At 60.1% G+C, this 115,343-nt stretch carries 95 protein-coding genes and 7 pseudogenes (2 of these 102 cut by a window edge); 42 read left to right on the top strand and 60 right to left on the bottom strand.

Annotated elements, in window-relative coordinates; translation table 11 throughout:
• Together EJ066_RS14235 and EJ066_RS14230 are read left to right on the top strand one after the other, a co-directional pair.
• A protein-coding gene (locus EJ066_RS14235) for a type II and III secretion system protein family protein (protein ID WP_245455155.1) crosses the window boundary here: on the top strand, window positions 1-1,332 show its 3' portion. The gene continues 27 nt to the left of window position 1, outside the view; 1,332 of the gene's 1,359 nt are visible here — the last part of the coding sequence; its start codon lies off the left edge, out of view; its stop codon occupies window positions 1,330-1,332.
• A 13-nt stretch (window positions 1,333-1,345) separates the two neighbouring features.
• On the top strand, window positions 1,346-1,795 hold the full coding sequence (locus tag EJ066_RS14230; RefSeq protein ID WP_126038573.1) for a hypothetical protein: 450 nt from the start codon (window positions 1,346-1,348) through the stop codon (window positions 1,793-1,795).
• Window positions 1,796-1,889: 94 nt separating this feature from the next.
• Here the strand turns inward: EJ066_RS14230 and EJ066_RS14225 are convergent, their stop codons facing one another.
• Window positions 1,890-2,693, bottom strand: a complete 804-nt coding sequence (locus tag EJ066_RS14225; RefSeq protein ID WP_126038570.1) for a tetratricopeptide repeat protein — start codon at window positions 2,691-2,693, stop codon at window positions 1,890-1,892.
• Between the two features lie 84 nt (window positions 2,694-2,777).
• On the opposite strand from EJ066_RS14225, the gene EJ066_RS14220 reads away from it, so the two are divergent.
• Window positions 2,778-3,818: an EscU/YscU/HrcU family type III secretion system export apparatus switch protein gene (locus tag EJ066_RS14220; RefSeq protein ID WP_126038567.1), complete on the top strand. Its 1,041-nt coding sequence runs from the start codon at window positions 2,778-2,780 to the stop codon at window positions 3,816-3,818.
• 798 nt (window positions 3,819-4,616) lie between these two features.
• Here EJ066_RS14220 and EJ066_RS14215 read toward each other — a convergent pair.
• The 3 genes from EJ066_RS14215 to EJ066_RS14205 all read right to left on the bottom strand — a co-directional run bounded on the left by EJ066_RS14215 (window position 4,617) and on the right by EJ066_RS14205 (window position 6,503).
• Window positions 4,617-5,090, bottom strand: a complete 474-nt coding sequence (locus tag EJ066_RS14215) for an isoprenylcysteine carboxylmethyltransferase family protein (protein ID WP_126038564.1) — start codon at window positions 5,088-5,090, stop codon at window positions 4,617-4,619.
• An 83-nt stretch (window positions 5,091-5,173) separates the two neighbouring features.
• Complete coding sequence (locus EJ066_RS14210) at window positions 5,174-5,554, bottom strand: antibiotic biosynthesis monooxygenase family protein (protein ID WP_126038561.1); 381 nt, start codon at window positions 5,552-5,554, stop codon at window positions 5,174-5,176.
• Between the two features lie 55 nt (window positions 5,555-5,609).
• On the bottom strand, window positions 5,610-6,503 hold the full coding sequence (locus EJ066_RS14205) for an NAD(P)/FAD-dependent oxidoreductase (protein WP_104465850.1): 894 nt from the start codon (window positions 6,501-6,503) through the stop codon (window positions 5,610-5,612).
• A gap of 219 nt (window positions 6,504-6,722) precedes the next feature.
• Here EJ066_RS14205 and EJ066_RS14200 point away from each other — a divergent pair, with 219 nt between their 5' ends.
• Window positions 6,723-7,370, top strand: coding sequence for a TetR/AcrR family transcriptional regulator (locus EJ066_RS14200; RefSeq protein ID WP_126038555.1), 648 nt, complete (start codon window positions 6,723-6,725; stop codon window positions 7,368-7,370).
• Window positions 7,371-8,663: 1,293 nt separating this feature from the next.
• On the opposite strand, the gene EJ066_RS31390 is transcribed toward EJ066_RS14200, so the two are convergent.
• The 13 genes from EJ066_RS31390 to EJ066_RS14140 form a co-directional block, all read right to left on the bottom strand.
• Complete coding sequence (locus tag EJ066_RS31390) at window positions 8,664-8,993, bottom strand: transposase (protein ID WP_029354970.1); 330 nt, start codon at window positions 8,991-8,993, stop codon at window positions 8,664-8,666.
• Window positions 8,994-9,051: 58 nt separating this feature from the next.
• Window positions 9,052-10,872, bottom strand: a complete 1,821-nt coding sequence (locus EJ066_RS14190) for an EAL domain-containing protein (RefSeq protein WP_236387765.1) — start codon at window positions 10,870-10,872, stop codon at window positions 9,052-9,054.
• A 256-nt stretch (window positions 10,873-11,128) separates the two neighbouring features.
• A complete protein-coding gene (gene ubiM / locus EJ066_RS14185) occupies window positions 11,129-12,310 on the bottom strand; it encodes a 5-demethoxyubiquinol-8 5-hydroxylase UbiM (protein ID WP_189350574.1) in 1,182 nt (393 codons plus the stop codon).
• On the bottom strand, window positions 12,307-13,035 hold the full coding sequence (locus EJ066_RS31385) for a hypothetical protein (protein ID WP_128344425.1): 729 nt from the start codon (window positions 13,033-13,035) through the stop codon (window positions 12,307-12,309). Before EJ066_RS31385 ends, ubiM begins: the two co-directional genes overlap by 4 nt.
• Before the next feature lie 238 nt (window positions 13,036-13,273).
• Window positions 13,274-13,429, bottom strand: a complete 156-nt coding sequence (gene ccoS, locus EJ066_RS14180; RefSeq protein WP_084831491.1) for a cbb3-type cytochrome oxidase assembly protein CcoS — start codon at window positions 13,427-13,429, stop codon at window positions 13,274-13,276.
• Window positions 13,426-15,714 (bottom strand): cation-translocating P-type ATPase, encoded by a 2,289-nt coding sequence (locus tag EJ066_RS14175; RefSeq protein WP_091595777.1) that lies wholly within the window; start codon window positions 15,712-15,714, stop codon window positions 13,426-13,428. The genes ccoS and EJ066_RS14175 overlap by 4 nt, the downstream gene beginning before the upstream one ends.
• A complete protein-coding gene (locus EJ066_RS14170; RefSeq protein ID WP_091595779.1) occupies window positions 15,711-16,208 on the bottom strand; it encodes a FixH family protein in 498 nt (165 codons plus the stop codon). Before EJ066_RS14170 ends, EJ066_RS14175 begins: the two co-directional genes overlap by 4 nt.
• Window positions 16,205-17,764, bottom strand: coding sequence for a cytochrome c oxidase accessory protein CcoG (gene ccoG, locus EJ066_RS14165; protein WP_029354962.1), 1,560 nt, complete (start codon window positions 17,762-17,764; stop codon window positions 16,205-16,207). Before ccoG ends, EJ066_RS14170 begins: the two co-directional genes overlap by 4 nt.
• A gap of 166 nt (window positions 17,765-17,930) precedes the next feature.
• Window positions 17,931-18,794: a cytochrome-c oxidase, cbb3-type subunit III gene (gene ccoP / locus EJ066_RS14160; RefSeq protein WP_029354960.1), complete on the bottom strand. Its 864-nt coding sequence runs from the start codon at window positions 18,792-18,794 to the stop codon at window positions 17,931-17,933.
• A gap of 2 nt (window positions 18,795-18,796) precedes the next feature.
• Window positions 18,797-18,946 carry a cbb3-type cytochrome c oxidase subunit 3 gene (locus EJ066_RS14155; RefSeq protein WP_024502864.1) on the bottom strand — a complete coding sequence of 50 codons (150 nt, stop codon included), beginning with the start codon at window positions 18,944-18,946 and terminating at the stop codon, window positions 18,797-18,799.
• Window positions 18,947-18,957: 11 nt separating this feature from the next.
• Window positions 18,958-19,689 (bottom strand): cytochrome-c oxidase, cbb3-type subunit II, encoded by a 732-nt coding sequence (gene ccoO / locus EJ066_RS14150; RefSeq protein WP_091595781.1) that lies wholly within the window; start codon window positions 19,687-19,689, stop codon window positions 18,958-18,960.
• Window positions 19,689-21,308: a cytochrome-c oxidase, cbb3-type subunit I gene (gene ccoN, locus EJ066_RS14145; RefSeq protein WP_091595783.1), complete on the bottom strand. Its 1,620-nt coding sequence runs from the start codon at window positions 21,306-21,308 to the stop codon at window positions 19,689-19,691. Before ccoN ends, ccoO begins: the two co-directional genes overlap by 1 nt.
• A gap of 499 nt (window positions 21,309-21,807) precedes the next feature.
• Complete coding sequence (locus tag EJ066_RS14140; RefSeq protein ID WP_091595785.1) at window positions 21,808-22,551, bottom strand: Crp/Fnr family transcriptional regulator; 744 nt, start codon at window positions 22,549-22,551, stop codon at window positions 21,808-21,810.
• Between the two features lie 151 nt (window positions 22,552-22,702).
• Here EJ066_RS14140 and hemN (EJ066_RS14135) point away from each other — a divergent pair, with 151 nt between their 5' ends.
• Window positions 22,703-24,052, top strand: coding sequence for an oxygen-independent coproporphyrinogen III oxidase (gene hemN / locus EJ066_RS14135; RefSeq protein ID WP_091595897.1), 1,350 nt, complete (start codon window positions 22,703-22,705; stop codon window positions 24,050-24,052).
• 236 nt (window positions 24,053-24,288) lie between these two features.
• Here hemN (EJ066_RS14135) and EJ066_RS14130 read toward each other — a convergent pair whose 3' ends face one another.
• The 13 genes and pseudogenes from EJ066_RS14130 to EJ066_RS14070 all read right to left on the bottom strand — a co-directional run bounded on the left by EJ066_RS14130 (window position 24,289) and on the right by EJ066_RS14070 (window position 39,839).
• Entirely contained in the window at window positions 24,289-24,531 is a 243-nt protein-coding gene (locus EJ066_RS14130; protein ID WP_029354949.1) for a DUF2274 domain-containing protein, read from the bottom strand.
• A 12-nt stretch (window positions 24,532-24,543) separates the two neighbouring features.
• Window positions 24,544-25,758 (bottom strand): TrbI/VirB10 family protein, encoded by a 1,215-nt coding sequence (locus EJ066_RS14125; RefSeq protein ID WP_091595787.1) that lies wholly within the window; start codon window positions 25,756-25,758, stop codon window positions 24,544-24,546.
• 11 nt (window positions 25,759-25,769) lie between these two features.
• Complete coding sequence (gene trbG, locus EJ066_RS14120) at window positions 25,770-26,783, bottom strand: P-type conjugative transfer protein TrbG (protein WP_164746653.1); 1,014 nt, start codon at window positions 26,781-26,783, stop codon at window positions 25,770-25,772.
• Between the two features lie 111 nt (window positions 26,784-26,894).
• Window positions 26,895-27,515, bottom strand: a pseudogene (trbF, locus tag EJ066_RS14115) (conjugal transfer protein TrbF); the annotation flags it as partial.
• The gene (gene trbL / locus EJ066_RS14110) at window positions 27,516-28,838 is read right to left on the bottom strand and encodes a P-type conjugative transfer protein TrbL (RefSeq protein WP_091595791.1); all 1,323 of its coding nucleotides are present in this window, start codon (window positions 28,836-28,838) and stop codon (window positions 27,516-27,518) included.
• A 33-nt stretch (window positions 28,839-28,871) separates the two neighbouring features.
• Complete coding sequence (gene trbJ / locus EJ066_RS14105; RefSeq protein WP_091595793.1) at window positions 28,872-29,597, bottom strand: P-type conjugative transfer protein TrbJ; 726 nt, start codon at window positions 29,595-29,597, stop codon at window positions 28,872-28,874.
• Window positions 29,594-32,044, bottom strand: coding sequence for a conjugal transfer protein TrbE (trbE, locus tag EJ066_RS14100; RefSeq protein WP_029354937.1), 2,451 nt, complete (start codon window positions 32,042-32,044; stop codon window positions 29,594-29,596). The genes trbJ and trbE overlap by 4 nt, the downstream gene beginning before the upstream one ends.
• The gene (locus EJ066_RS14095; RefSeq protein ID WP_024502852.1) at window positions 32,038-32,310 is read right to left on the bottom strand and encodes a VirB3 family type IV secretion system protein; all 273 of its coding nucleotides are present in this window, start codon (window positions 32,308-32,310) and stop codon (window positions 32,038-32,040) included. Before EJ066_RS14095 ends, trbE begins: the two co-directional genes overlap by 7 nt.
• Window positions 32,310-32,618, bottom strand: coding sequence for a TrbC/VirB2 family protein (locus EJ066_RS14090; protein WP_024502851.1), 309 nt, complete (start codon window positions 32,616-32,618; stop codon window positions 32,310-32,312). Before EJ066_RS14090 ends, EJ066_RS14095 begins: the two co-directional genes overlap by 1 nt.
• A gap of 12 nt (window positions 32,619-32,630) precedes the next feature.
• Window positions 32,631-33,599 (bottom strand): P-type conjugative transfer ATPase TrbB, encoded by a 969-nt coding sequence (gene trbB / locus EJ066_RS14085; protein WP_091595797.1) that lies wholly within the window; start codon window positions 33,597-33,599, stop codon window positions 32,631-32,633.
• Window positions 33,596-34,009 carry a CopG family transcriptional regulator gene (locus EJ066_RS14080; RefSeq protein WP_029354930.1) on the bottom strand — a complete coding sequence of 138 codons (414 nt, stop codon included), beginning with the start codon at window positions 34,007-34,009 and terminating at the stop codon, window positions 33,596-33,598. Before EJ066_RS14080 ends, trbB begins: the two co-directional genes overlap by 4 nt.
• A 116-nt stretch (window positions 34,010-34,125) precedes the next feature.
• Entirely contained in the window at window positions 34,126-36,156 is a 2,031-nt protein-coding gene (locus EJ066_RS14075) for a conjugal transfer protein TraG (protein WP_126038548.1), read from the bottom strand.
• A 218-nt stretch (window positions 36,157-36,374) separates the two neighbouring features.
• On the bottom strand, window positions 36,375-39,839 hold the full coding sequence (locus tag EJ066_RS14070; RefSeq protein WP_245455153.1) for a Ulp1 family isopeptidase: 3,465 nt from the start codon (window positions 39,837-39,839) through the stop codon (window positions 36,375-36,377).
• 922 nt (window positions 39,840-40,761) lie between these two features.
• Between EJ066_RS14070 and EJ066_RS14065 the strand changes: the two genes are divergently transcribed.
• The 4 genes from EJ066_RS14065 to EJ066_RS14050 are packed head-to-tail and all read left to right on the top strand — an operon-like array spanning window position 40,762 to window position 43,716.
• Window positions 40,762-41,058, top strand: a complete 297-nt coding sequence (locus tag EJ066_RS14065) for a DUF2604 domain-containing protein (protein ID WP_024505654.1) — start codon at window positions 40,762-40,764, stop codon at window positions 41,056-41,058.
• Window positions 41,051-41,668 carry a putative metal-binding protein gene (locus EJ066_RS14060; protein WP_091595799.1) on the top strand — a complete coding sequence of 206 codons (618 nt, stop codon included), beginning with the start codon at window positions 41,051-41,053 and terminating at the stop codon, window positions 41,666-41,668. The genes EJ066_RS14065 and EJ066_RS14060 overlap by 8 nt, the downstream gene beginning before the upstream one ends.
• Window positions 41,665-42,153 (top strand): Mov34/MPN/PAD-1 family protein, encoded by a 489-nt coding sequence (locus tag EJ066_RS14055; protein ID WP_091595801.1) that lies wholly within the window; start codon window positions 41,665-41,667, stop codon window positions 42,151-42,153. The genes EJ066_RS14060 and EJ066_RS14055 overlap by 4 nt, the downstream gene beginning before the upstream one ends.
• Window positions 42,154-42,156: 3 nt before the next feature.
• Window positions 42,157-43,716, top strand: a complete 1,560-nt coding sequence (locus EJ066_RS14050) for an E2 ligase fold family C protein (RefSeq protein ID WP_091595803.1) — start codon at window positions 42,157-42,159, stop codon at window positions 43,714-43,716.
• Between the two features lie 214 nt (window positions 43,717-43,930).
• Here EJ066_RS14050 and EJ066_RS14045 read toward each other — a convergent pair.
• From EJ066_RS14045 to EJ066_RS14015, 7 genes and pseudogenes are all read right to left on the bottom strand, one after another.
• Window positions 43,931-46,398 (bottom strand): annotated as a pseudogene (locus tag EJ066_RS14045) (S8 family peptidase).
• Window positions 46,399-46,415: 17 nt separating this feature from the next.
• Window positions 46,416-47,400, bottom strand: a pseudogene (locus tag EJ066_RS14040) (ATP-binding protein).
• A gap of 356 nt (window positions 47,401-47,756) precedes the next feature.
• The gene (gene rlxS, locus EJ066_RS14035; RefSeq protein ID WP_126038545.1) at window positions 47,757-49,727 is read right to left on the bottom strand and encodes a relaxase/mobilization nuclease RlxS; all 1,971 of its coding nucleotides are present in this window, start codon (window positions 49,725-49,727) and stop codon (window positions 47,757-47,759) included.
• Between the two features lie 179 nt (window positions 49,728-49,906).
• Window positions 49,907-50,590, bottom strand: coding sequence for a lytic transglycosylase domain-containing protein (locus EJ066_RS14030; RefSeq protein WP_024505647.1), 684 nt, complete (start codon window positions 50,588-50,590; stop codon window positions 49,907-49,909).
• Window positions 50,578-51,126 (bottom strand): S26 family signal peptidase, encoded by a 549-nt coding sequence (locus tag EJ066_RS14025; RefSeq protein ID WP_029354919.1) that lies wholly within the window; start codon window positions 51,124-51,126, stop codon window positions 50,578-50,580. Before EJ066_RS14025 ends, EJ066_RS14030 begins: the two co-directional genes overlap by 13 nt.
• Entirely contained in the window at window positions 51,123-51,392 is a 270-nt protein-coding gene (locus EJ066_RS14020) for a helix-turn-helix domain-containing protein (RefSeq protein ID WP_029354917.1), read from the bottom strand. Before EJ066_RS14020 ends, EJ066_RS14025 begins: the two co-directional genes overlap by 4 nt.
• A gap of 180 nt (window positions 51,393-51,572) precedes the next feature.
• Window positions 51,573-51,896: a DUF736 domain-containing protein gene (locus tag EJ066_RS14015; protein ID WP_029354915.1), complete on the bottom strand. Its 324-nt coding sequence runs from the start codon at window positions 51,894-51,896 to the stop codon at window positions 51,573-51,575.
• Between the two features lie 784 nt (window positions 51,897-52,680).
• Between EJ066_RS14015 and EJ066_RS14010 the strand changes: the two genes are divergently transcribed.
• From EJ066_RS14010 to groL, 3 genes and pseudogenes are all read left to right on the top strand, one after another.
• Complete coding sequence (locus tag EJ066_RS14010) at window positions 52,681-53,028, top strand: hypothetical protein (RefSeq protein WP_126038541.1); 348 nt, start codon at window positions 52,681-52,683, stop codon at window positions 53,026-53,028.
• 288 nt (window positions 53,029-53,316) lie between these two features.
• Window positions 53,317-53,610, top strand: a pseudogene (gene groES / locus EJ066_RS14005) (co-chaperone GroES); the annotation flags it as partial.
• 65 nt (window positions 53,611-53,675) lie between these two features.
• Window positions 53,676-55,343 carry a chaperonin GroEL gene (groL, locus tag EJ066_RS14000; RefSeq protein ID WP_091595807.1) on the top strand — a complete coding sequence of 556 codons (1,668 nt, stop codon included), beginning with the start codon at window positions 53,676-53,678 and terminating at the stop codon, window positions 55,341-55,343.
• A gap of 149 nt (window positions 55,344-55,492) precedes the next feature.
• On the opposite strand, the gene EJ066_RS13995 is transcribed toward groL, so the two are convergent.
• From EJ066_RS13995 to EJ066_RS31985, 4 genes and pseudogenes are all read right to left on the bottom strand, one after another.
• Complete coding sequence (locus EJ066_RS13995; protein ID WP_126038538.1) at window positions 55,493-56,494, bottom strand: zincin-like metallopeptidase domain-containing protein; 1,002 nt, start codon at window positions 56,492-56,494, stop codon at window positions 55,493-55,495.
• A 476-nt stretch (window positions 56,495-56,970) separates the two neighbouring features.
• The gene (locus EJ066_RS31995; RefSeq protein WP_051695369.1) at window positions 56,971-57,165 is read right to left on the bottom strand and encodes a hypothetical protein; all 195 of its coding nucleotides are present in this window, start codon (window positions 57,163-57,165) and stop codon (window positions 56,971-56,973) included.
• 82 nt (window positions 57,166-57,247) lie between these two features.
• Window positions 57,248-57,505 carry a thioredoxin domain-containing protein gene (locus EJ066_RS31990; RefSeq protein ID WP_236370634.1) on the bottom strand — a complete coding sequence of 86 codons (258 nt, stop codon included), beginning with the start codon at window positions 57,503-57,505 and terminating at the stop codon, window positions 57,248-57,250.
• A gap of 877 nt (window positions 57,506-58,382) precedes the next feature.
• Window positions 58,383-59,354: pseudogene (locus EJ066_RS31985) on the bottom strand (cation:dicarboxylase symporter family transporter); the annotation flags it as partial.
• Between the two features lie 710 nt (window positions 59,355-60,064).
• On the opposite strand from EJ066_RS31985, the gene EJ066_RS13980 reads away from it, so the two are divergent.
• Complete coding sequence (locus EJ066_RS13980; protein WP_029354905.1) at window positions 60,065-60,454, top strand: hypothetical protein; 390 nt, start codon at window positions 60,065-60,067, stop codon at window positions 60,452-60,454.
• A gap of 488 nt (window positions 60,455-60,942) precedes the next feature.
• On the opposite strand, the gene EJ066_RS13970 is transcribed toward EJ066_RS13980, so the two are convergent.
• The gene (locus EJ066_RS13970; protein ID WP_029354903.1) at window positions 60,943-61,647 is read right to left on the bottom strand and encodes a Crp/Fnr family transcriptional regulator; all 705 of its coding nucleotides are present in this window, start codon (window positions 61,645-61,647) and stop codon (window positions 60,943-60,945) included.
• Window positions 61,648-62,181: 534 nt separating this feature from the next.
• Between EJ066_RS13970 and EJ066_RS31980 the strand changes: the two genes are divergently transcribed.
• A complete protein-coding gene (locus tag EJ066_RS31980; RefSeq protein WP_029354901.1) occupies window positions 62,182-62,430 on the top strand; it encodes a DUF6074 family protein in 249 nt (82 codons plus the stop codon).
• A gap of 364 nt (window positions 62,431-62,794) precedes the next feature.
• Here the strand turns inward: EJ066_RS31980 and EJ066_RS13960 are convergent, their stop codons facing one another.
• The 4 genes and pseudogenes from EJ066_RS13960 to panB form a co-directional block, all read right to left on the bottom strand.
• Window positions 62,795-63,427 carry an acyl-homoserine-lactone synthase gene (locus EJ066_RS13960; protein WP_029354900.1) on the bottom strand — a complete coding sequence of 211 codons (633 nt, stop codon included), beginning with the start codon at window positions 63,425-63,427 and terminating at the stop codon, window positions 62,795-62,797.
• Window positions 63,428-63,519: 92 nt separating this feature from the next.
• A complete protein-coding gene (locus EJ066_RS13955) occupies window positions 63,520-64,239 on the bottom strand; it encodes a LuxR family transcriptional regulator (RefSeq protein ID WP_029354898.1) in 720 nt (239 codons plus the stop codon).
• 99 nt (window positions 64,240-64,338) lie between these two features.
• On the bottom strand, window positions 64,339-65,247 hold the full coding sequence (gene panC / locus EJ066_RS13950) for a pantoate--beta-alanine ligase (RefSeq protein ID WP_091595811.1): 909 nt from the start codon (window positions 65,245-65,247) through the stop codon (window positions 64,339-64,341).
• Window positions 65,244-66,079: pseudogene (panB, locus tag EJ066_RS13945) on the bottom strand (3-methyl-2-oxobutanoate hydroxymethyltransferase). The gene panC and the pseudogene panB overlap by 4 nt, the downstream one beginning before the upstream one ends.
• A 172-nt stretch (window positions 66,080-66,251) precedes the next feature.
• Here panB and EJ066_RS13940 point away from each other — a divergent pair.
• The 10 genes from EJ066_RS13940 to EJ066_RS13895 all read left to right on the top strand — a co-directional run bounded on the left by EJ066_RS13940 (window position 66,252) and on the right by EJ066_RS13895 (window position 77,678).
• Complete coding sequence (locus EJ066_RS13940) at window positions 66,252-67,214, top strand: hypothetical protein (RefSeq protein WP_091595813.1); 963 nt, start codon at window positions 66,252-66,254, stop codon at window positions 67,212-67,214.
• A gap of 62 nt (window positions 67,215-67,276) precedes the next feature.
• On the top strand, window positions 67,277-68,251 hold the full coding sequence (gene nadA / locus EJ066_RS13935) for a quinolinate synthase NadA (RefSeq protein WP_029354894.1): 975 nt from the start codon (window positions 67,277-67,279) through the stop codon (window positions 68,249-68,251).
• Window positions 68,248-69,789: an L-aspartate oxidase gene (locus EJ066_RS13930; RefSeq protein WP_029354892.1), complete on the top strand. Its 1,542-nt coding sequence runs from the start codon at window positions 68,248-68,250 to the stop codon at window positions 69,787-69,789. Before nadA ends, EJ066_RS13930 begins: the two co-directional genes overlap by 4 nt.
• A 4-nt stretch (window positions 69,790-69,793) precedes the next feature.
• On the top strand, window positions 69,794-70,672 hold the full coding sequence (nadC, locus tag EJ066_RS13925) for a carboxylating nicotinate-nucleotide diphosphorylase (RefSeq protein WP_091595900.1): 879 nt from the start codon (window positions 69,794-69,796) through the stop codon (window positions 70,670-70,672).
• 207 nt (window positions 70,673-70,879) lie between these two features.
• Window positions 70,880-71,848 carry a biotin synthase BioB gene (gene bioB / locus EJ066_RS13920; protein ID WP_236370746.1) on the top strand — a complete coding sequence of 323 codons (969 nt, stop codon included), beginning with the start codon at window positions 70,880-70,882 and terminating at the stop codon, window positions 71,846-71,848.
• The gene (locus tag EJ066_RS13915) at window positions 71,845-72,984 is read left to right on the top strand and encodes an 8-amino-7-oxononanoate synthase (protein ID WP_091595817.1); all 1,140 of its coding nucleotides are present in this window, start codon (window positions 71,845-71,847) and stop codon (window positions 72,982-72,984) included. The genes bioB and EJ066_RS13915 overlap by 4 nt, the downstream gene beginning before the upstream one ends.
• Window positions 72,981-73,616: a dethiobiotin synthase gene (gene bioD / locus EJ066_RS13910; RefSeq protein ID WP_029354884.1), complete on the top strand. Its 636-nt coding sequence runs from the start codon at window positions 72,981-72,983 to the stop codon at window positions 73,614-73,616. Before EJ066_RS13915 ends, bioD begins: the two co-directional genes overlap by 4 nt.
• Window positions 73,616-74,881 carry an adenosylmethionine--8-amino-7-oxononanoate transaminase gene (locus tag EJ066_RS13905; protein ID WP_091595819.1) on the top strand — a complete coding sequence of 422 codons (1,266 nt, stop codon included), beginning with the start codon at window positions 73,616-73,618 and terminating at the stop codon, window positions 74,879-74,881. The genes bioD and EJ066_RS13905 overlap by 1 nt, the downstream gene beginning before the upstream one ends.
• On the top strand, window positions 74,878-75,861 hold the full coding sequence (locus tag EJ066_RS13900; RefSeq protein WP_091595821.1) for a beta-ketoacyl-ACP synthase III: 984 nt from the start codon (window positions 74,878-74,880) through the stop codon (window positions 75,859-75,861). Before EJ066_RS13905 ends, EJ066_RS13900 begins: the two co-directional genes overlap by 4 nt.
• A 173-nt stretch (window positions 75,862-76,034) precedes the next feature.
• Window positions 76,035-77,678 (top strand): MFS transporter, encoded by a 1,644-nt coding sequence (locus tag EJ066_RS13895; RefSeq protein WP_126038535.1) that lies wholly within the window; start codon window positions 76,035-76,037, stop codon window positions 77,676-77,678.
• A gap of 230 nt (window positions 77,679-77,908) precedes the next feature.
• Here EJ066_RS13895 and hemN (EJ066_RS13890) read toward each other — a convergent pair.
• Both hemN (EJ066_RS13890) and EJ066_RS13885 read right to left on the bottom strand, forming a co-directional pair.
• Window positions 77,909-79,236 (bottom strand): annotated as a pseudogene (hemN, locus tag EJ066_RS13890) (oxygen-independent coproporphyrinogen III oxidase).
• A gap of 495 nt (window positions 79,237-79,731) precedes the next feature.
• Window positions 79,732-80,088: a hypothetical protein gene (locus tag EJ066_RS13885; RefSeq protein WP_091595902.1), complete on the bottom strand. Its 357-nt coding sequence runs from the start codon at window positions 80,086-80,088 to the stop codon at window positions 79,732-79,734.
• A gap of 682 nt (window positions 80,089-80,770) precedes the next feature.
• Between EJ066_RS13885 and EJ066_RS13880 the strand changes: the two genes are divergently transcribed.
• Window positions 80,771-81,910, top strand: a complete 1,140-nt coding sequence (locus tag EJ066_RS13880) for a porin (protein WP_091595823.1) — start codon at window positions 80,771-80,773, stop codon at window positions 81,908-81,910.
• A 489-nt stretch (window positions 81,911-82,399) separates the two neighbouring features.
• On the opposite strand, the gene EJ066_RS13875 is transcribed toward EJ066_RS13880, so the two are convergent.
• The 4 genes from EJ066_RS13875 to EJ066_RS13860 form a co-directional block, all read right to left on the bottom strand.
• Window positions 82,400-84,271 (bottom strand): acyltransferase family protein, encoded by a 1,872-nt coding sequence (locus tag EJ066_RS13875; RefSeq protein WP_091595825.1) that lies wholly within the window; start codon window positions 84,269-84,271, stop codon window positions 82,400-82,402.
• 84 nt (window positions 84,272-84,355) lie between these two features.
• The gene (locus EJ066_RS13870; protein WP_236473720.1) at window positions 84,356-84,916 is read right to left on the bottom strand and encodes a CpaD family pilus assembly lipoprotein; all 561 of its coding nucleotides are present in this window, start codon (window positions 84,914-84,916) and stop codon (window positions 84,356-84,358) included.
• A gap of 12 nt (window positions 84,917-84,928) precedes the next feature.
• Entirely contained in the window at window positions 84,929-86,350 is a 1,422-nt protein-coding gene (locus EJ066_RS13865) for a type II and III secretion system protein family protein (RefSeq protein ID WP_051695798.1), read from the bottom strand.
• A gap of 71 nt (window positions 86,351-86,421) precedes the next feature.
• Entirely contained in the window at window positions 86,422-87,108 is a 687-nt protein-coding gene (locus tag EJ066_RS13860) for a response regulator transcription factor (RefSeq protein WP_029354874.1), read from the bottom strand.
• A gap of 607 nt (window positions 87,109-87,715) precedes the next feature.
• On the opposite strand from EJ066_RS13860, the gene EJ066_RS31375 reads away from it, so the two are divergent.
• On the top strand, window positions 87,716-88,204 hold the full coding sequence (locus EJ066_RS31375; RefSeq protein ID WP_164747350.1) for a hypothetical protein: 489 nt from the start codon (window positions 87,716-87,718) through the stop codon (window positions 88,202-88,204).
• A 580-nt stretch (window positions 88,205-88,784) separates the two neighbouring features.
• On the opposite strand, the gene tdh is transcribed toward EJ066_RS31375, so the two are convergent.
• From tdh to EJ066_RS13815, 7 genes are all read right to left on the bottom strand, one after another.
• Window positions 88,785-89,819 carry an L-threonine 3-dehydrogenase gene (gene tdh, locus EJ066_RS13850; RefSeq protein ID WP_091595827.1) on the bottom strand — a complete coding sequence of 345 codons (1,035 nt, stop codon included), beginning with the start codon at window positions 89,817-89,819 and terminating at the stop codon, window positions 88,785-88,787.
• Between the two features lie 65 nt (window positions 89,820-89,884).
• Entirely contained in the window at window positions 89,885-90,979 is a 1,095-nt protein-coding gene (locus tag EJ066_RS13845) for an adenosine kinase (RefSeq protein WP_245316490.1), read from the bottom strand.
• 19 nt (window positions 90,980-90,998) lie between these two features.
• The gene (metK, locus tag EJ066_RS13840; RefSeq protein ID WP_063169265.1) at window positions 90,999-92,174 is read right to left on the bottom strand and encodes a methionine adenosyltransferase; all 1,176 of its coding nucleotides are present in this window, start codon (window positions 92,172-92,174) and stop codon (window positions 90,999-91,001) included.
• A 57-nt stretch (window positions 92,175-92,231) separates the two neighbouring features.
• Window positions 92,232-93,569 (bottom strand): serine hydroxymethyltransferase, encoded by a 1,338-nt coding sequence (glyA, locus tag EJ066_RS13835; protein ID WP_091595829.1) that lies wholly within the window; start codon window positions 93,567-93,569, stop codon window positions 92,232-92,234.
• A 37-nt stretch (window positions 93,570-93,606) separates the two neighbouring features.
• Window positions 93,607-93,951 (bottom strand): helix-turn-helix domain-containing protein, encoded by a 345-nt coding sequence (locus tag EJ066_RS13830; protein WP_091595831.1) that lies wholly within the window; start codon window positions 93,949-93,951, stop codon window positions 93,607-93,609.
• A gap of 1,056 nt (window positions 93,952-95,007) precedes the next feature.
• On the bottom strand, window positions 95,008-96,819 hold the full coding sequence (locus EJ066_RS13820) for an HrpF/NolX family T3SS translocon protein (protein ID WP_236370748.1): 1,812 nt from the start codon (window positions 96,817-96,819) through the stop codon (window positions 95,008-95,010).
• Window positions 96,820-97,246: 427 nt separating this feature from the next.
• Window positions 97,247-97,945 carry a secretin N-terminal domain-containing protein gene (locus EJ066_RS13815; RefSeq protein WP_091595837.1) on the bottom strand — a complete coding sequence of 233 codons (699 nt, stop codon included), beginning with the start codon at window positions 97,943-97,945 and terminating at the stop codon, window positions 97,247-97,249.
• Between the two features lie 186 nt (window positions 97,946-98,131).
• On the opposite strand from EJ066_RS13815, the gene EJ066_RS13810 reads away from it, so the two are divergent.
• The 12 genes from EJ066_RS13810 (at window position 98,132) to EJ066_RS13755 (ending at window position 107,689) form a co-directional block, all read left to right on the top strand.
• Window positions 98,132-98,641 carry a nodulation protein NolB gene (locus EJ066_RS13810; RefSeq protein WP_029354864.1) on the top strand — a complete coding sequence of 170 codons (510 nt, stop codon included), beginning with the start codon at window positions 98,132-98,134 and terminating at the stop codon, window positions 98,639-98,641.
• A gap of 9 nt (window positions 98,642-98,650) precedes the next feature.
• Entirely contained in the window at window positions 98,651-99,514 is an 864-nt protein-coding gene (gene sctJ / locus EJ066_RS13805; protein WP_091595839.1) for a type III secretion inner membrane ring lipoprotein SctJ, read from the top strand.
• Window positions 99,459-100,154 (top strand): nodulation protein NolU, encoded by a 696-nt coding sequence (locus EJ066_RS13800; protein WP_268931536.1) that lies wholly within the window; start codon window positions 99,459-99,461, stop codon window positions 100,152-100,154. Before sctJ ends, EJ066_RS13800 begins: the two co-directional genes overlap by 56 nt.
• Window positions 100,151-100,774, top strand: coding sequence for a type III secretion system stator protein SctL (gene sctL / locus EJ066_RS13795; protein ID WP_091595841.1), 624 nt, complete (start codon window positions 100,151-100,153; stop codon window positions 100,772-100,774). The genes EJ066_RS13800 and sctL overlap by 4 nt, the downstream gene beginning before the upstream one ends.
• On the top strand, window positions 100,771-102,129 hold the full coding sequence (gene sctN, locus EJ066_RS13790; protein WP_024505372.1) for a type III secretion system ATPase SctN: 1,359 nt from the start codon (window positions 100,771-100,773) through the stop codon (window positions 102,127-102,129). The genes sctL and sctN overlap by 4 nt, the downstream gene beginning before the upstream one ends.
• The gene (locus EJ066_RS13785) at window positions 102,105-102,617 is read left to right on the top strand and encodes a hypothetical protein (protein ID WP_091595843.1); all 513 of its coding nucleotides are present in this window, start codon (window positions 102,105-102,107) and stop codon (window positions 102,615-102,617) included. Before sctN ends, EJ066_RS13785 begins: the two co-directional genes overlap by 25 nt.
• A gap of 89 nt (window positions 102,618-102,706) precedes the next feature.
• A complete protein-coding gene (sctQ, locus tag EJ066_RS13780; RefSeq protein WP_187331393.1) occupies window positions 102,707-103,735 on the top strand; it encodes a type III secretion system cytoplasmic ring protein SctQ in 1,029 nt (342 codons plus the stop codon).
• A complete protein-coding gene (sctR, locus tag EJ066_RS13775) occupies window positions 103,728-104,393 on the top strand; it encodes a type III secretion system export apparatus subunit SctR (protein ID WP_029354851.1) in 666 nt (221 codons plus the stop codon). Before sctQ ends, sctR begins: the two co-directional genes overlap by 8 nt.
• A 29-nt stretch (window positions 104,394-104,422) precedes the next feature.
• On the top strand, window positions 104,423-104,671 hold the full coding sequence (locus tag EJ066_RS13770; protein ID WP_081714428.1) for an EscS/YscS/HrcS family type III secretion system export apparatus protein: 249 nt from the start codon (window positions 104,423-104,425) through the stop codon (window positions 104,669-104,671).
• Window positions 104,672-104,679: 8 nt separating this feature from the next.
• Window positions 104,680-105,498, top strand: coding sequence for a type III secretion system export apparatus subunit SctT (gene sctT / locus EJ066_RS13765; protein ID WP_091595845.1), 819 nt, complete (start codon window positions 104,680-104,682; stop codon window positions 105,496-105,498).
• Window positions 105,495-106,532, top strand: coding sequence for an EscU/YscU/HrcU family type III secretion system export apparatus switch protein (locus EJ066_RS13760; RefSeq protein WP_029354843.1), 1,038 nt, complete (start codon window positions 105,495-105,497; stop codon window positions 106,530-106,532). The genes sctT and EJ066_RS13760 overlap by 4 nt, the downstream gene beginning before the upstream one ends.
• A gap of 356 nt (window positions 106,533-106,888) precedes the next feature.
• The gene (locus EJ066_RS13755; protein WP_091595847.1) at window positions 106,889-107,689 is read left to right on the top strand and encodes an Effector protein NopP; all 801 of its coding nucleotides are present in this window, start codon (window positions 106,889-106,891) and stop codon (window positions 107,687-107,689) included.
• Window positions 107,690-108,231: 542 nt separating this feature from the next.
• Here the strand turns inward: EJ066_RS13755 and EJ066_RS13750 are convergent.
• Window positions 108,232-110,346 carry a hypothetical protein gene (locus EJ066_RS13750; protein WP_029354840.1) on the bottom strand — a complete coding sequence of 705 codons (2,115 nt, stop codon included), beginning with the start codon at window positions 110,344-110,346 and terminating at the stop codon, window positions 108,232-108,234.
• Window positions 110,347-111,692: 1,346 nt separating this feature from the next.
• Here EJ066_RS13750 and EJ066_RS31370 point away from each other — a divergent pair.
• The 4 genes from EJ066_RS31370 to sctV form a co-directional block, all read left to right on the top strand.
• Window positions 111,693-112,022 (top strand): hypothetical protein, encoded by a 330-nt coding sequence (locus EJ066_RS31370; protein ID WP_091595908.1) that lies wholly within the window; start codon window positions 111,693-111,695, stop codon window positions 112,020-112,022.
• Between the two features lie 72 nt (window positions 112,023-112,094).
• A complete protein-coding gene (locus EJ066_RS31975) occupies window positions 112,095-112,337 on the top strand; it encodes a nodulation protein NopA (protein ID WP_224570034.1) in 243 nt (80 codons plus the stop codon).
• A 116-nt stretch (window positions 112,338-112,453) separates the two neighbouring features.
• Window positions 112,454-113,344 (top strand): EscD/YscD/HrpQ family type III secretion system periplasmic domain-containing protein, encoded by an 891-nt coding sequence (locus tag EJ066_RS13735; RefSeq protein WP_029354836.1) that lies wholly within the window; start codon window positions 112,454-112,456, stop codon window positions 113,342-113,344.
• Between the two features lie 232 nt (window positions 113,345-113,576).
• Window positions 113,577-115,343, top strand: partial view of a type III secretion system export apparatus subunit SctV gene (sctV, locus tag EJ066_RS13730; RefSeq protein WP_029354834.1) — the 5' portion only. The gene runs 297 nt beyond the window's last position; only the first 1,767 of its 2,064 coding nucleotides appear in the window; the start codon lies at window positions 113,577-113,579; its stop codon lies off the right edge, out of view.

Genomic DNA, 115,343 nt, shown 5'->3' with positions numbered 1-115,343 from the left:
GCTCGATCCGCCGCTTTCGCCGGGCGGAAGGATATGCGCTGGCTCGCTATCACCGTGGTCGGCTTCTTGCTGGCGTTTTTGTTCACACTTGCCGACGCGATGGCACAGAACGTGTCGCCCTTGCCGAGCGAGCCAACGGTCGACCTGCCGGTCGGGCAAGGACGCCTACTGCGGTTCAATGAACCCGTCGAATCCGTCCTGATCGCGGATACCACGATCGCAGACCTTCAGGTCGTGTCGCCGGGGATGGTCTATGTCTTCGGCCTAAAACCCGGCCTGACCAACCTCATTGCAGTCACAGGCAATGAGCGGATCGAGGCAACGGCCCAGTTCCGCGTCACCCCCGATGTCGCGCCTGCCAATGAAGCGATGCGCGCAATGCAGCCGAACTCGGCAACAAATCTCTCGATTTTCGGGACCCGCATTGTTGCGACAGGTGAGGCACGAGGCGTCGATGAGGCAACGGATATCGACAATGTCGCCCGAACGTTCTCGCCGCCGGAACAGCCGCCGCTGAACAACATGACCGTGCACGGGTCGCAGCAGGTCAACATCCGAGTCCGCTTCGCCGAAGTCTCACGCACGGATCTGCAGTCGTACGGCGTCGATTGGTCTGTCGGATACAGGAGCGGCGGCTTCGAATTCAACATGTTCCAGGACAACGGCGTGCCCTCCGACACCGGGAATTTCGGTTTGAACATGGATCAGACGCACGGCATCAACTTCGACATTCTCATTGAAGCGCTGCAACGCAACGGCGTCGTCAAGATACTGGCCGAACCGAACCTGACAGCGATGACCGGTCAGACCGCAAGCTTTCTTGCCGGCGGCGAAATTCCGGTTCCGATACCGCAAGGAACTGACGTCGTTACCGTTCAATACAAGCCCTTCGGCGTTTCCCTCGGGTTCACTCCTACGCTGATCGGCCGCAATCGCATTGCGCTCCATGTCCAGCCGGAAGTCAGTTCCTTGTCGGAAGCAGGCTCGGTGAGCGCCAACGGTTTCGCCATGCCGAGTTTCATCGTGCGCAAGGCTGACACTACGGTCGAAGTGGCGAGCGGCCAGACCTTTGCGATCGCCGGTCTTTTCCAGCAGCGGACCTCGCGTAATCTGGAAAAGTTTCCGGTTCTCGGCGATGTGCCGGTGCTTGGCCCGCTTTTTCAGTCCCAGCGTTTCCAGCGCGAAGAGACGGAACTGGTGATCCTGATCACGCCATATCTGGTCGAGCCGGTACGCGACAGCCTCGCTACACCGCTCGATCGTCCGGCAGCCAAGCGCCACAGCCGGAAGCGCGCCAATGACGCGTCGGCGATGGGCCTGATCATCAAGTAGTGGGGAACCGAACATGACATTTCGCATCGTTTTGTGCTCTGTTCCTCCGGTGCTGCTTCTGGCCGGCTGCGTGAACAGCCCGCAACCGCCGCAGGAATATTCTCCCGGCTACAGCTACGTTTCGACCGACACCGGTGGCTCCGAGAAGGGCGTCGGCGGTTCCGTCCTTGCTCCCAATGCATGTCTGAACGAACCGGCCGATGACGACAACTCTGCCGCCGCGACAAATCTGACGATCGTCTCCGGCGTCGGCTCCCACCTGCCGTCCGGCTGCGCCAACGCCTATAATCTTCAACGCATGGCCGAAAGCCAGCGTGACCTCGTCGAGGGCCGGCGCATGGGGTCGGCGGCCGCCGCGCCGACTGCAAATGCCGCTCGGCGCTATCTCAATGGCGAAGAGGCCCCCATGGGTGGAGCCAATAGCGGGCCGCTGACGCCGCAAACAACGCTCCCGGTCGAGTGAGCCAATGCGGCCCTGCCCGCGTAGCACTGCTTTATCCGGTTGTTTTCGCGTCGGGCTCGACCCAAATCCGCTTTGCGCTTTCCGGTCCGATGCACTAGCCGAGGATGGAGCCGAGCGCTTTCGCCCTGGCCTGTGTGCTACCCTTCGACCGGATGGTTCTGGCACGCGCAAGCAAGGTATCCACCTCCTTGGTCGCAAGGCCGATCGGCGGCGAGGCCCTGACCTGATCGGCCTGGCCAAGAAGTCCGTAGACCACCACGACATTGCGCTTGTGATGCAACTGCGCATTGGGTGCGGCGGAAATCTTCTGGACCAGCGGGAGTGCTGTGGTGGAATTGCCTTCGAGTGCTGCTGCCAGCGCCATGTTGGTCTCGACGTCGAGATCCCCCGGCGCGAGTTTCAACGCCTGAGCAAAAGTGGTCTGCGCCTCCCCCGTCTGGCCCGCGAATGTCTGCGCCACGCCCAACCGATTGTAGGCGCTGCTGGTATTGACCAGCGGCGCTGCCTGGGCGAGCGCGCGCATGCCGGCATCGATATCACCCGTTTCTATCATCGCCGAGCCAAGCCCGAGCATTGCCCCCCCATCATTGGGAGCTTTTGCGAGCGCGGCCCGATAGGCTCTGGCGGCCTCGGCGGGATAGCCCGCTCGCATATAGGCCGCGCCCGCCTTGACGAAGGCGGTCGGCTTGGCATCCGGCATCGCCGCCGCGCGCTGGTAGAGCGCAATCGCGGTGTCACTATCTCCCCGCGCATCTATATCGTCCGCAAGCTTGATCAGGCGCTCCGATTGCGACGACGGGCCTTGTGCCTTTGCCTGATCGGCATCGGTTTTGGTCGTCTGACAACCGGCCAGCGCCAGCATGGCGACGACGGGCAAGAACACGACATGCAGCCGCATATCCACCTCTCCGTATTCAAGCCCGCCGCACCTTACACACGGCATTGGCCGACTGGAACCACAACAGTGCGATAAGATTGCAACATGGCCGAAGAAGCTGAGGAAAAAAACCTACCGGCGTCCGACAAGAAGCTTCGTGACGCCCGCCGGAAGGGCCAGGTTTCGCAGAGCCGCGACCTGGTCTCCGGCTTCACTCTCTTTGCAGCGCTTGCCTATCTTTATTTTGCCTGGCCGATGCTCGTCGAGCACCTTTCGGAACTCGTGCAGACCGTGACGGTCCCCGGCGGTTCGTTCGGGGACGTCAGCCTGCGGGCCATCCGCCATTCGTTCTCATTGCTGATCCTTGCCACATTACCGCTGGTCGGGATCGTTGTCATTCTGACCGTGGCCTTCGGCATGCTGGGAACGTTCGGGCCAGTCTTCTCGTTTGAGCCGCTCAAGCCGCAGTTCGATCACATAAACCCGGCGAAGGGCCTTCAGAAGATCCTGTCGCTCCGCAACGTCATCGAATTCGCCAAGGGCTTGGCCAAGGTGGTGTTGCTGGCAAGCCTCTTCGTATTCATTTTGGCTGCGTGGCTGCAGCCGCTCTTCGATGCTCCAGGATGCGGTCAGTCATGCCTGGAGCCGATTATCAAGGCAGTGCTGGCACCACTTGGAATTGCCGCGGCCCTGGCCTTTGTCGTTATCGGCGTGATCGACGTTCCTATCCAGCGCTGGCTGTTCCTGCGCGACATGCGCATGACGACAACCGAATACAAGCGCGAACACAAGGATCTCGAAGGAGACCCAATGATCCGGCATGAACAGCAGCGACAGCGGCGTGAGGCCGTGATGCAACCTGCGAAGTTGGGCGTAAAAAATGCCGTCATCGTCTTCGTGTCTGGCGACCGGGTAGTGGCGTTGCGTTACGTCAAGGGTGAAACACCGGTGCCGACGGTCGTCGGTAAGGGCCAGGGCCGAGCGGCCGACGAGATGATGGCGCAAGCGCGCCAGGCTGGTATTCCCGTGGTCGAGGACGCGGCCGTCGCCGAACCACTCTTCGAAAACGCGAACACCGGAGCTTACATCGGTCAGGAGATGTTCTCACCGGTCGTGCGCCATCTTGTCCGGCTCGGGCTCACTTGAGGCAAGATCCAGACTGTCGTGAATGGCATTTCCTGACGCGAAGCCGGCCTGGCAGGTTTCTGGTTCGGGCCCTTTACGACCCGCCGATTTGCACGCCCAAGTACGCTATCTTACTCTGCGAGGCTGAACGGGATTTACTTCCTAAGCGACGACGTATCTGATCAGCCAAACGGTCGGGAGGAAGCGCAGAAAACGGTCGAAGGCATCTGACGCGCACTAAAAACGGAGGTCAAGATGGCTGCCATTTCTATGCCATTGCCGCCGCGTCCCTTCACTCCCACTCGATTGTTCTAAATCTAGTTAGGACATTGATATAACTAGGTTTTTTATTCGTTGCCGCGCAAGAAGCCGCCCCATGGGCCGTCAAAGCGTTACAGTCTTGATTTCAAAGGGAAAAATAGCACGAAAATTTTTGGTGCGGTTTCGGTATCTATCGAAGTCGATCGCCTTTCCGGACCCACTTTGGGCAACTCAGGTGGGTTTCACAGCGAACGAAGAAAGTACCGTCGCTAACTTTCATAGCACAGCGCGCGCCACAACGCGACCCGCCGCGGCAGCGTCATCCAAGCGCCATGCCTCTCCGTCTGTAGGTGAACGGATACCGCTGTCAGTGCAAACTGGACACTCCCGGCAGCATAAACTGGACACCTCAAGACCCACCCGCTCCGAGGGCGCGACAGCACGGTTCAAGGTGCAATGTCGCGCCCTCCACTTGCTGAACTTCTTCCCGGAGGGGTCGCGGCAGGGAAGCCGGTGCTGGTTTATCAGAAGGCCTCGCAGGCGGCAGCGGCGGAATAGTCAGAGCCAGCGGCGAACCTCCGCCTTGTAGCGGCGGTAGTCGTCGCCGAACTTCGCTTCGAGATAGCGCTCCTCGCGGGCGATCACTTGCGTCTGGATTGCGATCAGCACCAACGGGAGCAAGGCGAAGGCGATCGGCCCGTCGCAGCCGATCGCAAGGCCGGCATAGACAAGCGCCATGCCGAGATACATGGGATTGCGGGTCCACCGATAGGGACCGGTCGTCGCGATGAGGGTCGTTGGCTGCGACGGCGGAATGTTGGTGCCCAGCCGCCGGAACAGCCCCGCTGCCGCAAGCATAATCGCCGCGCCGGCAACGAACAGCAGCGCGCCCGTCGCGGTCAGCAACCGCCAGTCGATGCCAAAGGAGCGCAGGGTGACGAACCGCTCCGCCGCCAGCCCCAACAGCAGCGCTCCCAGATAGACGAAGGGCGGAGGGAAGCGCACACCAGCGCTGTCGGGTTCGTCGGCCATGCTCCTCTCCAATCTGTGCTCTCAAACCAGCATTGACTGCTGGGCGAAGATGCCGGCCATCGCGCCGAGCCATATTTCCCGAGTCAGGCCGTGCAAAAGCCGGGAACGGCGACCTTCTGGAACAGGTGCGGCCTGGCAACGACCGATGACGGATATGCTGGAAGTTTCGCGAGGAACTCGGGATCAGTGAAGGCGGCGCGGACCGCCTCGGTGGATTCCCACACCACATAGTTCAGGTACGTCGGGCTATCGCCGATCGCTCGATGCAGTTGCATGGTAATGAAGCCCGGTTGCTTCGTTATGATCTCCGCAGCCGCCTTGAAAGCGTCCAGGAAGCCCGCTTCGTCGGCGGGATCGACGACCGTGAAGAGGTTGATGAGCACGAGAGGCGCGGCCGCGATACCGAGTTGGAGGTCAAACGGAAATTTCTCGTCTAGAGGTTTGAATGGTTTTATGGCGGCCATGGTGGCGCTCCTGTCTATTGTGAAATTGAACTGGGGTGATCGATGCTGCTTGCACTCAAGTGAGCATCGACTGCTGAGCGAAGATACCCGCCATCGCGCCTTGCCATGTTGCCGTGGTGACCGAGGGGATGCCGGGGTTGGCAAGGTCACCGGCGGCGTAGATGCCTGGCATGCTGGTTTCGCGGCGCTCGTCGGTCTTGAGGGCGATGCCGGTTGGCGTATTGACCGTGGCGAGGCCCAGTGCGTCATGAAGGCTTGCGGACGGCCTGGTACGCGGATGCGCGAATAGGACATCGACTGCGACATCGGGGCCGGTATCGATCTTGATGGTGGCACTATGGCTCCCGTGACGTGCGATTTCGGTGATCCGACCATCAACGAGAGGTACCTGGCGGCCCGCCAGATCGGCCCGTATGTCGGGGGTGATGTCGTGACCATTGCCGAAGACAGTCAACCTGTCGGTCCAATCGTGAAACAGCCTGACCTGATTCATCGACTGCGGGCCAGACCAGACGAGGCCCCAATGCTGGTCAGCAACTTCGAAGCCGTCGCAATAGGGGCATGGGATGACGGATGTGCCCCAGTTCTCGGCAAAACCCGGAACATCAGGCATTTGGTCAACAACGCCATAGCTCAGGATCAGGCGGCGCGCGCTAAGGGTTTCACCATCGCCAGTGAGGACGGAGAAATTGTCGATGGTACCGGAGATGCTGTCGGCACGGGCATTGACCATCCTGATAGCAGGGTAGCGCGCGAGTTGCTGCCGCGCCGCGGCCAGGATGTCGGACGGTGGCTTGTCATCGTGGCCGAGCACACCGTGCGAGCGGCCAGCGAAGCGGTTGCGCTGAAGGCCGGTATCGAGAACGATGACTTTGCGGCGGGCACGGCCAAGCTGCAGAGCGGCGGCGAGGCCAGCAAAGCTGCCGCCGATGATGATGACATGATTCATTGTGATGGGCTCCGTGTTGCGGATAGAGGGGGCTGGATTGGATTTTGCGGTGGCCTCAGCAGGAGGGACTCCAATGGCGGAAATTGCGGCCAGCTTCAGCAGTGTTCGTCGTTGCATGGCACCCTCGTGGCTTAGGTCGGCGGAATTTGACTTGCATATTTCAGATACTGAATGGTATCGTAAGATCAAATAACGATACTGTCAAGGATCGCAATAGCCATGAGTGAAAATGTCCAAAACCGACGCGGCCGGCCCGCCAACGAGGCGCTTGGTCAAACGATCGTCGACACCGCGTGCGAACTGTTTGAGGAACTGGGATTTCATGCGGCGACATTGGATAAGGTCGCCCAGCGCGCGAAGATATCCAAGCTCAGCATCTACAAGCACTTCGAGAACAAGGAGGCGCTGTTTGGCGCGGCCTTTGCGGCCCGCTGCCAGCAGTTAATGCCGCAGAAACTTTTTGAAGGCGTCGATGGTTCAGCCGAAGATCAGCTCATGGCGGCGGGATCGTCACTGCTTCGCACGCTTCTGCGCCCGGAGGTCCGCAATGTCGAAGCCATGGTCATGGCCGACACGCCAAACCAGAAGTCGTTGAGCAAGCTCCATTACGAAGCAGGCCCCGCCCATATCATCGCGCAAATCGAGGGCCTGTTGCGTCAGTTGCATGCAAAGGCGGCTCTGAAGGTGCCCGATCCTCTCCGGTCCGCCCGCTTGTTTGCCGCGCTTTTCAAAGGATGCGATCTCCTGATTATCGCACGCTTCGATGAGGCGAGAGCAGAGGACGACAACGAGATCGAATCCTATTGCCGGTCGGCCGTCGCCATGTTCATCGCCGCGCACGGTGGCAACGACCACGCGGGCGGATAGGCATTTGATTGCTCCTGGCAACTTGGCCGGGACCGTAGTCAAGGCGCTTCGTCATATTGGGCCGGCGCGCGCCGCCGAGCTTGCACGGGTCGCGGCACCTCATCTTTCTCCCAACGATAAAAAGACGCTCGCATTTACCGCGGTCCAAGCTCCCGCCTGGATACGGTCAACGCTTCTCTCCATCGCAGATCCGGCAGCAGTCGGGACAACATTCGATAGGTGATGCGACGGTGCCATACGACGATATGCGATCGTGTCCGGAACATCGATCGGTACCGCAGCCAAAGCCGAAACTATGTATGTCGATAACTAAAGTACCGTCAGCGCGGAAATGTCATGCTACAGGGCATTTTTGTTATACATTTCAAAGCGTTGATACGCAGAAAAGTACCGTCAAACCCTAAAAACGAATGACGGTACTTTTTAGAATGCTCTGTCGGATACGAAAAACACCGTCAAAAGTACCGTCAGAGTGATCTGCTACAAGCTGCGAGCCGCGCCAGGCACTCCGATAAACTTAACGATTTCAATGACTTGACAGATTTGTCAATTCCATTGATAATGTACCCTGGCTAGCAGTCTGCCCTGCCCGCAAATCATTGTATTTTCTACGAAATACTACGCTAGAGCCGCCTATCATCGCCGCGTCCCCTCATTCCCACTCAATCATCAATTAAGGCCGTACCTGATTGTTTCAATTACTTAATTTAAGTCACACAACCAGTGAGTACCGTCAAAAATACCGTCAGATTCTTACGCTGTTGAAAAGACTGAAACAATGTGGTCGCTGCCGCGGTATGCACACTTTTGATTGCATCATTTGCGAGCTGCCATTCGGCGAGGTAAAGCTGGAGTTCTCAGAACACAACAAGGACGGTGTTTGCTCATGCTCGACAGCTCTAGGTTCGAGTAGACGCGCGGCTGTATCGGGGGGAATGGGCTGGTAGGAAATGGATGTCGTGCCGCATCACTCTGTCGATCGACCAAGCTTCGCATTGCCTCATCTGCTGCTCGTGGCGATGGCCCCCGATCGGAGATGCGCTATAGGAACACGCGAATTTCGATTCTGCCCTCAACTCTCGGGACCACTCACTCTGAGTAACAACGTCACGCCGATCCCACCTTCCGACGCTATTTTGCGGCAATGCGGCCAGTAAGCGCCGCGCCCGTTCGCGATTTCCTAGTGGTGAAAGTCTGACATTTGGTACCCCACGCGTGGAGCAGCTTAGGCTGAAAGAGCACGTTGCACGACAAATAAACCGCCTATCAGCTAACCACGGACCAGATGGAAGGTCAGCCCCGCAAGGCGGTTTTGGATTTCCCCGAGACCTTGCCCAGTTCCGCTTCCCATAGATCGAAGGGGCTCGCGACAATGGCCACGGACTTTTCCTGACGCAGCGCGGCGCGGCTTCCAGCATCCTTGCCACGAACCTTGTCTCGACCTTCCACAATTCGGTCATGGCGGTGATCGAACCCGTCGCGGCCCTGCGAGATCCCGCTGATGTGCAGGTCGTAGAATTTGCGCCGCAGGTGAGCCCAGCACCCGGCGAGCCGGATTGTTTCATTGCTGCCGGCTTTGTCCCGTGCCTTGACCAGGTTGGTATAGGCCGAGTAGCCATCCACTTGCAGGATACCGCTGAACCCGGCGAGGTGGCGCGCGTGAGCGAATGGCGGATGCCGGTCACAACTCCTGGCGCTCTTTAACTGCCAAACCAAGCGCTTGGCTGAGTGGCACCGCCTTGGAGAACAGGAAGCCCTGAGCGGTTTTGCAGCCAAGCTTGTGCAGAGTTTGCCGATCCGCCTCTGTCTCGACGCCCTCGGCCATGACCTCGATCCCGAGCGTCCGACCAAGATCGATCACGGTTTTGACAAGCAGCCGATCCTCCCGCGATTTGGCTAAACCGCGAATGAAGCCCTGGTCTATTTTCACCTTCCTTATCCGACTGTCCTTGAGCGATGCCAACGTGGAAAAGCCGGTGCCGAAGACATCGAGCGCGATGGAAATGCCGGCATGTGAAAGCCGTCCGAGCTTTTCATCGACCCTGTCCGGGTCCACGGGCGATTCTTCTGTTATCTCAATTTCGAACATCGTTGCAGGGAGGTCCTTTGCCGCCAGACCATTCAGAACCATTTCGTCGATATCGCCGGCCTCCAATTCGCGCGGTGAAACGTTCATCGTCACACGAACATCACGACAGTCAGCTTTCACCAAGGCGTCGATAAAAGCGCAACATTCGGAAAATACAGCTTGAGTTAGCAGCTGGAGCATTCCGGTTTCGCGTGCCGCTGTCATGATTTCGGGCGGAGAGATGGAACCGTGAATCGGATGGGACCACCTTAGCAACCCTTCAAAACCGATCACAGCTTCGGTGTCGAGTCTTACGATTGGCTGGAACCAAGGGCCCAAGCTTCTCGTCTTTATCGCCGAATGAAGATCGCGTTCGATTGACTGGCGGCGTTGCAGTTCCCGGTCGAGCTCGGCATCGAACAGGCAAAATTCGTTCCTGCCACGGCGCTTAGCTGTGTAAAGGGCGATGTCCGCCCGCAACAACATTTCCGTCAGCCCCGGGTTTTTAGCCGAGTATATTCCTATGGATGCCCCGATCCGGACGGAGGCGACGCCAGGATAGGGGCGAGCAAGCTTGGATATGAGATTGGATGCGAGATTGCTGGGAGAAGGCGAATTTCTAAGCGAGGAAAAAACCAGCACGAATTCATCGCCACCGATGCGGGCGAGCGTTGAGCCCTCCGGTGCTTCTTCCTCTATTCGGCGGGCGATCCTGGCAAGCAGCTCGTCACCCGTTCTGTGACCGTAGGTATCGTTGACAGATTTGAACCCATCCAGATCAATCAGCATGGCCACAAAGGGCCCATCAGTGTTCTCAAACTGATCGATTGCATGTTCGAGGCCGCGCCTGTTGAGGAGCGCGGTAAGATGGTCCTCCCTGGAATTGCGCTCCATTTCCGCGGCAAGCCGCTCGGCTTGATGTCTCAGGCGGCTCGCGTCACGGAAGCGCGCTTGTCCAACGAACGAGGCTCGAGCCAGGCCGCCCTCGAAAAGCAGGACGGCAAAAGCCAGAATGTAGTTTTCCAGGGTTCCCTTCGTCAGCAAGCATGCGGCGGCAATGAGGAGTGGCGGTGTGATGAAGTATATCGCTGCCGCAGCATATGAGCTGCCGTACGTGACCGCGCCAGCTGAAATGCCCGCCAGAATTATTAGATGCAGCGATGCTTGAGACGTCGTGTACCCAGCCGTTAGGACGGCAAGGAATGACCAGGTGAATCCCGCCAGAAGAGCAAGCCTGCCAAACCAGCGAAGCCGCAGCCAAACCCGTGTCAGATCATCCTGGACTCCGGGTTCCTTCAGCTGATGACGGGCGAGTGCAAGGCGGGCGGCATTTATCGCATTAACGACCGAAAACCAGGCCGCGCCAGCAAGACCGTTCCCGGAAAGGGCCTGCACGGTCAAAATCAGCCCGGACAGCACAATGCTTATCGGCATTGAGACGAAAAGGCCTGCCCTCAGATCAGCGAGCTGGTCCTGAAGGATTCTCGCCTCCAGCGGATCTTCTTTTTCCAGGGCTGGACGGGTCAGCTTGCTTACTCCTGCTTGTCCGCAGCCTATGCAGCCCCCCTGAAGGACGGGTTAATTCTTCAATCGGAGATCAGCGTCGGGAGCAGGATTACTCCGGCGCATGATGCACTCTCTCCCATCGCTCGCCCAGCACATCGCGCAAAATGCAACTGCTGGTGCAGTATCACCGCTGGAGCTCCGCCGAAATCCCATGCCGGACAAGGGGAACATGTTGGGCAAAGCGAAGCCCCAGATGCCTTGCAAGCCGTGCCGCCAGGTGGTCTCTGGAGTAGAGTCCAACCAGTATGTTCGTTGCATGGTAGAGCGGCGCCGCCGACAGGCGCAGCCGCCTTTCGTATATGTGCAGCATGTCGGGGTCGCCAACATTGCGGCCGTCGCGGCACGCAGTCATGATTCCACGGGCGAGTTGCTTCTGGCTGCTGAGACCGATGTTGAATCCGTGAGCGGTCACCGGGTGCATGCCGATGGCAGCGTCGCCGATGAGTGCGGCGCTCGGGGCCCGGAATTTGTGCGCCCAGGTCGTGACCAGCGGATAGGTATGGCGCTTGCTTGCCAAGGTCATTTTTCCAAGGCGCCCTCGACACAGTTTCGTCAACTCCGACAGGAACAAATCGTCATCGAAGGCAAGCAGTCTATAGGCCTCGTTTGAGCGCAATGTGAGCAGCAGCGACGACACGCCCTCCGCGAGGGGCAATATCGCTATCGTCTGATGGTGATCGAACCATTCGATGGCGATCTGGTGGTGGGCGCGCTCGTGCCTCACTCGGCAAATCAGCATCGAGTGGCCAAGCCGGTTGATATCGGCGCCGATGCCCAGCAGATCACGCGTGGCGGACAAACGCGAATCCGCGGCAACAACAAGCCGAGCAGTTAAACGCGCGCCATTAGAGAGCGTTACGACTGCTCCTTCTTGGCTGTTTGTTGCATCGACGACCGAGTGGCCGCACAACAGCCGGGCGCGATCCTGCAAGCGGACGATTTTGAACAGCGCCTCGCGGATCCGGCAATTTGGAACCAAAACCCCCAGCGGTTCTCCAGAGTTGCTGGGAGGATCGAAACGAAGAGCGAATGCGCTCGAGCCGTTGAGCACGCGCGCGCCTTGAATTGCTGATTTGTCCGAAGCCGGGATGACATCCCAGGCGCCGAGCTCGCGAAGGGTTCTGATCGAAGCGTTGGTCAGCGCGATTTCGCGACCATCGAAAGCCGGATTCGCCAGACTATCGAATGTGTTCTGTTCAACAACTGCCACCTTGAGTTCGCTTTGGGCAAGCGACGCAGCGAACGAAAGGCCGACCGGCCCGGCTCCAACGACAACGATGTCAAAATTGTCGTCAGAGCCCATCAGCGTGCCGCCATCCCGTCGGCTATCCTCGTGTAACGGTGGAACTGAGCCGACTGACATCCGCTGAGCTCCGTGCCCGCCGCCAACGCGTATGATGCTCCGCAGCACATTGACATCACGAGGATCTTCGGCGCTGGATCCGAGCCTTGGAACATTTCTACGAAGTCAGCCCAAAGAAGGCTACCTCGCCCACTGGACGAAGCGATCCCGTCTCCATTGCCGTGCCCAGCGATGTGAAGCACGTCGCACTTCGCCTTGTTCGCTTGGACTACAGCCTCACGAAAATGCTTTCGGTCCAAAGCAATGTGGAGCTCCGCGCGGATGTTGACAGTCTTTAGCATCTTCTGTGTGATCGGTCCGTCCGCCCTGTCGGCGAAGTAGTCATTCGCGTTGTGGCAGTCGATGATGTGAACGGCGCTCATGGGATTCTGCCTATTATTATCGTCGTGACGAGTGGATACCACGTGCGGAACACCGTGATCTGCGCTGAGTTTCGGTGACCGCATTGCTGCAAGGCGCAGGGCCGGAAATTGGCATGGATCGGCAATGAAGCATGCAACCCCATCAGAGGTGGACGCGTCTGGCCGCGATACATAAGTCATGCATTCTCCTTCGAAGACTGGCCTATAAAGCACCACTGATGCGAATATGACCCTGATCTGGATCAGCCAGGGCACGATCAACCGGCACTGGTAGTTCACGCTCGGGTGATCGATCGCGACGCTCAACTTGTTACCCGTGCGCACAGTGCGAAGCTCGTCCGGCCGCGCGAGGTACTCTCGCGGCATCAGCCGCCTCATACTGGGTGCATGGGAAGGCAGTCCTTCGCACGACAGTGGATTTTCACAAATCAATGTAGTGCCCAGCTTAGGTCAAGCTGGTCATGGAGCATGGACAGCTTGTTCCCGACCGAGCCGGCTCGACTGACGAGCGGGATCCGCGCATCTTATGCACAGCGGATTGAAATCAGCGTCCCGGTTTGTCGTCCCGATCAATTAGTATCCGCTCGGCGGCTCCGTCGAGATCTTCGTATTGACCGCTTCGCAATGCCCAGACGAAGCCGGACAGGCCCAGTGCACCCAGAAAAAGGGCCACTGGTATGAGATAGAGCAAGGTCGTCACGAGGATTGTGCCGAATAGCCGACTGCGGAGCGTCTGACTTTTTGAATAACTTGCACCGTCGCATTCGCCATGAAGCCGTGCAAGCGCAATGCGTTTCCAATAACAAGCAGCGATGAGGCAGACATGGCAATCGCCGCTATCAAAGGCGTGACGTGCCCGAGGATGGCGATTGGTACTGCCACCGCATTGTAGACGATTGCGATTGCGATGTTCTGCCGGATCAGGTTTCCTGCCTTGCGCGAGACGCCCAGGGCGAGCGGCACCGCCAGGAGGCTTTCGCGCAGGAAGACGAAGTCTGCCGCGTTGCGGCCAATGTCGACGGCGGTGGCCGGTGCGATCGAGACATGCGCCGCGCTCAGGGCCGGCGTATCGTTGAGGCCGTCGCCAACCATCAGAACCTTGTGCCCAACTTTCGCGAGGGTTTCGATGCGTTCGAGCTTGCCCGATGGCAGCAGGCACGGAACGAAGTCGTCGATATCCAGCAGCTTTGCCACTTCGGCGCAGGCTGCGGCGGTATCGCCCGACAGCATTTGCATCGACACCCCGGCATCGTTCAATCGCTTGATCGCCGCCGCCGCGTCGGCGCGCAGCGCATTCTCGAAATCGAAGGTCGCGACAATGAACCCGTCTTTTGTCAGGGCCGTTCCACCATAGCCATGTTTGCCTTCACCTCCGGTCCGGGCCTTCCATCCAGCCCATCCGCGTCGACCCAGCCGCCAGGTGCTTCCGGCGACAGTGGCTTCGATCCCGAACCCCGGATGCTCTGTGACGGCATCGAATTTGTGTTGCCCGCCAGGAGCGGCAAAGCCGGTCATGGCCTTTGAAAACGGGTGACGCGAATGCGCGGCCATGTCGGCGGCGATTGCCAGCATGCCCGGATCAATCGAGTCCGCATTGACCAGCCGGGGCTGGCCGAGCGTGAGCGTGCCGGTCTTGTCGAACACGGCAGTATCGATCGCCGCGAGGCGCTCCATGGCCGAACCGTCCTTGACCATGATACCGCTCTCGAAAAGCCGCCGCGCCGCGACCACTTGGACGATCGGCACGGCGAGGCCGAGCGCGCAGGGGCATGTGATGATGAGAACAGCGATGGCGATCGTCATCGCCCGGTGCCAGTCGCCGGTCGCCGCCATCCAGCCCAGGAATGTCACGAAGGCGGTGAGATGAACCAGGGGCGCGTAGAGTGCCGACACGCGATCAGCGATGCGGCGATAGTGCGCGCGACCGCCCTCGGCGGATTCCATCAGCCGAACCATCTCCGCCAGGAACGAATCCTTTGCGGCGGCTGTCGCCTGGATCGTCAGCGGGCCGGTAAGATTGAGCACGCCGGCCTGTACTGCTTCGCCCGGCGCCACGTTTTTCGGCGTGCTTTCGCCTGAGGCCAGCGAGCAGTCGAGATCCGACGTTCCCTGGATGATCTTGCCGTCGACGGGGATCCTCTCACCGGCCGCGATCAACAACCGCATGCCTGGTTCGATCTCGCCGACCGGCAGATAGTCGCGCGCGCCGTCGCCGCGCATCACCATTGCGCCACGCGCGGCCATCTGAGACAGGCCCTTCACGGCAGTCCGGGCACGCTCCCGCATCACATGATCCAGCGTGCGCCCGATCAAAAGGAAGAACAGCAGCGATACCGACGCGTCGAAATAGGCGTGGTCGCCATGATTGATCGTCTCATAGAGGCTCATGGCATAGGCGAGCGAAACACCGACCGCGATGGGCACGTCCATATTCATGCGACCATGGCGCAAAGCATTCCAGGCCGAACGGAAGAAGATTCCGCCGGCGAAGGCGAGGGCAGGAATGGCGATCAGCGCCGAGACCCAGTGAAACAGGTCGCGGGTAGCACCTTCGGCGCCGGACCAGACAGAGACCGAAAGCAGCATGATGTTCCCCGCCGCAAAGCCGGCAACAGCGACAGCGCGGATCAGTTCGGCAAGCGTCTTGTCCTTGTCATCGACCTCGGGTGTGAACAGATGCGCCTCGTAGCCCAGCCTGCCAAGCGCGGCGACGAAGGGTGGCACCTCGTCTCCTCGCCACCGGACCGCGACCCGCTTCGTCGACAGGTTGACGCGCGCGCTTTCGACGTGATCGAGCTTTCCAAGTGCCGCCTCGATCGTCTGGATACAGGCGGCGCAATGAACCGTCGGCACTGAAAGATCGGTCTGCCGAAGATCATCGCCAAGCGATCGGCTCGCCAACCTGATCTCCTGGCTGGATGGCAGGACCGACGTGGCGCCGTTCAGATCCAGCGCCATTTCAGCGCCCGGTGCACAACAGCTCATTGCAGCGCTCCATGAGAAATCATAATCCTGCGGACGTCGCGATAGGGTCGTGTCAGGCCGGCATCGGTGTCGACTTCGACGATCCAGACGCCGTCCTTCGGCATATGCTGGGCGGCGAACTCCTGGCCGGAGGCGAGGGCGAGCGTGACGGACTTGTCCTCTTTCTCGTAGGCGGGATGACGAAACAGCACCTTGACGCCGTGCAGAGGAACCGGCTTGCCTGCAGCGTCGGAGAGGCTGTAGCGGACTTCGCCCCATGCGATGGTCAGCTTGCCGGTCCAACCGAGCGCTGCTTGAGCGCGGCCGGCCTCGGCCTCCTTGTTGAATTGCTGGCTGGCCACATAGGTGTTCTCGACGACGAGGCCGGTCCAACTCGTATTGGCGAGCGTGGCCATGGTCAGGTTGACCGCGATGACCACCCCGAAGAAGGTGAGAATGATGGCCAGCATGTGCCTGCCGGTGAATTCGCGAGGCTTTTGGGCATTGGCGGTCATTTGGCGGCCTCTGGCGCGTTGAATGTGGCGGCGTACTCGTTCGACTCGAAGCTCGCCTTATCCTCGACACGGAACTTGAAGGTCTGTGCCGGGGCGTGGATCTGGTCCGCCGGTTGGCGAACGAAGACCTTCAACGTTTTCAGGCGGTCGGGTTCGACCGGGATGGCGAAAGACCGGCCGGCCGGGATGTCGTCGCCGACGACGACCATGTCGGCACCCTCCAGACCCTGCATGGTGACGACGATTGTCCTTGGCTCAGGGATCATGTTGAGCAGCTTGACGCTATAGCCATTGCGGATGGAGCCATCGGATAGTGTGACGAATTGCGGATTGCGGTCATGCAGCACGTTCAGTTCGAGCCGATCGCGCGTCAGCAGCGAATAGAGCAGGCCCAGCCCGATCAGCGACCACAAGCCCATGTAGACGTAGGTGCGCGGCCGGAAGATCTTGCGAATGTGAAAATGCGCCACCTGATCGGAGAAGGTGCCGACAGCAGTCCTGACCAGCGACGGATTGATTGAACTGGAGCCGCCTGCGGTCGCCAGCATCATGTTGGCGTTGTAGTCGGAGAGCGTCGCGTAGGAGATCAGCCCGCGCTCCTTGCCGAGCTTGTCCATGACGCCGTCGCAGGCGTCGATACACAGCGCGCAGGTAATGCATTCGAGCTGCTGGCCGTCGCGAATGTCGATTCCCATTGGGCAGACCGCGACGCAGGCATTGCAGTCGACGCAGTCGCCGACGGACTGCCCCGAGGCTTGCACCTTCTTGGCGTGGCGCGATCGCGGCTCGCCGCGCCAGTCATTGTAGGTGACGGTGAGCGAATTCTCATCGAGCATGGCTGCCTGGATGCGCGGCCATGGGCACATATAGGTGCAGACCTGTTCGCGCATCAGGCCGCCGAAGGTGTAGGTCGTCGCCGTCAGCACGGCGATGGTGATGTAGGCGACAGGTGCGGCGGTACCGGTGAAAAGCTCGCCCACAAGTGTTGGTGCATCAGCGAAATAGAAAATCCAGGCGCCACCGGTCGCCGCCCCTATGACAAGCCAGATGGCGTGTTTCGAGACCCGCAGCATCAGCTTGCGGGCGGTCCAGGGGCCGGCATCGAGTTTCATGCGGGCGTTGCGGTCCCCCTCAATCGCACGCTCGACGACAAGGAACAGATCGACCCACACGGTCTGCGGACATGCATAGCCGCACCAGGCACGGCCGACAGCAGAGGTAATCAGGAAAAGTCCAACACCGGCCATGACCAGGAGGCCGGCCACATAGAAGAATTCCTGCGGCCAGATCTCGATGAAGAAAAAGTAGAAGCGCCGATTGGTGAGATCGAGCAGCACGGCCTGGTCCGGGGCAAATGGGCCACGATCCCAATGCAGCCACGCAGTCAGGTAATAGATGCCAAGTGTGATCGTCATCACCAGCCATTTGAAGCGGCGAAAGTTGCCCGAGGCGCGCTTCGGAAAGATCTTTTGACGCGCGGCATAAAGGGGCTTGCGGGTTTTGGCGGCATTGACAGTTTCTGTTTCGAGCCGTGTCAACTGCGTCTTGTCACGCACGTGCAACTCCACTTTCCCAGCCAATGTCAGGGGCACCTGTCGAAAAGCCTCGCGGTAGGACAGCCTTGCCGGGTTGTGCAGATCGCATTAGGAATGGTGTCGAGGCCCGGCTCGCGCCGGGCCTCGTCCGCTTGGCAGGGGTGACCGAAGAATAGGGCTTCCATTCCTATTCTCCGCCGCCAAGCGAATGGACATAAACTGCAAGTTCCTTGACCTTGATCTCGCCGAGACGGCCAACCCAGGCCGGCATGACGCCCTGCTTTGGCGCACGAACCTGGGCGGCGATGGCCGTCTCGCCGGACCCGTAAAGCCAGATCGCGTCAGTCAGGTCGGGGGCGCCGAATTCCCTGTTGCCTTTTGCATTGTCGCCGTGACAAGCGACGCAGTTCTCGGCAAAGACCTTGGCGCCGGGTTGGATCAGACTTGCATCGCGGACCTTGCCGGAAAGGCTGGCCACGTAGGCGCTGACTTGTGCGATCTGGTCGGCGGTGATGATGTCGCCGAAGGCCGGCATTTCTGACAGTCGCGTGTCCGGATCGGAAGCAAAGCGGAGGCCGTGCGTGATCGTCTGCTTGATCTGGTCGGGGCTGCCGCCCCAGAGCCAGTCATCGTCATTCAGGTTGGGAAAGCCCTTCGACCCCTGAGCGCCGGAGCCGTGGCATTGCGTACAGTTGACCTTGAACGCGGCAGCCCCGGCAGCGACCGCGAATTCGCGCAAGGCATCGTCGGTCAAGATCTCCGAGACGCTCTTTGCCTGGATGGCTGCAACATACTTGCCCTTGGCGGCCTCGGCCGCGGCAAGGTCGTTCTTGACGTCCTTACGGCTTGAATAGCCGAGCATGCCCTTGGTTGCCGAGGTCAGCATCGGCCATGCCGGGTATGCGGTCGTATAGACGAGCGCCCACGCTATGGTGACGTAGAAGGTAATCACCCACCATCGCGGCAGAGGATTGTTGAGCTCCCTGATGCCGTCCCATTCATGGCCGGTGGTTGAGACGCCGGAGACCTCATCGATGTGCTCGTCGCTCATGATCACTCGTCCTCGAGCGGAATGCGGGCAGCTTCGTCGGCCAGCCTTCGGCTGCCGGGGCGTAGGGCAAAGGCGATGCACCCGACGAAGAACAGCGCCATCGCAACCAGGCCCCAGCTGTCGGCAAACGCCCGCATCAAATTGTAGGTCATCAGCGTTCTCCTCAGCGGTAGCCGGCGGCTTCGTCGTAATTTTTGAAGTCGACCAGTGTGCCAAGCATCTGCAGGTAGGCGAGCAGGGCATCCATTTCGGTGACCTGTTGCGGGTTGCCGTCGAAGTCGCCGATCTTGACTTTGGGGTAACGCGCCTCAAGGCCTGATGTGTCGGCATTGGGATCGGCCTGCGCCGCCAGATCCGCATTGGCGTGCGCGATCATGTCATCGGTGTAAGGGACGGCTACACGCCTGTTGGCGACCAGATGCGTCGAGAAATCCTTCACGTCGATCGGCGTGTCTTTCAGGAACCCATAGCTCGGCATGATCGATTCCGGCACCACCGAGCGCGGGTCGGTAAGATGCGCGACATGCCATGCATTCGAGTAGCGGTCGCCAACTCTGGCGAGATCCGGCCCGGTGCGCTTCGATCCCCACTGGAAGGGGTGATCGTACATGGACTCGGCAGCCAGGCTGTAGTGGCCATAGCGCTCAACTTCGTCGCGGAACGGCCTGATCATCTGGCTATGGCAGAGAAAGCAGCCCTCGCGCATATAGATGTTGCGCCCGACAAGTTCGAGCGGCGAATAGGGGCGCATGCCTTCCACCTTCTCGATCGTATTGTCGAGATAGAAGAGAGGCGCTATCTCGACGATACCGCCGACCGTCACCACGAGCAGCGAGCCAACGAGAAGAAGCGTGGCGTTCTTCTCGATGATTGCGTGTTTGTCCATCAAGCCCATTACCTGGCTCCTGATCGCGCAGGTCGGATGGCGACGGGGCTCGGCATCGGCTCCTCCTCGCGCTGGTGGCCGAGGATGGTCATGGTGATGTTCCAGGCCATGATAAGGGCGCCGGAGAGGTACATGGCCCCACCGATGGCGCGCATGACGTAGTATGGGTGCATGGCAGCGACGGTTTCGGCGAAGGAATAGACCAGGAAGCCCTGCTGGTCGTATTCACGCCACATCAGGCCCTGCATGATGCCTGACACCCACATGACCGAGGCGTAGACGACGATCCCGAGTGTCGCCAGCCAGAAGTGCCAAGTGACGAGCCGCAGCGAGTAGAGCCGGTGACGGTTCCAGAGCTTCGGCACCATGTAGTAGATTGCGCCGAACGAGATCATGCCAACCCAGCCGAGCGCGCCCGAATGGACGTGGCCGATGGTCCAGTCGGTATAATGCGACAGCGAATTGACCGCCCTGATCGCCATGATCGGGCCTTCGAAGGTCGACATGCCATAGAAGGCGACGGCCATCACCATCATGCGGATGATCGGATCGGTGCGCAGCTTGTCCCAGGCGCCGGACAGCGTCATCAGGCCGTTGATCATGCCGCCCCAGGACGGCATCCACAGCATGATCGAGAACGCCATGCCGAGCGTCTGCGCCCAATCTGGCAAGGCGGTGTAGTGCAGGTGATGCGGGCCAGCCCAGATGTAGAGAAAGATGATCGCCCAGAAATGGACGATCGACAGCCGGTACGAATAGACTGGCCGGTTCGCCTGCTTGGGCACGAAATAATACATCATGCCAAGGAAGCCGGCGGTGAGAAAGAAGCCGACCGCGTTGTGGCCGTACCACCATTGGGTCAGCGCGTCCTGGACCCCGGAAAAGGCGGAGTAGCTCTTGGAGCCCAGGAACGAGACTGGCATCGACAGGTTGTTGACCACATGCAGCATCGCGATGGTCACGATGAACGACAGGTAGAACCAGTTGGCGACGTAGATATGCGGTTCCTTGCGCTTCAGGATCGTGCCAAGGAACAGAATGAGGTAGGCGACCCAGACGATGGTCAGCCAGACATCCACATACCATTCGGGTTCGGCGTACTCGCGGCCCTCGGTGATGCCGAGCAGATAGCCGGTCGCGGCCATGACGATGAACAGCTGGTAGCCCCAGAAGACGAACCAGGCGAGATCACCGCCGAAGAGGCGGGCGCGGCAGGTGCGCTGCACGACATACAGAGACGTGCAAAGCAGCGCGTTGCCACCGAAGGCGAAGACGACACCGGATGTATGCAGCGGCCGCAAACGGCCGAAATTGAACCAGGGCTGGATGTTGAGATCGGGATAGGCGAGCTGAAGCGCGATCACCACGCCGACCAGCATCCCGACGACACCCCAGAACACGGTGGCGATCGCGCCGTAGCGGATCGGACCATCCATGTAAGCGGATGGGTCAATCGGAGCTGCTGGCTTGAACTCCGTGTTGCGCAACAGGATCGCAGTGAAACCAGCCACTGCGAAGAACAACACCCACATATGTCGGCGGAAAGGTTCATCCACGCCGAAGCCGGCGGCCACCAGGGCCGCAAAAGCGAACACGCTTAGAAGGACGATCTCTGTGCCGAATTTCATTGCAGATCCCGATCTCGAATCTGGTGGATGCCAAATCCGCAGCGCACTAATTGCGCAGCCGCCGCCCCCTCGCCCTGATCTATGTCAGGCCGCACGATTTTGTGTCGGCGGCGCAATCAGCAGGTGGCGAATGAACGAGGAACGCAGCGCGGGCTCACCCCCTCATGGAAGGCGTTCCCTGGGTTGGGCGGGCGCAGACGCGATCGATTGAGGCGAAAGCTGAGGCTCTGCGACGCGTTGGATGCTATTGCCGATGCCCTGCCAAACGTTGTTCGGATCCCATTGGAAACGAACGCGATCGTTCGGCCGAGCCGTGGCAGCTTAAGGACCGTGCTTCGCCGGTATGTGCCGAAACACACCTGGCGATTGGTCGTCGTCCCTATCAAAGCCCGAAAGCTGTCTGTCTCGACCGTGACGCCGCTTCTTCGAAGGCGCGGCGACATCGCATTAGAAGGCAAGCACGGCCCGCCCCGGAGCCATGCGACATGGGCCTCGCCGCTTAGGGCCGCTCGCGTCCGCCGCCACAGCGCTTCTCCAGACGGCTTATGCTGTCCACCGTCACATGGCGTGCGTTCTCAATCCGAATCACCCCGTCAGCCCGCAATCGCGTCAGTTGGCGGCTCACGGTTTCGTTGGTAATTCCAAGGAAATCAGAGATTTCGGCACGCGTCAGCGGCAGATCGAAGGACGCTGACCTGGAAGCCGCGTCGAGACTGGAATCGATATTCCGGGCCATCATGAGGAGAAAACTCGCCACCTTTTCCGGAGCTGTCTTGCGCCCCAGCGTCACCATCCACTCGCGCGCCTCATCGAGTTCATTCAGCGTCTGTTTGAGCAGGCGATGCTCGAATTCCCGTGACGCCTTCATCATCCGTTCGACGGCCGCTCGCGGAAACGAGCACAGCGTGACTGCTGTTGCCGCTTCCGCATTGATCGAGCTTTCCACCTTGAAAGGACGTCCCAGAAAATTCGGTGCAAACTGGAGACCGACGATCTGCTGGCGCCCATCCGACAGGCTCTTTGATAGCTTTACCACGCCTGAAAGCACGTTCGAGTAGCTGTCGACGTTCTGTGCCTCGCCGGTCAACTCCATTCCTGACTCGATCCGGCGACGCGAGCAAGTCTTGGCGAGCCCAACCAAATTGTCTGGATCGAGCGCACCGCAGACACCGCGACGCCGTGCCTCGCAAGGGAGGCAAAGAACAGGAATGCCGGAAGTATGAATGTCTTGCCGAAAGGTCATGCGTTCGCTTTACCCGATCCTAACTGCCGGCAGGATACCCATCCAGGGTAGAGAAGTCCTGCGGCGGTTTGTCCATGCGCGCGGCTGATCGAGATCAGGGTCTGCTTCAGCGATGCGTGCAGTGTTCGGCGGGCAACACGGTGAACGCGAGATGCAATCGGAAATAGCTGTCAAACTCAGCGAGAACGTCCCACGCTACACAAGCTATCCGACGGCGCCGCATTTCCATTCCGGGGTCGATGCTGCCATTTACCGTGGCTGGTTGGAGGCGCTGGAAAGTGGCGACGAAATCTCGCTGTATTTGCACATTCCTTACTGCGACAAGCTCTGCTGGTTCTGCGCCTGTCACACCAAGCAGACGCACCAATATGAGCCGGTGGCCGCTTATCTGCGCTCGCTGAATGCCGAAATCGTCACGATTGCCGGTCTGGTGAGCGGCAAGGCACATGTCCGTGCAATCCACTTCGGTGGCGGTTCGCCAACGATGCTGAGGCCCGATGACATGGTTGCTCTTGGAGCGGCCTTGCGGGACAGCTTCGACCTTCTCCCGGATGCTACGGTCAGCATCGAAATCGGAACCAACGACATGGACAAGGCGCGCCTTGATGCGCTTGCTCAAATCGGCGTAACGCGGGCGAGCCTCGGCGTGCAGGATTTCGATCCGCAAGTGCAAAAAGCAATTAATCGTGAGCAAAGTTTTTTGCAGACCAAGGCAGTCGTCGACGGGGTTCGTTCGCGGGGCGTTGAATCGGTCAATCTGGACCTGCTCTACGGGCTCCCGAATCAGACACGCGAGACGATCTGTTCCACGGTGGCGCAGGCACTGACCTTGGAACCAGACCGGATGGCTCTGTTCGGCTACGCACATGTGCCCTGGTTCAAGAAGCATCAGACGATGATCGACGAGGCATGGCTGCCGAGTCCCACCGAGCGTTTCGCCCAATCTCAACTCGCGGCGCGGGCAATTGTCGCCAAGGGATATGAGGCAATAGGACTCGATCATTTCGCGAAGCCCGACGATGCGCTGGCCATAGCGGCCCGCGCAGGGGTTTTGCATCGCAATTTTCAGGGCTACACCGAGGATCGCTGCCCGACACTGATCGGACTTGGCCCTTCGTCCATCGGTCGTTTTCGCCAAGGCTACGTGCAGAACATGGCTTCGACTGCCGGGTACGGGCGCATGGTTGCGGATGGCGGGTTGGCTGCCGTCCGGGGCGTTGCCCTTTCCGACGACGATCGCGTCCGTGGCTGGATAATCGAGCGGCTGATGTGTGATTTTGCCTTCTCGGCAGTCGATCTGGTGGAGCGGTTCGGCAAAGCCGGCGAGAAGCTCCTTCATCGCTCGAGGTCCATCGCCCTCCACGATCCTGCCCGAGCGCTTGAATTCGATGGCGACAGTTTCGTCGTACGGGCTGAAAGTCGCCCCTTCGTTCGAACCATCGCGGCCAAGTTCGATACATATTTCAAAGGGGGAACGGCGAGGCACTCGGTGGCGGTCTGAGCAAAGCACAGTGCGCTCGCCGTTTGGTCGATCGCGAACCAGCTGCGTTTCATTTTGACCGCTCATAGGCGACTACCGCATCCAATCGAAAATGCAAACTTAGGCTGTTGCGCGGTATTTCCTTCCACATCCTCTCTTACGCATACCTGCATTCCAAGGTGTTTGATCCTATGCTTCGCGAGGAGCAGGTAGGCCGCGACAGCTAGGCAATGTTCCAGCTGCCTCTAGCGGAGGAGTCACGATTTTTCGGCAAGCTCCGTCGGCAGACCTTCTTTTCGGGCCTTGGCAAAGGCTCGGTCGCCTTCCAGAAACGCCGCCAGCATGAAAGGGATGAGTTCTGCCACGGTTTCAGACTGACGATAGGTCTGACGGTAAAGTGCAGCATACTCCTTGAGTGTTTGGCCCAGCTCCGCGCTGACGGTAATGGTGATCTTCGAAGCTGTTCGGTCTGGAAGCTTTCCAAGTTTCAGGTCAGCCATGGTAACTCCTGCTCAACTCGCGTATGGCCGCAGCACGATGTCCTTGTGCACGATGACGCGCAGTGGCCAACCTGGGCGGACGATGATGGTGGGCTGGATATTGAGGTTTTTTTCGGTGATGCGCTGGCCGGCTCGACTGGCGTTCTGCTGGGCTGATTCCCGGATCGCCTTGACCAGATCGCTCTCGTTTTCGCCGAGGCTGAATTCCGTGCCGACACCGAGCAATGTGGCAAGCGCCACCCCCTTGATCAGCTGCCAGGTGTGGAAATCGACTTTGTCTTCCAGCCCTGCGTAGCCGGCGGTGTCGCTCGCGGGCAGATTGTCGATTTCGACCGACGAGCCGTCGGGCAGCAGAATGCGCTGCCAGACCAGCAGCGCTCGCTTTTGCCCGAACGCGACGACGCTGTCGTAGACGCCGATAAGACGTGAGCCCTGCGGAATCAGCAATATGTTGCCCGTGACCGTGTCGTGCACATTCTCGGTGACTTGCGCGACGACAAGGCCCGGCAAATCGGAATTGATGCCGGTGATCAGGCTGGCGGCAATCACGCTGCCAGCCATCAGTTGATACGGCGAGATCGGCGTCTGCAGCGCATGCGGATTGTAGATCCCGCCAGTGCTCCGCTGGCTGAGGAAATCAAGCTTTCGCTGCTGATTGTTCTGGTCGCCTTCCGCCGGCGCCACCGAGGCTGACGCGCGTGCTGCTTCGGATTGGGGAAGTGCCTCAAATGGATGCTGAGCAGTTTGCACGCTCTCACCGACATCTGTCTGTTGAGCTCGATTTTCGACACGGAAAAGCACCTGCGATTCACGCGCTTCGATCGCCTGCTGCGCTAGACGCTGCTCCTCGGCCGAGATGTCTTGACCCGGCACGATGCCGAGCTGGCGCTGCCGCTCGAGGATGGGGCGACCGAGGTCGCCCGGCAAAGGTGGCCCAAGGACGGGAGGCTTCGGCTTCATGCCGGAATAGTCATGGGGAAGCGTATCGAGTCCCTCGACGGTTGGTTTGCGCTCAGTGCTGTAGGGATCTTCCGCCTGATCCCTGATGCGAAGGGCCGGCCCCTGGAGCGCCATCATGGCAACGCCGAACACAGCGCCGGATCCGAGCGCTGCGATCGCGATGATCACACCGCGCCTGAACCGCACCACGCGGCGGGGAGAGGCCCGAAGCTGCAGTTCCTCGGGATCCAGTTTCGGCGGGATGCCAGAGCGGGAATTTTCGATCATGAGCCCTCACCTCACCGGCTGGAACGCGAAAAGAGCGAGATCCGCCGTAGCGGTTGCCTGTCGTCAATCCTGCTGATGCGGATCACCTGCTGCTGCTTGGTGCCGAGGCGAAGTTCGGCCGCGGCGAAGAGCCGATCGACGATGTAATAGTTGCCGCGCACGCGATAGTTGACGAGCTCGCTGCTCCCATCTGCGCCGACGATGAAGAGTGGTGGCGCCTCGCCCTGATCTATGCGACGAGGGAACTCAATATAGACCTTGCTGCCGTCGTCGAAGGCTCGCGTCGGTCTCCAGGGCGGTGTGTCGCCACTGATCGAGTAGCGAAAGCGAAGGTTTTCGAGCGCGATATTCGACGCGACCGGTGTAACTGCCTCGGCTTGAGCATTGCGCTGGCGAAGCGCGATGATCTGGTCTTGGCTGTAGGTCCAGGAGATTGCCGCCATTGCTGTCTTCTCGGTGCTTTGAAGCTGCAAATGATAGGTCCGCCGGTCCGTCGTAATGACGACATTGGTGGCAAGACCCGGCGCGAAGGGTTTCACCAGAACATGGGTGCGCTGATTGTCACCGGTGCCGCTTGCGGTATCGCCTATGACCCAGCGCACGGTGTCGCCAGCCGACACGGCGGTTAGTTTCTCGCCCGGCTGCAGAGCGATGTCGGTCACGCGCTCCGGCGCGGCATAGAGCTGATAAAGCGCGCCATCGGTGAAGGGGTAGACTTGCACGGCATTAACATACCCGTACTTGGTGGGTTGCTGGGTCGCGGCTTTGTTGGCATCAGCGACGCGTTCTTCAGGGGGGCGCTTGTCCTCGGCCTTGCCGGACTCGGGCTGCAATTGGCCAGGCAGCGGCAGTGGTTTTGGCACCTCGACAATTCTAATCGGCCTCTCCGGCGCCTTCTCGATCGCGGCCGGTTTGAAGTCAGCAGCGTCATAGGAAATCTCAGGCGGCGGCACCTTCTTCGATGCACAAGCGGAAACGACCGCTGCCGACACCGATAGGATCAGCACGGCACGAATCGGTGACATTTTATCTTTCATTGGTGGACTCCGTCGGAGAAAGGGGGGTGGGACGGCGCTGTCGAGCTCGCGTGACCAGTCAATGGCGTTGATGAAGACGCCGAGCGGATTCTTGCGCAGCTGATCCGTATTGCTTGGCGAGCGGATCACGATCGTGAGGATCGCAGTCCAGCGCATCGTGCTGGCAAGGCTTCCGCGCTCAAACACCTGCTCGGTCCATTTGACCTGGAATGAACTTTCGGAGGCCCTGACCACGCTGGTGACCTGTACCGAGACACTGCGCGTTCCGATCTGACCGAAGGGGTCGTTCGCCTTGGCGTATTCGTTGAGGAAGAGCGCTGCGCGATCGCTAGCAAAGTCGTAAGCTGCGAACCAGTTCTGCCGTACCAAAACCGGATCGGTGGAAACGGAACGGACATTCTGGATGAAGCGGCCGAGATGCCAGGCGATCTGAGCATCCGAGGGCTCATAATTCCGGATTGCCGGCGCGACGGCGCGCGTCTCGCCGAAGCCATCGACCTCGACGACGTAAGGCACGACACGGCTTTGCATCGACTGCCATACGAGTCCGCCGGAAAGTCCGGTCGCCAAGGCCAGGCACCCAAGGGCCATGAGCCGCCAGTTCCTGGCCTGCAGTCGAGATGAGCCGATGCGCTCGTCCCACAGCTGGGCGGCTTTTTGATACGGCGTGACCGGTTCGGGTGTTTTGCCGTAACGGTGCACGGGTCGCTTGAAGAGCATCTAGTCATCCTTGTCGTTGAGAGAGGGGTTGGCGCTGCCTCCCGGCCGGTCTCCGTCTCGGACAGCTTGCATGGCAGCGTGGCGATGTGCACGGGCGGTCTGTTCAGAACGTAGGCGCCTTGCCCACGTCGGCGCCGAAACAGTGGCCGAACCGGCAGAGCGCTCGGTCATTGACGCGGTCGGCGTGCCGCCGGTCGCGGTCCACGCGGCATCGCGCCCGGCATCGGCGTTGCGCCCAACACTTGCAGTGGCGGATCGCGCTACGCGTATAGCGGCGCCGCCAGCGGCACTGGTTACACCATGCATTCCAGCAGCCACACCGGAGAGGCCAACGTCGGGCGAGGTTGCGCGCCCGATCTGCCAGGACGTGGAAGCAGCCGATCCCATTGTTGTGCCGGCGCGGATGGCGGCGAGACCGCCGCTGGTTGCCATACGCGCGCCAGAAAATGCCGTGCCTCCAGCAACGAGTGATACACCCGCTGCCGCCGCGGTCGTGCCGAGGGCGGCGCCCGCGCCAAGCTGCGGTGCGCCTGAGACAAGACCCGACGCGATCCCCGGCCCAAAAATGCCAAGGCCAAGCAGTGCCAGTGCGCCCAGTACCTGGGACATGGCAGCGGCCAGATCCGGCTCCTTGCCTTGCAATGCGGAAGCGAACTCCCCGAAGAGCGTGGAGCCGATGCCGACAATGACGGCGAGCACCATCACCTTGATGCCTGACGAGATAACATGGCCGAGCACGCGTTCGGCCAGGAACGCTGAACGGTTCCAAAGTGCGAATGGAACCAAAACAAAACCTGCCAGCGTGGTGAGCTTGAACTCAAGGATAGTGATGAAAAGCTGGATGGAAAGGATGAAGAAGGCGATGATGACCAGGAACCAGGCCATCAGCAGCACGAAGATGGTCAGTGCGTTGCCGAAGATTTCCGGGAAGCCCAGGAGCTGACTGGCTTGGTCAAGCATTGGCCAAGCACCTTCGAAACCGGTCGCGGCAATGCGGCCCGGGCGCAGGAGATTGTCTGCCGACAGATTGCCGGCCGACGCATTAATCCCGAGACCGGCAAAAGAACGATAAATGATATCGGCGAGGTTCTTGAAATTGTTCAGGATGAAGGCGAAGACGCCAACATAGAGCACCTTGCGGACAAGCCGGCCGAGAACGCTGGTCTCCTCGCCGAGCGCCCACGCCAGGCCGGCAAGTGTGATGTCAATGCCGATCAGAATGGTAGTGAGGAAGGCGACGTCGCCCGAGAGCAGACCGAACCCGCTGTCGATGTAGCGGATGAAGGTCTCCATGAAGCGATCGATGACGCCAAGGTCGTTCATGCCGCTGCCTTCCTCGTCGTGATGAACTCGTGATTAATTGCCGGGATAAGCCGAGCCGGTACCCAAGAATCGCTTCGTCATCTCGCGGGCGGCTTCCTCTGACTGGGCCTTGCGGGCGGCATCCTCGGCCTCAGCTCGAAACTGCGTTGCGAGCAGCGTCTGGATCTGCATCTGCTGCTTTGTCGAAAGCGCTATCAGCTGGTTGGTGGCCTGGCTTGCCTGAAGCGCACCGGCCGCCCCTTGGCTGCGGTTGACGAGATCGGCGAGCAGATCGCCGTCGGCGCGGACGTTCTCGACGATTTGCGACTGGACCCCCATGGTCTGGCGGAACGCCTGCATGGCGCTTTGCCAACGCTCGCGCGCAGCACTCGCCACATCGCTGACCTTGATCGTGGCGTCGTAGCTTTCCGGATATTGGCTGCGCCACTGGTCTTGAAGCTTGCCCAGATCAAAGCTGAGGCCACTCGCCTGGTCCATCAAGCCGTCGATGCGATGGAGCGAACCGGTGAGTTGGCCAACGGAAGAGAAATCCAGACGCTGAAGATTGCGCGCCATGTTCTGCAGCATGGTCGCCTGATTCTGCAGCGACTGGATCTGGTTGTTGATCTGCTCCAGGGCGCGCGCGGCCGTCAGCACGTTCTGCGCATAATTGGACGGATCGAACACGATAAGGGCGTAGGCGGGCTGCACATAGTCGGCCATAGGCTTGGCGATCAGGGAAACGGTGATCAGGCCGGAGAGAAGGCGTCGCCGCATCATGCTAATTGCTCCTTGTCTGGTTGAGGGAATTGCTTGAGAAGTTCGCCGGCCCAATCGAGGCCGCGCGCGATCAGGAACTGCGAGGCAAAGCTGCCTTGCCCGTCTTCGGACAGGATCCTGTCGATCAGAGTCTGCGTGGCCGGATCGGAAGCACCGCAAAGCGCAAGAGCGATGGGGCCAAGCCCGAGCTCGAACAGACGGTTGCCGCGGCGCGATTGCAGATAATACTGACGCTTCGGCGTGGCGCGGGCGATCAATTCGATCTGCCGCTCGCTTAAACCGAAGCGTTCGTAGGCTGTGCGCGCCTGGGGTTCCACGGCACGATCATTGGGAAGGAAAATGCGCTGCGGGCAGCTTTCGATGATTGCCGGCGCTATGGCAGAGCCCGCGATATCAGCCAGCGACTGCGTAGCGAAGACAACCGACACGTTCTTCTTTCGCAGCACCTTCAGCCATTCGCGGATGCGGGCGGCGAACAGCGGATTGTCGAGATAGACCCACGCCTCGTCGAGCATGATCAGCGTGGGCCGTCCGTCGAACCGTTCCTCAAGTCGCTGGAACAGATAGGTAAGCACCGGCAGCAAAGCGCCTTGGCTGTGCATCAGCTCCTCGGTCTCGAAACACTGCACATCCGACAAGGCCAGCCCATCATGATCGGCATCGAGCAGGCGGCCGAAGGGACCGTCGAGCGTGTAGGGCATCAATGCGGACTTCAGCGCATTGGATTGAAGCAGGACCGAAAGGCCGGTCAGTGTGCGTTCCTGCGCCGGCGCGGTGGCAAGGCTGGCCAGCGCTGACCAGATAGCCTCCTTCACCTCCGGCGTGACGGTGACGTTCTCGTGGGCAATAAGGCTGGCGATCCATTCGGCCGCCCAGCTTCGGCTAGCCTGGTCGTTGATGCTGCGCAGTGGCTGAAAGGCAAGGGAACCGTCCGCTCCTAGCGCGTGGTGTTCTCCACCCATGGCAAGTGTTGCAGCACGGGCCGAATTGCCTTTGTCGAAGACATAAACCTGGGCGCCGGCATAGCGCCTGAACTGCAGAGCAATCAGAGCAAGCAGAACCGACTTGCCGGCGCCGGTCGGACCAACAGCCAGCATGTGGCCGACATCTTCGACGTGGGTGGAAAGCCGAAACGGTGTCGACCCGCTGGTCTCGGCAACGAGAAGCGGTGGCGCTTCGGTTTGGGTGACTTTCGCGAGATACTCGTTTGTCGCAGGACCGGCCCAAACCGACGACAGCGGCATGAGATGGGCAAGGTTCAAAGTATGAACGAGCGGTTGGCGAACGTTAGCGTAGACATGGCCAGGCAATGAGCCGAGCCAAGCCTCGACCGCATTGACGCCTTCTCGGATCGTGGTGAAACCGATCCCATTGATGATGCGCTCGACCGCGCGAAGCTTCTCTGCAGCGGCTTGGCGATCCTCGCCCCACACCGTCACGGTCGTGGTGAGATAGCCGAAGCTCACATGATCGCCGCCCAATGCCTGAAGGGCTTCGTCGGCATCGAGCGCCTTGTTGTCGGCATCGCTGTCGACAAGCGGGACCGGCTCGTTGGTAATGACCTCGCGTAGGATTGCCACGATCGATTTGCGCTTGGCAAACCACTGCCGGCGCAACCGCGTCAGCGTCTTCGTGGCTTCCGTTTTCTCGAGCGGAATGAAGCGCGTCATCCAGCGATAGGCGAAATCCTGATGATTGAGGGCATCGAGAATCCCGGGCCGGGTGAGGTTCGGAAAGCCGAGGATGGTCAGTGTGCGAAGATGCTGCTCACCCAGCATCGGCTCCAGGCCACCGGCAAGCGGCGCATCGACCAGGATGGCATCCAGATATATCGGCGTTTCCGGGACCATGATAGGATGGCGTCGAGGCGAAATCGTGCCGTGGAGATAGGTCAACGTCTGAGCATCATCGAGGACGCGTACTTCGGGCATGAAGCCCGAGAAGAGATCGAGCACGCGGTTGGTCTCGTCACGGAACCTCGCCAGATCCTGGCGCCAGTCTCTTTCTCCTTGGGAATAATGAGAGTCGACGAGCGCGCTTTCCGCGCGCGCCTGGGCGTCGGGCGGTGGCATAAACACTAAGGTCACATGATAGCGGCTCTCGTAGTGCGCTACCTTCCCCTCGAAAGCAGCGCGGCGTTCTTCGTCGACCAGCCACGACGCGGCGTCAGGAAAATGCGAGTTCGGATAGCCCAGCGCTTCTATGCGCTCGGCCTCAAAGAACAATGCCCAGCCAGAGCCAAGGCGTCTGAGAGCATTGTTCGCCCGGCCGCAAATGCCGACGAGTTCAGCCTCCGTCGCACTTTCGAGATCCGGGCCGCGGAACCGCAACGTCCGCTGAAAGCTGCCGTCCTTGTTGAGCACGATGCCGGGCGCCACCAAGGCAGCCCAGGGTAGATGGTCGGCAAGCCGGTCGGCTTTGCTTCGATATTCCGAAAGGTTCAGCATGCAAGCCACCCCTTCAGACGAAGGTGGCGCACAAGCACGCTGGCGAAGTCCGGATCGCGTCTTGCGGCAAAGACCGCTAACGAGTGGCCCGCGATCCAAAGCACCAGACCAGCAATCCATTGCTGCAAGCCGAAGCCAATGGCCGCGGCCACTGTACCGTTGAGGATCGCCACCGCGCGCGGAGCCCCGCCGAGCAGGATCGGCTCGGTCAGCGCCCGGTGGACCGGTACTGCGAAGCCCTCGATATGCTGCTCCCCGGCGGCCATCAGACGAGCGCCCCACCACCGAAGGAGAAGAAGGAGAGGAAGAAGCTCGATGCCGCGAAGGCGATCGACAGACCGAAGACGATCTGAATCAGGCGCCGAAAACCACCGGCGGTGTCGCCGAAGGCAAGCGTCAGGCCGGTGGTGATAATGATGATCACCGCAACGATCTTGGCGACCGGTCCCTGCACCGACTCCAGGATCTGCTGCAGCGGCTGCTCCCACGGCATGCCGGAGCCGGCCGCATAAACGGGGGCCGTGATAAGAAACGCGAGCGCTGTGGACGAAAGAAAGCGAAGCTTCTTGCGCATGAGGAAGGCCTTTCAAAGCTGCTGGAGTTGCGAAAGCGTGAGCGGGGCAACGGCGTAATCGCCGCTGCCGTCGAGACCGGTGACCTCGGCGATTGCGTCGATGTGGCGCGACGAGCCGCGGCCGGCGATGAAGACGAGCAGGTCGACGGCATCGGCGATGAGGCGGCGGGGAACGGTGACGACTGCTTCCTGTGCGAGCTGCTCGATACGGTAGAGTGCGGAGCGCGCCGAATTGGCGTGAACCGTGGCGATGCCGCCGGGGTGCCCGGTGTTCCATGCCTTCAGCATGTCGAGTGCTTCCGCACCTCTTACTTCGCCGACGATGATGCGGTCGGGCCTGAGCCGCAGCGTTGAGCGCACGAGATCGGCAAGGGTGACCGAGCCCCGCCTCGTTCTCAGGGCAACGCAGTCCCTGGCCGCGCACTGCAGTTCGCGCGTGTCCTCGATGAGGATCACCCGCTCGTCGCATTCTGCGACCTCCGCCAGCAGCGCATTGGCAAGGGTTGTCTTGCCCGAAGACGTGCCGCCGGCGACCAGGATGTTGCGCCGCTCGCGGACTGCCCTCTTGAGCACATCGACCTGCAGCGGCAGCATGATCCGGTCCGCGACATAGTCGGCCAGCGTGTAGAGCTTTGCCGCTGGTTTACGGATGGCAAAGCATGGCGCGAGCACGACCGGCGGCAGCAGACCCTCGAAGCGCTCGCCCGACGGCAGTTCGGCACTGACAATCGGATTGTCCGCGTGCGCCTCGACCCGCACATGGGAGGCGACCAGGCGGATGATGCGTTCCGCCTCGGACGGGTGCAGATGCACGCCCGTATTGACTCGGCCCTCGCCCAGCCGGTCGAGCCGCAGCGCACCGTCGGGATTGACCATCACCTCGATGACGGACGGATCGGCAAGGGCTTCGGTGATTGCCGGACCCAGGGCGGTGCGCAGCATGACACGCCGCCGGTGGTCGGCCTCGGGATGAGAGCTCATCCTTCCCCTCCCCCACCATTGTCTTTGCTAAGCGACCTTTTGCCGGAAGCGATCTGGCGGCCGACCTGCTCAACGAATTTGTCAAAACGCTCCTGGGCAATCGCCTGGGTCGCCCTGTCCGGCACAGGCGTGTGGGCATGAAGCGTGATCGAAAAGCGGATGAAGAGCGCCAGACTCTCCAGGATCACCTCGGCATCGCGCCTGACGTGGGCAAGGTCGCGGGAGAGCCGGTCAAGCCTTACGCCGTAGCGCCGATCGAACTCGTTCTCGCCACGCCGCTCGATGAACGCCTCGACCGCCTTCGCCACGATCGCTGATTTGGTCGTTGACGGATCGCGACTGAGGTTGTCCAGTTTCTCGCTGAGCTCCGGCTCAAGCAGAAACTGATGGCGAATGCGGTGGGGCTTCATGCGGCTCGTTCCGACGGCCCGGCGTTGCGCCGGCGACGGGAGAAGGATCGGCCAGACGCTCAAAATTGCTTATGGCCGTTATCTACGCTGAGATGCGCTCTGCAACTCAGCGGACTTCAGAAGCCGGGAATGACATCCTTGTCGTCGCCCCTGCCCTCGTTGATACCGTAGGCGCGGGCCGCAGTGGAAATCCGATCCATGACACGCTTGTCCGCGAGCGCTTCGCTGTCATCGTCTGCGGGCTTCAACAGATCGGCCTGATCGGGCTCTTGAGAGACAACAACGTCTTCTACGGGCAGGCTTGGATGGCGTTGCTGCTGAACGCCTCCCTCGTCTTCAACTGGCGCGTCGGCGCTTTCGTCGTCCGCAGCAAGTCGGCTATCGACGCTGCACACTTGTCCAGTCCAGCCGTCCGGGCGTGATGCAGGGCAGTCCGCATAGGGACCGTCGCGCAGCACCGGCGCAGGCAGCACCCGGTCTGTGAAATTCTGATCCTGATAATAGCGCAGCTTCTTGGCGCGGATCGGCGGCAACCCAGAAACCAGGACCAATTCGTCTGACGGCGGCAATTGCATCACCTCGCCTGGCGTCAGGAGCGGGCGCGCGGTTTCCTGGCGGCTCACCATGACATGCGAAAGCCAGGGCGCAAGCCGATGGCCCGCATAGTTGCGCATCGACCTAAGTTCGGTTGCGGTGCCGAGGGCATCCGAGATGCGCTTGGCCGTGCGTTCGTCATTGGAGGAAAAGGCAATTCGCACGTGGCAATTGTCGAGAATAGCATTGTTCTCGCCATAGGCCTTTGAAACCTGGTTCAAAGATTGTGCGATCAGATAGGAGCGAATGCCATAACCTGCCATGAAGGCGAGCGCCGTCTCGAAGAAGTCGAGGCGACCGAGCGCCGGAAACTCGTCCAGCATCATGAGCAGTTGATGCTTACGGCTCTTCTTCGGGTCCCCCTCCAGGCGCTCCGTCAACCGCCTGCCGATCTGGTTCAAGATCAGTCGCACCAAAGGCTTGGTGCGCGAGATATCCGAAGGCGGCACGACCAGATAGAGCGACAGCGGTCGCTCTCCATCCACTAGGTCAGCGATGCGCCAGTCGCAGGACGAAGTGGCCGTCGCGACCGTTGGATCACGATAAAGCCCGAGAAAGGACATGGCGGTCGAGAGGACGCCTGAGCGCTCGTTCTCCGACTTGTTCAGGAGTTCGCGAGCCGCCGAGGCCACTACGGGATGGACCTGAGGGTTATGCCCCGTCCCGAGATGGTTTGTCGTCGTCATCCGCTGTAGCGTTGCGGCAAACGAGCGTTGCGGGTCCGACAGGAAGGTGGCGACGCGGGCCAGCGTCTTTTCCTCTTCAGCGTAGAGCACGTGCAAAATGGCGCCAACTAGGAGTGAATGGCTGGTCTTCTCCCAGTGGTTCCGTCGCTCCAGCGCGCCCTCGGGATCGACGAGGATGTCGGCGATGTTTTGAACGTCTCGGATCTCATCTGGGCCTTTGCGTACCTCCAGCAGCGGGTTGTAGCGTGCCGATCTCGGGTCGGTCGGATTGAACAGAAGGCAGTACGAGAATTTCGACCGCCAGCCGGAGGTCAACTGCCAATTTTCGCCTTTTATATCATGAATGATGGCAGACCCGGTCCAGGAAAGTAGCGTTGGAACAACCAGCCCCACGCCCTTGCCCGAACGCGTCGGCGCAAATGCCATGACGTGCTCCGGGCCGTCATGGCGCAGATAGCGATCGTTCAGCCTACCGAGGAAAACGCCCGCCGGCCGTAACAACCCTGCCGTCTCGACCTCATGAGTCGTGGCCCACCGTGAAGACCCATAGGTCGTAACCGACCCGCGCTGTCGCGCGCGCAAAAGCGAGCCAGCGATTGCGGCGGCACAGCCCAGGAATCCGCTGGCGCCTGCAAGCGTACCGGCTTTGTCGAAGACCTCCGGCGCATAAGCATCGAAGTGGAACCACCATTCAAACAGCTTCCACGGCTTGTAGATTGGCCAGCCGGCGAAGAGAAACCATGGTGCGCCGAGAGGCGTCTGGTAGGTCAGCATTTGAGCGCACCATTGGGTTGCCGTCCATACGCCGATAATGACAATTGCGCACACAACGGCGATCTGCCCGATCAGTAGCTTCGTAGGTGTCATCGGCTTGGCCCGCTGAACAACGCGACCTAGCATCGCGCGGCGCAGCCGGGACAGGAATGTTCCTCACATACGATTTGGGAGCAATGAACGACTTCCTACGTATCAGGTCGGTCAGCACGCGTGTTGCGCCTTCACGCGACACCATCCGCCACTCCATCCTTTCCATTCACCCTGAGGCCCGGCGCCGCCGACAGTTGCGTGACCGCTCCTCCGCAAAGTTATCTTCTGCGTTCAGGGAGCCACGGCGCCTGGGCTGGCTGATGAACACCGTCCGCTCGCGCATGTGGGGTCGAATTGATTTGTGCCCAAGTGGAGGCAGGCTCGTCTTCCAACAGTTGCCGCAGTTCCCCTGGCTCGAACGCCATCATCGGTGGGGAAGCGGGTTCATCCTCCAACAGTTGCCGCAGTTCCCCTGGCTCGAACGCCATCATCGGTGGGGAAGCGGGTTCATCCTCCAACAGCTGCCGCAGTTCCCCTGGCTGGAACGCCATCATTGGTGGGGAGGCAGGCTCGTCCTCCAACAGTTGCCGCAGTTCCCCTGGCTCGAACGCCATCATTGGTGGGGAGGCAGGTTCGTCCTCCAACAGTTGCCGCAGTTCCCCTGGCTCGAACGCCATCATTGGTGGGGAGGCAGGCTCGTCTTCCAACAGTTGCCGCAGTTCCCCTGGCTCGAATGCCATCATCGGTGGGGAGGCGGGTTCATCCTCCAGCAGCTGCCGCGGCTCTTCCTCGTGCGGCAAGCGCCTCCTTAGCCGGTCTTGCAGCGCCTGCCGATCGGCAACGAGGTTGTCGAGGGGCAGCGGCTCGTGGTCTGGCCGCTGCCCTTTCACCAATCGTTCAACCAGCGCCCACGTGCCCTCCAGGACAAATACGCCGCAATCATAATGGTTCGTCTGTCTGGCCATGGGGGCTGGCGCCAAGGTGGCATTCAGCAGTCCTGCGAGCTGTTTTGCAGGCACGTCGTTATATCCCTCTCGCTGGAGGGAGTCGTAGTGATAGGCGAACCGCCTTTCCGGGTCGCGGCGATCAACGAGCAGCAGCGACCAATGGGTGCCGGGGCTAGTAGCCGTGCCATTATTCACTGGCAAGAACAGGAAGTCGGCTGTGGCGTTGTTTTGATTATAGATGGACTGCAATATGCCTCGAGCGTCTTGCGGCGACGTGTGTCGCAGTAGATGGGATACGGAAGGATCCACCAGCCGAGTCCGGGCAGCGAGCGCCGGATTGATCCCCTGCAGTTGCCCCTCCAGCAAATTGTAATCTCTCTGGATATGGGCGTCGCTCAGCCATTCGGCGGCGCCGAGCACCCGCCCCGTTGCAACGTTGGACGGGGCTGTCGGATCGAGCGACCCGATCTGAGCCCCAGAGGAACTGGTAGTCAGTGTGGTCACATCAACCAGTGGAAGGCCGCGGTAGGTGCCTGGCAGCCTAGCGGTTGCTGGCGAGGCGGGTTGGGGAGCTCTTGCCGGTGCCGCTGGCCCAGCTTCAGCAGCGGCCCCAACGCGCCTGGTGACTGCGTCTGCCGGATGAGCAGAAAGGACAGTTTCGCGCCCGAGCACAATGCGCGGCAGGATATCCCGGAGGTGAGCCAATGCAGAACTGATACTTAGCCTATTACCATAGGAGACAGCCTTGAAGCTCTCAACATCTTTATCCAGCGATTTGTCGTGAATCCGAGCCGCAATCCCAAGCTTGTTATTTTGACGCAGGTACTGACTAAAATGTCTAAGAAAATTTGTATAGCCGCCCACGGTATCTGGATTCCGTCCGGTCGCAGGCGCTGCCAGGTACTCCTTGGTCGAAGCGGCTCTGTAATTTCTAATGAGCTCGGCATCGTCAGGATAGGGGATCACGACAGGGCGAGCCATAATCTGGGCTCCGCCTGTCGACTTCTTGAGGTAACGCAGTGCGCCAGCCACGGTGGAGGAACCACCCGTACTCTCGTACTCCTTGAGATCCTGATCCAGCGACGAATGGTAAAGCCGAGCAGCAAACCCTGGCTTGTTGTTTTGAAGGAGCCACCGACTAAAGCCGAAAAGAGAATTTACATTGTAAGTGACCGTGTTCGCTTTGGCCTTACCCGCGTGGAATGCTGCCCTCAGCCCTTCGATAGCGGTCGCATCGTTGGAATAGACAGGACGCTTGTCGGCACCGTCGGGGACTACAATTGGACGATCCGGCTGCACTGTCGAGGGCATCGACCCACCACCTCCGGGATGCGGTGCTGGGGTGGATTCGTGCTCATCCCTCTGCCTGACGAGCTGCGCCTCACATTCCGGTGTAGCCACCTTATGAGGATCCTGCATCGGTTCGATCCCCTCCATCTCCTGCTGCAACCAAGCCAAAGCTTGGCGAGCGGCCTGCGCGGCTTCATCAACCGCGGAGGATGTCTCCACACCTCTGGCGGACGCCGGCAGAGCCTGCTCCGCCCGCCGTCGAAAGAGCTCTGGCGAGGCGGATTTCTCCGCCCACAATCTGGGCTGCGTAGCGAGTCCCCGTCCAGATTTATGTGGCACCGCCTCGCTTGGCAGCGGGCTGCTCCTGTCCCGTGCAGCTACCAGCTCCTCCGGGGCGCCCTGGTCGCCGTGGCGCCAGTTCAAGTGAGGGACGGCCTCTCCAAAGTCGGGCGCTTGGTGTTGGTGCGCGGTTGGGGCGAGAGACAATGGTAGATCGGTGCCCTCCTTATAACCTACCGGCAGGAGCTCCTCTGGCCAATCGAATCCCTGCTGTGGTGCGGTATGCTGAGCAGCGTCGCCACGGGGACGAGCCTCCATGCTGACCGCGTTTTCCAGATGATTCCCGAGTATAACGCGCGGCGGGTTCTTGCGGAGATAAACCAGCGCAGATTCGATCGGAGCTCCACCATTAGAGGAGGCGGCCTTGTAGCTCTCAACATCTTTATCCAGCGATTTATCGTAAATGCGACCCGCAATTCCGAGCTTGTCATTTTGACGTAGGTAATGACTGAAATGGTTAAGAGCAGTTGCGTAGCCGCTCGCGGATCTGAAATGTCTGGTGAGCGCGGCGTCGTCAGGATGGGGGTTCAGGACAGCGCGACCCACAATCGGGCCGGCTCCGCCCATCGACTTCATCAATTGACGCAGTGCGCCAGCCACGGTGGAGGAACCACCCCTACTCTCGTACTCCTCGAGATCCTGGCTCAGCGACGGATGGTAAAGCCGAGCAGCAAGCCCTGGCTTGTTGTTTTGAAAGAGCCAACGACTAAAGCCGAAAAGAGAATTTGTGCTGCGAGTGACCGTGTCCGGCCTGGCTTTACCCGCAAGGAGTGCTGACTTCAGCCCTTCGATGGCGGTGGCATCGTTGGAATAAACAGGACGCTTGTCGGCACCGTCGGGGACCACAATTGGACGATCCGGCTGCACTGTCGAGGGCATCGACCCGTCGAGATGCGGTGCTGGGGTGTATTCGTGCTCGTCCCCCTGCATCACAAGTTGCGCCTCCCGTTCCGATGTACCCACCTGATGGGTGGGGAGTTGCATCATCACGCGAGCGCCTGAGTTGCCAACCTCACCTGGTTGCCGCTCAGTGACAGCATGCTGCAGATTGCTTTGGATCCTCTGCCTCTTCGTTGGTCTCAACTCACCTTTACCATGCGAGCCATTGACGAGGACCTCCTCGCCTGGCGCACCCATCAACTCGTCCGCCGCCTGCAGTTCGCCCAAGTGCTGCTCAAAACCGGCTTGGCCGGCCTGTCCGCTTGCTCGTGCGGTACGGCGTGCTGCACCTGCAGCCAAGCTGCCACGATGAATGTCTAGTTTGTACGGGTGCACGCTATCCTCACTTCCACAGATCACATGAGCAACCTACTCAGGCAAGCTTTCGAGAGGCTGACGAGGTCCGCCGCCGCGGAAGGCGAAGGCTGGTTTTCTGCTCAGCGGTTGACGGCCTCGCGTGTTGCGGCCGCGCCGGGTATCACGCCAATCAATCTGAATAGTCGATGCGTCAAACGAACCAGGATGGGATTTTCGTAGCGGGGCTGCTCTACTCACTCTTGTCCTGAGGGCAGAATTCAACCATATCGCCGAGCAACTGGATGCCGATTGGATACCCGATCCGGAAAGCTTCAGCTCCTATGTGACGCGATGATGAGGCCTGGTCTCGCAGCGGCATGCGTTCCGAGAGATGCTGCACCAGGTACGAGGCGACCTTATCCAACAAGGCACCACTTGCGCTGTTTTGTGGAGACGAGCGTCGGCATGCATCCATGCGGGTGCTTGAGTGGTGAAGACTCTGAACGACGGTTCCTATGGCGCTGCCGGCGCAATCAGCTGCTTGGGGACGCGTGACGCAGATCAAAGCTCCCCTTGCCGAGCACGGAGCAGGCGAGTGAGAGAGCAGATGAATAGGCGTGTCGCCAATATTTTCGCATTGCTCTAATCGATTATAGTTGTGAGGAGCAATTTGAGACCATTTACTTGCGGCTCAAGTCACCCATAAAAGAAGGCAAGCACCGATTCGGTAGCTTATCCCCTGTCTTTCGCGTACTCGCGGCCGTGGCGCCGGGTGAACGATTGAAGACCGCCGGTCTCACTCGCAGGTGGGTGCCAGGGCGTGGGGCGGTTGGCAAGCCACAGGAGTAGGACAATGTCGAAGGATTCGGGTAAGGGCGATAATCACGGCGGCGGACCGGGCAAGATCGAGATCACGGTGGTGGTGAACGGCCAGCCCACGCAGGTCGAAGCCAATCCCAACCAGCCGCTTCACGTCATTCGTACCAAAGCCCTTGAGAACACGCAGAATGTCGCCCAACCAGCCGAGAATTGGGAATTCAAGGATGAGGCCGGCAACTTGCTCGACGTCGACAAGAAGCTTGGCGATTTCGGTTTCCCGAATACTGTGACCCTGTTCCTCAGCCTGAAGGCGGGCGTCGCAGGTGCCTAAACCCCAAAGTGTGGATCCGGAGGTCTCCCGAGCGAAGTTTGATCGGGAGATCGGCCGGTTCCGGCCATATGCTGATGTCTATCGGGCTCAGGGCTGCTTCTTGATCGAGGCGACTTTTCCGCGCGCTTTCTTCATTTTCGCCAGCCCCAAGTTAAAGCCACGGGTGGTCAGCGCAGCGAGCGAGGTCGACTTCACCGACTACGACTTAAGACCACCGTCCGTGGTCTTCGTCGATCCGTTTACGCGTGATCCGATTGCCCGGAAAGATCTATACCTGAAAATGCTTAGACGTCCGCCGCTGCCCGGAACGCCGCCGGAGATGATAGGAGCTCTCATCCAGCAGAACGCCGTGCCGCTGACGGACTTCATCCAGGCCAACAGTCCCGAGGACGAACCATTCCTGTGCATGGCGGGCGTCCGGGAATACCACGACAATCCAGCCCATTCAGGTGATCCATGGCTACTTCATCGGGGTTCTGGCGAAGGCTGTTTGGCCTTCATCCTGGACAAGATCATCAAGTACGGAATCGTTCCTATAGAGCAGTTGCAGATTCAACTCCAACCGACAATCGTAGGAATGGTGGTATCCCCTCAGGCGATACAAGAATGACTGGTTTGAGAGATGTAACGATCGTGACTCTCCCGCGCGGCTGCATCTCGACCACGCATGGGCATCTGCGCTCAGTTGGTCGCGAGGGCAATGAGGGGATGGCACTTTGGGTCGGCGTTCAGGAAGACCGGCACTTTGCCGTAACAGAGACGGTTATCCCGGCGCAGCGTCACATTCGAACAAACGATGGCGTTTGCGTGATCGTTGCGGCCGAAGAACTGCACCGGCTCAATGTCTGGCTCTACAAAAGCGGCCTGAAACTCTTGGCCCAGATTCACAGCCATCCGGGCCGCGCCTACCATTCGACGACGGACGACGCTTATGCGGTTGCTACCACGGTTGGGTGTCTGTCGCTGGTGGTGCCGAATTTCGCCCGCGAGCCTTTCGATTTTGCTCGGGTCGCCGCCTATCGGCTTGACGAAAAGGCCAAATGGAATGCGCTCCCTCCCGCGGCACTGTCGCGAATGATCATGATATCGAGTTGAACAATGGCATTCGCTAACTTCATCGATCGCGCCGCCACGGCGGCATCTCAGGTCCTGGCCGATTTTCATCTGGGAGACTTCAAAGCAGCTCTTGAAAAGCAGGTCGTGGCAGTCGCCTTCGACCATCAGGCCGCTTCCTGCGCCGAAGGCCAGGCGACATTAGATCTTGCGGTGAGATTGCTCGCTAGGCTCTACCCGGTTCTGGCGATACTCCCGCTGGACAGCGCGGCGAGCTCTCAAGCCCAAGCGCTGGAGCGCTTGGCAAAGTCGATCAATCCAAAAGTCGGCATCCGGCGTTCCGGCAAGTCTGCCACCGTCTGCGTCGTTGCAGGGGTAACGCGCCCATCACTCCGGTGCCCGATCTTTTTCGTGGGATCGGACGGTTGGGCGGCAAAGCTGTCGCGTACGGACCCGGTGGGCTCTGGCCCAAGTCTGCTGCCTTATGGAGCTGGCGCCGCCAGTTGCTTCGGCGCCGCCAACGTCTTTCGAACTATCTTCGCCGCCCAGTTGACCGGCGCCGAGTTGGACGAAACCATCGACCTCTCGCTATGCAGCTACGACAAGACCAAAGCCGGGGAGGCTGGCCCGATCGACTTTCCAGTCGACCTTGGCGAAACCCACCTCGTTGGGCTCGGTGCGATAGGCCATGGCTCGCTTTGGGCGCTAGCGAGACAACCCGATCTCAAGGGTCGTCTGCATGTAATCGATCACGAAGCGATCGAACTCTCAAACCTGCAGCGCTACGCATTGGCCGGCCAGGCGGAGATTGGTATGTCCAAGGCGGTTCTTGCAGCCACCGCCCTTAGATCGACTGCCCTTGAGGTCGAGGCGCACCCTCTGACGTGGGCAGAATATGTTGCGCGCCGGGGCAATTGGGTCTTCGACCAAGTGGGTGTGGCGCTTGACACCGCCGCCGACCGTCTGGCTGTCCAAGGTGCACTGCCGCGATGGATCGCAAACGCTTGGACGCAGGAGCACGATCTCGGTATCTCCCGGCATGGTTTCGATGACGGCCAGGCTTGCCTTTGTTGCATGTACCTGCCATCCGGAAAATCCAAGGACGAGCACCAGCTGATTGCCGAGGAACTCGGAATACCGGAAGCACACGAGCAGGTGAAAACGCTCCTGCAGACCAATGCCGGAGTTCCCAACGACTTTGTAGTTCGCGTGGCTACAGCGATGGCTGTGCCGTTTGAACCGCTAGCCCCGTTTGTCGGCCAGCCCCTGCGCTCCTTTTATCAGCAGGCTATCTGCGGCGGTCTGGTGTTCCAGCTTAGCGAAGGAAGTCGCCGCGTTCGAACTGTCGTTCCGATGGCCTTTCAGTCGGTGCTTGCCGGGATTATGCTTGCCGCGGATTTGGTCAAACATAGTGCGGGGTTTCCCATGAGCCCGACGACGAGCACTCGGGTGAATCTTCTGCGCCCCCTTGGCTCTCACTTGCACGATCCGAAGGCCAAGGACTCCAGCGGCCGCTGCATCTGTAGCGACGACGATTTCATTGCCGCTTACAGGCGCAAATACGGCGAGCCCGTTGATCAGGTAAGCGATGTCTCGGCCGCCTAAGCAGACGCGCACCTCTCCGTGGACGCAGGGGGCGCGGCTTGTGGGCGTGACCATGGGCGCCATTATGACACGCTTGGCCCGCTCCTTTGCCCGCCTATCGTCCTCCGCGCATGATCCCTGACACCTCCTTGCCGACGTGATGATCCAGCACCAGCCGCCATGGCACCAGAGGCTGGTCAAACCTCCGTTGTTGGCCGGTTTGGACAGTGCTGCATCAGGTCTCGACCGACGTCTCGACAGTCAGGGCTGCTTCGACGGGTGTGAAGATGTCAACATCGACCCCAGGCGCCCGAATCGTCACAATCAGGGCGTACCGAGCCAGAGCGTCGACGCGTTCCAGGTAAGGCTTCTCCTTCCACCAGCCCCCGACCGGGAACACGCCGATCGCGTCACGCTCGGCGAGATCGGCGGCGCTGCCCGACCAGAAATCGGCGTGCAACGAGCCGCGATCGCGGAAGGTGCCGAGCAGCCACTCTTCTCCGCCTCCAGCAGGCGCCCCTTCCTCCTCGTCCCGAGCGGCCTGATTGATGCGGGCTCGGAATTCGTCGACTGTCTCGGTCGCTGACTTTACTCTGAACCGAAGACCATGGGACGCGTAACGATGCCGGCGGGTCCATCCGCGTTCACCGGGGTTGGGTTCGATGAAATAGGACAGCGTGACGCGGAGCTCGACCTGGGCAGCGCCGAGCGCCGCGAGCTGCTCCTTCGGCCAAGGCAGGCGATGCAGCTTCATGTCACGCGTTTTGGCAGCCGCGCCGCCCTCGCGCTGGAAAGGCTGAAGCTCATCTTCAACGATAAGCGTGAGGTCGTTCACCGTTGACAGAAGCGCGCGCCCAAGATCTGGCACGCCATAACCATAGCGCCGCACGAGCGCCTGGATCTCGCCCTTCGCTCCGTTGCACGCATCGATGCGTGCGCGCATCGCCGGAGTCCATTCGGCCGAGTGGACGATCAGGGCGCGAACCGTTTCAGGCCACAGCTCGGGGCGCGCTGATAGAATTAGTCCCGCCATCCGTGCGGCATGGGCCGTTGCCGCGCTCGTATCTCCGAGGGTGGTGAAGTGGCGCAGTTCGGGTCGATAGAAAGTGGTCAATATCTGCAGATCGTCGATCGGCTCGCCAGGCAACACACCGTCATGGGCGAGATTGCCGCCTTCGAAGACGACCTCGGGCTTCACCGGCCACTGCCTGTCCCAAACGACCGAAGTGCGACTGCGCGGCGAGAGCTCGCCGACCGGCGCGATCGGAGCGTAGCCCGCAAAGTCGGTGTCAATGATATCGACCTTTTCTGTGAAAGCGCCGACCGTCAGCGCATTCCAGGCCTGAGAAGGATCATCGACTGCTTCCAGATCGTTGCGCGTCAAATGCTCGGCCGGCATGAGGTCATCGCCGATGTTGCCGGCAGAGAGAACGATCAAGCGTCGCTGTTCCTCTTCGAAACAGAGTTGGTCGATAGCGGCAGACCACGATGTGGGCCTTCCACGCGCCGGACTGGCGCTTGTCACAGCCATTGCGATCGCGCGGCGGCGCTCCGGCGCCTGCACCTCGGCGCGGGCGATCGCTTCCGCGGTGATCGCGCCATAGAGTTCTGGATCGTTTGCCTCGTCTTCTGGCGGAAGGATACGAACACTCTCCAGCCGAAAGGGCAATGGAACTGGATCGCCTCCGACCAGGAGCGGGACCAGATCACCGTACAGGCCGACACCTGCCATTCGCGTCCCGTGGCCGCTCCACGCAGGTGTGTCGTCGCTGCCCCATGCCGGTTTGACGGTGTGCCAGTCTTCAACGGCAAGTGCGGGTTCGATCAACGGGTGGGTGCGACGCACGCCGCTGTCGAGAATGCAGACCGCAATATCGGTTGAGGCGGTCTGACGCGCCCGAGAAGCTCGTCGCTCCAGTCCCTTTGCTCCGCGCCGCCAAGGCCCATGAAGAAGGACGGCGTATCCTTCGCGCGCCGCAGCTCGGCGACGACATCGCTGTGCGCAATCATGCGGTCGAGCATTGCCGTGCTGGCGAGTGCCAGCATGACCACCCGCTCCGGAAACCTGACCGCATGCGTGCGCAAAGTGATGTTCAGGGCTTCGGCAATGTGCTCGAAGTTCTCGCGGCGACCGTCGCGCAGCCAGACTTCCCACCACACCTGCTCGTCAGCGGCCTGGGGGAAGAGGTCGTCGTGGTCGGTAAACAACGATCGTGCAGTCGCCAGCCTGACTGTCTCCATGCGGGAGACGAGCGGCTCGTTGCGCGGTCTGCCGCGGTCAGTGTCAACGTCTCGATACGCCTCGACTTTCCGCAAATAATAGGCTTGCGCGCTTTGCGGCAGGAACACCGACGCTGTGATGGGAGCACCGGGTTGAGTTGGCTCATGGACGGCGACCAGCTCCATGTGCTGGCGACGATCGGCCAACTGGTCGAGGGCCGCCCGTCCGGACATGGGCAGATCGATCTCGAGATAAAAGCCAGGCGTGCCGACCGACAGCTGGGGGTCACGCGCCGCAATCTGCTGGCGTGCACTTTCGACCGCTTGTTCGATGGATTGCGTCAAGGCCGCAGCATGCGACGCCCGATCACGCGCCGGCAGCGGCGGTGCATGTATAAGTTGGTTGGGCCGCCGATAGGCTTCCCGAATGCCGTTGTTGCGAAGGTGGATATGGGCGCGGTCGCGCGGAAAATCGTCTGCCATTATGATCTGTGCTGTCGCTACTCAGACAGCGAAGCCTGCCGGCGTTCCTTCAGAGCGTCGATGAGCGCTTCCGAGGTGATCCGCCCCCCCCCGCAATATGATGGTTTTTGCAGCGTCGTCGGCCGCGCGGGTGATCTCGGCCTGCGACAGTCTCTCTGCCTGAGAGATCGCCTCGTTCCAGGCAAGCCCTCTGGTGTCGAAGCGGTCGAGTCGAGCCCGAAGCAGCGCCTCGATAATCGGCCGATCGGGCACGGCGTATTCGATGACATTGTCGAAACGGCGGAACAAAGCTCTGTCGAGCAGCTCGGGATGATTTGTTGCCGCAATAATCAGGCTGTGGCTGTCGTCTTGCTCGAGAAACTGCAGAAACGAATTCAGCACGCGCCGAATCTCGCCAACATCCTGGCGTTCGCCTCGACGCGCGCCGATGGCATCGAATTCGTCAAAGAAGTAGACGCCCCGCGTCGCCTGCATTGCATCAAAAACAAGCCGCAGCTTTCCGGCAGTCTCTCCCATGAACTTGGTGATCAAACCATCGAGGACGATCGTGAAAAGGGGCAGATGAAGCTCCCCGGCCAATGCCGATGCGGTCATCGTCTTGCCTGATCCTGGCGGGCCGACCAGAAGCAGTTTGCGACGGGGAACAAGCCCGTGCTCGCGCAAGCTTGCTTGTTGGCGCTGCTCTCCCAGCACGCGGTGCAGGCGCGAGCGCAGACTGTCCGGCAAAATCATGTCGGTCAGTCGCAGGTCCGGATAGCGCACATGCAGGAGCCCTGCGAGCTCGCCCTTTGGCTGAAAAAGGGGAACCGGCCGACTGCTCTTGGCAATCCGGGCGTCCCTGCTCTTGGCTGCGTCGACCAGATCCTTGAGCTCCTGAGCAAGCTTGCCATGGCCTTGACGTGCCTCATGCGCAGCAAGCTGCATCGCGATAGAGAGGAAACGATCCTCGTCGCCGGCAAAGTGGCTTTTAAGCAGCGTCACGATATGGCGGGCCGTGGTCATGGCTCTCTTCTGGGGTATCCGTTTACTTGGCGAAGCGCATGCAACCTAAACGCTTTCAACGGCGATTTGTATCGCGCAATGGTGTTTTTTCTCTTGTCGATGTTCGCCCGTGGCAACTTCAGCGGTGAACTGTTGCGCCGCGGTCATAGGCCAGCCGGAATAACGCCGGCCAGCAGACAACAGTCCGCATCTTCGAGCGCTCGAAGTCTGGCCACTCACGCAGCGTGTCGGGTCCGAACGCTCCAAAGCCGCCCCGCCTGGCAGGTCCATGCGACCGATTGCGGGCGTGCGGCCATAAGGTCTACGCGGGCTCGCATGGCTGCCCGCGCCGCTGGCTAAAAAAGCTGTACACCATCTCACGAAACACCAGGTCCGCTCCTTTGCCGGCCGACGGTCCATGAAATCCCCTCCCCACTCACGACACCGGAGACCTCCTTGCCCACATGGCGCTCAAGCACCGGCCGCCATGGCACCAGCGTGAACTCGCGCGACTTCTCAACGACGGCATATTTTCCGCTGGCAAGCTCGACGGAGCGGCGGAGCGTACCCTCTACTCGTCCTCCGGATCGCGCTTCGGCATAGGGCAGGCCAAGTTCCTCCGACAGTTGGCCAGCAACACGGTTCAGTTCTCGCTGGCGCAGGATCGAAAGCATGTTGGCTCGATAGACGATCCGATCCTGTTCTTCATGCGCGTGGCCTTGCGCGATCAGCCACTCCCGCCGGCGAGCTTGCGCCTCTCTCACGTCGCAGCCGAAGCCGGATCCGTGCAAAGGCTCGGGTCTATCGGCAACCAGCTCCCGGTCGAGCCAGGTGGCGCCGTTGAAGCTGACCTGTCGCTCCAGCGCCATTGAGGAGAGCTTGTCGACAACGAAAGGCTCGGCCCTGGCCCGCTGGCCCTCATAATTCGCGACGCGATCGAGATGGTCCGGCGCGATGAGCCAGGTGCCGTTCGGCTCTCGCTCAACGCCGCCGGTCGCGCGGCGGATCGCCTCCAGCCGCCGCACATGCGTTCGCGCAAAGCTCTCGGTGGCGGATGGGTCATGCTTCAGGTGGATATCGACGTCGTAACGGCCGCCATTCGCGGCGGCGATTTCGGCGATGGTACGATCGACCCGCCTCGGCTCGGTGTTCCTTGGCGCGACACGCACGATGCAGCCATTAGGCATCGTTTCCATCGCCTCGCCTCTACCGATGTCGATCCAATGGCTCTTACCGTCGACGGCGTCGACGATCATGTAGTGGCGGTCATTGATCTCGTCGGCCAGTCCACGCGCGACAACGCGACCGACGAGAGACTGGACGGGCTCGCCGGCTCGATCGTGGATCACCCAGTCGGCGGCACTGCGTGCAAGCCCCTTGCCGGCCAGTTCGCGGTGGATGGTCTTGATGATGTCGCCGCGTTCGCCGGTGCGGCGCAGCGTGGCTTCGAGCTCATCGTCGAGGCGCCAGGAGCCAGCGCCGACCTCCGCGGCCAGACCCATCCGCTCGAGCTTGCGCAGCCGTCCCTGGTGCAGCGTCTGGCGAATGGCGTCGGGACCGCCCGGCGAGACCAGCCCGTCATCATCACGCATGCTGAGCAGCCGACGGTCGATGCTGGTGAAGCGTTCCTGCTCCATTTCCCGGCGCAGGCGAAGCTCAATCTCGCGGTCGGTTCGCGGACCGAGATCGAGGCTGACCAGCTCGGCCGCCCGCTCGCGGATGCCAGATGAGATATATTCGCGCGCGATGACCAGGTTCTCGCCACGGTCGTCCCTGCCTCGGACGATGATGTGGCTGTGCGGGTGGCCGGTGTTGAAATGATCAACCGCGACCCAGTCGAGCTTCGTGCCGAGGTCTTCCTGCATCTGCGCCATGAGCCGCCGCGTCAGCGCCTTCAGGTCTTCATACTCGATGCCGTCTTCGGCAGCGACGATGAAGCGGAATTGGTGGCGGTCGCCGTCCGCGCGATCGATGAACGCCTTGCCGTCGACGCGGTCGCTGTCGGCGCCGTAGAGCTCGCCAGGCGCACCTTCTCGGGTGACGCCGTCGCGCTGAAGATAGCGTAGATGGGCACGCGCCCCGTCCGCGCCCTTGCCGGCGAGCTTGACGATCCGCGCCTTGACGATCACCCGGCGCTGGCGGAAGGCGGCATACCGGTCGCGCGATTTCAGCAGCGCCGCAGCCGCCCCGCCGCGCCCTGTCCGGCTGCCCGTGAAGCGACCGCCGGGCTGGGGCTGGCCGCCGGCTCGGTTGACGGCTGCCCGGACTTGACCGGCATAGCGTTTGCCTGCCTTCGAGCCGCGCGACCCGATTTTGCCGAGCTTCGGCCTGAACTCGTCATCCTTCATGCGAGCCTCCCAGACATATCAAGCAAAATCAGACACTTACACGTCCAACCCTCTTGGCACCGGCGGCAGCCTCCTGGAAAAACGATGTGCAGACAAAGATTTAACCGCCTCCTGGAGGCGGTACCTTTATCTTGCCTTACGCGCCCAGCCCCGCCAGACGCGCCCCCGTCCGCCCATGGCTAACGCACCGGCTCCTTCGGCTGCGCGCCGTCCTTGCCGAGCGGCACGAAGAGATCGCCGTTTCGCACGCCTGAGTGAACACCGTCATGAATGAAGAACAGCGACCGTCCGAGAGGAGCGATTTGCGCCTTTGGAGCGACAGATTGGCTTTCGAACGCCTCGATGTCGGCCGCCGAAACTCCGGCCGCCTTGAGTTGGTCGAGGTACTCGACGGTCTCTTCTGGCAGCGGTTTGCCACGCTTCAAATGCTCGTCGTAGCGCTCGGGACCGGCATTGTAGGCGCCAAACAGGCCAGGAAATCCGAAGCGGTCATACATGGCGCTGAGATAGGCCGTGCCGGCCAGGATATTGTCGCGCGGATCGTGGGGGTTAGGCCCAAGGCCGTGTTCGACCCGCATCTCCTCATAGGTGCCGGGCATCACCTGCATGAGGCCCATGGCGCCAGCGGGGGAGGTGATGGGGCGGCCGCCGCGCATTGTCTTGCCGCCGCTTTCGGCAGCCATGACGGCATAGATCCAGGCTTGGGGAATATGGAAGCGCCGGCTTGCTTCCGATACCAACGTCTGCCACTTTCGCAGCTGCGGACTTTGGGAGATGGCGACCGGCTCAGCGCCGGTCGAGGCGGAACAGGCGCATGGCGCAATGGCGATCATGCCCAACAAGAGGAGGGTCACTCGGTCCATAGCGGTACGAGCCTCCCGATGACATTTTGAGTGGGAACAGGCCCGAAATAGCGGCTGTCGAAGGAGCGGTTTTTGTCGCTGCCGAGCAGGAAAACCTCGTTATCCCCGAGCGCTCGGCAGCCGTTCCACCATGGCAAAGGTCGGCCTTCGGCGTCGATTTTGAGCCGGCGCGCGACGATGTCGCCGCCGATGATGATGGCGTCATTGAAGGCGCAGACATTATCGTCCGGCAGCGCTGCAAGACGTTTTGCCAGCGGCACATTGCGAGGCAGATAGCTGCGCTCGGCGGCGAGATACGCCGCGTATTCAGGCGGGCGCACGAGCACGAGATCGCCACGCGCCAGCGCTCCCGCAGCGATGCGGTAAAGGCCGATCGGCGCGCTGGCCGAGGCGTTCCAGACCAGCCAAGGGGTGGGCTTTCCCAGCGCCGTGAAGCCCAAAAGACCGAGACCGGCCGCGGCCAAGGCGACCGTCTTACGGGCTCGAACACGCCTCAGGCGGCTGCCGATCAGATGGATGGAAGGGCGCCGCCTCATGAACGGCCTCCCGTGCCGCCCTGGCCGGAACCGGCCTTGCCATCGCCGGCGGTGGAGTGCTGCGGGTGTCCTTTCGACCAATGGTCGAGTTCGTCGATGTGATAGCGGACATAGCGGCCGTGCTTGCGGAATTTCGGGCCGCCGCCCTTGAGCCGCATCTTTTCGAGCGTGCGCTGGGAGAGCCCGATATAGAAGGCGGCTTGGGCTGTGCTGAGAAACGGGCTGCCCTTTTTCGCGCGGGCCGCGCGTTCGTTTTCGTCGTCCATGATGATCCTCGTTTCGCTTCGGACAAGCGAGGGCGAGGATGGGCGAGGGAGATCGTCTCGGGGACGGGCGAAGAGTCGGGGGAGAGTTTTCGCCGCCCTTTAGGGCGGACGGGGTTTGGGTGGAACTCCTGGGAATGAGCCCCGCGCCGGGGCTGCGGCGCGAGGCTCTATCTCGGCCGGTCAGTCGGCCGGGTTCCAGATGATGGCGTAGGTGTCGTGATCGTCCTGGCCGGCGGCGCGGCCGAGATTGGCGTAGAGCTTGCGCGGTCCGAACTCCGGCGCTGCAATCGACAGGCTCACATAATCCTTGCCGGAAGTCTCGCCGGTGCGGATCCAGCCGGCGCCAACTTCGACTCCTTGCGTAAGCACCCGGAAGTCGGGATGGTTGTCGGCGCTCTTGGCCTGGTTGGGGACGATATCGATGTCGGCGCGGACGCTGAGCGTCTTGAGCTGGCCCTTGTAGGCGCCGTTTTCCTGCTTGTTGACGTAACCGATCGCGGTCATTTCGAAGTCTCCTTTTGTGGTTTCGCCGGGGACCATCCCCTGCGATGGCGCACCGTAATGGGCGCGTCAGGACCGCCTGAATCCGACAGGGCCGCAGCGACAGCGAAGGATCCGAGCGGGCAGCTTTTTTGTGAGCGAAGCGGCGCGAGGAAGCCGCCGCAGGCGGCGGGGAAAAAAGCTGATGGCGAGGGTTTCGGGCGGCCGGACCCGCCCATAGGTCGACAAGCCAGCCGCAGGGATGGTCCTTGGAGAGAGCATGGAGACCGCTCGCCAAGTGCGGTCTTTCAGCCAAGCAGGACGCCGGGATGAAACGGCCTGCAAAGATGCTGCGCCCTTATGCCGGATCGAGATCGTGCCAGCGGGTCGGGCGCCAGAGCAGACATCCGGCATGGTGCGATCTATGAAAGCAGGGCTCGCCAGCGGGAATTTGATACGCGAAGGGGCCAAAGCAAGGCTGGATGAGAAGCCGGTGCTACCTGCAGGTCCAGTGTCATGTGGCGGCGCTCGGGAAACCGCTACGCAACGTGACGCGCTCTTATGAGGCGAACAGACCGGCCCCAAAACCGATCGACCGGTGGTCGGCGCGAAACGCGTCATGCCTGTCCGAAAGCTGACAGTGGCAGAAGACGCATGTCGGGTTCCGCACAATTGACCATGCTGGATTTGTGAGGTTTTCAGGGAGAGCCATGCGTTCACTACCCAGTGAGCTTTGGCACGGCATTTGCACTTGAGATGTGGCAACACGGATCGAAGGTTGACTGCATGCACAAGCGCGAGATGAGCAATGCTCTCCTTTCCTGGAGGCTTGGCAGCAGATTCGATTGTGACGTTGCGAGGAGCTTCAGCCGCTCGCGGCGGAAGTGATCTCAAATCTGAAGGCACCGTTGGGGCCGCAGCCATCAAACACATCTTTCTCTTTTTCGCAGCTCGTCATCAACGCGATGCGGACTTCTTCGCGTCGACGGCGGCCGAAGGTGGAGAAGGGCTCGACTTGCAAAAAGGAGTTGTCAATGACGTCTTACGTTCGCACCAACAGCCCGGCGCAGGTGCGCTCACTGTCCACCTTTGGCAAGCATCTGCAAAGGAGCGTGCTGACGGCGACGCTGCTTGCCGCGGCTTCGACGGGAAGTGAAGCGCAGCCCCATGTTCGTGCTGACGGCAGCACGACTGACGACTTGGAAGCGGCGCGCGCAAGTTGGCGTCATGACGCCGAATTCAATGGAAATGTGGGGCTCGCAGCCATCAACGCGGATGCGCGTATGCGTTGGGTTCCACCGGGGAGGGGGCCAGAGCTCCTCGCCTGCCCTCGTCCGTCTTGACGAGTGCCCGCTTACAGCCTACCTCACTATCGCGTTAGCACTCGTCCATCGCGAGTGCTAACAAAAACCCCTCAACATCCGCACCAGGGAAAAATCCGAAAATGGCAAAGTCGAAGTTCCGCCCGCTGCATGACCGCGTGGTCGTTCGCCGGGTCGAATCCGAATCCAAGACCGCTGGCGGGATCATCATCCCGGATACGGCAAAGGAAAAGCCGCAGGAAGGCGAGATCATCGCCGTTGGTTCCGGCGCCCGTGACGAAGCCGGCAAGCTCGTCCCACTGGACGTCAAGGCCGGCGATCGCATCCTGTTCGGCAAGTGGTCGGGCACCGAAGTCAAGCTCAATGGCGAAGACCTTCTGATCATGAAGGAATCCGACATCATGGGCATCATCGGCTCATATCAGGCCCTTTCGTCAACTGAATTCCCGGGCTCGATTGAAGCCCCTGCCAGGAGCTAAAAATGGCTGCCAAAGACGTAAAATTCTCCCGTGATGCCCGCGAGCGCATGCTGCGCGGCGTCAACATCCTCGCCGACGCGGTGAAGGTCACGCTCGGCCCCAAGGGCCGCAACGTCGTCATCGACAAGTCGTTCGGCGCCCCGCGCATCACCAAGGACGGCGTCACCGTCGCCAAGGAAATCGAGCTTGAGGACAAGTTCGAGAACATGGGCGCGCAGATGGTCCGCGAAGTTGCTTCGAAGACCAACGACATCGCCGGCGACGGCACCACGACCGCGACCGTTCTGGCGCAGTCGATCGTCCAGGAAGGCCACAAGGCGGTTGCCGCCGGCATGAACCCGATGGACCTGAAGCGCGGCATCGACCTCGCGGTAACCGACGTCGTTGCGACGCTGATCAAGAACGCCAAGAAGATCAAGACCTCCGAAGAGGTTGCCCAGGTCGGCACCATCGCCGGCAACGGCGATGCTTCGGTCGGCAAGATGATCGCCGAAGCAATGCAGAAGGTCGGCAACGAAGGCGTCATCACGGTTGAGGAAGCCAAGACCGCCGAGACCGAACTCGAAGTCGTCGAAGGCATGCAGTTCGACCGCGGCTACCTCTCGCCCTACTTCGTCACCAACGCCGACAAGATGGTTGCCGAGCTCGAGGACGTCTACATCCTCCTGCACGAGAAGAAGCTGTCCAACCTCCAGGCCATGCTGCCGGTTCTCGAAGCCGTCGTGCAGACCTCGAAGCCGCTGCTCATCATCTCGGAAGACGTCGAAGGCGAGGCTCTGGCCACGCTGGTCGTCAACAAGCTGCGTGGCGGCCTGAAGATCGCCGCCGTCAAGGCGCCGGGCTTCGGTGATCGCCGCAAGGCCATGCTGGAAGACATCGCCATCCTCACCGGTGGCCAGGTCATCTCGGAAGACCTCGGCATCAAGCTCGAGAATGTCGGCCTCAACATGCTCGGCCGCGCCAAGAAGGTGTCGATCTCCAAGGAGAACACCACCATCGTCGACGGCGCCGGCAAGAAGGCCGAGATCCAGGGCCGCGTTGCCCAGATCAAGCAGCAGATCGAAGAGACCACTTCGGACTACGACAAGGAGAAGCTGCAGGAACGTCTGGCCAAGCTCGCCGGCGGCGTTGCGGTGATCCGCGTCGGCGGTGCGACGGAAGTCGAAGTCAAGGAAAAGAAGGACCGCGTCGATGACGCCCTCAACGCGACCCGCGCGGCCGTCGAAGAAGGCATCGTTGCTGGTGGTGGCGTCGCGCTGCTGCGCGCTTCGGCCAACATCAAGGCCACCGGCGTCAATGCCGACCAGGCCGCCGGCATCAACATCGTTCGTCGTGCGCTGCAGGCTCCGGCCCGCCAGATCGCGGCCAACGCCGGTGCGGAAGCATCGATCGTTGCCGGCAAGATCCTTGAGAACAAGGGCGCGACCTTCGGCTACAACGCCCAGACCGGCGAATATGGCGACATGATCGCCATGGGCATCGTCGATCCGGTCAAGGTTGTCCGCACCGCTCTCCAGGACGCGGCCTCGGTGGCCGGCCTGCTGGTCACCACCGAAGCCATGATCGCGGAGGCTCCGAAGAAGGAGTCGGCTGGCGGCGGCGGCATGCCTGGCGGCATGGGTGGCGGCGGCATGGGCGGCATGGGCGGCATGGGCGGTATGGATTTCTAATCCAGCTCTGGCAGCTTTCGCAACGAGGGGCGGCAGCAATGCCGCCCTTTTTTTGCGAACCTCGATCCGATAAACGATCGGCGCCAACGCCGGCCATGTTAGCGCAACCTCAAAAGAACTGTCGAGTTGGTTGCGCGGCTTTTGCGTCATCAGAGGCGCAAGGCGGCCGCGTGTGATGATTGCGCGCTTCCATAGGCGGTTTCGGCATGTGCCTCGCCTTCGACATCGGCATTGCGGCCAAGCAGGAAATCGGCGGCTTTCGAGGCATGGCTTGCGGCGCGGAAGATGGCGCGGTTGTCCTCGCGCAAAACCGTCAGCCATGAGCCGATGTAGTCGGCATGGCGCACGGTCGGCTCGATGCCGAGACTGCTGCAGATGAAGGCTGATGCGATTTCGGCGACCAGTTCCTCGCGCGCATAGGTGTTGGACCCGAAGGAGCCGGACAGGTCGCGCGCGAGTCGCGTCGGGTGGCCGGTCCAGTGGCCAAGCTCGTGAAAGCAGGTCCGGTAATAGTCGATCTGGTGGAAGAAAGCCGGCTGCGGCGGCACCTGTATGGTGTCGCTGCCGGGCATGTAGAAGGCGCGCTCGCCGCCGATGCGAAAATCAGCGCCGGTTGCATGAATGAGCGCCTCGGCCTGCGGGACCATCTCGCGCTCAGGCAGAGGCTCGCCGGCGGCATAAAGATGTTCGGGCAGATTATCGCACTGCGCGACATTGAAGACGGTAAAGCGCTTCAGGAAGGGCACCGCCTGCGGTTCGTCGCCATCGGTGTCGGCGCGTTGCTTTTCGTTCTTGGGAACAAAGCGGTCAGCGTGAACGATGGTGGTGCCGTGCTCACCCTTCCTGACATTGCCACCTAGGGAAAGCGCCTGCCGGAAGGTGAGCCAGTTCTGGCTGGGGAAACCGCGATCGATGACCCCGCCCCACAGGATCAGGATATTGATGCCGGAATATCGGCGCTGGGTGGCCGCATTCCGCGGCAGGCCGAGGCCTGTCCTTGTCCTGCCCCACGGCTTGACCCATGGCACGGTGCCGCGCTCCAGTTCGGCAATGATGCGGTCGGTGATTTCCTGATAAAGGCTGGCGCCGGTGCGCCCGCCACTCTCTGCGCCAGCCTGTCGGCTGCCGCAACGTTTGTTGTTTGCACGCATCGTGATGTCCTCCGCTCTTCAATCGCGCCCTCCCCGGAAGCGGGGTGGGCGGCGAAAGCGACCGGAAAGGCCCGACGTCGGAGGCGGACTGCATCCGCAGGACCGGAACGGAGTGGAGGACCCGAAGCGAAAGCGAAGGGTTGCGGGACGCCGCGGCGGGCCTAGAAGGGAGTGCTGCCCGCCCTGCGCCACCGGGGAAGGCCACGATAAAAACGACGCCGGCCGACAGGCCGGCGACCGTCAGCAGCCGAAGGCTGCCCCGCGCCAGGGGGCGAAGCCGCAGGGCCAAGACCGCCTGAGCCTGGCGAAGATAAGCGGGCTCGGTTCACGAGCACCCGGCCAGCGCCTTCAGGCGCGGGCGCTCAGGATTGTTGTTGGCGCCCACGGCAGCTGGATGACCGCAACAAGATGCCGAGGAGCAACAGCAAAGCCAGCTGCCACAAACGGCACGCTCCGGCAACAACAGCGTGGCCGATCTACAGATGCTGCCCCGCACGAGAGCCTGCACGCTTTGAGCGCGCATCGGCGAGCAAGCGTTGCAAGCTGGCCATGTCGACCAGGTGGGCGATCACTATATCGCCGACCACCAACGCGGGCGTACGGTCGATGTGCAGACCTTTCGCGAGTGCGCGGACGCGCGCAAGTTCATCTGCGATGGCCGGATCTTGCATTCCCGCTTGAGCTGCTCCACGTCAAGGCCCACACGCGCTGCGATCTTGAGAGTGATCCTTTCAATGATCCAACTGGGGGAAGTCATAAGGGCGCGGTGGAATTCGTCGAACTTTCCCTGTTTTCTCGAGGCGAGTGCGATTGGGAATCCGGTCCCAGGACCGGGAACCGTCTGATCACAAGCTTCAGATTGGGATCATTCTTGAAGGCTTTTTGGTAGTTGAGATCTGCCAGTCTGCAATGCGGACAGTTGTGGTAGTCATTGAATATGACCAGAACGGCATCGCCTTGCGGGTTGCCGGCGATTGGCGAAGGGGGTCGTTGTCGAATGCGCCGCTCCACTTTTGCCTGTCGATCGACCACGCCTGCCGGTGCAGGTTCGCGCTATATTGGCTCGCCAGCACGGCGAGGAGTAAAAGAAGAGCTGCGACAGTGATGGCAGTCGGCTTAGACATGAGTCTCCAATCCATGGACGGCGTGGCAGCAACGGCCCGCCTTTTGGTGTAAAATGCTTTTGATCGAGCCCCGCACTTGCCACAGGGCGCAGTCGCGAGGGCGCACAGCTATAGATGCCGGTGCGCTCTGGCGGTTTCTGGAAAGATGGCCTTGCGCCATCGGGCCCACCCCACCCAGCTGAGCGTCGTTCGCGCGGGCCGGGCAACCGCGACCGCCATTCACCACGCCGGGCGACTGACCGTCCGCCCGGCAGAGCGCTGAAGGGTCCCCGGACCTTCCGGGTTGCCGGCGATTTGGCGAAGCGGGGTCGTTGACGAGTGCGCCGCTCCACTTTTGACTGTCCATTGGCACGACTGCATGGGCGGGGGCGGCCTTTCCCGCGGCGGGTGCGCGCTATTATGGCTCGCCAGCACGGAAAGCAGCACGGCGAGGAGAAAAAGGAGAACCGCGAGAGTGGTGGCCGTTGTCTTAGACATGAGGCTCCAATCCATGGACGGCGTGGCAGCAACGGCCCGCCTTTTCGGTGTAAAATGGGTCGCTTTTGATCGTGCCCCGCAGTTGCTACAGGCGCACAGGTGCGGGTGCGATCTGGCGGTTTCTCAAATACGGCTTTGCGCCATCGGGCCCACCCCAATAGCTGAGCGTCGTTCGCGCGGGGAACTGCGTTCACCACGCCGGGCGACTTGACCGTCCACCGCCAGAGCGCTGAACGGTCCGCTAGTGAGGCGCTCCCCGAATCGTCGTTTATCCCGCTCGCCCCAGACCGGGCGACAGCCAGCGTTGCCGCTACGCTGCGGAGAAATATCGTCAGCGCGTGGCATTCGGACATAAGCTGATCGACGCCAAGAATAAGACCCACGGAGGTGACCGGTGCGGCCGGAACAAGAAAGAGCGTTGCAGCCATTGTGACGAGGCCTGCACCGGTAATGCGGGTTGTTCCGTTCGAAGGGAACAATGCGACGAACAGCATGAGGATCCGGCAGCCGATCGGCAGATCAGTTTTCGTCGTCTGGGCGATGAAGAGGGCGGCGAGCATCATATTCGTGCCGTCCAGATTGAATGGAATGAGACCCACGACCGAATGCGTGGCGCCGGCCTTTTCCATCTTCTCCATGAGCGAGGGCAGCGCGGCCTCCGAGGAGGACGTTGCGAGCAGCAGCTCGTCCTTGATGTATCGGACGAGAGAGAAGATCGAGCGGCCGTTGTAGCGGCAGACCGCGCCGAACAGGACCGAGAAGAACAAGACTTGCAGGATGTCGCCTTCCGCGAAGGCACTGGCAATGGTTGACGGGATGATGTTCATCAGGAAGCTGGTCACGGACTGCTCGTGAGCCGTGGCCACATAGCCCTTAACGGCTTGGACATCGAGCGAGGCCGGATCGATGTTGAGGCCGGCGCCAGGCTGAACGATATTCGCGACAATCAGTCCGACAACGAGTGCAAGCGTCGAGAAGGTGAGGAAATAAACCATCGCCTTGGCGGCAACTCGGCCGACCTTCTGCAGATCGCTCATGCCGGCAATGCCGGTCGCAATTGTCAGGAAGATGACAGGTACGGTGATTATCTTGACGACATCGACGAAGGCATCGCCGAGCGGCTTCAGGCTCTGGCCGGTCTCCAAATGGAAATAGCCGATTGCAGCACCCAGGATTATGGCGGCAAGCATCTGCACGTAGGCCCGGGCAAAATGGCGCTTGCGGGGCGCTGCGATCGCTATGGGGACTTGTGGAACCAACACCGTTTCTCTCCTTGACCGGATCGGGGTGGGGCTCCTCCTTCTCCCATGCAGTGCTCCGGTCGAACGCTGCGCCCACTTCGGCGCAAGCGATGTGCCAAATAGCAAAGAGGGGAAAACGCGCAGGACCTCTCACGCAGTGCTTGTTCGCTCTCCCGCACTCGCGCTGCGGTTGCCAGTCAACTATGGAAGGGTCCGTTCTTGGGAATTCCAAAGGTCGCTCTTTGCTTCGGCGCAGCTTGGCTGGCTGGAAGGTTCCCTGTTTGCCTTGGGGTCTGGGACCTGCGTCCAGATGGTCAACATTTTCCTGCGCGCCGCACGGGGCTCCAAAGATTCAATCGAGGACGGGCCCTCTTCGAAAACGGCGGCAGCGTTGGTCAAGCCCTTCCACCCTGCTGTCCCACCAAGGGTGTTCAGAAGCTCAGTTCACGATTAAGCGATGGATCAGCGTCATCTGGCGTTTGCGCCATCGCGGCGGCGTTGCAAGGGGTCTGCCAAGGATGAGCAAGCCGCGAGGCAGGGCCCGAGACCTAGACTCCATCCTCATCAACAGCGCTCGGCTCGCGTTAGGAATGTTCGAACCGCAGCACGATCAGGTGGCCACACCGTTGGTCGGAACCGGAACCCGACGAATGATCGTTCGTGACCGACATCTGTGAACAAGCAGTGTGTGTCATTGCAATCACCACCCATTGCGCGCAATTGCCCATATGGCCGTGAATGAACTGGATTTGGTGATTTTCCAGATGGCGGTGGAAAGCGTCCGCTTGCTCTCTTCAAGCTTTGATGAGAAGGCGGCTGAGATAGCCACGAGGAGCCGTGGTAGCCTTCTTTTCGACGTGCGGGTTGACGGTGACCTGGAGGTCCAGCGAGTCGCAGCCATTGGATATCCAGGCGACAAGATCGGTGTGGTGGCATTGGACCGAGAGGGCCTTGTTAGCTGCTGTTGCCTTGTCAATGGCACCTTCTCACCTTTCATTGCACCATTGGAGAACTGGACCAGCATGCCCCTGTCCATGCAGGCCCAGATCGATGTCACAGGCTATGCGAGGCTCCTTCTGGCCGCCCTGCGAAATGCTGGACATATGCTGGGCAGGTAGCATCACCGATGATGTCTGTGATGAGATGGTGCAGACGGCTGGATGAGGCGATCGCTTGCCGGCAGCTTTGGCCGCCAAGCGATCGGTGAGTTCGCAATGCTGGACACGTCCTGTAGACTCTGCCAGTTAAGTTAGCGGACAACCATCTGACGAATGCCCGATCTGACAGTCTGGACGGCGCGGCATGCCCTCCTAGGAATGCAGCCGTGGTTCTACTCCCTCGGCTGTTTTTGCGTCGAAGGCGACGGGCACACCGTGAACGATGGACGTCGCCGCCACCAATTCCTCAACTCGCGATCGGTCGCTTTGCACGCCGGCATAAGCGTTCGAATGGCGCGGATCGCCTGGGCGGTGGAGAGGAACCGGGCCTTGCCTCTGGACAGAACATAGGCTTCGGCGGCTTTTTCACCCGCCTCCCTGAAACTCTGACTGACACGATCTAGGACGGGAGTTCGGCAGCCTTCAAGCCTATGTCCGATACCGGACAATCAGGCAGCGGTGGCCAGGCCGAAATAACGTTGCTCCTCCTCGCCGTAAGCGCCATGCGTGAGTTCCATCAATCCGACGCGGTCGATAATCGTGACCTCGCCGCGCTTGGCACGGACAAGTCCTCGATATTCAAGCATTTGCAGGGCCGTGGTGACCCCGGGACGGCGGGCGCCGAGCATGGTCGCCAGAAATTCATGCGTCAGGTAGATCTTGTCTCCGTCAGAGCGGTCATGGATCATCAGCAACCAGCGGGCCAGCCGTTCCTCGATTTTGGAGTGGCCATTGACCAGTGCCGTCCGGGACGACTGGACAAGGAACGCGTGGGCATAGTCCAGCACTGACGTGCGCAGCGACGGGCTTTCCGCAACCGCAGGACGAATGATTTCAACCGGCAGGCGCCAGCCATTGCCTGCGACCTGGATATAGGTCTCGTTGGAAGAGCTGTCCTGTCCGAGAATGAGGGCAATTCCTGTCATCCCGTCATATCCGATAATGCCGACTTCACATTGCCGTCCGCCGGTCATGGTGGCGACCACCGAGGCGATGCCCCTCTCGGGAAAATATCCATTCCTGATCGGCTGATGCGCGATCTCCAACTGAGCCTTGATGTCCAGTTCGACGCGATGCAGCGATGGTCGCAACAGCGCGAAGTCCTCCGGCGAAAGGGATTTCAGCACCCGGTTGCGAAAAAGGGATTCGGGCAAGGCTCTCTCTCATGCGGGCAAGAGCGCGTACCTCTTACTGTCGGCTGCATCCGAAGTAACTGACGGCCGATGCCAAGCATAGGCTTCGAAACGCGCGATTGCAAAGCCCTGTCGGGGCAGTGCAGCCATGCTAGAAGTCGCGCGGCCTTACGATAGGCGCGGATGACATGATTCCCTTCTGCGGCCACCAAGAACGGCTCGGGCACGCTTTAATCATTCATACACAAGCTCGCAGGAATGTAAGCGGCGGAACAGTCGGGTGATTCGTGCCGCCCTGCCCTTTCAGAAATCAAGTCATTGGACGTCAATTCGGGCTGGAACGCCTCGTCGCGGAACGGCACAGGAAACGCAGCCGGATCAGCAATGGTGGTTCACCTTATGTGCGGTCCGGATGTGCGGTCCGGCGGCTCATCGCCCAATGGCTTGTCGAGGGGAAGTGGAACTCGTCATGTCGCCGCGAACCGTCACCGCGCTAAGCGGCGCTTTTGAAGACGCCGGTGTTTTCTTTGTGGAACTGAAACTGTGAGGTGATTGATGCATGACTCAAACATTTGCGTATTTCCGCTGCATCGGCGACGCACATTGGTCGAAAGTATCGCCCAGGCCCTCGAGACCAAGAACGGCGAGGCGGCGAGTGCGTTCTGGCGCTGTGCTGCCAAGAAAATGCTCATTCAATTGTCCGATGTAGGAATTGCGCCAGAGTTCGCTGCGCAGGAGGTTGGAAGGCTTCTTCATGCGGTCTTGGACGATATGGCCAACCGAACGGTAATGCACATAGCATAGGCTTGGGCGCTGTTGGATCGCGCGTCAGCTCGGGTCCTTATCGGGGGACTGCTCCGACTGGCCGACGGTCCGGCCAAACCGGCATACCGGCAAAGGTTTGAGGTTGGGATCGCTCACGGCGGCCGGTCCAATATTCCAAGGCGATCTCAGAAGCCACATTGGCTTCTTTCCAAGCGGACGGGCGCCACTTTGGCGTGCTCACGCTGGACTGCGGGTTGCGCCTACGGAAATCCGAAGTCCGGCCGCGCGAGTCGATCGACCGGAACAGTCGAATGCTCGTGGGGCCGGGTCCGCTCAGCTTGACGGCGGGCGGTGGCGGCCGTGAGCAGACTTAACCCAGGTCACGGCTGACCATCCGCAGGCGCTATGCCGATTGGACGAGAACTGGTTGCCACAACACCGGCCCGTTCAGGCGTCCCCTCCAGCGGATGCGCAAGAGACTGGCGTAGGAAATCTCGAGGAAGCCGGCGACTGCCTCGGTGTTGCCGACCTGCTGGGGCTGTCCGATACGTGACAACGGCCAGGTCGCGAGACGAAGGATCCTTTCGATGCGCGTATCTGTCACCGTTACGATCCCGGAGAGATTGTTGGCCAAGCCGAATTCGATGATGCCCGCGAAGAGCTCGTAGGTTGCTTGTGCCAGGCCGCCAGCAGCCTTCGGCGCTGTCGCAGGGAGATCGAGCGCGAAACGACTACTCTCCCAGATATCGGCACTCGCAGGGACCACCATCTCATCCAGCAGCGCCGGAAACGTATCGCGCAACATAGTCGGTCCGGTGGTCGGCAAAAGGCGGACGCAGCCGCAAGTTCGCCAATCGGACCCCTTGAGAAGTAGGTAGACGGGGTTCAGGCTGTCAAACGGGTCCGTTTCCATTTCGCCTTCGGTCTGCACTTCCCAATCGAGCCGCTTCTTGAAAACCCGATACCTAAGCCCGTGCATTTCCCTGAGTTCGCTCGCGAACTCGGCGTAGCAGTCGGGTGTTATCAGCTGCATCATTGTCGTCTCCGTGCGGGATGTGTCCACGCAATCGAAGGGCAAAGCCGTCATGAATGCAGCCTGTAGACCTTTACAGCTAGCCTTGGAGAGGATCAGGATCTCGCCCGAGCAGCCATCCGCACTATGGCCTGGTTGATGGTTCGCACGCCAAGCTTCGCCTTGGCGTTTTCCTGATGGAAGGTCACGGTGCGTTTCGAGACACCGAGAATCTGGCTGATATCCCAGGCCGACTTGCCGCACGCCGCCCATTTCAGGCACTCGAACTCCCGCGGGGTGAGCGTTATGCCATCTACCACGCAATCTTCGGCGAGCCTGCGCCGGGCATGGATATGAACGTTGATCGCAACCAACTGCATTGCTTTTTCGTAGCGCGTCAGCGACCTCAAAAGTGGCGGATGCGCCTCGTTGGAGGCGAAGGTCAGTGCGGCGAACCGGCCGCGATGATCATGCATCGACATGGTCAGTCCGCCGCGAATGCCGAACTCAGCTGCTTTTTCCAGGACTTCCTGCTGCGAGGTCGGCAAATAACGGTGATCGCGGTCCACACCCCAGTCGAAGGTATCCCAGCCTCGCAGTCCCCGCAGGATCACGGGATCCACGCTGTGGTAGCGCAGTTGCAGGTAATGTGATGTCCATGATGATGGATAATTCGAGATCAATCGCGGCGTGTCGCCGGAAGCGGATGGGTAGGTGAAATAAGCGAAGAACGGAAAGTCGAACCCGGCTGCGGCGGACGCCATTGCCTCATGGAGATCGACGGCATCGACGCTTGCAGAGAGTTGCTCGACCAAGGTTTCAAATACGCGATGCATCTGCGCTTTGCCTACCTCGCGGAGGTTGCTGGAAGCCGGGCGGAGACGTGGTTCTAAATGATGGCCTGTCCCTGCAGGGCGTACGACGCGCCGCCGTCATCACCGCAATTGCTGTGCTGCTTCCGATTGGAGAGAGCTCCGCGCACCTGACCAACTACCGATGGGTGATATTGCGACGTTATCGATGAGCCGCGTGTCGCCAAGCCAAGCCGCAGCAAGCAAGCGTGCCGGTCGGTCAAGGCTTGCTAACGATTGCAGGTCTGTTTCTCCGCGAAGCTCCAGGTATTCGAGCTCGCGATAGCCGGCAGCCAGAATTGTTGCACGCGCTTCATCAAGCGTAGGCAGGATGGGAGAGCCGCGTGCAAGCCGCTCGGCCGTATCGAGCAGGACCGATGCTAGTTTTGGGGCAATGGCGCGTTGGGCTGGGGAGAGCCGCACGTTACGCGACGATAGCGCAAGACCATCGGCTTCGCGGACTGTCGGACAGGGCACAATAGTGATCGGAATGTCGAGGTCCCGGACCAAGCGCCTGACAAGCTGAAGTTGCTGAAAATCCTTTTCGCCAAAAAAGGCGAAGTCAGCGCCGGCCTGCAGGAAGAGCTTGGCCACGACCGTCGCCACGCCATTGAAATGGCCGGGCCGGAATGCGCCGCACAGGCATTCGCTGATGCCGGACACTGAAACGACCGTGGCGAAGCCCGCCGGGTACATTTCCTCTGCGTCCGGCACATAGAGCAGATGCGTGCCCAGCGGCGCGAGCTTGGCAGCATCTTCGCTTTCCGTCCGAGGATAGGCAATCAGGTCGGCGGGGCTGTTGAACTGCTTGGGGTTTACGAACAGCGTCACGATCACCCGCTCGGCCCTTTCAAGCGCCTTCCGCACAAGGCTCAGATGCCCGTCGTGCAAGGCTCCCATGGTCGGCACAATACCGATCGTGGCACCCGAGCGACGCCATTGCGCAACGACGGCGCGCAGCTCGCTCACAGTTCGAGCGATCGGCACGCTCATGTGAAGTCTCCGGCCTTCAAGGCGTTGACATAGAGATGTTCGACCGCCGGAAAGTGCCGGTTCCGCACATCGGTGGCGTAAGCGGCGATTGCCGCCTCAGCCTGCTCACCGAGCTCGGCATAGCGTTTGACGAACTTCGGCCGAAATGAGGTGAAGAGCCCGAGCATATCGTCGCTCACCAGAATCTGGCCGTCGCAAGCTGGCGAGGCACCGATGCCGATGGTGGGTATGTCGATATCGGCGGTTATCTGCCGTGCAAGCTGCTCCGGTATCTTTTCGAGCACCAAGGAGAAGGCGCCCGCCTCGGTTACCGCCCTGGCGTCGCGCCTGATCCGCTCTGCATCGGCTCCCCGGCCCTGCACACGATAGCCTCCGAACGTGTTTACCGCCTGCGGCGTCAGCCCCACATGGGCCATGACAGGTACGCCGCGCGCGGTAAGGAAGCGGATGGTTTCCGCGATGGTCTCGCCGCCCTCGAGCTTCACCGCTGAACAACCGGTCTCACCCATCACGCGCGCAGCGTTGCCGAAAGCGTGCTCTGGGCTTTCCTCGTAGGAACCGAAGGGCAGGTCGACGACCATCAGCGCGTGTTCAAGGCCGCGGCGAACGGCCTGTCCGTGCATGATCATCATGTCGAGCGTGACGCCCAGCGTCGACGACAGGCCGTGCCCACCATGCCGACGCTGTCGCCGACAAGAACGATGTCGCAGTGGCGATCGAGTAGCCTCGCGACCGGCGTGGTGTAGGCCGTCAAGCATACAAGTGGCGTTTGGCCTTTTCGCAATCGAATATCTGGAGGGTTAATCCCTTTTATCTCACCAGCCGCGCTCAACCGACGCCCCCTTCCCTTACGTTACCAACAGCGGGTGTCGCGTTTGGCATATTTTTGTGCGACTGCGAAGAGCTAAAAACAGTGCTTGAGTAGTACGGTGTTGACGTGCTGGCTGCCAAGGTTACATTCAATCGATTAAGGCGCTCCGTTGGGCCAACCCACTTTCGCAAACATGGATCCTCAGACAAGAAGAACCAAGAAAGGCAAAGCCGCCGTCAAAGCTGACGAAGCCAAAGTGGACCTGACTGCCGTCGTGGTCGCCGTAAACGACAGTGAGCCCTGTGTCCTCACCGTCGGTCATGCGGACACCCTCCCTTCTGGACCTTTTGCGCTTGAGCATCGATCGCTGCAGTCGGGTTTGAGGGGGTGGGTGGAGCAGCAGACCGGCCATGCACTGGGATACATCGAGCAACTCTACACCTTCGCCGATCGCGATCGCATCGGCACTGAGCGCCACCAGCGCGTCATCTCAATCAGCTATCTCGCATTGACCAGGAAGGAACAGGCAACGAACTCGGCCGCGTGCGGCTGGCAAAGTTGGTACGAATATTTTCCCTGGGAGGACCACCGCTTCGGCACGCCGCCTGTGCTGCTCGATAGATTGCGGCCCCGCCTGATTGAGTGGGCCGGCGGCGCCAGCGAGCCGACCACTCAACGCGAGCGCCGGCAGCGCGCTGCGATAGCCTTCGGCTTCGACGACCGCCATTGGAACGAGGAACTCACGCTCCAACGCTACGAGTTGCTCTATGAAGCTGCTCTGATTGAAGAGGCCGGTGGCGGCAGGGACGCGATTGCGGCCGCGGCTGGCAAACCAATGGTCGCTGACCACCGTCGTATTCTGGCAACCGGGATTGCGCGGCTGCGTTCGAAGATCAAATACCGGCCGGTCGTGTTCGAGCTTATGCGGCCTTCCTTCACGCTGCTGCAACTGCAGCGAACCGTGGAAGCTCTGGCTGGCAGGCTCATCAACAAGCCCAACTTCCGGAGACTGGTCGAGCAGCAGGATCTTGTTGAGGAGACTGGGGAGACCTCCCTCGACACGGGCGGCCGACCGGCGAAGCTTTATCGCTTCCGCCATGCCGTTCTCGACGACAGGGCTATCGCCGGGACAAAATTACCGCTGGCGCGGGCTTGACATACTTATAGTCAAGGTAGACATATTCCCTTATTGTCAAACCGAATATAATCGAGGCGCCAATGGCTGGGGCGTTACCTATGGCTGCGTCCCTGTATGAGCGTGTCCGGCGGGTGATCCCTCCCGTTGAATGGCTCGCGTTCGCCGGCGATATTGAAGCCATCTTAGCGCTGAAGCGTGAGCGCAATGCGGTGGTGCTGGCGCACAATTACCAGACGCCCGAAATTTTTCATTGCGTGGCAGACATCGTCGGCGACAGCCTGGCGTTGGCCCACAAGGCGGTGACGGTCGACGCCGACATCATCGTGGTTGCCGGCGTTCATTTCATGGCCGAGACGGCAAAACTGCTCAATCCGAACAAGACCGTGCTCATCCCGGATCTCAGCGCCGGCTGCTCGCTGGCCGAATCGATCACGGCAGACGACGTGCGGCTAATGCGGCTGCGGTATCCGGGGGTCCCCGTTGTTACTTACGTCAACACTTCGGCCGCCGTAAAAGCGGAGTCCGACATCTGCTGCACGTCCGGCAACGCGAAGGCGGTGGTGGAATCGCTTGGCGTGGCGCGTGTGCTGATGCTGCCGGACGAATATCTGGCGAGGAACGTGGCAGCCGATACAGACGTCGAGATCATCGCCTGGAAAGGCCATTGCGAGGTGCATGAGCGCTTCACCGCAGCAGACATTCGGGAACTGCGCGATGCCCATCCAGGCGTCATCGTGCTGGCCCATCCAGAATGCCCACCAGACGTTGTCGCGGAGGCGGAGTTCTCCGGCTCGACCGCAGCGATGTCGGATTATGTCGAGCGGGAGAAACCGACGCGTGTCGTCCTTCTGACCGAATGTTCGATGAGCGACAACGTCGCGGTCGCGCATCCCGACGTCGAGTTCGTTCGCCCATGCAACCTGTGCCCGCACATGAAGCGCATCAACCTGGCCAACATTCGCGCCGCGCTCGAGCAGAACCGGCATGAGGTCCGGATTGATCCCGAAATTGCCGGCCCCGCCCGCCGCGCGGTCGAGCGCATGCTTTCCCTATGAGCCTGGAGGTTCGCGACATCGCCGGGGCGCCGGTCGTCATCGGTGGCGGCATTGCCGGCCTGATGACGGCGCTTCATCTGGCGCCGGAACCGGTCGTGCTTTTGACCAACGCGCCGCTTGGAACCGGAGCCTGCAGTGAGCTTGCCCAGGGCGGTCTTGCGGCAAGTCTCGGCGGCGACGACGGCCCGGATTTTCACCTTTGCGACACGATAGCTGCCGGCGACGGACTCTGCGACGAGGCCACGGTGCGGCGAGTGGTCCGAGCTGCACCCGAAGCGATTAGGACGATCCAAAGGTTCGGCGTCGCCTTCGACCAGCACCCTGACCGCGCGTTGCGACTTGGGCTCGAGGCGGCACACTCGCGACGGCGGATTGTGCATGCAGCCGGCGACGCCACCGGTCGCGAGTTGGTGCGCGTGCTCATCGCCGCGGTTCGGCGTACAGCCTCGATCACCACTATCGAAAATGTGGAGGTCCGCCGGCTGGTCGTGCAGGACGGGTCGGTCATCGCCGTGGTCGCCGCAGGACGAGCCGGCGCGCTCGCTCTGCCCACGCGTCGCGCGGTGCTGGCGACCGGCGGCGTCGGCGGGCTGTTTTGCGACACGACAAACCCCGCTGGCTCATGGGGTCACGGGCTGGCGCTCGCCGCATGGGCGGGGGCGGAACTCGCCGACTTGGAATTCATACAGTTCCATCCAACTGCGCTCGACGGTCCGCGCCGGCCGATGCCGCTGGTGAGCGAAGCCGTGCGTGGCGAAGGCGCGGTGCTCATCGATGAGCGAGGAGAGCGCTTCCTCGCTGACACACCTGGCGGTGAACTTGCGCCTCGCGACGTCGTAGCGCGCGCCATTTGGCACCAGCTTGCCGTTGGACGCCGCGTATTCCTGGATGCACGGCAAAGTCTCGGCCCGAGATTTGGCAAGCGTTTTCCAGGCATCGCCGAATTGTGCCGGAGCGCAGGGGTCGACCCCGCGACCGACCCGATCCCGGTGCGCCCGGCGGCACATTATCACATGGGCGGCGTCGCCGTAGACAGCGCCGGCCGCAGCTCCATCGAGGGATTGTGGGCCTGCGGTGAGGTCGCCTGTACCGGCCTGCACGGCGCCAACCGCCTGGCCAGCAACTCGCTCACCGAAGCGGCGGTCACCGCGAGCTGGGTTGCCGAAAGCGTTGCCGGCACGTCGTATACCCGGCGACCGCGCAGATGCTCCACATTCGTCCCTCCACGACCAGACGCTTCCGCGGTCCGCCCAATTGTCTCCGCCGCCCTGGGTATCATCCGCGACGGCGAGGCAATGCGCGAAGCGGTGGCGACCCTGCTGCCGATCGCAGCTGACAATGTCGCTGCCTCTGGTCCGGCTTTGGTCTCACTGATGATCGCCGTGGCGGCCCTGGGGCGGGAAGAGAGTCGAGGCGCGCACTGTCGGTCCGATTTCCCGCTCCACGATGCCGACGCGCGCCCATCACGGCTGACACTGCACAGCGCAATGCGGGCCGCGGCCGCACTCGATTGCCGGGCTACCATACGGAGCACCTGATGTGATTTCATTCTCCCCCCTCCCCGCGACCCTGATCGAACCGATTGTGCGCGGTGCGCTCCTCGAAGACCTGGGCAGATGCGGCGACCTGACCAGCGATGCGGTTATCCCGCATGATTGCACTGCCACGTTGGTGCTCAGATCGAGGCAGGCGGGCGTCGTTGCCGGGCTCGATCTGGTCTCGTACGCCTTCCTGCTCGTGGAACCGGCGATCAACATCCAGATCTGGCGCCCTGATGGCAGCGATGTCGGGGCCGGGGAAACCATTGCAAGATTGTCCGGACCCGCGCGAGGCCTGCTCACGGCCGAACGCACTGCCCTCAATTTCTTATGCCGGCTGAGCGGCATTGCCACTGCCACAGCGGCGATGGTTGAGGCCGTGCGCGGTCACAAGGCGAGGATCGTATCGACGCGAAAGACGACGCCCGGCCTGCGGGTATTGGAAAAATACGCCGTGCGCGTCGGCGGCGGTGCCAATCACCGCTTCGGCCTCGATGACGGCGTGCTCATAAAGGACAATCACATCGCGATCGCCGGCGATATCCGCACAGCAATAGAGCGGGCGCGCGCCGCCGCAGGGCATATGGTGAAGGTCGAGGTTGAGGTCGACACGCTGAAGCAGCTCGATGCAGCGCTCGCGATTGGTGTTGACGCGGTGCTGCTCGACAATATGTCGGTCGAGGATCTTGCCCGCGCGGTTTCTATAGTGGGTGGCCGTACGATCACCGAGGCTTCCGGTCGGGTGACGCCGAAAACGGCGGCGGCGATTGCGGCGACCGGTGTCGATCTCATCTCCATGGGATGGCTGACGCACAGCGCCCCGATCCTCGACATCGGCCTGGACATGCCGGACCACCAGAACATCTGCAAGCATTTGAACTGAGGATTACGGCATGAGGAGCAACATCAGCTCGGCAGGCGTAGGAAGGCGGTGGAAAGACGTGCCGCAGCTCGCCTTTTAGCGAGTGCGCTCCAAAGCCAAGTCGGACCGAGCTTGCCGGTCGACAGACTCCTGAAGGCGTACCGGACTAGCAACAAAGGTTTGACGATGACGGTTGGAATGAACTCGGAGTTCGACGTGAACCAGACCATGCAATCGGTCGATGGAACGCCTCCGCGATGGAACCGCAAAGAGGCTGAGGCCATCTACGGCATGCCATTCAACGATCTGCTGTTCCTAGCTCAGACGATCCACCGCCAGAACTTCGATCGAAACCGAGTGCAGCTGTCGCGGCTCCTTAGCATCAAGACCGGCGGCTGCCCCGAAGATTGCGGCTATTGCAGCCAGTCTGCGCATTACGAAACCGGGGTGAAGGCGTCGAAGCTGATGAACGTCAAGCATGTCATCGACGAAGCGGCCAAGGCGCGTGATGGCGGCGCAACGCGCTATTGCATGGGCGCAGCGTGGCGAAGTCCCAAGGAGCGCGACATGGACGTTGTGGTCGCCATGATCGAGGGCGTCAAGGCGCTCGGCATGGAGACCTGCATGACGCTCGGCATGCTCGATCTTGAGCAAGCTGCTCGCCTGAAGCAGGCCGGTCTCGACTACTATAACCACAACATCGATACCTCTGAGCGCTACTATGGCGAGGTTATTTCAACCAGGACTTTTGCCGACCGGCTGGAAACGCTTGGGCACGTGCGCGCGGTTGGGATGAAAGTCTGCTGCGGCGGCATCGTCGGGATGGGAGAAGAAAAGACCGATCGCATCGACATGCTGGTCACGCTCGCGAACCTGCCCGAGCCGCCGGAAAGCGTGCCGATCAACATGCTTATTCCCATCGAAGGCACGCCGCTTGCCGCGGCCGACGCCATCGATCCGATCGATTTCGTCCGCATCGTTGCGCTCGCGCGGGTGATGATGCCGAAATCCTGTGTAAGGCTGTCCGCCGGCAGGACGGCGATGAGCGACGAAACGCAGGCGTTGTGCTTCTTTGCCGGCGCTAACTCGATCTTTGTCGGCGACACGCTGCTGACGGCGGACAATCCCGGCGAGGACAAGGATAGCCTTCTGTTCCAGCGTCTCGGCATCGAGCCGATGGAACTCGCCACGCAATGAACGAGGCAATTCTTGCCCGCTATGACGCATCCTTGCGCGGACTGGCGCGCAAGGACCGGTTGCGGACGCTCGCACCGCGCGCCGGTCTCGACTTCTCGTCGAACGACTATCTCGGACTTGCCGCCTCCAAAAGACTTGGCGAAGCGGTTGCGGCGGCGATTGCGCGGGGCACGCCGGTTGGCGCCACCGGGTCGCGGCTGTTGCGCGGCAACGCACCGGAACATGAGCAACTGGAGGCGGACGCCGCGGCATTCTTCGGCGCCGACCGTGCGCTGTTCTTTGGCAGCGGCTACATCGCCAACTTCGCCCTGTTGACCGCGCTGCCGCAGAAAGGCGACCTGCTGGTCCTCGACGAACTCGCCCATGCCAGCATGCATGAGGGCGCGCAGGCCGGGCGCGCCGAGTTCAAGCTGGCCGCGCACAACGACGTCGACGCTGTCGAGGACGCAATCACCCGCTGGCGCGCCGAAGGCGGCACGGGGCGCGTGTGGATCGCCGTCGAAAGCCTTTACAGCATGGATGGCGACCGCGCGCCGATGGAGAGCCTGGTCGCGATGGCCGATCGGCACCAGGCATTCATCGTCGTCGATGAAGCGCATGCCACCGGCATCTGGGGACCGGACGGCCGGGGACTGGCCGCCGCGTGCCAAGGCCGCGACAACATCGTCACGCTCCACTCATGCGGCAAGGCGCTCGGCGCATCCGGTGCACTCGTCACCGGGCCGAGGACACTGTGCGATTATCTCGTCAACCGGTGCCGGCCGTTCATCTACGCCACCGCGCCCTCGCCGCTGATGGCGGTCGCGGCGCGCGAAGCGCTGACTATTCTGTCCGACGAGCCCATGCGCCGCGCTCAGCTGCAGGAACGCGTTGCCTGCGCCGGCCGCCAATTGGCCGAGCGCTGCGGCGTCGTACCCAGCGGCTCGCAGATCCAGCCATTTGTCATCGGCGACGTTGGGCGCACCATGGCGGTGGCGGCGGCCCTGCAGGCACGCGGCTTCGACATACGCGGCATACGTCCGCCGACGGTGCCCGAGGGCACATCGCGCCTGCGCATTTCGCTGACGCTCAACGTCGACGAGACCGACATTTCCGCCATGGTCGAGGCTCTCGTTGAGGTGTTGGCCACAGCATGACCAAACGCATCGTCGTCACCGGAACAGACACCGGAATTGGCAAGACAGTATTTTCGGCCGGACTTGCCGGGCTGCTCGACGGCTTCTACTGGAAGCCGGTGCAATCGGGCCTCGACGAGGAGACTGACAGCGAGGTCGTCGCCCGGCTTTCCGGCTTGCCCGACGGACGCGTGCTGCCCGAAGTCTATCGACTGACGATGCCGCTGTCGCCGCATCGATCAGCCGAAATCGACGGCGTCGCGATCGAGGCCGACGATCTTTCATTTCCGGTCCTGCCGACACCGCTCGTCATCGAAGGCGCCGGCGGGCTGATGGTGCCGCTCAATCGACAGACAAGGTTCATTGACATATTCGAACAATGGCGGCTGCCGGTCATACTGTGCGCCCGCACCGCGCTCGGCACCATCAATCATACGCTGTTGTCGATCGAGGCCCTGAGAGCCCGCTCCATCCCGCTCATCGGCATTGCCTTCATGGGCGAAGAGGTGGCCGATACGCAAAGGACAATCGTGGAATTCGGCGGCGTGCCGCAGCTCGGCAGGCTGCCGCACCTCGGTCCGCTGACGGGTGAAACGTTGAGAGATGCAATGATTTCCGGCTTCGACCTGGCCATGATTGCCGGAGGCGACTGATGGCGCAGTCTCGAGTCTGGCATCCGTTCACGCAGCACGCGCTAGAGCCCTCGATCCCTGAAATCGTGCTGACTGAAGGCGCCTATCTCCACAAGGCCGACGGCTCCCGCATCCTGGATGCGATTTCTTCCTGGTGGGTCGTCACTCATGGCCACCGCCACCCCCGCATCATGAAGGCCATCGAGACGACCGCGTCGAACCTCGACCAGATCATCTTCGCGGGCTTTACCCACGAGCCGGCCGAGCGCCTGGCCGAGGCGCTTGTCGGCCTCGCACCCGCCGGCCTTGACCGGGTGTTCTATTCCGACAGTGGCTCGACCTCAATCGAAGTCGCGCTGAAGATGGCGCTCGGCTATTTCCGCAACATCGGCGCGCCGCGTTCGCGCATCGTCGTCATGGAGCACAGCTATCATGGTGACACGATCGGGGCGATGAGCGTCGGCGCCCGTGGCGTGTTCAACGCCGCCTACGAGCCCTTGCTGTTCGAGGTCGACACCATCCCCTTCCCGGCCGCCGGGCGCGAGCAGGAAACGCTGGATCGGTTCGAGGCACTCTCCCGCGACCGGCGCGCCGCCGCGCTGATCGTCGAGCCGCTCGTGCTCGGCGCCGGCGGCATGCTCATGTATCCGGCCTGGGTTCTGACCGAATTGAAGAGGATCACTGAGGCCGCCGGCACGCTGCTGATCGCCGATGAAGTGATGACCGGCTGGGGGCGCACCGGAACCATGTTCGCCTGCGAACAGGCGTCCGTCTCGCCGGACATCCTGTGCACCTCGAAAGGTCTGACCGGTGGTACCATCCCGCTGGCCGCCACGATCGCCACCGATGCCATCTTCCAGGCTCACTATTCCGAGGATCGCAAGAAGACGTTTTTCCATTCGAGCTCCTACACCGCCAATCCGATTGCATGCGCGGCGGCACTTGCCAATGTCGAGATCTGGCACGACGAGCCGGTGGCCGATCGGATCGCGGCCTTGAGCGAGCGACAGGCCGCCGGGCTTCGACGCTTTCGCGACAACCCTCGCTTCACCGATTGCCGGACAACCGGCACCATCGCGGCACTCGACCTACGCACCGGCTCAGCCGGTTATCTGGCCGAGATCGGGCCAAAACTGCGCGCTTTTTTTCTTGAGCGCGGCCTGCTCGTGCGCCCGCTCGGCAATGTCCTGTACCTTCTGCCGCCCTATTGCATTACCGGCAACGAGTTGGATGGGCTCTATGACGCCATCGAGGAGGCCGGCGAACGCTTCGGCTCAAAGCCATGAGCCGATCATCGCGCATTCTCGGGCTTGGCCATCATGCGCCCGCGCGCAAGGTGGAGAATCCGGAAATCGAAGATCGTCTCGGGCTTGAACCCGGCTGGATCGAGCGGCGCACCGGGATACGGTCGCGCTTCTGGGCAGCGGACGAAGACACGCTGTCGGCCCTTGCCGCGCACGCCGGCGACATGGCGCTGACCAATGCCGGTATCGACCGCGGCGACATCGGCCTGCTGTTGCTCGCTACCTCCACACCCGATCATCTTCTGCCGCCAAGCGCGCCCCTGGTCGCACATCGGCTGGGACTAGGTCGCGCCGGCGCGATCGACCTGACCGGCGCTTGCGCCGGCTTCATCTATGCGCTGATGTTCGCCGACGGGTTCACTCGCCTGCATGGCAAAGCGAGCCTTGTCATTGCCGCCAACATCCTCAGCCGCCGCATCAATCCGGCCGAGCGCGCCAGCGCCGTGCTGTTTGCCGATGCCGCCGGCGCGGTGGTGATCGGTCCGTGCGATGACCCGGATCGAGGCATTCTCGGCGCTTCGGTGGATTCGGACGGCTCGCGTTACGGGCTGATCCAGATTCCTGCCGGTGGAAGCAACAATCCGTTCCATGGCGGCCTCGACCTCGAGCAGACCCGGATGACGATCACCGATGGCCGCGAAGTGTTCGCCAAGGCCGTGGAGATGATGACCGCCTGCTCGAGAGATGCGCTCACTGCTGCCCGACTGAGGCCGCAAGACCTCGATCGTTTCGTGCCGCATCAGGCCAATGCTCGCATTTTCGACGCGGTCGGCAGGAACCTCGGCATCACAGATCACTCGATGGTCAAGACGATCGCCGAATATGGCAACTCTTCCGCCGCGACGATCCCGCTCTCGTTGTCGCTCGCCCATCGGGCGCAGCCGTTTCGGCCTGGCGAGAAAGTCCTCTTGGCGGCAGCGGGTGCGGGTCTCAGCGGCGGCGCGCTTGTCGTGGGAATTTAGCAAAGCAACGCTTGCGCATAGGACTGCTCATGAATGAGACTATGAGAATGGCTCAATACGCAAATAGTCGCCGGCAAGCTCCATAGAGCTGGGTTCCGTGCGGTGCTCCGCGATGTCTAAGTATCGACCCACTTGCTCAAATCGCAGCGCTCATCGAAGGCCAGCAAAACCTCATGCAGAGCGAAAATCCTCAACCGCCCGTTTCAAAGACGCTCGCCCCATTTCGAAACAAGGTGTTTCGCTCAATTTGGACGGCCACCCAGATTTCCAGCCTCGGTTGGCTAGTGCAAACGGTCGCCATCAGTTGGCTTATGGCAACGATTTCAGCGTCCGACCTTATGGTGGCTCTCGTCCAGGCCGCATCCACACTGCCGGTGTTCTTCCTCTCAGTTTTCGCCGGAGCCATTGCCGACAACTTCAGCCGCCGGTGGGTGATGTTTGCGGGACACTGCCTGATAGCATCGGCGTCGATGACGCTGATGATTTCTGTGGGTCTGGGATTTGTCAGTCCTTGGCTGATTCTCGGGTTAGGTTTCCTGGCCGGCTGCGGCTTTGCCTTGAATGATCCGGCCTGGCACGCTTCGGTCGGCGATATCCTTCACAAACGCGACATTCCGGCCGCAGTGACGCTTATGTCCGTCGGATACAACATTGTGCGCAGCGTTGGTCCGGCCTTAGGGGGCGTGATCCTGGCCGTCTTTGGGCCGCTGGCCGCTTTCGCCTTGGCTGCGGTGAGTGATCTGGCGCCTATAAGCGCGATATGGCGCACCAAATGGGAGGTCCGCTCTTCGCCTCTCCCTCATGAGAGAATGACGACGGCAATTCATGACGGAGTGCGCTTTACGGCGATGTCTTTGGAGATCAGGGCAGCGACCGCCCGAGCAGCTCTTTTCGGATTGGCAAGCATCTCCATTCTGGCGTTGCTCCCTCTCGTCGTCCGGGATCAGTTGAAGAGTGGGCCAATTGTCTACGGTATCTTATTGGCCGGCTTCGGCATGGGTGCTTTCATCGCGGGCATGGGCAACGGCTTCTTGAGGAAGGTCACGTCTCAAAACAGGCTGGTGGCCTTCGCCTCTGTGGCTTGTGCAGTCTGTTGCCTCTCCCTTGCCCTGACATCGTCGGTTCCTGTGGCGGCCATTTCGCTGGCGCTCGGCGGAGCGGGTTGGCTTATCACCTGGACGGGCATTGACGTGTCGGTGCAGTTGGCAAGCCCAAGGTGGGTTGTAGGCCGCACGCTCTCCATTTACTACGCCTTGAGCGCAGGCGGTATGGCTGCTGGCAGCTGGATCTGGGGTTCTGTCGCGCAAAACTATTCCTTGACCTCAGCATTGGAGGGCGCCGCGGGCGCTCTGTTGCTGGTTGCAGCAGCGGGGATCGTGTTGCCGGTCCGTCCCTGGGAAGAAACGGATCAAGAAAGTTCAGTTTTTCATCCGCCGGACGTGGCTCTCGATCTGAAACCCAGAAGTGGCCCTATCGTGGCCAAGGTCGAGTATTTGATATCGGAGGAAAATATCGAGGCCTTTCTGGGCTACATGCGCACGCGGCGACACGTCCAGAGCCGTGCCGGTGCACGAAACTGGACGCTCCAGCGAAATCTGCAAACACCGTCACTTTGGACGGAGACATTCCGCACCCCCACCTGGATGGACTTTCTCCGCCTAAATCATCGACTCACCGCAGCAGATAAGGAAGTCGGCCAGCATCTCCTGTCACTGCATGAAGGAGAGGTGCCTCCGCAGACAGTGCTTTCGATTGAACGAACGACCGAGGCAATTCGTACCCGTACCTCGACAATCTTTTCTCGTCCTCCAAGATGACGCCATCAAGCTGCTATCCAGGGACAGGGTGGATCACCGGTGCTTTGCAGAGCACAGCCTCACGCCGAGAGCAGCGTGCTCCGAGTTGTGCGATCGAGCGCACCCAGGCGAGATGATGATGAACGCGGCGTCAAGTGGAGTCCCCTGCATGCGCTTGCGGAGTCTTCTGCGAGAGCCCATGCCGACGAGCGCCAAACAAGGTCTGATGCCTTCGGAGTCGTGGCCTCAACTCATCGATTCGCGAGAAAAGCATCGAATGCAGCAGCAACGGCGCGAACAACAAAGCGGTGCTCCGGCCGCACGCGGATGAAGCCGTTTTCGACGTCCACGATCCCCTCCTCAGCCAGCGTCACCAAACGCTCAACTGAATCGAGAAAACGAGCTGGTTCGATTTCGTGGGCGGCACAGATGGTCGGCACGTCGGCCTCCAAATCGCACATCAGTCGCTCGATGATTGCTGCGCGCACCCGGTCATCGTCGGTCAGCCGGTGGCCCTTTGATGTCGCCAGACGTCCACTTGCGATGTGCCGGGCGTAAGAATCCCGTGTTACTTCGTTCTGAACGTACCCCTCGCCGACTCGGCCAATAGCCGACGCGCCGAAGCCGATCACGGTTTTGCAAGTATCGGCCGAGTATCCCAGCGAATTACGCCGCAGGCGCCCGGTCTTCTGCGCTAGCGCGAGTTCGTCGTCCGGCAGAGCGAAATGATCGAGCCCGATCTCCCGGTAGCCGGCGCCAACCAGTGTCTCGGCGACAGCTGCAGCCTGTTCGGCGCGAACATCGCCGTCCGGTAGACCTGCCTGCTCGATTAGGCGCTGATTCTTTATCACGGAAGGAATATGCGCGTAGCCGAACACCGCAAACCGGTTGGAGCGCATGGCGACCGCAGCCATCGCGGTCTGGATGCAGGACTGCACAGTCTGTTTCGGGAGACCGAAGATGAGATCGAAGTTGATATGGCCAACGCCATGCCGGCGGAGATTTTCGACGGCAGCGGCCGTCTGCACCTTACTCTGGATCCGATTGATCGCCTTTTGCACATCGGGATCAAAGCTCTGCACGCCGATGCTCGCGCGGTTGACACCGGTAGCTGCCAAGGGTTCGGCCATTTCCGGTGTGAACGTTCGGGGATCGATCTCCACGGCGATCGCAGCAGTTTTGCTGAAAGCGAAGTGGCGGCGTAGAAATTCCATCAGCGCCAAGTGCTCGGCTGGCCCGATAAGGTGAGGCGTTCCGCCGCCGAAATGCACATCGCTCACCGGCAGCCCTTGCCGAACTTGCTCCGACACCAAACTGATCTCCTGACGCAGCACGCCAAATAATTAAGGATCGGGCCGTTGCGACGGGTGACGGCGGTAGGGAAGCCGCAATACCAGCACATGGATCGGCAAAACGGAATGTGGAAATAGAGCGACACCGATTCGTCGGCCGGGAGGCCCCCCAGCCATTCCTCATAATCGTCAGCACCAACCGCCGCAGAGAAGTCTGGCACAGTCGGATAGATGGTATACCAAGGCGGCCGGGGGTCCCGGTACTTTGTCAGGATTGAGGTGTGCAAGGAGCTGTCGTCCCACGTCGCTGATCCATCATTGTTTCGTTGCGCGCTCGTCCTGTCTCTGACCTAAGTCAGTGCGTCCCGCTTTCTCCGCGTTTTCAAGGCGGAGGCGGCGATGTCGCAGTCTCGCTTGGACAGGACGGTATCAACCGAGCGCGCGTGCCATGGTCCGCCTGAGGTGATGGTGCGGTGCCGCATTCAACGTTTGAGTACGTGACGCCGATGCAGTGTGCTTGAGGCGTCTGCGGAAGAACTTTGCAATGCGAAATTCATGTCCGACGCCAAACGTCGCAACGCACCTGTCAAGCCTCGGTCAGACGCCATCCAGGTCCAGCCAGCGGCCTTCCCTGCCGGCCGAAAAACCATACCGGCTTTAGCCACCGAGACGCTCTAAAGCTGACGTCCGCTCATTTGATGAAAGGAAGGCGCCGCTAGGGGGTGCACAAGGCTCCCCAGCTTGACGTCGCTTCGAGCGATGAGCGGCGGTGTGGCTTGTCGTCAAGCGCCGGGCAGCGTGCCCCCTACCGATATCCCGAAAAGATCGACCAAGATCGCCATCCCGACGCCACACGCGGTCTGGATGAGGCCGACCATGAAAATGCGATTGGCGCGTTCGTAGATGGGGCGGCGCAAGGAACTCATGTCGAGCAGCATGGACAGCGCTCTCATCTGCAGTGCGATGCCGAGCAGGATCGGCACTACGGCGAACAGATCGTAGAGTTGCCATGGCAAGGGGTTCGCCGCCCAATGAGTGAGGAAGCCGAGCGAAAAGGCAAGCAGGATACCCACGGCAGTGATTGTGCCGTTGCGGAAAATGGTCTCGATCAGTTCTTCCTTCGGATCGTGCTCGTCCAAGCGGCTTCCTTTCGTTGCTCTTTCCGTCGAGACTAAGTTCTCGAGAATGCTGTTCATCGCCAATTACTCGAGGCGAGCCCTAGGCAACCGTTTCAGGGTGCGATCCCTTCTCGCTATCGGCCGCGCAATGTACCTGCACGGCGAACTTACAGCGGCGAAAAGGTGCTTCGGCCACCATGCGACACATCGGACGTGGACGCCCTCTGTTCCTGGCGCAGCCCTTGCGGACCGCACGCGCGCAGTAATCCTTCTCGGTAGCGCATGAAGCGGCCTCCGTTGCGGTCAGACGGGAAGCCGTCGCTGTTAAACGAGACTGTCACATATCGAACATGGCGAACCGTGTCGCACATTGCTTTTCGCAGTGACCCTCAAAAAAAGTGATTCCAGCGAGACGAAGGCGCGTCGGCCCAATTTTGGTGTCGGCCGCATCTACGCTTCAGGTTGGCATGTCGCTTGCTGCTCTATTCCGAGGCTGCAGCGGTCTGACCGGAGTGTTTCACATATAAACGATAATGAATCTCCTAGCAGAAAACACTATTCTAAGTACATGTGGCTTTTACGCTGGATAACCTCCCATGTCAAGCGCTTTTACGTCCACAAATTGGAGACAACACGCACAAAATTTAGAGTAAAGCTTGCTCTTACGCCTCTATCCTTTTTATTCCTTCATGGAGATCTAGACATGTACATCAAGATTCGTCTTCTCGGCTTAACTGCTCTGATCGCCGCCTCCGTCGTTCGAGCAGCTGGCGCCGAGCGGGAACCGGCCGAGTACATCAAGATCTGCGACGTCCTCGGCTCGGGGTATTTCTATATTCCCAACACCGAGACCTGCCTGCGCATCGGCGGCTATGTCCGTTATGATATCGGCCTGGGTGATGTCCGATCGTATGACAGCGCAAGAACCTCGGATGTGAGAACTGGCGAGGACCAAGGCACTTGGCGAAACAACACACGCTTCACGTTCAAAACTTGGAGCGGCCAGCAGACCGAGCTCGGCGCGTTGACGACCTATACCGAAACCCACGTGAATTTTGGCAATAGCGCTAACTCGCGTGACAGTCCTCAGAACTATGGTTTCAACAGCGGCCTCGCACTGGCTTCTGCCTGGGTCGAGCTGGGGGGCCTGCGAGTTGGCAAGGACGGGTCGGCCTTCGATACGTTTGTAAGCTACGCTGGCAACGTTCTCGATAGTATGCTCGTTCGGTCGGCCGGCTTCGACACCAACGTGGCTCAGTACTACTTCGACGCCGGCAACGGCATTTCGACCGTGATTTCGCTCGAACAAGGATCGGGCTCAGCCGGTACTATCGACAGCTATATTCCGCACGTTGTCGCCGGCTTGAAATACACGCAAGGCTGGGGCTCGATCACCGGCGTCGCGGCTTATGACAGCAACTACGAAGCTTTGGCCGGCAAGATCCGTGTCGACGTCGCTGTCACAAACCAGCTGTCGCTGTTTGGACTGTTCGGCTACGGTTCCAATGGCAGTCTCAACGAGGACTCAAACGGCGCAATCGCCAATCATGTGCGCGGCTCGTACAAAATCTGGAACGGCCAGTGGGCTTTCTGGGCGGGCGCCACCTACGAGTTTGACGAGAAAACTTCGTTCAACTTTCAGGTCTCGAGTGATCAGCTCAAGAATTCTGGTTTGGCTGCAAACGTCGTCTATATGGTCGTTCCTGGCTTCACGGTCACAGCCGAGGTCGATTACGACCGCTACGGCAACTTTGGCGTCGGCCCTGCCGACCCTACCACCGTCAAGGGCACGAGCAAGCCGAACAGCGTCGGCGGCATTCTCCGCTTCCAACGCTCATTTTGAAATCTCTCCAGCCGCGAGCATCTCTGGCAAAGGCACTTGCCTCGACAACGCACGCATAGAGAGCTTCTTTCGCCATCCTTGAAGTCTGCATCGACCGTCCACGGCCCATCGTACCAACTTGAGACTGAAAGGGGTGAGCCCTGTGTAATACAGCCTAGCCCTTGACCTGCCCAATGAACCGGCCAGGGGTGGTCAGTTCAAATTCGGGGCCGTTTAGAGGGCAGTGTGAGGCCGTGTCAGGTAAGTGCCACTGCTATGTCGGGACCGCGACACGCCTGTCGCTGTGGATGGCTGGAATTGCCCTTCGCGGCGCCATTCATTCTCTCAACATTTACGTGATAATGCACGCTTAGTCCGATCCGCGTGGCAGCACCCATCCTAGGTCGCTATCGGGTGGCCTTAAACCTGAACAGCTCCATCGTCGCGGCTGCTGCCGAAGCAGGAGCAATCACAGGGACCCGCACTGGTGCTTGTCAGCCGTCTGACCCGCTACTTCGTCTTAGGAAGAGCATTGTCTTTGCCAAAAGCCGGCCAGTATTTCGAGATTGCCAGTGTGGCGCCGGCTGAAGAGAAATGACCATAGTCGAAATACATAAACTCTCCTCTGTCGGAATAGGGGCAGCGTCCTGCGCTGCACAGGAATTTCAGCGGATCGATGAATGTGGCGCCTTTGGTAAATGAGCGCACACGTTCGTTGATGCCGGGGTCCATCGCCATCGGCCAGGACGTATCGTCCAGATTTTGGCGCTTGGCGAAGAACGCAATTTTCCGGACGTCAGTTGGGAACTGCGGAGACTGGCCGATGACAAACACGCGCACGCCCAGGGCACGAAGCGTATCGATTGTTTGCTGAAGACCGTCGAAGCCTCTGACCTCATAGTCACTCCATTTACCGCTGAGGATAACCGTCTTGATGTCCGCTTCCAAGATGATGTCCAAGGCCTTGCGATTGAACCGGACACAATCAAGACGAGCGTAAGAGTAGTAAGAGAGTATCGGCGGGCAGCCGGCGTACGTATATTCCACGATGTTCGCCTGCAACCGATTTATGTTAGCACCCAGGCCGGAAACATAGTGCGCGGCGAAGGAGTCGCCCCACAAAAAAACCGTTGTTGGAAAACCGCGAGTGCGCGTGCAATCCTCCATATTCCAGCTTTCGATCCGGCTGGTGCCCTCGTTGAAACAGATGCCATTCCTCCAGTCCCCGACGGAAATGCGCCGCTGGACATAGTCCGGAAACCGTTGCGGAAAGCCGTTGCCGAGCGCCCCCGCCGCTCCGCCGGCACAAAGAACAACGATCGCGAGCGCTGAAAAGGCAAAGATAGGCCCCGGGGCGGTGAAGGCCCTCTTCTGTCGAAACGGCTGCTCTACAAACTTCCAGGAGAATGCAGCCAATGCGAGGCTTGCTACCAACATCGCACCGGTCATCAAAGGATCGAGTTTTTGGAACGAAAGATAATGCGCGAACGCATTGAGCGGCCAGTGAACAAGATACAAAGAATACGAGATGAGCCCAATCCAGACCAGCGGCCGGACTTCGAGCATGCGGCTGGCGACCGTCGAGGGGGAATTTTGGCCAACATAGATCAGAAGGGCCGTTCCGATGCATGGATACAAGGCGTTGTAGCCTGGGAACGGGTCGCTCTCCGAAAGCGCGAAGAACCCGATGGCGAGAAGGCCAAATCCGGCCAACCCCACCGACTCCATCAGGAATCTGTTGCCCAACGGCGGGGGGCGTTTGAGCATGAGCAGGGCGCCCAACATGAGTTCCCAGATTCGGGTCGGCAGCAGATAGAATCCGGCGGTGGGCGCCAGCGATGTCGCCATCACCGCCATTACGAAGCTGCAGAGAATTATCGGAAGAAGTGTCGTCAGCCAGCGCTTCCCGATGTAGCGATAGATTAGGAACATCAGGATTGGGGCGAAGATGTAGTACTGCTCCTCTACGGAAAGCGACCAGGTGTGCAACAGTGGTCGAAGCGCGGCATCGATCGAGAAGTAACTTGACGTTTTCCAGAAAAAAACGTTCGACCAGAAGGTCGAGGCAGCTATGATGCTAAGACCGAATTCGCGCAGATCCGATGGCAGAAGAATGAACAATGCGGCAATGCAGGTGAGAAGCATCACAAAGACGAGAGCCGGCAGAATGCGCCGGGCACGGCGCCAGTAGAAGTTGACGATCGAAAATTGGCCGCGTTCAAGGTCATCCAAGAGGCTTCCGCTGATAAGGTAGCCGGAGATGACGAAGAAGATATCAACCCCGCTAAAGCCACCCGGGATCGCCGAAATTCCGAAATGAAAGAGTACGACCGGAAGTACAGCAACAGCCCTAAGGCCCGCGATATCGCGCCTATATTGCATCCAGCGGTTCCTTTGATTTTAGATCAGGACGAGATTGGAAGCTTTCAATCTCCGGTAGGAGTGCTGCCAAGATAAGGGCCGGTATCAGCCACCTTTATCCGTCCCGAACGTTCTGTAAGTGGCAACTGGTACAGAAGCACGATCGCCATCGCCGGACTTGACGGCCTGATTGTCGAGCAGATCGCGCGGATCGTTGACCATCACGGCCAGGTTAAATCCTGTCGAACAACCAAGCGGCTGTTTGAAGGATTCTTCATTGGGTAAGGCACCATATGAGGGACAGACCGGCGGACGGGCGTGATAGACAATCGCCTCAATTCGCACTGAGCCGGCGTCGTGTTGATCGAGCAATTGAATGTTGTCTGCTTCGATTGCCAACTGCCTGGCCTGATGGGCTACCCCTGCGCTGAGCTGGGGCGAACCGCTGATGAGGAGGTGGAGGGCATCGAATCGGCCGCGACTGGCCTTGTTTAGGAAATCACGCAAACGCTGCCGTTCGGAAGCGCGCAGGCTTTGCAACGTCAGGAGGGTGGTCTCCTCTCGGACAAGCATTGATGCCGATGGTTCGACATCAACTGGCGTAGTGCTTGTGCAGCCACTTACGCTTGGTGCCAGAGCGACAAAGAGGACTATAAAACGCAACATCATTGGACGACACTATTCGATGATGAAGCCGAGACCGCCCTGGGCGCTTGGCGCGCCCGCACGGATAGCAGCGCGGTCTCGCGGGGGACTTGCCACGGAATTCGTCGGAGCGCCCCCTCCGTTCAAAGCCGGTGCCGCCCGCTCCGTAGGTGCGCTCATCTGGTTTGGGTTGGAGCCTGGTCTTACAATGTAAGGCGTAACTAGAATGACCAGTTCTGACTCCTCTTTTTGAAACGAGGACGAGCGAAAAAGCGGTCCCAGGATCGGCATTTCTCCGAGCCAGGGAAAGGCCCTGACATCATTGTTGACGTTCCGCCTGATTAGACCGCCGATTGCGAAGCTCTGCCCACTGGCGAGTTCGACGACCGTATCGGCTCGGCGCGTGGAAACTGCCGGCACGGAAATTCCGTTGATTTGCACGGCACCTTGCGTCGACAGTTCACTGACTTCGGGCGTTACGTGAATGTTGATTTGATTGTTGCTGAGAACTGTCGGCACAAATTCCAGACTGACGCCGAAGTGACGGAATTCAACCGATACCTGCCTGTTTTCCTGCAGGACAGGAATGGGAAATTCGCCGCCAGCTAGAAAGCTGGCTTTTTCACCCGACATAGCGGTGAGGTTCGGCTCAGCCAGGACGGAAGCTATATGCTCCTTGGCGAGCGCGTCGAGAACCGCGCTGACGTTGACGACACCGTTGTCGAATCCGATTTCTGCTGTACCGCCACCCTGGGTTGAACCAGATCCAGCGCTTGCACCGCTTCCGCTTAGAACGCCCACTTTGAAATTGCCGATTTGACCGAAGGCGGACAGGTTGACGCCAAGTGACTTCATGGCGCTGCGTGAGACTTCGGCTACGCGCACGCTGAGGTTAACTTGCAGGGATCCAGCGACCTTGATGTTGTTGACGACTTGCGCTCCGTCGCCCAGATATTGCTCAGTGACTCTTTTTGCGGTGTCGGCGACCTCTGCGTCGGGCGCCGTCCCGCTAAGGATTGCGCCGCGCGGCGTATAGTTGACGCGGATGGGATAGTCGCCGACCTGCTCCCGCAACATGGCGCGTAAATCCCCGATCGGTTGCGTGACAACGATACGCAATTCGGCGAGAGGCTCGCCGTTGCCGTCCAAGGCGAATAGGCTGGTCCGCCCCGATTTCTTGCCAAAGACGAAGATTGTTTTGCTCGATGGTGCCTGAAAATCCGCGATCGTCGGGTCAGCAACAAAGATGGTCGTGGCTGGCGCGGGCAGATGAACGGTCTCCCCGAGCGAAGAGGAAAGGGTCAGCGTGGCATTGATGCTATTCGAAGCCGCACGCGGCGCGCCTTTGTCCTGCTTGTTTTGCGCCGCGACACCAAGTGGGAAAGTCACAATAAGCGCGCAGAGGAGATGGCCCAGGTAACGGGGCACTGCAGGTCTCGGAACCTTGATGGCGATCGCCCGCCAATTGAGCGCAGGGCAAGGATGTTGAAGGATCAGCAAAATAGATCTTCTTTCGATTCGACAAACTATGCGGATGACGCGTCAGTCAATTCTAGAATGTAGCCAATGCCACGGATGGTCTTGATCCGTGGCGTTGCACCTGATCTGGTCAGATGTCCACGTAAACGATAGATTCCGACTTCAAGCGCGTTGGCAGACACGTCGTCGTTGAACGAATAGAGGTGATCTTCCAACTGCGCACGGGGCACGATGCGGCCTGCCCGGTTAAGCAGATGCTCTAGAATACAGAGTTCGCGACGTGCGATCATCATTGGGTGCCCAGCAACGAAAACCTGCCGGGCGACCGGATCGAAGTTGAGATTGCCAAATACGAGCCTCAGGTCGGTCATCTGTGACGCCCGGCGCAGAATGGCTCTCATTCTGGCGATAAGCTCATCGGTAGAGACGGGTTTGAGCAGAAAGTCGTCCGCACCACCGTTGAAGATCGCAATTCGCTTATCGAGATCGTTAAGGCTGCTCATAATGACGGCAGGAACTGAATGCCCGTGGGTCCTCAACTGCCTCAGCCAACCCAAGCCATCGCCATCTGGCAGAGCCAATTCCAGCAGGAGAATTTCATAGCTGGCGCAAGAAAATGCACTCGAGGCCAGTTCCAGAGTACCAACGACATCAACGACGAAGCCGCCATCCCCGAGCGCAAGTCGCATGGCGCGCGCAAGATCCGCATGATGATCCACGAGCAGCGTTCGCATTTCATCTCCTATCGAAGAGAGACGCGTCACCGGCGGCCATCTGATCGGAGCACACGGCGCACAACTCGTCGCATCTCTCGGAACAGGTCCGAGTTGGAGGGACATGCAAGTCGCTCGGTGGCAATAGGCGCGGGTGAGGACCAACTGACGGGCTCAAATACGCCGGTCGGCGAACCCACGACGCCAGCAACCCGCGTGCGATTTCTCGTTGCATCATCTCTCCTACGTGCAGCCCCTGCGCTCGCAAGGCAGCGTCGCGGCCCAGAGCCCGATTCCCACAGAGGGTAGGGTTAGCTTTCGAGAAACTGATTGAACAAATCGATTATTTGGATCGAATGCATCCACGGTATGGATGCAGCGCCGCATCTTCAACGACTGCGGCTTCCTGATGGATTGTTGTGTCTGTCGTGCTCTGCTATTTCGCTGTCCTTCAAGGCTGGCGAGTCTGGTGGAACCTGCGCGTCATTGGCTGTGGTAGCTTGATGCTCAAAAATGGAGCGCCCCGCGGAAAGCCGCTCTCAGATTTCCAAAAAGCCTTGCTGGTCCAAAAGAGCACTTCGCATCTCGACACCAAAATGGGCGAGGAAAACTGACGTCTGACAGGGATGTGTATGCAACAGCCGATTTGCGGCACCAGGAAACGACCGCGTTCAGGCTGGAGATCGACGACCAACGGCTCCTCGATTTCCGCATTCAGGCCACGACGATCGACCGCTTTCCAAGCTCTTCCTGTGCGGGCGGATGCCGGCAAACAGCAGCACAGGGTCAGGGAAACCGCGAGCGGGCCTGCTTGATCGCCATGATCACATTGCCGCTGTTGCGCGTGCGGACCGGAATGCATTCGGTCCAGCCGGTGGCAATTTCGGTCAGCACCATCGTCTGCACGAAGCTCCCCGACCAAGACGTGCCCGAATGCGCTCAACAAAGCCGGGCGGCGGATCTTTCCAATCGCCGAGGTGCGGGCTTGCACCGAGCGGCGAACTGCCGAACTCATTCCTGCCCGGCGGCGCTGGCCGCCGCGAGCGACGATGCGGACCTCAGCCGCTCCGAAGCCTCCCACAACACGATGAGCGCCTCGCGGACATCGCTGCCGTAACAGCGGCTGCGGCTCTTGCTCGCAGACGGCCTCTGCTCACGACGGTTCATAAGACGGATCGCGCGCGCTTGCGATAATAGCCGATTACCGCCCCGAACTCATTCAGAATGCGCCGCTTGTCAACGCCGCGATAACGCTCCACGATCGCCGCTTCAGTTCCGACCGTGTCGCCATGCTGAGCCGCGCCATACTTCCCCCGAACCGGAATGGCACGACCTGTCCAATGCGGCTCGTTGCCTTCGTTAATTCGCTGACCGGAAAGGTACCGGAAGTCGTCTAACGCATCTTACCCGCTGAAACGGCGGCAACACCTCGACCTCAATCGCAGATCTTAGGAAATAGACGATCGCGTGGGGGCCTGTGAGCATCCGTTCACCGGATTTCCGTCATCGGCTGAGGCGAATTGCCACCATCGACCGTTATCGGATGGGCCGCGATACGTCGCCGTATCATGATTAGGGGGCGCACCTAGCGGAGCCATAGCTCTCCACCCAGCCATGTTCCCCTCGTTGGAAGATGTCCGGCGGACCAGAGGGGTGCTGTCCCGTCAGCTTTTCCTGAAGAGCGGCCAAGGCAATCCCTACCAATCCATCACCACCTTCCCCGAATTGCCGCTCTTCATCGCCTCGAAACCGTCGAGGTAGTCATCGACCCCGATGCGGTGTGTGATCAGGCCCGACACGTCGAGAGGACCCTGCACCAGCGCGATCATCTTGTACCAGGTCTCGAACATCTCGCGGCCGTAGATGCCCTTGAGATGCAGCATCTTGAAGATGACCTTGTTCCAGTCGATCTCGAAGCCGGTCGGCGCAATGCCCAGAATGGCGATCTTGCCGCCATTGTTCATGGTATCGATCATGTCGCGGAAGGCGGGGGCTGCGCCCGACATTTCGAGGCCGACGTCAAACCCCTCGGTCATGCCGAGCGCCGGCATGACGTCGCGCAGCTTTTCCTTCGAGGCGTCGACGACATGCTGGACGCCGAGCTTTTTCGCCAGTGCCAGCCGCACCGGGTTGATGTCAGTGATGACCACTTTGCGCGCACCGACGCATTGGGCGACGAGCGCGCCCATGATGCCGATCGGCCCGGCGCCAGTCACCAGCACGTCCTCGCCGACCAGATCGAAGGACAATGCGGTGTGGACGGCATTGCCCAAGGGATCGAAGATCGCGGCAATCTCATCGGGCACATCGTCGGGGATCGGCACGACATTGTGCTGCGGGATCGCCAGATACTCGCCGAACGCGCCCGGACGGTTGACGCCGACGCCGAGTGTGTTGCGGCACAGATGCCCTCGCCCGGCGCGACAGTTGCGGCAATGGCCGCAGACGATGTGGCCTTCGCCCGATACACGCTGGCCGACCTTGTATTCGGTGACCGCTGCGCCGAAATCGGCAACGGTGCCGACGAATTCATGGCCCGTCACCATCGGCACCGGCACCGTCTTCTGCGCCCACTGGTCCCAATTGTAGATGTGCACGTCGGTGCCGCAGATCGCCGTCTTCTTGATCTTGATCAGCACGTCGTTGGGGCCGATTTCCGGCACCGGCACCTCTTCCATCCAGATGCCCGGTTCGGCCTTGGCCTTCACAAGCGCCTTCATCATGTTCGACATCAGGATTTCCCTATTCCGTGATTGCGCTTCTGGCGAGATAGCCTGCACAACGGGAAGGTAGGCCACTAACTCGTTTGAACGTCCGGAATGGTCAGCCCCGCCTGCTCGGCCTCGCGGCGCAAATTCTGACGGGGCCTGGGGCCGATCTGCTGGATCACCAATCCGGCTGCCAGTGAGCCAAGGTCGCCGCAGGTCTGCAAGTCACGGCCTTGCGTGTAGCCATGCAGGAAGCCGGCGGCATAGAGATCGCCGGCGCCCGTCGTGTCGATCAGCTCCTTGATGGCGGTCGCCTTGATCACCACGGTCTCGTCGCCGCGCACGATCACCGAGCCTTTTTCCGATCGGGTCACGGCGGCGATGCGGCAATCCTTGCGAATCTGCGCCAGCGCTTCGTCGAACGACGCCGTCTGGTAAAGCGATTTGATCTCGTGGCTGTTGGCAAAGACGATGTCGACGGTACCCGAACGCATCAGCTCGAGGAACTCGTCGCGGTAGCGGTCGACGCAGAACGAATCCGACAGGGTCATCGACACTTCGCGGCCTGCCGCGTGCGCCAGCATCGCCGTCTGGCGGATTGCTTCCTTGGCGCGCGGCGGATCCCACAGATAGCCTTCGAAATAGGTGACCTTGGCGCCAGAGGCCTTGTCCGCCTCGACATCCTCAGGCCCGAGCTCGACGCAGGCGCCGAGATAGGTGTTCATCGAGCGCTCGCCGTCGGGCGTGACGAAGATCATCGAGCGCGCCGTCGGCGGTTCACCCTTGAGCGGCGTGGTGTCGAAGGCGACGCCTTGCGCATGGATGTCGTGGGCGTAGATTTCGCCCAGCGCATCGTTGGAGACCTTGCCGAAGAAGGCGGCGCGGCCGCCAAAGCTGGCGACGCCGGCCGCCGTGTTGCCGGCGCTGCCGCCGGAGGCCTCGATCGCCGGACCCATGCGGCTGTAGAGCAGCTCGGCGCGCCTTGTGTCGATGAGGTTCATCGCTCCCTTGATGATGCCGTTGGTCTCGAGGAATGCCTCGTCGCACTGGGCGATGATGTCGACAATGGCATTACCGATGCAGAGCACGTCATAATCCGCATCAAAATCTCCGCCAAAAACCCGAGCCGGCTTCTTGCCATGCCGGCCGGGCGTGGTCTCGCGAGTTGAAATGGGTTGCCGCATGCGCTTGATCCAGCCGCCCTCACGCAGCTGCCGGTCCTGCTTCACGCAGCAAATCGTCAGCTTTGTCCGTCTTCTCCCAGGTGAACTCAGGCTCTTCACGCCCGAAGTGTCCGTATGTCGCCGTCTTGCGGTATATCGGGCGTAAGAGATCAAGCATCTTGATGATGCCTTTCGGTCGGAGATTGAAAACCTCGAGAACAAGGCGCTCGATCCTTTTTTCCTCGATCCTTGCGGTTCCGAAAGTATTGACCATGACAGAAACCGGACTGGCCACGCCGATCGCGTAGGCAAGCTGAACCTCGCAGACCTCCGCAAGGCCGCTGGCAACGATGTTCTTCGCGACATACCGGGCGGCATAGGCCGCCGAGCGGTCAACCTTGGATGGGTCCTTGCCCGAAAAGGCACCGCCGCCGTGACGCCCGGTCCCACCGTAGGAATCGACGATGATCTTCCGTCCTGTGAGGCCGCAGTCGCCGGCAGGCCCACCGACCACGAACCGCCCTGTTGGGTTGACCAGAAATCTGATCCCCGAAGTATCCAGGTGGGCCGGCAGGACCGGTTTTATGATCTCCTCAATGACGCCTTCGCGGACCGTGGCTTGTGAGACCGCTTCGTCATGCTGCGTCGACAGGACTATGGTATCCAGCGCCACCGGGCGGAGCCCTTCGTAGCGTACGGACACTTGAGATTTCACGTCCGGACGCAGCCAGCCAAGCTGTCCCGCTTTCCGGACCTCGGCCTGTCTTTTCGTCAAATGGTGAGCGAGTTGGATCGGCAGGGGCATCAATGTATCCGTCTCGTTGCATGCGAATCCAAACATGATGCCCTGATCCCCTGCCCCCTGCCCGAGATCCTGCCCTCGTCCTTCATCAACGCCCTGGCTTATGTCGGGCGACTGCTCGGTGAGGGCCAGAACGACGGCGCAACGTCGACCATCAAAGCCAATCGCATCATCGTCGTAGCCAATATCGAGTATCGTATCGCGGGCGACTTGGCTGTAATCGATGTGGGCATGGCTGGTGATCTCGCCAGCCACAACGACCATCCCCGTCTTCACCAACACTTCACAGGCGACGCGCGCCTTCGGATCGGTGCGCAGGACCGCATCGAGAATGGCATCGGAGATGTTGTCTGCCATCTTATCGGGGTGTCCCGCGCCGACGGATTCGGAAGAGAACACGAACTGCCTGGTCATAAAAATGCCCTCGCTTCAAGTGCTGGAGTTAGTGAGGAGTTTCTGGATTGGGGTGGCTTATCGGTCGGGGATGCCGGGAACATCGAACGCAGTGCAGAAGTCGGCAACGTCTCTTCGTACGCTCGCATGAACTTCCTGGTCATCGGGCTGGCGGCAGACCGAGTCGATGAAAGCGGCGATCTGCACCATCTCCGTTTCGCGCATGCCCATGGACGTCACCGCTGGCGTCCCTAAGCGGATGCCGCTTGTCAGCGCCGGATGCCGCCGGTCGCCCGGGACCATATTGAAATTCGCAATGATGCCTGCACGCGATAAGCGCTCCGCATAGGCTTTGCCTGACAGCGGCCGGTCCCGAAGATCAAGGATCAGCATGTGATTGTCAGTGCCCCCGGTGACGAGTTCATAACCTCGCTCCAGAAGCGCCTGGGCCAGAGCCTTGGCGTTGTGGACGATCTGCTGACCGTAGACACGAAAGGACGAGTTCGCTGCTTCCTGCAAAGCGACGGCAAGCGCGGCGATAGTATTCATATGCGGTCCGCCTTGCAGAAGAGGGAACACGGCGCGGTCTATACGTTTGGCCAGATTGTGTTTGCTCTTCGGATGATGGAGGGGCTGATAACGGTCTTCATTCCTTGATAAAATGAAGCCACCCCGGGGACCGCGGATCGACTTGTGAGAGGTGCTGGTGACCACATCGCAATGGGGCACGGGGTTCGGATGCACTCCTGCGACAACCAGGCCGCTGATGTGGGCGATGTCAGCCACCAGATACGAGTTCACCTCCGAAGCAATTTCGGCCATTGCCGCGTAGTCAAAAATACGCGGATAAGCAGTTCCGCCGACCCAAATTAGCTTCGGGCGTTCCCGCTTGGCGGTCTCGCGCAAGTGGTCATAGTCAATTTGCTGTGTCTTTTCGTGCAGCCTGTACGGGACGCGCTGATAATCGCTGCCGGAAAAATTGACGGACCAACCGTGAGTCAGATGGCCGCCTTCGGGTAAAGGCAAGCCCATCACTTTGTCACGGGGGCTCAAAAGCGCGCGATAGACAGCCTGGTTGGCTGGCGAGCCTGAATAAGGCTGGACGTTGGCGTGTTCACTGCCAAATAGCGCTTTCAGGCGCTCGATCGCGAGGGTCTCAAGCTCATCGACGATCTCGTTTCCGGCGTAGTAGCGCGCACCGGGGTATCCCTCGGCATACTTGTTGGTGAAAATCGACCCGGTCGCTTCCAACACCGCCGAGGAGGCAAAGTTCTCGGAGGCGATCAGTTTGAGAGTTGTCCGCTCCTGGCGCTCCTGTCTTAGAAGCAGTTCGCGAACGCGGGAGTCGACGGCGGCTAAGTGAGGCCGCCCGTAAGTGTCGGGCTGCGCGATGGCGCCGCCGGCGGAGTTATCCATGGTAGTCGCGCTCCATTTGGACTGATCTATTTCACGATCAAGCAGGCGGTCCCTTCAACCGCGCGTCTTGTATTGCTTCCAGGCGTTGTAGGTCTCTTTTATGATGACCATCATCGTGGGGCAGGAGATCGACCACCAATTGAGCCAGCCCGCCATCCTTGCCTCCTGCTTGCATATGGTACGAAGACTGCGGACGTTGTTCGTTGCAGCAAAGAAAGTTGGCTCTGACCAGCCGCCGGACGTGGCGTCGAACCTGCTCGCGAGGCAGACTGGTAATATCGGCCAGCTCGCCGACGGTTAGATCCGCATGCGCGCAAAGGCCCAGGATTCGAAGGCGATCAAGATGCGCTGCCGTCCTTACGCGATTTACCAGTGTCAACATTGGTTGGCATCAACCCGGACGGGATGCAGCAAGCCGCTAGCCCTTCTATCCCCATCAATCCGCATGAGATCTCTTCTCGTCATTTGCTGTAAATCCGCTGGTATGGATGCTAATGGAAGATGGATCACAGTCCTTTCTACGACTAAGACGCCAGATATTGGGGCTAATGTACCACCTGACAGGAGACTACGCTCACGAACATTATGTGAATTTTTTTTAACGTTGCTGAGAATCAAGGGTGAGGTTTGGCGAATGTCTCGCCGTCGACTGTCGAATCCTGCCCGACGGGATTATGGGGTGCGTAGCCTGCTTGTCCTTTCCACATGACCAGCGACGATGGGGCGAAGGCGGCAGACATAGCTCTGGAGCATGCTGCGGTGTCTTTGGCCTGAAGCCGAGGAAGGCGGACCGTGGCTTCCGCGCCGCTGCCGGGAGCCCCCGAACAGGCCAAGTGGATCAGCCGGGTGTTGCCGTCATAGAGCGTGAGACCCAAAGCTGGCCAGCCGCGCCCTGAGGCTGACGCACCGCTCAGCGTCCACCTTGCTCTCGAAGCCCATCGGCATAGCGCCGATAACGACTTGACCGCGTGCGTGTCGACGAGCGATCGGTGAGCGCAAGGATCGAGGGTGCAGTGCAGGATAATGCTGTTTTAAATCAGCGCTGTTTTCAGCCGACTGCCTTGAGCGTGGGCACAAGGATATAGGCCGCAGGAGATCATCGTCTGGCTGTTCGGGAGGCCGCCCTGGGCGCGCGACAGCCGTTCCTTCGGCTGCGCCAGCTCCGCCACCATCCGCGCCGTGCCTTCCGGAGACCATTCCCGCTGCCGGCCGGCGCCCGTGAAAACCTCGACCCGGCGCACCGGCTCGAGATGGCTGGGCTCAGCGTAACTCTGAAGTCGTCATATACCGAAGCCTTCACAGACTTCGGACATCTCCCTCACAGTCCGATCAAGATGGCGTCAGGAACACCGCTTGCGTTGATGCGGATGAACCCCTGCTTGTGCCACAATGACCCTTATCTCAGCGCGCGAGCCAAAGCTTCCGCGCAAGGCGACGGCTAGGATAAGGCAATGCCGACGAAGGGCACATTGCTTGCCACACTCTGGAATGATGGCATGCTCGGAAGGCCTAGGTTTTGCTCAGGGCCGCCTGCAAGGCGCGCTTGGAGGTTATTCACATAGCCTTCTGCGTAGTCCTGCGCCGTCGAGACCGAAAGATCAATGCCTGCCGCCAAGGCCTCTTCCATCAGGTGCTTTACGAGCCCATTTCGAATGGCCAGCTTGACCTCGGGGCCTGCGATAAGGCCGATCGCCTGCGCGGCCATATTGAGGCCAGCTTCCTCCAGCGCTCGCTTCATATCGCCTCCGTTAATGGCCGTACGCAGGAGATTGGCTGCTTGCGACTCAGCCTCGAGAACCATCGAGGCAAGATCGGCTACTTGTCCGAGGCCCGGAATGAAGCTGAGCAGTCCCACCGCCGTTGCCGCCAAGTCGAGCACTTTCGTCTCGATTTTGAGCACGGAGTCGACGACGTGCATGACGGCCCCGCCGTTCTTTTTGGCTGACTTAATGTCAGGCTGGTCCATCAGGCCCATCTTCATGTCCGCGACGGCATTCTGCTCTTCTGCGGTTTGGGCGCCGTGGGTGATTGGCTGCTGAACGTTGCGGTTCGCAGACGACATGTTTGTGCAAAAATGGGCAAAGTCTTTTTTGCTGATATTGCCGGAATCAACCGTATGCCCGCCGCCAAAGTCGAAGAATTTATGATGGGTCTTATAGCCCGTGATCGAATTGTTCAGGAGGCCAAACAAAAGAGGATCTGAAAGGAGCTGAGAGGCTGCTTCCCGCACTTTCGGATCAAGGCTCTTGTCGTCTTTCATTTTCGCCAGTTTGTCGCGAGTCAGAACACCGCTTCCAAAGAACGTGTCCTGATGGTCCTTGATCATCTCGACCGTATTCAGCTCAGTTTGCGTGAGGCTCATCGACGATGAGGCGACTTGCAGGAAATCCTCTTTGTGCATCTTCCCTTTCGAGCCACCGCACAACTGGTTCCAAGCATCGGGGTGATCGAGGAAATATTGCGCCGCCGCAATGACCTGGGGCGGAAATTTGCCGTTTTTCGATTCGCCGCCGACCATTTTCTTGAACTCATCCAGACTCAGGTCCTTGGACAGATTTTCGGAGTACCGGTAAAACTCCCGCAAGGCATCGCTCAAGGTCATGACCGAAGGCTGCAAACCTCCGCTGCCGTCGGATGGTATGTAGTTCTGCTCGTAGCTTTGCGCTTGGGCTTCCTGAAATGCAGCAACTTGTGGGTGGTGGTTTGAAAATCCGGCCAAGTCCTTGGCGTTGATCTTGCCTCCACAGCGGCCGTCGCCCTGCGAGCCAATCGCATAAAAAAGTCCCGAATCCTGCTGCAGTCCCTTGATCGCCGCTTTCAGATCCGGTGGCGTAGAGGGATCATTGGCTTTCTCGGTCAACGACTTCCAACTAAGCGGGCATTGGTCCTTGTGACGGTTGAGTACCGCAACAATCTGCAACTCAGCCGTGGTCAGCGACCCACCGTTCCACGTGATTCCGGGGCTCGGCCTGGGAGCCGGCTCGATCTTCGGGGTGACGCGGAGCAGATGTTGGGCTTCAGTCGCCTTGGAGCGTTGCGATTGGTCCTCCTTGAGAGCCGCCCTCATATGTGGCGGCAGCAGATCCAGTGGGTGTTGCTCCAAGCCCTTCAATGTCGATTCGACATCCGGTGCCAGATGGCCCAAAGGGTCCTGCCGCAATTTATCCATTGTCGAATCAAGATTCGACGTTGGCAGATCCCCTTGCGCGAAAGAGCCGGGCTTGTTTGCCAGCACACAAGTGGACAGCATCGCTTCGAAGCACGATGCACTTTGCTGATGCTGGGTCGCAAAATGGGAAACTTTCAGGCCCGGCCAACCCCTTGCGGACTGTAGCGAATTTGAGCGGTAGAAAGTTGAAAGATTGCTGGCCGACATTGTGCATCCTCAGACGTGACGTTGAAATCCCCACAAGAGACCCCGACAGAAGATCCCTTGCGTTTCACAAAATTCGACAATTCCAAGCGTCGGCAGGTCACGAATGCGCCTGCCCTGCCTTCAATTGCTGTGTTCCGGGCCGGCTCCAAGGTTCGGTCCAACACAATGGCCGGAGTCACCGCGAGAGCTGCCGGGACTCATCATGAGCGGATTAGCTTTCGAGAAACTGACGAGTTTGCGAAGAGTTCACAAAGGGGTAGCCGCAGTCATGTTCTTCAGAGCTGCGGCAAATCCTCAATGTTCATTTCTTGCCCAGCTCAGGCTTCCCGCCAACGCTATCCTGTTGTGGGATGTCAGAAGAATAAGAAGCATCCGGTCGTCCGTCGCGAACGACCGTAGTGGAGGAGCCGCGAAACAAGATCAGCACTGATTCCTTTGGCGTGGCCGCTATGTGAGTCTGCGCCTGCGCCTCCGCCACCAAGCCGTTAAAGGTCTGCTCCACGAGTGCGACGAAGCGCGGTGGACCGGAAACGAAGACGAGGCCATTGCCTGGCACGGGTTTGACCACATAGCGCTCGTCGGAGATATCAAGCTTGTCGAGAGCCCCCTTGAACGCATCGAAGCGAATCGACGTCATCAAAAGCATTCGAGTTTGCGATTCTTGTGCAGCAGACACATAGAGCACAAGGCCGTCATAGTACCATTGGAGACCGTAAAGGTTCGTCAAGCGGTCGAGGAACGCGCGCGGTGGCAAATCAGGCATACGTCCGCGAATTCGCCCCTTCACCGCAGGACTGATGTTGACCCTGATATTCAGGTTGTTGCCGAATTCCTGCAACGCTGCAGCGAGTTCCTGATCCAGAACCGTGTATCTATAGGGTGTCGCCGGAAGGGACAGCGGGACTGCGTGCGCCGGGTGAATCCCGGTGGACAGAAAAAACCCGGCACAGAGAAGTCTCAAAACATGCAGGGTGACGGGTTGGATAAGCGTTCTCGGCATGTCGCACTGATAAACCAAACGCTGAAATCATCACAAGTGACTAAATTGCCGAAGAGATTTTAGATGTCGAAATGACGCCGCCGTTAGTCAGCTTGTTGTCAGCTTGCCCCCCTAGGAGTGTTGCGCCGACACCGGGTGATGAATGGGCGGGGCCCGCCCGGTCAGAGAGAGCAACCGAGTCCTTACATGATGATGCCTGTCACGTCGATCTCTGCCACTCTAACGGCTGGCCTCCCCAGGGTCGGATCACCGTCGATTGTCGAGCAGGCCCAGTTTGAGCGCGCCTTAGGGCATGCAGCCGACTCGCTGAAAAACAATGCCGCCGCGGAGCCAGCGAGTGCGGCGCCAGTTGCTGCGGCGATGGATGTTCAGCGCGCGGCTGCGCCGACGAGCGGCATGGGCGATCGCGTGTTGCAGACGATTTCCTCCCTATATCCACACAACACTGTTTCCTTCCCCGCGCTCGACCATGACATAGCCCTTTCGAAGGGCGCTCTACCGGGACCGGCGCAGAAGCTTCCCGTCGCAGGTGAGGCGGGAACCGGAATCTCGGGCATTCCTCAACAAGGGCAAGACTTCGAAACGATGATGGCTGGTCTTCGGGATGTTTACAACGGCGTCACCCAGGTGGCGCTTATCTCCAAAGGCGTCAGCGGCGTCACATCATCCGTGAATAAACTTTTGAAGGAAGGCTGAACCGCGCGCATGATTGGCTTGGCCGAGGGCGAAATCATGCGTGGCCTGTCAGGGTGGCGGTCGGTTAGACTTGTCATGCTGCTAGTTCTCGTCGCCCTCAGTGCTTGCAAAACCGACCTCTACACGCAATTGCAAGAGCGTGAGGCAAATGAAATGCTCGCACTTCTTGAAGACAACGGGGTCGCCGCGATCCGGGTGGTCGCCAAGGATGGGACCAGCACGATCCAGGTTGACGAAAAGCTGCTCGCCTTCTCAATCAACCTTCTGAACGCCAAGGGGTTGCCGCGCCAATCCTTCAAGAACCTCGGTGAGATATTCCAAGGATCAGGCCTGATTGCCTCGCCGACCGAGGAGCGTGCCCGTTACGTGTATGCCCTGAGCGAAGAGTTGTCGCGGACGATCAGCGATATCGATGGCGTTTTTTCTGTACGTGTTCACGTCGTGCTGCCGCATAACGACCTTGTGCGAGCCGGCGCCACGCCATCCTCGGCCGCGGTGTTTATCAGGCACGACGCCAAAACAAATGTCGCGGCTCTGCTGCCAAAGATAAAGATGCTGGTAGCCGACAGCATCGAAGGCTTGTCCTACGATAAGGTGGAAGTGGTTTTGGTGCCGGTAGAACGGTCCGCACACGAGCAACGGCCCGATCCGACTGCTGTTTTGCCACAAGCATCAACACCTCTTCCTGCGCCAATTCTGGCGACCGTGACAGGTTTTGCCGCAGCCGTATTCGCAGTGGCCTGTTATCTCTTGGTCAGCGTTGCTACGCGTCGGCGCAAGCAATCAACCGGCGTTTCCAAGGTCGAGGGGCGCCGGGATGCTTCTGCTGTCGAGGCCATTCGCAAAAGAATGCCTGCAATTGGACGTGGGTGACATCTCATTGCCAATGCCTATACAGACCGCCCGACCTGATGGTCCGCACCAATTGCGTTTTCCGGGCGCGAGCGAGCTTGCGGCTTCGGCCCATCCGACCCGTCTAGCGGCGCGTCTTGATCCAGCGTTATCGGCAGAAACGTTAGTGAAGTTGCAGAAGTGTTCCAGACTGCATCCAAGGCTGGCAGAATTGCTGGGCAACTATGACGTGGATCTGAACCACATCGGCTGCAGGCCGGACCTTCTACGCGGGCACGATCCATATCGAGCTGCCCTTCTTGCTGGTAGTATCTGGCATGCCCGTTCGCTGGTCGCGTTTGTCTCTCAGCCTGAGCTTGCCATCCTTGTTAAACGCATCGGCGTGGATGCACACGCATTCGGAATCCGACACCTGCTGCATGCCGTTGAGAACAGACTGATCGCGGACCCAGAAAAACTCGCTCAGCAAATCGAATACGATGGACATGCATGTCTTGGGGCTTGGCTCCAGGACAGTTCAGCGACCGAGCGTAACCGCGTGCTTCTTCGGTTGCCCGAGGGGACTGCCGCGGAGACTCCAGCACCTGAGCATTGGACCGCCGCCGGCCAATTGCTTTCACTTGTACTAGCTCATTTTGAGACAGAGACCCCGGTGAAATGACAGCCGAACTTTCCGAGGGGCCAATAGCGCCGCAGATGCGTCCAATCGGACCACTGATACCCGCGAGCGAGCTCGAAACCTGGCACAGCGCCGCGCAAGCGCTTGCCGCGGCAGAACGGCATCGGCAGCGCGTTCGAAACTGGGCACGCGCCGTTTACCAGCGGGCGTGGGTGCGCGGCCACATGGAGGGCTCGAATGCAGGCACCGAGGAGATGGCAGGGCTGATTGCGGAGACAATCTCCGAAATCGCGCGACGAAAGGCGGCTCTGGAGCAGGAATTGCCGCAGCTCGTGATGGAAATATTGAGCGATCTTATCGGCGCTTTCGATCCGGGCGAGCTACTGGTGAGGGCTGTTCGTCACGCCATAGAGTGTCAATACAGCGGCGCCGAAGTTTGCCTTCATGTTTCTCCCATGCAAGTCGACATGCTTGCACGAGAGTTTGCTCGATGCGACGGCCAGGATGGTCGACCAAGGGTGCGGATCGAGCCCGACCCGACGTTGTCGCCGCAACGGTGCGTGCTGTGGAGCGAGTACGGCAATGTCGACCTGGGACTTGACGCCCAGATGCGCGCGCTGCGCCTTGGTTTCGGGACGCTATGTGAAAAAGGCGAGCTATGAGAAAGCCCGTCCCAGAACATAACGCTGACGCCGACACTCGAGCTCTCGTTCCAGCAATCTCGTCTTTGAGGGCTGCGGCCAAGCGAATTGACACGCGTGCGGTGCGCGGTCGGATCACGCGGGCTATCGGCACACTGGTTCATGCCGTCTTGCCAGATACTCGTATTGGGGAACTTTGCCTCCTAGAGGACCCGCGAACCGGGCTGTCGCTCGAGGCCGAGGTGATCGGCCTGTCGGGTGATGGTGTATTGCTGACACCGATCGGGGACTTGGTGGGCCTATCCAGCCGCGCAGAGGTCGTGGCCACTGGCCGAATGCGTGAGGTGCCCGTCGGCGGCGATTTGCTCGGTCGCGTGATCGACAGTCGTTGCCGCCCATTGGACGGCAAAGGCGAAATCAAGACCGTCGAAACTCGGCCCCTGCATGGCAGAGCCCCCAATCCGATGACGAGGCGCATGATTGAGCGGCCATTCCCGCTTGGGGTCCGTGTCCTCGATGGTCTGCTGACGTGCGGCGAGGGCCAGCGGATCGGGATTTATGGCGAGCCAGGTGGTGGCAAGTCGACGCTGTTGTCACAGATCGTAAAGGGTGCCGCCGCTGACGTCGTCATAGTGGCGCTCATAGGCGAACGTGGACGGGAAGTTCGTGAATTCATCGAAAGGAATCTTGGTGAAGAGGGCCTTCTCCGTACGGTCGTCGTGGTTGAAACCTCCGACCGCTCGGCGGTGGAGCGTGCGCAATGCGCTCCAATGGCGACTGCGCTCGCGGAATATTTTCGCGATCAGGGCCTACGCGTTGCTCTCATGCTGGATTCGCTGACGCGCTTCTGCCGCGCTATGCGCGAAATAGGCCTTGCTGCGGGTGAGCCGCCGACGCGACGGGGCTTTCCTCCTTCCGTTTTTGGCATGCTGCCAGGCCTGCTCGAGCGCGCCGGCATGGGTGAGCGGGGCTCAATCACGGCCTTCTATACGGTGCTTGTAGAGGGTGATGGCACGGGTGATCCAATCGCCGAGGAATCGCGTGGTATTCTCGATGGCCATGTCATCCTCTCACGCGCTATTGCGGCGCGATCGCATTTCCCCGCTATTGATGTGCTGCAGAGTCGCAGCCGCGTCATGGATGCAGTCGTTTCGGGGACACATCGCAAGGCAGCATCCATTTTCCGCGAGCTCCTATCGCGCTATGCCGAGACCGAGTTCTTGATCAATGTTGGCGAATACAAGCCAGGTGGAGATCCCCTGACTGACCGGGCCGTCGCGTCAATCGACGAACTGAGGGAGTTTCTGCGCCAGAGCGAAGATGACGCGTCAGATTTCGAGGAGACGGTCGCATGGATGTCGCGTCTGACCGCGTGAACTGGGTTCAGTCTTCGAGGTTACGGCTTCTGAAGGAAATGCAAGAGCGTCGTGCCCTTGGCGAGCTGTCCAAGAAGGAAGCCCAGCGCGATGTGGCCGCCTCAGCCGTACAAAATGCCGCTAGGGAGCTTGCAATGATACAGCAACATTGTTCAAGAACAGAAGCAGCGCTCTATCAGCATCTGATGTCACTCGACAACTTGTCTAGCGCAGCGCTCGACCGTCACCGCCTTCACACTGAACAGCTTGCCGCTGAGATCACTTCCAGACGGCAGATGCTTGATGATGCCCAAATCGCTCAAGAGGAGGCTGAGATGGCGGCGTCCAGGACGAGGGAGCTATGGGTCATATGTTCGGCGGCAAGGGACAAATGGCAACAAATCGAGGACGACGTGCGGCGCGCCGTCGAGACTCATTCGGAGGCCGCAGCCGAGATCGAGGCCGACGACGAGATACTGCTGAAATATGCGAGGGGGTCGCTTGCCTAAATGCCGCGCAACCGGATCCGACAGTCGCAAGAGGTCGTCCGAATGACACGACCGTGCAGTCTTTGATAGCCGCTGCGGTCACACCCGCCATGTTCGAACCAGTTCTGAAACTGTCCCGCACGGTTGTCTCGTGGCTCAATGATACAGCAGCGCCCCGCACGCCGTTTCAAAGCCGGATCAACGAGGTGCCGCTATCGGTGCGAACGGCAGGGCTTGTCTGGCAGCAGGAACCTGCTGCCATTCCGATGCTTGACTGCGTCTGGAGAGTGGGAGCCGAAACGGTCATCTTGTCGCTGTCGCGCCCGCTCGTAGAGGAGTTCATCACGACAGTGCAGAACGGCTTGGCCTTCCCTTCCGAGCCAACTGCTTCGCTTATTCTCGAACTCGCTCTTGAGCCGCTTGTCACTCGACTGGAGGAGACGACGCGTCTGAACGTGCAACTCGTGCGCGTATGCGAAGCCACGATGCTGGCTCCTCATCTTGAACTCGACATCATTTTCGGCGCGGTCAAGGGCAAGGGCCGTCTATTCCTGTTCACGCCTCTTGACGGCTTAGTACCGCCTGCGTTTCGCGCGCTAGGCGAACTGCTTGCCCAGTTGCCGCGGCAGCTGGGCGGGCTGCCTCCAGAGCTCCCGCTCATTGTTGCAGGAGAGGTCGGCACGCTTCGCCTTCCTGCGGCGCTTCTTCGAAGCGCATGTGTCGGTGATGCATTGTTGCCCGATATTGCGCCGTTCGGCCGCGGCCAGATCACCCTAGCTGTCGGCCAGTTGTGCGCCGGGGCGGATCTTGACGGCGATGAATTAATCTTGCGGGGGCCTTTCCGCCCGCGACCGTGTCCTTTGGAGAATGCGCATATGACACAACCCGGATCGCAACTGGAGCTTACTAAGGATCTCGACGATGTCGAGATCGTGCTTGTCTTTGAATGCGGCCGCTGGCCTATTTCTCTTGGGGAATTAAGAAGTGCCGGCGAAGGGCATATTTTTGAACTTGGATGGCCGATCGACGGCCCGGTCGACATAGTGGCCAATGGTCAGCGTATCGGGCGTGGCGACATTGTCCGCATCGGAGAAGAGCTGGGCATCAGGCTCCGTGGCGGGTTTGCATGCAATGAGTGAAGCTCAGCCGACAATCCTGGCGCTTCTTGCGGTTACCGCCGGACTCGGTCTGCTGGTTTTAGCAGTTGCCACGACAACGGCCTTTGTAAAGGTATCAATTGTTCTTTTCCTCGTCCGCAATGCGCTCGGGACCCAGACCATACCACCCAATGTGGTGCTGTACGCCGCGGCGATGATCCTCACTATGTTCGTTAGTGCGCCCGTTGCTGAGCAGACCTATGACCGCATGTCGGATCCCAAGCTCCACTATCAGACATTCGACGACTGGGTAAGCGCCGCTAAAGCCGGAAGTGAGCCCTTGCGCGAGCATCTCAAGAAATTCACAAATGAAGAGCAGCGGCGATTTTTCCTATCTTCGACAGAAAAGGTCTGGCCAGAGGAAATGCACGCTGCAGCCACGCCTGATGACTTTGCAATACTTGTACCGTCTTTCTTGCTATCAGAATTGAAGCGCGGATTTGAGATAGGATTTCTACTTTATCTGCCTTTTATTGTTATAGATCTGATAGTGACAACTATCTTGATGGCAATGGGTATGTCGATGGTCTCACCAACTGTTATATCTGTCCCGTTCAAGATCTTTTTGTTTGTTGCCATTGATGGTTGGTCAAAATTGATGCATGGGCTTGTGCTGAGTTATACGTTACCGGGAGGCTGATCATCACTGAATCCAGCATCATTACTCTTATGAGCCAATCACTGGTGGTTTTCATGATCTGGATTCTACCGCCGCTCATTGCATCAGTGGTTGTCGGCCTCGTCATCGGCATCCTCCAGGCGGCGACGCAGATCCAGGATGAAAGCTTGCCGCTCACCGTGAAGCTTCTGGTCGTTGTCGCGGTGATTGGGCTGTTTGCTCCTGTGCTAAGCGCCCCGCTCATAGAGCTAGCCGATCAGATCTTCACCGAGTTTCCCGCAATGACACTTAGCTACTAGTCCGCCCCATGGACGCGCCATCGGCCGATATTCAAATTCTGATCCAGACGGCTCTCGAACTCGTCGTTGCGGCAGGTCTTGGGGCAGCCCGCGCGATGGGCATCATGCTGATCTTTCCCGTATTCACACGCTCGCAGATCAGTGGGCTGATCCGGGGCTGTTTGGCTGTTGGCTTCGCACTACCATGCCTGGCACACGTCAGCGGCGGATTGCCGGCGCTGGATTCTGATACACGCCTGATCCAGCTAACCCTGCTCGGATTCAAGGAAGTTTTTGTCGGTGTACTCCTTGGCACTTTTCTTGGCATTCCGCTTTGGGGCCTTCAGGCTGCCGGGGAGCTTATCGACAACCAACGCGGCATCAGCAGCCCGACCGCTTCGGCCGATCCCGCGACGAACAGTCAGGCTTCCGCGATGGGCGTTTTTCTGGGGATCACTGCGATTGCCATATTCGTCGGATCAGGAGGCCTGGAAACTTTGATCAGTGTCCTGTACCGCAGCTACTTGATCTGGCCGGTGTATCAGTTTCACCCGACACTGAGCGGGCCAGGAGCAATGGAGTTGTTGGGGCTTCTCGACCGCATAATGCGCACGGCATTATTGGTATCGGGGCCTGTCGTGTTCTTCCTGATACTGATTGATATATCGATGATGCTGCTGCGTCGCTTTGCCCCGCAATTTAAGGCGAGCCAACTGTCTCCGGCAATCAAGAACATTGTCTTTCCAGTTCTCATGGTCACCTACGCTGCCTATCTGGTGGAGAGCATGAAACTGGAGGTCACACAAGCCAACGGCGCGCTGGAGTGGTTCGACAAATTGCTGCCATGAGCGACACAAGTGAAGAGAAGACACACGCCGCCAGCCCGAAGAAGTTAAGTGAAGCGCGCAAAAAAGGACAGCTGCCACGTAGCTCCGATTTCGTCCGCGCGGTCGGGACTTGCGCTGGGCTCGGCTACCTTTGGCTAAGAGGCAGCGTGATCGAGGACAAATGCCGGGAAGCGCTCCTATTAGCCACCAAGTTGCAGAGCCTACCTTTCGATACCGCGGTGCCGCAGGCATTGGTTGTGCTCGTCCAACTCACCGTCGCGGCTGTTGGCCCGCTGCTTGGAACCCTCGTCGCCGCGGTGATTTTGGCCAGCCTGCTAGCCAATGGTGGATTTGTCTTCTCTCTGGAGCCGATGAAGCTCAGCTTTAAGAAAATTGACCCCTTTGAAGGGCTGAAGCGCTTGGGGTCTGCTCGTTCCATGGTCGAAGTCTGCAAGACCATGTTCAAGGTATTGGTTCTCAGCGCAACCTTTTCCATTGTCCTTCTCGGGATGTGGAAGACAATGGTCCCTCTGCCGATCTGCGGCATGGGCTGTGTTGGCCTCATCTTTATGGAGACAAAATTGCTGATGGGAATTGGCGCCGGCGCACTGCTGGTCGGCGGACTGATCGATCTCCTGCTCCAGCGCGCGTTGTATCTGCGCGAAATGCGCATGACCAATACCGAAGTGACGCGCGAGTCGAAGGATCAGCAAGGAGCGCCAGAGTTGAAAGGTGAACAGCGTCGCATCCGCGAGGAGGCGGCCGACGAGCCTGCGCTTGGCGTGCATCGCGCCACGCTGGTCTTAACAGGAAGGGCGGTCCTGATCGGTCTGCGTTACGTTCGCGGTGAAACCGGGGTGCCGTTCTTAGTTTGCCGTGCCGAAGGTGAGCGCGTTTCACATGTGTTGAGTGAGGCGCGGGCACTACGCCTGACGATCGTCCATGACCATGTCTTAGCGCGTCAGCTGATAAGCACTACAAAACTCGGCCACGCGGTTCCTATGCAATATTTCCAGCCTGTCGCGAAAGCATTCTTTGCCGCAGGCTTGGCCTAGTCATTGGAAGTCCACGACTGCCCAGTTCAAAACTGACCTGGTTCCATGCTAGTGGCAAATGTCGGCTGGCCATCCGTGCCCCAGTGTCTCTGTCAGGCCAACCGCGCAACCGCGGGCCTGGGGCAATCACTCCCCTCGGATCTGCCACCCAGCAACTACGGCAAGTCCTCCGGGCATGACCTTTCAGCCTCTGCTGGCCGGTGCGTGGCGCAGTCCGAGGTTTTGAGGCCGGCAGTGCGGATTTGATTGGTGCAGCCGTTGGAATGCCCTCGTCAGCTAGTCGTCAACTAAGCGCCCTATGTTGAACAGCCGTGCTAACTTGAGCTCGGTTGCGAAACATAGGAGTACGAATCGTCATGTATGGTCGAATTGGCTCATCCGATAGTTACCGCGCGCATAATGCCGGCGAGCAATCGGATGCAGGAAGCGAAGGGTTCGCGGACACATTTGCCCGAATGCACTTATCCGGATCGGAAGGTAGCGGCGCCTCATCATCGGCGGCTCCCCAAGCATACTCCCTCAATTCCCGACCTCCTGTGGTGGAGATCAACAGGACTTCCTTCAGGAGACAGGTGAGGCAATTTCATGGTGATGAAATCACGCACATCGCCGACAATCCTCAAGAGTATTCGGAGTTCGTATCGTCACGAGCCAGGCGCACCGCGGACGTTGCTCAGCAATATGGCATCCGTCGAGATACGGAGCACGCGCGATATTTCAGTTACCAATTGGGAGACCGGAGTGCCGGACTGCTGAGAATGGAAGGCGGATTCAGCATGAACGAGTTCGAATCGGAAAGTTGGCGGGAACAATTTCCTGGTCGAACTGAGGTCACTTCCATAGTGGATCTTCAAGTCGCCCATCCGCTCGTCGAAAATGCGGGCGATATTCTGCTGGAGCATCAACTTCGGATAGACGGCGACCGACCGTTGCTGAATTGGCGTGCGGCTAATCCGGAAGCACAAGCGCGCGCGCAGACGATGGGGTTTGTTGAAGTGGATCATGGCGACCTGGTGCTTGACCCTACGCAGCATCCCGACAAATGGACGAAGAACAGTGCCGGTGAGTGGCAGCGTGCAGGCAAACCTCCACTCTATCTCCACAAAACCGAGGACAGCGACAGCAGCGATAGCGGGTCTGACGACGATTTCATGTGATTTGTCGACCCGCCGCCGAGCCTTGCAACTGGTGACGGTTGCAAGGCTGTTGGCAGTGAATGCTAATTGTCCGGCGACAGCCCCGCCTTAGCGCCAGCGCCGCCGAGCGATCCAGCCCATCTCCCAGACAATAAACTGCGGATGCGCATCGTGGGTGCTTGCGAGCGGATTGTATTCGGGCCGGAACTCCGCCTCTTGGATACGAGCTCTCCCGAATCCAATTTTCTCCACCACACCGTTGGGTCGTTGCGATGCGCCGATCCCGATCGGATCGGCTATGCCTGCTCCGCGCTCGCAGGAAGACCTTCCGCCTCGATCTTGGCGGCGCGATCTCGGCGATAAGTTGGATGGGAGGCAAGATACGCCGCCACGTCAACAGCAGGTAACGCGACATCGCAAATCGGCCCTGACGGTAGCCGATCGACTCCAATCGCCGGACCGCAACTCGCGCAGCGGCATTCGCGGTTTGGCCAGGAGAAATGCTCGCTGACTCACAGCGTGGCCGGCCGCATTCTGCCCTAGACCCCAAAGTACGTGCCCTGTCATGCAGCCTGCGCCGACGGGAGCTCGGCACGCGAATGGCGTGGTTGGCGGCCAAGCCCCGAGGTCAACAAGGACTTACAGAAAGCGGGGGTGAGTTTGCCGCGATGAATTATGACCTTCTCGCGACCGGACCTAGCATCGGCTTCCTCTCGCTCTCGATTGTAGCCGCGCTGTTCGTTGGATTTAACGTGGCAAGCGGTGAATTCGGAATCAGCCAGCCCTTCCAAGTTTCTGGCCATGACGGGGCGACTCGTGTGGATGTGCACCCACATCGGGCTCGGCATCGCACCATTGACCAGCATCTTGGGCTGCAGCTTCATCTCAAACAGCTTTCCTGGCTCGCCACGCAGCGCGACCGGTGCCTCCGGCGGCATCAATTCGTCGGCATTGCACAAATGTTCCAGGTATTTTTGCGCCGGAAATGCGTAGGTCTTCATGCAATCAGTCGTAATGCCGGCTTTTCCTTCATTCAATGCGTTGGCCTGTCCCAGCACCATGTTCAGCAACCCTTTGAGCTGGTCTGTGCGTTCGTGCACTTTGGGTAGCTGGGTGGAGGTGAGTAGCAGGCGTACATTACGCCCCTGCAACCCGGCGAGACAGGTTTGCATCTCAATGGCCTGGGCTCGCAGGTACTGGGCCACATCGTCCACGACCTTACCGGCCTCCTCAGGCTTCATCTGGCGCACTTGGGAGACGACGCTTTGCTGACCGGCCAGATCGAACTGCAAAAGTTCGTCCAATCGTTTGAGCCGCTCCGTCAATACCTCCATTGACAACGCGGCGCCCCCGATTGTCGAGCCTGCCCCCGACGAACTCGCAGCCACCTCTTGCGCTCTCACCTGTGTACTCGCAACTTGATCCGAGCGCGCGAGAACCTTGGCTGCTGGCACTGTGCCGGCGTTCGCAGCGACTGGTGTTGATGGCTGCCCGGCGGCAGAAGTCCCGGCGCGAGCTGCCGACTTATGCTTTGACTTCCCTTTCCTTCGCGCTGTAGTGCCTTCTGACACTGCAGCCGTACCAGCAGTGTCAGCCGGTATCGCAGCGCCTGCCCTGGCCGGCATCGCAGCGCCCGCCTGGGCCTGTGGCGCCATGATGGCTGACGGCGGAGACTGCAGGTTCAACAAGTGCATGGCATCGTGCGCAGTGATCCATGCATCGTCCACGATCCGTTCGAACAGTTTCAATGGGAGGCCGGCATCTGGGTAGGTATGGCTTAGCTTGGTATGCACCTCGTGCAACGCCAATCCAAAATCCGAAAGCCGCTCCATGATTTTTTCTACAACCGCGCAATCATGAGCGTTGAGTGCTTTGCCATCATCCATTATGCCCTTCGCCAAAGAGAGGGCGCGAAGAGCTTCTTGAACGGCGCTTGCCATCAGCTGCACCACTCCATTTCGACCGACGAGGAGTTCCTTCAAATCTGGCTCGAACCTGCTCGCCCGCAGTTCAATCTTGGCCCGCGCAAGACCGATCCGCTCACGGACCAGCCAGATCCTGACACTCAGTACCGAGCCGGCACGCAGCCGCAGTGCGCACCGCTCGGCTTCCCGCATCACGGGCGTTCCACTGGATAGGCTAGCGGTGGCAGCGCAGGCGGATCGCTGCCGTTCGGAGCGCCATGCCTTTTTTTCCCACCACTTAATTGCCGCCGTATGGTGGTTCTCCACATTTAAAATCAACAGCTCCTGCCGGTCCGCCTGGGAGTAGGAGTAGAGTTTATCGACCATACCTGCCGCTTTCTTGGTCTTTTTGTCCAATTTCGTGATCGTCGACAGGCCAAGTTTGTCTACTTCATTCGCGGCGTCGCACACGATCTGGCAACATCTACGCACCTTGTCGTCTGGCATAATTGTCTGCGCCTCAGCCGCAGGCAGGCTAGCGCGGTACTCCAGAATTGCTGAGGCTGCATCGACGACCCGACTGATCAGCTCCACCGCCTCCTCGGGGACGTCGGTTTTCCTGGCCGCAGCCTCGCAATCAGTCAGTTGTTGAACAAGACTGTTCATTCTGAGCTGTGTCGGACTGATATCTTCATTTGACGATGAGCTGGTGCCTTCCACCTGCGCGGTTGATAGTTGGCTACCGACCGGCGCCATGGCTTCGCCCTCAGACATGGAGGGAGAACCGCGCCGCCTTGCGGCTGCGCCACGTGGCGCTACGGTTCCGCGTGGTGGCGCAGCGGCTCCACGTGGCGGTGCGTTCAGGATTTGATCTTCGCCAATCGAGGCGCCTGGCAGACTTTCGCGGGCATCGCCTGGACCGCGCGCAACTGGAAGGGAGGAGGGCCTCCTATCGGCGTCCCCAGAGCGCATCTGCTCCACAACGGAATCGAATGACTGTCCACCTTCTCCCGCAGCAAGACTTGATTGCGAAAGGGAACTGCTCGCCCGCCCCGCGCGGCTGGCTCCAGTTTCAGCCTGCGATTTCCGTGGTCGGCCAATGCCCTTCATATTGCGTCTCCGTAGTAGGCGAGAATGTGCTGCTATTGTGCTGGCGGCTGACGAGACCAGCGGCATCTTTCGGTTAACGTCACGGTCAGCCAGACCCGCGACGGCGTAATGTTCCCGCCAAAGTGCTTCTCAGTAGCAGGCCAAGATTGGCCCGAGCTCACAGGACTTTCGCAACGTTGCCATCGATGTCCTGAGATTATCAGCGCTTCAGTCCGCCGATTTCCAGGAACAGCGAATGAAATCAGACCAACTCGGCTAGCTCCCCTTCCTAGACACGTGCCTGACGATTTTATTGAGGCGTCACTCCTCTCGTTCGCCACCGACAAAGTCACACATTTGCTTCAGAGAAGCGTGTGCGTTGCGTATCGCGCGGGAAACCTCGATCTATAGTTACAAAAAGTGTCGAGACGGGACCTTTGGATCCGAAGGTCAGGCACGGCCGGCCTAGATAGACCGCTTGGCTGACGATTAGCTGACGATGGGAGTTCTCACGAACAGGGCAAGAAAATCCGACCGCTTCAAGCTTTCGATATGGTGAGAAGAGGATCCGCACCGGCCTCCCAAAGCCGGCAGACCATCCCATGTTCGTACTCGCCGACCTTCTCGAAGCCAATGAGCTCACCGCGCCGGGCCGTGATGTGCAGGCGAGAGAATGGTGATGCAAAGACCGAGTTCCTGCTCGTTGCGTGCGCCCGTGGAGCCAGCAAGAATACGGTCATTGCGGTCATGCAGCACGTGGACCGTGTCTCCTGTTCGACACCACAGCATCGAGGATGCAAACGAGCTGCTGCGGCTGCCATTCGGTCGCGGCATGCGTGGACGGCGGGATTGGCCGAACAGCCGAGATCGTGGTCGACTGTTCGATGCGAGAGCAACATCCTGCAGAGCATACGTTTTTGCGCTGGCCGGTTTTTGTCAAAAGCCGTCAGGTTCTCGAAAGCTCCCGCCCTTAGCTTGATCGAGGTTAACCTTTAACACGTCGCCGCCAATGGCAAATGCCGGAGTACCTGATGATAGCAGCAATTGGGAGTGGAGTTGGCAACCTCGGGACTTCCTTGATCCGAAAGGGCCATGGGGATTCGAAATCCGAGCATTCTGGTGATGGCAAGCCGGCTGGTGGCAATGATGGCAAGCCAGCTGGTGGGAATGATGGCAAGCCAGCTGGCGGGAACGATCGGGCGGATAACCGGACCGTTTCAAATGATCAACTTCAAGACAACTCACAGTCTGCAGCACAAAGTGAAGCCTTCCAAAGTATCCTGCGATCGTTCGCGTTCCAATTCGCGAACGATGCGATGGCTGAGGCCGATGAAGCTTTGGATGACACAGAAGATGCCTGACGCGGGAAAATCCGGCGTGAGGTCATACAGGCCGTTATTGACGGCACAACTCCAACAGAAAAAGGAATGATCATGGCTGCAGTTGATAATAATAAGAAATCAGGCAATACCAATACCAGTAGCGCCGGCAATACCGATAAAACTAACAGTGGCACTCCCGGCAATACAAGCGGAGCTGATGCTACTGCTTTTCAGGCGCAAGTGCAAGAACTAACCAATGTTAGCTTGGAGGCGACGAAAAGGAGTGTCCAGTTGCGCACTCTAACGACCAATCTCCAGACCATCAAGAAGGCCGCCGACGAACGCGTTTCGTAATGTCGGAAGCGGCTTTTAGACTGCCCCTAGCGCGTCTCCTTATTGACGCGACGTAGTCCCGAAATGAGCCGCATGGCAATTGCCGTGCGGCTTCTATCCTGTTTGAGAGATGCTCTGTGGATGACGCCGTTTCCCTCCGTTTCGAAGTGCTTTCGGGGCTCTATTGCGGACTGACCGGCAAGACGGATCTTCAAACGTGTTTAATCGGCAGCGGCTTCGATGCCGATTTGGTCTTTGTCGAGCAAGGACTGGCACCGCATCATCTTCGTGTAACTCTTCTTGGCAAGTCGATCGAACTCGAGGCGCTTGCACCCGGACTCAGTATCGAGGGCAACCGGAATATCGCCGCAGGCCAGTCCGTTGTTGTGCCCCTTCCTGCCGTCCTGCTCGTAGGCGAGATGTCCATTGCTTGGTCCGTGCAGGATGCAGAGCCGCCTGGTTCGACCGGCATACCGCGCCTACCGATCGGTGTGCTCGCCATGGTCATAATCAGCTCACTCGGGATCGGCGCGCTTTCGGGCATGTTCTCCTATCTTGGCAATGCAAGTGGATCGAGCCCCAATTCACTTCGGGCTGAAGTCGCGTCCAGAACGATCAGTCACCGCGCTGACAATGAACTTACGGGGGCAGCGGCCAAAGAGCTGCAGGAGGAAGTCGATCGAGCGGGTCTTCTCGACGTCAAGATTGGCTCCGCAAAGGGTGTTGTGACCGCCGAGGGCACCGTCACGTCTGAATCGGTCATCAGCTGGCAGAAGCTTCAGCAATCGTTCGATCGTCGCACCAAGGGTACTCTAACACTGGTGAACGGAGTGCTCATCAAAGAGGAGAAGGCGCCATCCGCAATCGCGGTCGAAGCTGTGTGGCATGGGGCCCAACCGTATCTTGTCATCGACAGCGAGAAGTATTTTGTCGGGGCCATTTTAGCTGATGGATGGGTAGTCGATCGTATTGAGGACAGCCGTGTGCTGCTGAGCAGGAATGGCCGCATTGCTGCTCTCCCATATTGAAAGCTCGCAGGCCCCATCAAGCAGCACTCTATGGCCAGCCAAACATCCTGTGGCGCTCGGTGCTGACAAGCTGGCTGCGTTGGAAACATTTGCTGCCCAGCCATTTCGCGCCTGTTTGTGGCTCTCATGCAGGGTCACGCGCTGGCCAAGGCCGAGGCGCCTTCGGAGTTCGAAAGCTACGTTTCAGGGCGTAACAGCAGAGTAAGTCTCAACCGATTGCAAAGGTGTCTCGATGGCCAACGTCCTGCGTGACTTCATCAAGCGTGCGCCGGCCAGCCCGGATTTAATGGTTGCGTTGATGCTGCTTCTGGCTGTCGCGATGATGGTCATGCCTATCCCGGTCGTGGTGGTCGACGCACTGATAGGATTCAATATGGGGTTGGCCATACTGCTGATGATGGTTGCCCTGTATGTCAGTACTCCACTTGATTTTTCCTCTTTGCCCGGCGTTATTTTGATTTCCACTGTATTCCGTCTCGCGCTGACGGTCGCAACGACGCGACTGATCCTGGCCGAGGGGGAGGCCGGCAGCATTATTCATACCTTTGGCGATTTCGTCATCTCAGGCAATATCGTGGTGGGTTTCGTCATATTTCTGGTCGTCACCATGGTGCAATTCATGGTCCTCGCGAAGGGTGCCGAACGGGTGGCAGAAGTGGCGGCGCGTTTCACGCTGGATGCTCTGCCGGGCAAGCAAATGGCGGTCGACGCAGAGCTACGCAACGGCCACATCGATGCCAACGAATCCCGCCGGCGGCGCGCCGAATTGGAGAAGGAAAGCCAACTATATGGCGCGATGGACGGCGCGATGAAATTTGTGAAGGGCGATTCCATCGCCGGGCTGGTGGTTATCTGCATCAACATGCTGGGTGGAATTTCGATCGGTCTGCTCTCCAAGGGCATGTCCTTCGGCGAGGTGCTGCATCACTATACTCTGCTGACGATAGGCGATGCATTGATATCGCAGATTCCGGCCCTTCTGCTCTCCATTACTGCGGCGACCATCGTCACCCGTGTGACTGGGACGGCGAGGATCAACCTCGGTACCGAAATGGTCAGTCAGCTCACGGCCAGTACTCGAGCCTTGCGGCTGGCGGCCGGCGTCCTGGTCGTGATGGGGTTCGTTCCTGGGTTTCCCCTCCCCGTCTTTCTGATGCTGGCCGCAGTGTTCGCTGCGGTAAGCATTGTCAAGGCTGATGTGCTGGGCGCCGGCACTGCCGATGCGAAAGATGGAACTGCAGCGGAGCCTAAGCAAGCCGCGCCTGCGAAGGAATTCCCGATCGCATTTTTTTTAGCGCCAAATCTTATGCAGGCGATCGATCAAGCCGAATTGCAAAAACATATTGGGCGCGTTTCGCTCCTGGTCACAGCCGATCTGGGCATTATCGTTCCCCGCATCCCTGTCTTGGTTGACGAGCAGCTGCCTACATCGCAATTCCGGATAGATGTCGAGGGCGTGCCAGTCGAACAGGACGCGATAGATCCAAGCCAGATGACGCTCCGAGCCGATGTAGCGCACGTCGACTCGAGCGGTATCCCCCTTAGGCGTGAGCCGAAAACGGACAGACTCCCGGTCGAACATACCCCTGCACAGGCCCTTACGGGCGCCGGCACGGAGCATTGGGCTCCCGGCGAACTCCTCGCCTTGCGCGTCCATGCAACGTTGACCCGCTACGCACCGCGATTGGTGGGCATCCAAGAGACCCGACATTTCCTGGGCCGAATGGAGCAGGAATATTCTGATCTTGTGAAAGAGGTGCTGCGCACGACGCCGATTCCTCGGATTGCCGATGTTCTGCGCCGCCTCCTGGAGGAAGGTATCCCAATCCGCCACACCCGTCTCGTGTTGGAGGCATTGGCCGAATGGAGCGAGCGTGAGCAAAACGTTGCCCTGCTGACGGAATATGTCCGTTCTGGTTTGAAGCGACAGATCTGCCACCGCTATGCCAACACCGAGGGCATCGTGTCCGCCCTGGTCGTCGAACGCGAGAGCGAGGAT

This window comes from Mesorhizobium sp. M9A.F.Ca.ET.002.03.1.2, from assembly GCF_003952365.1.
GTDB lineage: Bacteria > Pseudomonadota > Alphaproteobacteria > Rhizobiales > Rhizobiaceae > Mesorhizobium.
The sequence above is the reverse complement of the archived record's forward strand: the minus strand, read 5'-3'. Positions and strand labels throughout refer to the sequence as shown.

Bases quoted from the DNA above. Each gene is read 5' to 3' on its own strand.
- EJ066_RS14230 (WP_126038573.1), top strand. From the start codon at position 1,346: ATGACATTTCGCATCGTTTTGTGCTCTGTTCCTCCGGTGCTGCTTCTG.
- EJ066_RS14225 (WP_126038570.1), bottom strand. From the start codon at position 2,693: ATGCGGCTGCATGTCGTGTTCTTGCCCGTCGTCGCCATGCTGGCGCTG.
- EJ066_RS14220 (WP_126038567.1), top strand. From the start codon at position 2,778: ATGGCCGAAGAAGCTGAGGAAAAAAACCTACCGGCGTCCGACAAGAAG.
- EJ066_RS14215 (WP_126038564.1), bottom strand. From the start codon at position 5,090: ATGGCCGACGAACCCGACAGCGCTGGTGTGCGCTTCCCTCCGCCCTTC.
- EJ066_RS14210 (WP_126038561.1), bottom strand. From the start codon at position 5,554: ATGGCCGCCATAAAACCATTCAAACCTCTAGACGAGAAATTTCCGTTT.
- EJ066_RS14205 (WP_104465850.1), bottom strand. From the start codon at position 6,503: ATGAATCATGTCATCATCATCGGCGGCAGCTTTGCTGGCCTCGCCGCC.
- EJ066_RS14200 (WP_126038555.1), top strand. From the start codon at position 6,723: ATGAGTGAAAATGTCCAAAACCGACGCGGCCGGCCCGCCAACGAGGCG.
- EJ066_RS14190 (WP_236387765.1), bottom strand. From the start codon at position 10,872: ATGCCGATAAGCATTGTGCTGTCCGGGCTGATTTTGACCGTGCAGGCC.
- EJ066_RS14175 (WP_091595777.1), bottom strand. From the start codon at position 15,714: ATGAGCTGTTGTGCACCGGGCGCTGAAATGGCGCTGGATCTGAACGGC.
- EJ066_RS14170 (WP_091595779.1), bottom strand. From the start codon at position 16,208: ATGACCGCCAATGCCCAAAAGCCTCGCGAATTCACCGGCAGGCACATG.
- ccoP (WP_029354960.1), bottom strand. From the start codon at position 18,794: ATGAGCGACGAGCACATCGATGAGGTCTCCGGCGTCTCAACCACCGGC.
- EJ066_RS14155 (WP_024502864.1), bottom strand. From the start codon at position 18,946: ATGACCTACAATTTGATGCGGGCGTTTGCCGACAGCTGGGGCCTGGTT.
- ccoO (WP_091595781.1), bottom strand. From the start codon at position 19,689: ATGGGCTTGATGGACAAACACGCAATCATCGAGAAGAACGCCACGCTT.
- ccoN (WP_091595783.1), bottom strand. From the start codon at position 21,308: ATGAAATTCGGCACAGAGATCGTCCTTCTAAGCGTGTTCGCTTTTGCG.
- EJ066_RS14140 (WP_091595785.1), bottom strand. From the start codon at position 22,551: ATGACCTTTCGGCAAGACATTCATACTTCCGGCATTCCTGTTCTTTGC.
- hemN (WP_091595897.1), top strand. From the start codon at position 22,703: ATGCAATCGGAAATAGCTGTCAAACTCAGCGAGAACGTCCCACGCTAC.
- EJ066_RS14130 (WP_029354949.1), bottom strand. From the start codon at position 24,531: ATGGCTGACCTGAAACTTGGAAAGCTTCCAGACCGAACAGCTTCGAAG.
- EJ066_RS14125 (WP_091595787.1), bottom strand. From the start codon at position 25,758: ATGATCGAAAATTCCCGCTCTGGCATCCCGCCGAAACTGGATCCCGAG.
- trbG (WP_164746653.1), bottom strand. From the start codon at position 26,783: ATGTCACCGATTCGTGCCGTGCTGATCCTATCGGTGTCGGCAGCGGTC.
- trbL (WP_091595791.1), bottom strand. From the start codon at position 28,838: ATGAACGACCTTGGCGTCATCGATCGCTTCATGGAGACCTTCATCCGC.
- trbJ (WP_091595793.1), bottom strand. From the start codon at position 29,597: ATGATGCGGCGACGCCTTCTCTCCGGCCTGATCACCGTTTCCCTGATC.
- trbE (WP_029354937.1), bottom strand. From the start codon at position 32,044: ATGCTGAACCTTTCGGAATATCGAAGCAAAGCCGACCGGCTTGCCGAC.
- EJ066_RS14095 (WP_024502852.1), bottom strand. From the start codon at position 32,310: ATGGCCGCCGGGGAGCAGCATATCGAGGGCTTCGCAGTACCGGTCCAC.
- EJ066_RS14090 (WP_024502851.1), bottom strand. From the start codon at position 32,618: ATGCGCAAGAAGCTTCGCTTTCTTTCGTCCACAGCGCTCGCGTTTCTT.
- trbB (WP_091595797.1), bottom strand. From the start codon at position 33,599: ATGAGCTCTCATCCCGAGGCCGACCACCGGCGGCGTGTCATGCTGCGC.
- EJ066_RS14080 (WP_029354930.1), bottom strand. From the start codon at position 34,009: ATGAAGCCCCACCGCATTCGCCATCAGTTTCTGCTTGAGCCGGAGCTC.
- EJ066_RS14075 (WP_126038548.1), bottom strand. From the start codon at position 36,156: ATGACACCTACGAAGCTACTGATCGGGCAGATCGCCGTTGTGTGCGCA.
- EJ066_RS14065 (WP_024505654.1), top strand. From the start codon at position 40,762: ATGTCGAAGGATTCGGGTAAGGGCGATAATCACGGCGGCGGACCGGGC.
- EJ066_RS14055 (WP_091595801.1), top strand. From the start codon at position 41,665: ATGACTGGTTTGAGAGATGTAACGATCGTGACTCTCCCGCGCGGCTGC.
- EJ066_RS14050 (WP_091595803.1), top strand. From the start codon at position 42,157: ATGGCATTCGCTAACTTCATCGATCGCGCCGCCACGGCGGCATCTCAG.
- rlxS (WP_126038545.1), bottom strand. From the start codon at position 49,727: ATGAAGGATGACGAGTTCAGGCCGAAGCTCGGCAAAATCGGGTCGCGC.
- EJ066_RS14030 (WP_024505647.1), bottom strand. From the start codon at position 50,590: ATGGACCGAGTGACCCTCCTCTTGTTGGGCATGATCGCCATTGCGCCA.
- EJ066_RS14025 (WP_029354919.1), bottom strand. From the start codon at position 51,126: ATGAGGCGGCGCCCTTCCATCCATCTGATCGGCAGCCGCCTGAGGCGT.
- EJ066_RS14020 (WP_029354917.1), bottom strand. From the start codon at position 51,392: ATGGACGACGAAAACGAACGCGCGGCCCGCGCGAAAAAGGGCAGCCCG.
- EJ066_RS14015 (WP_029354915.1), bottom strand. From the start codon at position 51,896: ATGACCGCGATCGGTTACGTCAACAAGCAGGAAAACGGCGCCTACAAG.
- EJ066_RS14010 (WP_126038541.1), top strand. From the start codon at position 52,681: ATGCTCTCCTTTCCTGGAGGCTTGGCAGCAGATTCGATTGTGACGTTG.
- groL (WP_091595807.1), top strand. From the start codon at position 53,676: ATGGCTGCCAAAGACGTAAAATTCTCCCGTGATGCCCGCGAGCGCATG.
- EJ066_RS13995 (WP_126038538.1), bottom strand. From the start codon at position 56,494: ATGCGTGCAAACAACAAACGTTGCGGCAGCCGACAGGCTGGCGCAGAG.
- EJ066_RS31995 (WP_051695369.1), bottom strand. From the start codon at position 57,165: ATGCAAGATCCGGCCATCGCAGATGAACTTGCGCGCGTCCGCGCACTC.
- EJ066_RS13980 (WP_029354905.1), top strand. From the start codon at position 60,065: ATGGCCGTGAATGAACTGGATTTGGTGATTTTCCAGATGGCGGTGGAA.
- EJ066_RS31980 (WP_029354901.1), top strand. From the start codon at position 62,182: ATGCATGACTCAAACATTTGCGTATTTCCGCTGCATCGGCGACGCACA.
- EJ066_RS13960 (WP_029354900.1), bottom strand. From the start codon at position 63,427: ATGATGCAGCTGATAACACCCGACTGCTACGCCGAGTTCGCGAGCGAA.
- EJ066_RS13955 (WP_029354898.1), bottom strand. From the start codon at position 64,239: ATGCATCGCGTATTTGAAACCTTGGTCGAGCAACTCTCTGCAAGCGTC.
- panC (WP_091595811.1), bottom strand. From the start codon at position 65,247: ATGAGCGTGCCGATCGCTCGAACTGTGAGCGAGCTGCGCGCCGTCGTT.
- EJ066_RS13940 (WP_091595813.1), top strand. From the start codon at position 66,252: ATGGATCCTCAGACAAGAAGAACCAAGAAAGGCAAAGCCGCCGTCAAA.
- nadA (WP_029354894.1), top strand. From the start codon at position 67,277: ATGGCTGGGGCGTTACCTATGGCTGCGTCCCTGTATGAGCGTGTCCGG.
- EJ066_RS13930 (WP_029354892.1), top strand. From the start codon at position 68,248: ATGAGCCTGGAGGTTCGCGACATCGCCGGGGCGCCGGTCGTCATCGGT.
- bioB (WP_236370746.1), top strand. From the start codon at position 70,880: ATGCAATCGGTCGATGGAACGCCTCCGCGATGGAACCGCAAAGAGGCT.
- EJ066_RS13915 (WP_091595817.1), top strand. From the start codon at position 71,845: ATGAACGAGGCAATTCTTGCCCGCTATGACGCATCCTTGCGCGGACTG.
- bioD (WP_029354884.1), top strand. From the start codon at position 72,981: ATGACCAAACGCATCGTCGTCACCGGAACAGACACCGGAATTGGCAAG.
- EJ066_RS13905 (WP_091595819.1), top strand. From the start codon at position 73,616: ATGGCGCAGTCTCGAGTCTGGCATCCGTTCACGCAGCACGCGCTAGAG.
- EJ066_RS13900 (WP_091595821.1), top strand. From the start codon at position 74,878: ATGAGCCGATCATCGCGCATTCTCGGGCTTGGCCATCATGCGCCCGCG.
- EJ066_RS13895 (WP_126038535.1), top strand. From the start codon at position 76,035: ATGCAGAGCGAAAATCCTCAACCGCCCGTTTCAAAGACGCTCGCCCCA.
- EJ066_RS13880 (WP_091595823.1), top strand. From the start codon at position 80,771: ATGTACATCAAGATTCGTCTTCTCGGCTTAACTGCTCTGATCGCCGCC.
- EJ066_RS13875 (WP_091595825.1), bottom strand. From the start codon at position 84,271: ATGCAATATAGGCGCGATATCGCGGGCCTTAGGGCTGTTGCTGTACTT.
- EJ066_RS13870 (WP_236473720.1), bottom strand. From the start codon at position 84,916: ATGTTGCGTTTTATAGTCCTCTTTGTCGCTCTGGCACCAAGCGTAAGT.
- EJ066_RS13860 (WP_029354874.1), bottom strand. From the start codon at position 87,108: ATGCGAACGCTGCTCGTGGATCATCATGCGGATCTTGCGCGCGCCATG.
- tdh (WP_091595827.1), bottom strand. From the start codon at position 89,819: ATGTCGAACATGATGAAGGCGCTTGTGAAGGCCAAGGCCGAACCGGGC.
- EJ066_RS13845 (WP_245316490.1), bottom strand. From the start codon at position 90,979: ATGCGGCAACCCATTTCAACTCGCGAGACCACGCCCGGCCGGCATGGC.
- metK (WP_063169265.1), bottom strand. From the start codon at position 92,174: ATGACCAGGCAGTTCGTGTTCTCTTCCGAATCCGTCGGCGCGGGACAC.
- glyA (WP_091595829.1), bottom strand. From the start codon at position 93,569: ATGGATAACTCCGCCGGCGGCGCCATCGCGCAGCCCGACACTTACGGG.
- EJ066_RS13830 (WP_091595831.1), bottom strand. From the start codon at position 93,951: ATGTTGACACTGGTAAATCGCGTAAGGACGGCAGCGCATCTTGATCGC.
- EJ066_RS13820 (WP_236370748.1), bottom strand. From the start codon at position 96,819: ATGCTGTCCACTTGTGTGCTGGCAAACAAGCCCGGCTCTTTCGCGCAA.
- EJ066_RS13815 (WP_091595837.1), bottom strand. From the start codon at position 97,945: ATGCCGAGAACGCTTATCCAACCCGTCACCCTGCATGTTTTGAGACTT.
- EJ066_RS13810 (WP_029354864.1), top strand. From the start codon at position 98,132: ATGATGATGCCTGTCACGTCGATCTCTGCCACTCTAACGGCTGGCCTC.
- sctJ (WP_091595839.1), top strand. From the start codon at position 98,651: ATGATTGGCTTGGCCGAGGGCGAAATCATGCGTGGCCTGTCAGGGTGG.
- EJ066_RS13800 (WP_268931536.1), top strand. From the start codon at position 99,459: ATGCTTCTGCTGTCGAGGCCATTCGCAAAAGAATGCCTGCAATTGGAC.
- sctL (WP_091595841.1), top strand. From the start codon at position 100,151: ATGACAGCCGAACTTTCCGAGGGGCCAATAGCGCCGCAGATGCGTCCA.
- sctN (WP_024505372.1), top strand. From the start codon at position 100,771: ATGAGAAAGCCCGTCCCAGAACATAACGCTGACGCCGACACTCGAGCT.
- EJ066_RS13785 (WP_091595843.1), top strand. From the start codon at position 102,105: ATGGATGTCGCGTCTGACCGCGTGAACTGGGTTCAGTCTTCGAGGTTA.
- sctQ (WP_187331393.1), top strand. From the start codon at position 102,707: ATGTTCGAACCAGTTCTGAAACTGTCCCGCACGGTTGTCTCGTGGCTC.
- sctR (WP_029354851.1), top strand. From the start codon at position 103,728: ATGAGTGAAGCTCAGCCGACAATCCTGGCGCTTCTTGCGGTTACCGCC.
- EJ066_RS13770 (WP_081714428.1), top strand. From the start codon at position 104,423: ATGAGCCAATCACTGGTGGTTTTCATGATCTGGATTCTACCGCCGCTC.
- sctT (WP_091595845.1), top strand. From the start codon at position 104,680: ATGGACGCGCCATCGGCCGATATTCAAATTCTGATCCAGACGGCTCTC.
- EJ066_RS13760 (WP_029354843.1), top strand. From the start codon at position 105,495: ATGAGCGACACAAGTGAAGAGAAGACACACGCCGCCAGCCCGAAGAAG.
- EJ066_RS13755 (WP_091595847.1), top strand. From the start codon at position 106,889: ATGTATGGTCGAATTGGCTCATCCGATAGTTACCGCGCGCATAATGCC.
- EJ066_RS13750 (WP_029354840.1), bottom strand. From the start codon at position 110,346: ATGTCTGAGGGCGAAGCCATGGCGCCGGTCGGTAGCCAACTATCAACC.
- EJ066_RS31370 (WP_091595908.1), top strand. From the start codon at position 111,693: ATGATAGCAGCAATTGGGAGTGGAGTTGGCAACCTCGGGACTTCCTTG.
- EJ066_RS31975 (WP_224570034.1), top strand. From the start codon at position 112,095: ATGGCTGCAGTTGATAATAATAAGAAATCAGGCAATACCAATACCAGT.